At 74.7% G+C, this 108,905-nt stretch carries 120 protein-coding genes, 1 pseudogene and 1 riboswitch (2 of these 122 cut by a window edge); of the genes and pseudogenes, 60 read left to right on the plus strand and 61 right to left on the minus strand.

Annotated elements, in window-relative coordinates; genetic code table 11:
- The 5 genes from KKR89_RS01015 to KKR89_RS01035 form a co-directional block, all read right to left on the minus strand.
- Positions 1–732 carry the 5' portion of an alpha/beta hydrolase gene (locus KKR89_RS01015; RefSeq protein ID WP_251140957.1) on the minus strand. It extends 126 nt beyond the left edge of the window, so 732 of the gene's 858 nt are visible here — the first part of the coding sequence; its start codon is at positions 730–732; its stop codon lies beyond the left edge, outside the window.
- Positions 733–843: 111 nt separating this feature from the next.
- Positions 844–1,113: a hypothetical protein gene (locus tag KKR89_RS01020; RefSeq protein WP_208196857.1), complete on the minus strand. Its 270-nt coding sequence runs from the start codon at positions 1,111–1,113 to the stop codon at positions 844–846.
- A gap of 5 nt (positions 1,114–1,118) precedes the next feature.
- Entirely contained in the window at positions 1,119–1,349 is a 231-nt protein-coding gene (locus KKR89_RS01025; protein ID WP_208196858.1) for a hypothetical protein, read from the minus strand.
- A gap of 273 nt (positions 1,350–1,622) precedes the next feature.
- Positions 1,623–1,997, minus strand: coding sequence for a type II toxin-antitoxin system death-on-curing family toxin (locus KKR89_RS01030; RefSeq protein WP_208196859.1), 375 nt, complete (start codon positions 1,995–1,997; stop codon positions 1,623–1,625).
- Complete coding sequence (locus KKR89_RS01035; RefSeq protein WP_208196860.1) at positions 1,994–2,197, minus strand: ribbon-helix-helix protein, CopG family; 204 nt, start codon at positions 2,195–2,197, stop codon at positions 1,994–1,996. The genes KKR89_RS01030 and KKR89_RS01035 overlap by 4 nt, the downstream gene beginning before the upstream one ends.
- 175 nt (positions 2,198–2,372) lie before the next feature.
- Between KKR89_RS01035 and KKR89_RS01040 the strand changes: the two genes are divergently transcribed.
- Positions 2,373–2,981, plus strand: coding sequence for a hypothetical protein (locus KKR89_RS01040; protein ID WP_208196861.1), 609 nt, complete (start codon positions 2,373–2,375; stop codon positions 2,979–2,981).
- On the opposite strand, the gene KKR89_RS01045 is transcribed toward KKR89_RS01040, so the two are convergent.
- Positions 2,962–3,948: a squalene cyclase gene (locus KKR89_RS01045; protein ID WP_208196862.1), complete on the minus strand. Its 987-nt coding sequence runs from the start codon at positions 3,946–3,948 to the stop codon at positions 2,962–2,964. The genes KKR89_RS01040 and KKR89_RS01045 overlap by 20 nt on opposite strands.
- A 101-nt stretch (positions 3,949–4,049) precedes the next feature.
- Positions 4,050–6,389, minus strand: coding sequence for a (Fe-S)-binding protein (locus KKR89_RS01050; RefSeq protein WP_208196863.1), 2,340 nt, complete (start codon positions 6,387–6,389; stop codon positions 4,050–4,052).
- A 323-nt stretch (positions 6,390–6,712) separates the two neighbouring features.
- Here KKR89_RS01050 and KKR89_RS01055 point away from each other — a divergent pair, with 323 nt between their 5' ends.
- From KKR89_RS01055 to mnhG, 6 genes are read left to right on the plus strand one after another with little or no spacing between them, the layout of a single operon-like run.
- Entirely contained in the window at positions 6,713–9,850 is a 3,138-nt protein-coding gene (locus KKR89_RS01055) for a Na+/H+ antiporter subunit A (protein ID WP_251140958.1), read from the plus strand.
- 11 nt (positions 9,851–9,861) lie between these two features.
- Positions 9,862–10,389 (plus strand): Na(+)/H(+) antiporter subunit C, encoded by a 528-nt coding sequence (locus KKR89_RS01060; RefSeq protein WP_208197278.1) that lies wholly within the window; start codon positions 9,862–9,864, stop codon positions 10,387–10,389.
- Positions 10,386–11,939 carry a Na+/H+ antiporter subunit D gene (locus KKR89_RS01065; RefSeq protein ID WP_208196864.1) on the plus strand — a complete coding sequence of 518 codons (1,554 nt, stop codon included), beginning with the start codon at positions 10,386–10,388 and terminating at the stop codon, positions 11,937–11,939. Before KKR89_RS01060 ends, KKR89_RS01065 begins: the two co-directional genes overlap by 4 nt.
- Positions 11,936–12,511 (plus strand): Na+/H+ antiporter subunit E, encoded by a 576-nt coding sequence (locus KKR89_RS01070; protein WP_208196865.1) that lies wholly within the window; start codon positions 11,936–11,938, stop codon positions 12,509–12,511. Before KKR89_RS01065 ends, KKR89_RS01070 begins: the two co-directional genes overlap by 4 nt.
- Positions 12,508–13,005: a monovalent cation/H+ antiporter complex subunit F gene (locus tag KKR89_RS01075; protein WP_208196866.1), complete on the plus strand. Its 498-nt coding sequence runs from the start codon at positions 12,508–12,510 to the stop codon at positions 13,003–13,005. The genes KKR89_RS01070 and KKR89_RS01075 overlap by 4 nt, the downstream gene beginning before the upstream one ends.
- Positions 13,002–13,385, plus strand: coding sequence for a monovalent cation/H(+) antiporter subunit G (gene mnhG / locus KKR89_RS01080; protein WP_208196867.1), 384 nt, complete (start codon positions 13,002–13,004; stop codon positions 13,383–13,385). Before KKR89_RS01075 ends, mnhG begins: the two co-directional genes overlap by 4 nt.
- Before the next feature lie 15 nt (positions 13,386–13,400).
- Here the strand turns inward: mnhG and KKR89_RS01085 are convergent, their stop codons facing one another.
- Entirely contained in the window at positions 13,401–14,861 is a 1,461-nt protein-coding gene (locus tag KKR89_RS01085) for a phytoene desaturase family protein (RefSeq protein WP_208196868.1), read from the minus strand.
- 115 nt (positions 14,862–14,976) lie between these two features.
- Here KKR89_RS01085 and KKR89_RS01090 point away from each other — a divergent pair, with 115 nt between their 5' ends.
- Together KKR89_RS01090 and KKR89_RS01095 are read left to right on the plus strand one after the other, a co-directional pair.
- Complete coding sequence (locus KKR89_RS01090) at positions 14,977–15,453, plus strand: hypothetical protein (protein ID WP_208196869.1); 477 nt, start codon at positions 14,977–14,979, stop codon at positions 15,451–15,453.
- Positions 15,450–16,376 (plus strand): hypothetical protein, encoded by a 927-nt coding sequence (locus KKR89_RS01095; protein WP_251140959.1) that lies wholly within the window; start codon positions 15,450–15,452, stop codon positions 16,374–16,376. The genes KKR89_RS01090 and KKR89_RS01095 overlap by 4 nt, the downstream gene beginning before the upstream one ends.
- A gap of 15 nt (positions 16,377–16,391) precedes the next feature.
- Here the strand turns inward: KKR89_RS01095 and KKR89_RS01100 are convergent, their stop codons facing one another.
- Positions 16,392–16,661, minus strand: a complete 270-nt coding sequence (locus KKR89_RS01100; protein WP_208196870.1) for a DUF4235 domain-containing protein — start codon at positions 16,659–16,661, stop codon at positions 16,392–16,394.
- A 78-nt stretch (positions 16,662–16,739) separates the two neighbouring features.
- Positions 16,740–16,871, plus strand: a riboswitch (TPP riboswitch).
- An 86-nt stretch (positions 16,872–16,957) separates the two neighbouring features.
- Here KKR89_RS01100 and KKR89_RS01105 point away from each other — a divergent pair.
- The 4 genes from KKR89_RS01105 to KKR89_RS01120 all read left to right on the plus strand — a co-directional run bounded on the left by KKR89_RS01105 (position 16,958) and on the right by KKR89_RS01120 (position 21,723).
- Positions 16,958–18,064, plus strand: coding sequence for a thiamine ABC transporter substrate-binding protein (locus tag KKR89_RS01105; RefSeq protein ID WP_208196871.1), 1,107 nt, complete (start codon positions 16,958–16,960; stop codon positions 18,062–18,064).
- 129 nt (positions 18,065–18,193) lie between these two features.
- A complete protein-coding gene (locus KKR89_RS01110; protein ID WP_208196872.1) occupies positions 18,194–19,867 on the plus strand; it encodes an ABC transporter permease in 1,674 nt (557 codons plus the stop codon).
- Positions 19,864–20,913 (plus strand): ABC transporter ATP-binding protein, encoded by a 1,050-nt coding sequence (locus tag KKR89_RS01115; protein WP_208196873.1) that lies wholly within the window; start codon positions 19,864–19,866, stop codon positions 20,911–20,913. The genes KKR89_RS01110 and KKR89_RS01115 overlap by 4 nt, the downstream gene beginning before the upstream one ends.
- 60 nt (positions 20,914–20,973) lie before the next feature.
- On the plus strand, positions 20,974–21,723 hold the full coding sequence (locus KKR89_RS01120; RefSeq protein WP_208196874.1) for an SRPBCC family protein: 750 nt from the start codon (positions 20,974–20,976) through the stop codon (positions 21,721–21,723).
- Positions 21,724–21,739: 16 nt separating this feature from the next.
- Here KKR89_RS01120 and KKR89_RS01125 read toward each other — a convergent pair whose 3' ends face one another.
- A complete protein-coding gene (locus tag KKR89_RS01125; RefSeq protein ID WP_208196875.1) occupies positions 21,740–22,843 on the minus strand; it encodes a GNAT family N-acetyltransferase in 1,104 nt (367 codons plus the stop codon).
- Positions 22,844–22,924: 81 nt separating this feature from the next.
- On the opposite strand from KKR89_RS01125, the gene KKR89_RS01130 reads away from it, so the two are divergent.
- Entirely contained in the window at positions 22,925–23,584 is a 660-nt protein-coding gene (locus KKR89_RS01130; RefSeq protein ID WP_208196876.1) for a hypothetical protein, read from the plus strand.
- Positions 23,585–23,627: 43 nt separating this feature from the next.
- Positions 23,628–24,857: an Nramp family divalent metal transporter gene (locus KKR89_RS01135; RefSeq protein ID WP_208196877.1), complete on the plus strand. Its 1,230-nt coding sequence runs from the start codon at positions 23,628–23,630 to the stop codon at positions 24,855–24,857.
- A 3-nt stretch (positions 24,858–24,860) separates the two neighbouring features.
- On the opposite strand, the gene KKR89_RS01140 is transcribed toward KKR89_RS01135, so the two are convergent.
- Positions 24,861–25,325, minus strand: a complete 465-nt coding sequence (locus tag KKR89_RS01140) for a hypothetical protein (protein WP_208287569.1) — start codon at positions 25,323–25,325, stop codon at positions 24,861–24,863.
- Positions 25,316–25,966 (minus strand): RNA polymerase sigma factor, encoded by a 651-nt coding sequence (locus tag KKR89_RS01145; RefSeq protein ID WP_208196879.1) that lies wholly within the window; start codon positions 25,964–25,966, stop codon positions 25,316–25,318. Before KKR89_RS01145 ends, KKR89_RS01140 begins: the two co-directional genes overlap by 10 nt.
- Before the next feature lie 142 nt (positions 25,967–26,108).
- Here KKR89_RS01145 and KKR89_RS01150 point away from each other — a divergent pair, with 142 nt between their 5' ends.
- From KKR89_RS01150 to amaP, 6 genes are all read left to right on the plus strand, one after another.
- A complete protein-coding gene (locus KKR89_RS01150; protein ID WP_208196880.1) occupies positions 26,109–26,615 on the plus strand; it encodes an Asp23/Gls24 family envelope stress response protein in 507 nt (168 codons plus the stop codon).
- Complete coding sequence (locus KKR89_RS01155; protein ID WP_208196881.1) at positions 26,612–27,058, plus strand: Asp23/Gls24 family envelope stress response protein; 447 nt, start codon at positions 26,612–26,614, stop codon at positions 27,056–27,058. The genes KKR89_RS01150 and KKR89_RS01155 overlap by 4 nt, the downstream gene beginning before the upstream one ends.
- Before the next feature lie 83 nt (positions 27,059–27,141).
- The gene (locus tag KKR89_RS01160) at positions 27,142–27,321 is read left to right on the plus strand and encodes a DUF2273 domain-containing protein (protein ID WP_191784463.1); all 180 of its coding nucleotides are present in this window, start codon (positions 27,142–27,144) and stop codon (positions 27,319–27,321) included.
- A complete protein-coding gene (locus KKR89_RS01165; RefSeq protein ID WP_208196882.1) occupies positions 27,314–27,676 on the plus strand; it encodes an Asp23/Gls24 family envelope stress response protein in 363 nt (120 codons plus the stop codon). Before KKR89_RS01160 ends, KKR89_RS01165 begins: the two co-directional genes overlap by 8 nt.
- Positions 27,673–28,329 carry an Asp23/Gls24 family envelope stress response protein gene (locus KKR89_RS01170; protein ID WP_208196883.1) on the plus strand — a complete coding sequence of 219 codons (657 nt, stop codon included), beginning with the start codon at positions 27,673–27,675 and terminating at the stop codon, positions 28,327–28,329. The genes KKR89_RS01165 and KKR89_RS01170 overlap by 4 nt, the downstream gene beginning before the upstream one ends.
- A complete protein-coding gene (gene amaP / locus KKR89_RS01175) occupies positions 28,326–28,907 on the plus strand; it encodes an alkaline shock response membrane anchor protein AmaP (RefSeq protein ID WP_208196884.1) in 582 nt (193 codons plus the stop codon). The genes KKR89_RS01170 and amaP overlap by 4 nt, the downstream gene beginning before the upstream one ends.
- A 44-nt stretch (positions 28,908–28,951) precedes the next feature.
- Here the strand turns inward: amaP and KKR89_RS01180 are convergent, their stop codons facing one another.
- From KKR89_RS01180 to KKR89_RS01195, 4 genes are all read right to left on the minus strand, one after another.
- A complete protein-coding gene (locus KKR89_RS01180; RefSeq protein WP_208196885.1) occupies positions 28,952–30,238 on the minus strand; it encodes an RNA polymerase sigma factor in 1,287 nt (428 codons plus the stop codon).
- Positions 30,235–30,579 (minus strand): YciI family protein, encoded by a 345-nt coding sequence (locus tag KKR89_RS01185; RefSeq protein ID WP_208196886.1) that lies wholly within the window; start codon positions 30,577–30,579, stop codon positions 30,235–30,237. The genes KKR89_RS01180 and KKR89_RS01185 overlap by 4 nt, the downstream gene beginning before the upstream one ends.
- Positions 30,576–30,986, minus strand: coding sequence for a YciI family protein (locus tag KKR89_RS01190; RefSeq protein ID WP_208196887.1), 411 nt, complete (start codon positions 30,984–30,986; stop codon positions 30,576–30,578). The genes KKR89_RS01185 and KKR89_RS01190 overlap by 4 nt, the downstream gene beginning before the upstream one ends.
- Positions 30,987–31,067: 81 nt before the next feature.
- Entirely contained in the window at positions 31,068–32,651 is a 1,584-nt protein-coding gene (locus KKR89_RS01195) for an MDR family MFS transporter (protein ID WP_208196888.1), read from the minus strand.
- Between the two features lie 262 nt (positions 32,652–32,913).
- Between KKR89_RS01195 and KKR89_RS01200 the strand changes: the two genes are divergently transcribed.
- From KKR89_RS01200 to KKR89_RS01220, 5 genes are all read left to right on the plus strand, one after another.
- A complete protein-coding gene (locus KKR89_RS01200) occupies positions 32,914–33,474 on the plus strand; it encodes a DJ-1/PfpI/YhbO family deglycase/protease (protein ID WP_208196889.1) in 561 nt (186 codons plus the stop codon).
- Positions 33,475–33,476: 2 nt separating this feature from the next.
- On the plus strand, positions 33,477–33,977 hold the full coding sequence (locus tag KKR89_RS01205) for an NUDIX hydrolase (RefSeq protein WP_208196890.1): 501 nt from the start codon (positions 33,477–33,479) through the stop codon (positions 33,975–33,977).
- A 116-nt stretch (positions 33,978–34,093) separates the two neighbouring features.
- Complete coding sequence (locus KKR89_RS01210) at positions 34,094–34,300, plus strand: hypothetical protein (protein ID WP_208196891.1); 207 nt, start codon at positions 34,094–34,096, stop codon at positions 34,298–34,300.
- Positions 34,301–34,418: 118 nt separating this feature from the next.
- The gene (locus KKR89_RS01215; RefSeq protein ID WP_208196892.1) at positions 34,419–36,314 is read left to right on the plus strand and encodes a DUF6895 family protein; all 1,896 of its coding nucleotides are present in this window, start codon (positions 34,419–34,421) and stop codon (positions 36,312–36,314) included.
- Between the two features lie 133 nt (positions 36,315–36,447).
- Positions 36,448–37,176 (plus strand): DUF3800 domain-containing protein, encoded by a 729-nt coding sequence (locus KKR89_RS01220; RefSeq protein WP_208196893.1) that lies wholly within the window; start codon positions 36,448–36,450, stop codon positions 37,174–37,176.
- Between the two features lie 156 nt (positions 37,177–37,332).
- On the opposite strand, the gene KKR89_RS01225 is transcribed toward KKR89_RS01220, so the two are convergent.
- From KKR89_RS01225 to KKR89_RS01235, 3 genes are read right to left on the minus strand one after another with little or no spacing between them, the layout of a single operon-like run.
- Complete coding sequence (locus KKR89_RS01225; protein WP_208196894.1) at positions 37,333–37,932, minus strand: YdeI/OmpD-associated family protein; 600 nt, start codon at positions 37,930–37,932, stop codon at positions 37,333–37,335.
- A gap of 37 nt (positions 37,933–37,969) precedes the next feature.
- Positions 37,970–38,515: a DinB family protein gene (locus KKR89_RS01230; RefSeq protein ID WP_208196895.1), complete on the minus strand. Its 546-nt coding sequence runs from the start codon at positions 38,513–38,515 to the stop codon at positions 37,970–37,972.
- Positions 38,512–39,765: an MFS transporter gene (locus KKR89_RS01235; RefSeq protein WP_251140960.1), complete on the minus strand. Its 1,254-nt coding sequence runs from the start codon at positions 39,763–39,765 to the stop codon at positions 38,512–38,514. Before KKR89_RS01235 ends, KKR89_RS01230 begins: the two co-directional genes overlap by 4 nt.
- 77 nt (positions 39,766–39,842) lie before the next feature.
- Between KKR89_RS01235 and KKR89_RS01240 the strand changes: the two genes are divergently transcribed.
- Positions 39,843–40,472 (plus strand): maleylpyruvate isomerase N-terminal domain-containing protein, encoded by a 630-nt coding sequence (locus tag KKR89_RS01240; protein ID WP_208196896.1) that lies wholly within the window; start codon positions 39,843–39,845, stop codon positions 40,470–40,472.
- 58 nt (positions 40,473–40,530) lie between these two features.
- On the opposite strand, the gene KKR89_RS01245 is transcribed toward KKR89_RS01240, so the two are convergent.
- The 4 genes from KKR89_RS01245 to KKR89_RS01260 form a co-directional block, all read right to left on the minus strand.
- A complete protein-coding gene (locus KKR89_RS01245) occupies positions 40,531–40,992 on the minus strand; it encodes a GNAT family N-acetyltransferase (protein WP_208196897.1) in 462 nt (153 codons plus the stop codon).
- Positions 40,993–41,055: 63 nt separating this feature from the next.
- On the minus strand, positions 41,056–41,241 hold the full coding sequence (locus KKR89_RS01250; protein WP_208196898.1) for a type II toxin-antitoxin system VapC family toxin: 186 nt from the start codon (positions 41,239–41,241) through the stop codon (positions 41,056–41,058).
- Positions 41,238–42,995 (minus strand): putative bifunctional diguanylate cyclase/phosphodiesterase, encoded by a 1,758-nt coding sequence (locus tag KKR89_RS01255; protein ID WP_208196899.1) that lies wholly within the window; start codon positions 42,993–42,995, stop codon positions 41,238–41,240. The genes KKR89_RS01250 and KKR89_RS01255 overlap by 4 nt, the downstream gene beginning before the upstream one ends.
- A 110-nt stretch (positions 42,996–43,105) precedes the next feature.
- Positions 43,106–43,909, minus strand: coding sequence for an SDR family oxidoreductase (locus KKR89_RS01260; RefSeq protein ID WP_208196900.1), 804 nt, complete (start codon positions 43,907–43,909; stop codon positions 43,106–43,108).
- A 199-nt stretch (positions 43,910–44,108) separates the two neighbouring features.
- Here KKR89_RS01260 and KKR89_RS01265 point away from each other — a divergent pair, with 199 nt between their 5' ends.
- The 3 genes from KKR89_RS01265 to KKR89_RS01275 are packed head-to-tail and all read left to right on the plus strand — an operon-like array spanning position 44,109 to position 45,519.
- Positions 44,109–44,648 (plus strand): universal stress protein, encoded by a 540-nt coding sequence (locus KKR89_RS01265; protein WP_208196901.1) that lies wholly within the window; start codon positions 44,109–44,111, stop codon positions 44,646–44,648.
- Positions 44,636–45,121, plus strand: coding sequence for a fluoride efflux transporter FluC (locus KKR89_RS01270; RefSeq protein ID WP_307802225.1), 486 nt, complete (start codon positions 44,636–44,638; stop codon positions 45,119–45,121). Before KKR89_RS01265 ends, KKR89_RS01270 begins: the two co-directional genes overlap by 13 nt.
- Positions 45,118–45,519 (plus strand): fluoride efflux transporter FluC, encoded by a 402-nt coding sequence (locus KKR89_RS01275; RefSeq protein ID WP_208196902.1) that lies wholly within the window; start codon positions 45,118–45,120, stop codon positions 45,517–45,519. The genes KKR89_RS01270 and KKR89_RS01275 overlap by 4 nt, the downstream gene beginning before the upstream one ends.
- Before the next feature lie 235 nt (positions 45,520–45,754).
- Here KKR89_RS01275 and KKR89_RS01280 read toward each other — a convergent pair whose 3' ends face one another.
- The 5 genes from KKR89_RS01280 to KKR89_RS18530 all read right to left on the minus strand — a co-directional run bounded on the left by KKR89_RS01280 (position 45,755) and on the right by KKR89_RS18530 (position 51,622).
- The gene (locus KKR89_RS01280; protein ID WP_208196903.1) at positions 45,755–47,077 is read right to left on the minus strand and encodes a cellulose binding domain-containing protein; all 1,323 of its coding nucleotides are present in this window, start codon (positions 47,075–47,077) and stop codon (positions 45,755–45,757) included.
- A gap of 189 nt (positions 47,078–47,266) precedes the next feature.
- On the minus strand, positions 47,267–47,440 hold the full coding sequence (locus KKR89_RS01285) for a hypothetical protein (protein ID WP_208196904.1): 174 nt from the start codon (positions 47,438–47,440) through the stop codon (positions 47,267–47,269).
- Complete coding sequence (locus tag KKR89_RS01290) at positions 47,437–48,084, minus strand: FMN-binding negative transcriptional regulator (RefSeq protein WP_208196905.1); 648 nt, start codon at positions 48,082–48,084, stop codon at positions 47,437–47,439. Before KKR89_RS01290 ends, KKR89_RS01285 begins: the two co-directional genes overlap by 4 nt.
- Before the next feature lie 120 nt (positions 48,085–48,204).
- Positions 48,205–50,232 (minus strand): glycoside hydrolase family 11 protein, encoded by a 2,028-nt coding sequence (locus KKR89_RS18525; RefSeq protein WP_208196906.1) that lies wholly within the window; start codon positions 50,230–50,232, stop codon positions 48,205–48,207.
- A gap of 340 nt (positions 50,233–50,572) precedes the next feature.
- Complete coding sequence (locus KKR89_RS18530) at positions 50,573–51,622, minus strand: glycoside hydrolase family 11 protein (protein ID WP_208196907.1); 1,050 nt, start codon at positions 51,620–51,622, stop codon at positions 50,573–50,575.
- Between the two features lie 349 nt (positions 51,623–51,971).
- On the opposite strand from KKR89_RS18530, the gene KKR89_RS01305 reads away from it, so the two are divergent.
- Positions 51,972–52,265, plus strand: a complete 294-nt coding sequence (locus KKR89_RS01305; protein ID WP_251140961.1) for a sulfurtransferase TusA family protein — start codon at positions 51,972–51,974, stop codon at positions 52,263–52,265.
- Positions 52,266–52,491: 226 nt separating this feature from the next.
- Entirely contained in the window at positions 52,492–53,010 is a 519-nt protein-coding gene (locus KKR89_RS01310) for a CarD family transcriptional regulator (protein ID WP_208196908.1), read from the plus strand.
- 60 nt (positions 53,011–53,070) lie between these two features.
- Here the strand turns inward: KKR89_RS01310 and arsM are convergent, their stop codons facing one another.
- Positions 53,071–53,829: an arsenite methyltransferase gene (gene arsM, locus KKR89_RS01315; protein ID WP_208196909.1), complete on the minus strand. Its 759-nt coding sequence runs from the start codon at positions 53,827–53,829 to the stop codon at positions 53,071–53,073.
- Positions 53,830–53,930: 101 nt separating this feature from the next.
- On the opposite strand from arsM, the gene KKR89_RS01320 reads away from it, so the two are divergent.
- Positions 53,931–54,302 carry an ArsR/SmtB family transcription factor gene (locus tag KKR89_RS01320; RefSeq protein WP_208196910.1) on the plus strand — a complete coding sequence of 124 codons (372 nt, stop codon included), beginning with the start codon at positions 53,931–53,933 and terminating at the stop codon, positions 54,300–54,302.
- A 34-nt stretch (positions 54,303–54,336) separates the two neighbouring features.
- On the opposite strand, the gene KKR89_RS01325 is transcribed toward KKR89_RS01320, so the two are convergent.
- A complete protein-coding gene (locus KKR89_RS01325) occupies positions 54,337–54,714 on the minus strand; it encodes a DUF2255 family protein (protein ID WP_208196911.1) in 378 nt (125 codons plus the stop codon).
- A 71-nt stretch (positions 54,715–54,785) separates the two neighbouring features.
- Positions 54,786–55,802 (minus strand): helix-turn-helix transcriptional regulator, encoded by a 1,017-nt coding sequence (locus KKR89_RS01330; RefSeq protein ID WP_208196912.1) that lies wholly within the window; start codon positions 55,800–55,802, stop codon positions 54,786–54,788.
- A 99-nt stretch (positions 55,803–55,901) separates the two neighbouring features.
- Between KKR89_RS01330 and KKR89_RS01335 the strand changes: the two genes are divergently transcribed.
- From KKR89_RS01335 to KKR89_RS01345, 3 genes are all read left to right on the plus strand, one after another.
- Positions 55,902–56,324, plus strand: coding sequence for a VOC family protein (locus tag KKR89_RS01335; protein WP_208196913.1), 423 nt, complete (start codon positions 55,902–55,904; stop codon positions 56,322–56,324).
- A 144-nt stretch (positions 56,325–56,468) separates the two neighbouring features.
- The gene (locus KKR89_RS01340; protein ID WP_208196914.1) at positions 56,469–57,314 is read left to right on the plus strand and encodes a hypothetical protein; all 846 of its coding nucleotides are present in this window, start codon (positions 56,469–56,471) and stop codon (positions 57,312–57,314) included.
- A gap of 888 nt (positions 57,315–58,202) precedes the next feature.
- Entirely contained in the window at positions 58,203–59,639 is a 1,437-nt protein-coding gene (locus KKR89_RS01345; RefSeq protein WP_208196915.1) for a PepSY-associated TM helix domain-containing protein, read from the plus strand.
- Between the two features lie 84 nt (positions 59,640–59,723).
- Here KKR89_RS01345 and KKR89_RS01350 read toward each other — a convergent pair whose 3' ends face one another.
- The 6 genes and pseudogenes from KKR89_RS01350 to KKR89_RS18600 form a co-directional block, all read right to left on the minus strand.
- Positions 59,724–61,325 carry an ABC transporter permease gene (locus KKR89_RS01350; protein ID WP_208196916.1) on the minus strand — a complete coding sequence of 534 codons (1,602 nt, stop codon included), beginning with the start codon at positions 61,323–61,325 and terminating at the stop codon, positions 59,724–59,726.
- Positions 61,322–62,218 carry an ABC transporter ATP-binding protein gene (locus KKR89_RS01355; RefSeq protein WP_208196917.1) on the minus strand — a complete coding sequence of 299 codons (897 nt, stop codon included), beginning with the start codon at positions 62,216–62,218 and terminating at the stop codon, positions 61,322–61,324. Before KKR89_RS01355 ends, KKR89_RS01350 begins: the two co-directional genes overlap by 4 nt.
- Before the next feature lie 80 nt (positions 62,219–62,298).
- Positions 62,299–62,790, minus strand: a complete 492-nt coding sequence (locus KKR89_RS01360; protein ID WP_208196918.1) for a type II toxin-antitoxin system RatA family toxin — start codon at positions 62,788–62,790, stop codon at positions 62,299–62,301.
- A 184-nt stretch (positions 62,791–62,974) separates the two neighbouring features.
- Positions 62,975–63,109 carry a hypothetical protein gene (locus KKR89_RS18460; RefSeq protein ID WP_256443232.1) on the minus strand — a complete coding sequence of 45 codons (135 nt, stop codon included), beginning with the start codon at positions 63,107–63,109 and terminating at the stop codon, positions 62,975–62,977.
- 5 nt (positions 63,110–63,114) lie between these two features.
- Positions 63,115–63,612, minus strand: coding sequence for a DUF4274 domain-containing protein (locus KKR89_RS01370; protein WP_208196919.1), 498 nt, complete (start codon positions 63,610–63,612; stop codon positions 63,115–63,117).
- 35 nt (positions 63,613–63,647) lie between these two features.
- Positions 63,648–64,891, minus strand: a pseudogene (locus tag KKR89_RS18600) (DUF2332 domain-containing protein).
- Here KKR89_RS18600 and yidD point away from each other — a divergent pair.
- Positions 64,793–65,083, plus strand: coding sequence for a membrane protein insertion efficiency factor YidD (yidD, locus tag KKR89_RS01380; RefSeq protein WP_208196920.1), 291 nt, complete (start codon positions 64,793–64,795; stop codon positions 65,081–65,083). The pseudogene KKR89_RS18600 and the gene yidD overlap by 99 nt on opposite strands.
- 49 nt (positions 65,084–65,132) lie before the next feature.
- Here the strand turns inward: yidD and KKR89_RS01385 are convergent, their stop codons facing one another.
- The 4 genes from KKR89_RS01385 to KKR89_RS01400 all read right to left on the minus strand — a co-directional run bounded on the left by KKR89_RS01385 (position 65,133) and on the right by KKR89_RS01400 (position 69,931).
- Positions 65,133–66,605, minus strand: coding sequence for a calcium-binding protein (locus KKR89_RS01385; RefSeq protein ID WP_208196921.1), 1,473 nt, complete (start codon positions 66,603–66,605; stop codon positions 65,133–65,135).
- Positions 66,606–66,724: 119 nt separating this feature from the next.
- Complete coding sequence (locus KKR89_RS01390) at positions 66,725–67,552, minus strand: tryptophan-rich sensory protein (RefSeq protein ID WP_208196922.1); 828 nt, start codon at positions 67,550–67,552, stop codon at positions 66,725–66,727.
- A gap of 48 nt (positions 67,553–67,600) precedes the next feature.
- Complete coding sequence (locus tag KKR89_RS01395; protein WP_208196923.1) at positions 67,601–68,872, minus strand: MFS transporter; 1,272 nt, start codon at positions 68,870–68,872, stop codon at positions 67,601–67,603.
- Between the two features lie 135 nt (positions 68,873–69,007).
- Positions 69,008–69,931 carry a fructosamine kinase family protein gene (locus KKR89_RS01400; protein ID WP_251140963.1) on the minus strand — a complete coding sequence of 308 codons (924 nt, stop codon included), beginning with the start codon at positions 69,929–69,931 and terminating at the stop codon, positions 69,008–69,010.
- A gap of 154 nt (positions 69,932–70,085) precedes the next feature.
- On the opposite strand from KKR89_RS01400, the gene KKR89_RS01405 reads away from it, so the two are divergent.
- From KKR89_RS01405 to KKR89_RS01420, 4 genes are all read left to right on the plus strand, one after another.
- Positions 70,086–70,478 carry a cupin domain-containing protein gene (locus KKR89_RS01405; RefSeq protein WP_251140964.1) on the plus strand — a complete coding sequence of 131 codons (393 nt, stop codon included), beginning with the start codon at positions 70,086–70,088 and terminating at the stop codon, positions 70,476–70,478.
- A 177-nt stretch (positions 70,479–70,655) separates the two neighbouring features.
- Entirely contained in the window at positions 70,656–71,153 is a 498-nt protein-coding gene (locus KKR89_RS01410) for a hypothetical protein (RefSeq protein ID WP_208196925.1), read from the plus strand.
- A gap of 153 nt (positions 71,154–71,306) precedes the next feature.
- Positions 71,307–71,981: a GOLPH3/VPS74 family protein gene (locus tag KKR89_RS01415; RefSeq protein ID WP_208196926.1), complete on the plus strand. Its 675-nt coding sequence runs from the start codon at positions 71,307–71,309 to the stop codon at positions 71,979–71,981.
- A 73-nt stretch (positions 71,982–72,054) separates the two neighbouring features.
- Complete coding sequence (locus KKR89_RS01420) at positions 72,055–72,759, plus strand: hypothetical protein (RefSeq protein ID WP_208196927.1); 705 nt, start codon at positions 72,055–72,057, stop codon at positions 72,757–72,759.
- Between the two features lie 31 nt (positions 72,760–72,790).
- Here KKR89_RS01420 and KKR89_RS01425 read toward each other — a convergent pair whose 3' ends face one another.
- Positions 72,791–74,311, minus strand: a complete 1,521-nt coding sequence (locus KKR89_RS01425; RefSeq protein ID WP_208196928.1) for an SDR family NAD(P)-dependent oxidoreductase — start codon at positions 74,309–74,311, stop codon at positions 72,791–72,793.
- A gap of 194 nt (positions 74,312–74,505) precedes the next feature.
- Between KKR89_RS01425 and KKR89_RS01430 the strand changes: the two genes are divergently transcribed.
- Positions 74,506–75,378 carry an aminoglycoside phosphotransferase family protein gene (locus tag KKR89_RS01430; RefSeq protein WP_208196929.1) on the plus strand — a complete coding sequence of 291 codons (873 nt, stop codon included), beginning with the start codon at positions 74,506–74,508 and terminating at the stop codon, positions 75,376–75,378.
- Here KKR89_RS01430 and KKR89_RS01435 read toward each other — a convergent pair.
- On the minus strand, positions 75,368–76,018 hold the full coding sequence (locus KKR89_RS01435; protein ID WP_208196930.1) for a hypothetical protein: 651 nt from the start codon (positions 76,016–76,018) through the stop codon (positions 75,368–75,370). The two genes, KKR89_RS01430 and KKR89_RS01435, sit on opposite strands and share 11 nt — an antisense overlap.
- 156 nt (positions 76,019–76,174) lie before the next feature.
- On the opposite strand from KKR89_RS01435, the gene KKR89_RS01440 reads away from it, so the two are divergent.
- From KKR89_RS01440 to KKR89_RS01450, 3 genes are all read left to right on the plus strand, one after another.
- A complete protein-coding gene (locus KKR89_RS01440; RefSeq protein WP_208196931.1) occupies positions 76,175–77,050 on the plus strand; it encodes an alpha/beta fold hydrolase in 876 nt (291 codons plus the stop codon).
- Between the two features lie 150 nt (positions 77,051–77,200).
- Positions 77,201–78,607: a glutamate decarboxylase gene (locus KKR89_RS01445; protein WP_208196932.1), complete on the plus strand. Its 1,407-nt coding sequence runs from the start codon at positions 77,201–77,203 to the stop codon at positions 78,605–78,607.
- A gap of 26 nt (positions 78,608–78,633) precedes the next feature.
- Positions 78,634–80,310 (plus strand): APC family permease, encoded by a 1,677-nt coding sequence (locus KKR89_RS01450; RefSeq protein WP_208196933.1) that lies wholly within the window; start codon positions 78,634–78,636, stop codon positions 80,308–80,310.
- A 19-nt stretch (positions 80,311–80,329) separates the two neighbouring features.
- Here KKR89_RS01450 and KKR89_RS01455 read toward each other — a convergent pair whose 3' ends face one another.
- On the minus strand, positions 80,330–82,723 hold the full coding sequence (locus tag KKR89_RS01455; protein ID WP_208196934.1) for a hypothetical protein: 2,394 nt from the start codon (positions 82,721–82,723) through the stop codon (positions 80,330–80,332).
- Position 82,724: 1 nt separating this feature from the next.
- On the minus strand, positions 82,725–83,309 hold the full coding sequence (locus KKR89_RS01460; protein ID WP_243882981.1) for a hypothetical protein: 585 nt from the start codon (positions 83,307–83,309) through the stop codon (positions 82,725–82,727).
- A 322-nt stretch (positions 83,310–83,631) separates the two neighbouring features.
- On the opposite strand from KKR89_RS01460, the gene KKR89_RS01465 reads away from it, so the two are divergent.
- Together KKR89_RS01465 and KKR89_RS01470 are read left to right on the plus strand one after the other, a co-directional pair.
- A complete protein-coding gene (locus KKR89_RS01465) occupies positions 83,632–84,129 on the plus strand; it encodes a GNAT family N-acetyltransferase (RefSeq protein ID WP_208196935.1) in 498 nt (165 codons plus the stop codon).
- Between the two features lie 76 nt (positions 84,130–84,205).
- Positions 84,206–85,048 carry an alpha/beta hydrolase gene (locus KKR89_RS01470; protein ID WP_251140965.1) on the plus strand — a complete coding sequence of 281 codons (843 nt, stop codon included), beginning with the start codon at positions 84,206–84,208 and terminating at the stop codon, positions 85,046–85,048.
- Between the two features lie 68 nt (positions 85,049–85,116).
- Here the strand turns inward: KKR89_RS01470 and KKR89_RS01475 are convergent, their stop codons facing one another.
- Together KKR89_RS01475 and KKR89_RS01480 are read right to left on the minus strand one after the other, a co-directional pair.
- Entirely contained in the window at positions 85,117–85,758 is a 642-nt protein-coding gene (locus tag KKR89_RS01475; protein ID WP_208196936.1) for a winged helix-turn-helix transcriptional regulator, read from the minus strand.
- A gap of 5 nt (positions 85,759–85,763) precedes the next feature.
- Entirely contained in the window at positions 85,764–86,198 is a 435-nt protein-coding gene (locus KKR89_RS01480) for a VOC family protein (protein ID WP_208196937.1), read from the minus strand.
- 108 nt (positions 86,199–86,306) lie between these two features.
- On the opposite strand from KKR89_RS01480, the gene KKR89_RS01485 reads away from it, so the two are divergent.
- Entirely contained in the window at positions 86,307–87,350 is a 1,044-nt protein-coding gene (locus tag KKR89_RS01485) for a S66 family peptidase (RefSeq protein WP_208196938.1), read from the plus strand.
- A gap of 12 nt (positions 87,351–87,362) precedes the next feature.
- Here the strand turns inward: KKR89_RS01485 and KKR89_RS01490 are convergent, their stop codons facing one another.
- From KKR89_RS01490 to KKR89_RS01505, 4 genes are read right to left on the minus strand one after another with little or no spacing between them, the layout of a single operon-like run.
- Positions 87,363–88,130, minus strand: coding sequence for an ABC transporter permease (locus KKR89_RS01490; RefSeq protein ID WP_208196939.1), 768 nt, complete (start codon positions 88,128–88,130; stop codon positions 87,363–87,365).
- Entirely contained in the window at positions 88,127–88,942 is an 816-nt protein-coding gene (locus tag KKR89_RS01495; protein WP_208196940.1) for an ABC transporter ATP-binding protein, read from the minus strand. The genes KKR89_RS01490 and KKR89_RS01495 overlap by 4 nt, the downstream gene beginning before the upstream one ends.
- Positions 88,939–89,307, minus strand: coding sequence for a DUF1048 domain-containing protein (locus KKR89_RS01500; protein ID WP_208196941.1), 369 nt, complete (start codon positions 89,305–89,307; stop codon positions 88,939–88,941). The genes KKR89_RS01495 and KKR89_RS01500 overlap by 4 nt, the downstream gene beginning before the upstream one ends.
- A 1-nt stretch (position 89,308) precedes the next feature.
- Positions 89,309–89,668 (minus strand): PadR family transcriptional regulator, encoded by a 360-nt coding sequence (locus tag KKR89_RS01505; RefSeq protein ID WP_251140966.1) that lies wholly within the window; start codon positions 89,666–89,668, stop codon positions 89,309–89,311.
- 150 nt (positions 89,669–89,818) lie between these two features.
- On the opposite strand from KKR89_RS01505, the gene KKR89_RS01510 reads away from it, so the two are divergent.
- Complete coding sequence (locus tag KKR89_RS01510; protein WP_208196942.1) at positions 89,819–90,424, plus strand: GNAT family N-acetyltransferase; 606 nt, start codon at positions 89,819–89,821, stop codon at positions 90,422–90,424.
- Positions 90,425–90,467: 43 nt separating this feature from the next.
- Here KKR89_RS01510 and KKR89_RS01515 read toward each other — a convergent pair whose 3' ends face one another.
- A complete protein-coding gene (locus tag KKR89_RS01515; RefSeq protein WP_208196943.1) occupies positions 90,468–91,049 on the minus strand; it encodes a dihydrofolate reductase family protein in 582 nt (193 codons plus the stop codon).
- Between the two features lie 210 nt (positions 91,050–91,259).
- On the opposite strand from KKR89_RS01515, the gene phoA reads away from it, so the two are divergent.
- Positions 91,260–92,690, plus strand: a complete 1,431-nt coding sequence (gene phoA, locus KKR89_RS01520) for an alkaline phosphatase (protein WP_208196944.1) — start codon at positions 91,260–91,262, stop codon at positions 92,688–92,690.
- Between the two features lie 66 nt (positions 92,691–92,756).
- On the opposite strand, the gene KKR89_RS01525 is transcribed toward phoA, so the two are convergent.
- The 4 genes from KKR89_RS01525 to KKR89_RS01540 form a co-directional block, all read right to left on the minus strand.
- Entirely contained in the window at positions 92,757–93,461 is a 705-nt protein-coding gene (locus tag KKR89_RS01525) for a nucleotidyltransferase domain-containing protein (RefSeq protein WP_208196945.1), read from the minus strand.
- Positions 93,462–93,529: 68 nt separating this feature from the next.
- Positions 93,530–93,826 carry an antibiotic biosynthesis monooxygenase family protein gene (locus KKR89_RS01530; RefSeq protein ID WP_208196946.1) on the minus strand — a complete coding sequence of 99 codons (297 nt, stop codon included), beginning with the start codon at positions 93,824–93,826 and terminating at the stop codon, positions 93,530–93,532.
- Between the two features lie 64 nt (positions 93,827–93,890).
- A complete protein-coding gene (locus KKR89_RS01535; RefSeq protein ID WP_208196947.1) occupies positions 93,891–94,577 on the minus strand; it encodes a histidine phosphatase family protein in 687 nt (228 codons plus the stop codon).
- 42 nt (positions 94,578–94,619) lie between these two features.
- Positions 94,620–95,045: a DUF1905 domain-containing protein gene (locus KKR89_RS01540; protein WP_208196948.1), complete on the minus strand. Its 426-nt coding sequence runs from the start codon at positions 95,043–95,045 to the stop codon at positions 94,620–94,622.
- A 201-nt stretch (positions 95,046–95,246) separates the two neighbouring features.
- On the opposite strand from KKR89_RS01540, the gene KKR89_RS01545 reads away from it, so the two are divergent.
- The 4 genes from KKR89_RS01545 (at position 95,247) to KKR89_RS01560 (ending at position 98,651) form a co-directional block, all read left to right on the plus strand.
- A complete protein-coding gene (locus KKR89_RS01545; RefSeq protein ID WP_251140967.1) occupies positions 95,247–96,158 on the plus strand; it encodes a CPBP family intramembrane glutamic endopeptidase in 912 nt (303 codons plus the stop codon).
- A gap of 5 nt (positions 96,159–96,163) precedes the next feature.
- Entirely contained in the window at positions 96,164–97,474 is a 1,311-nt protein-coding gene (locus KKR89_RS01550; protein ID WP_208196950.1) for a sensor histidine kinase, read from the plus strand.
- A complete protein-coding gene (locus tag KKR89_RS01555; RefSeq protein ID WP_208196951.1) occupies positions 97,471–98,151 on the plus strand; it encodes a response regulator in 681 nt (226 codons plus the stop codon). The genes KKR89_RS01550 and KKR89_RS01555 overlap by 4 nt, the downstream gene beginning before the upstream one ends.
- 74 nt (positions 98,152–98,225) lie before the next feature.
- The gene (locus KKR89_RS01560; RefSeq protein WP_208196952.1) at positions 98,226–98,651 is read left to right on the plus strand and encodes a pyridoxamine 5'-phosphate oxidase family protein; all 426 of its coding nucleotides are present in this window, start codon (positions 98,226–98,228) and stop codon (positions 98,649–98,651) included.
- An 80-nt stretch (positions 98,652–98,731) separates the two neighbouring features.
- On the opposite strand, the gene KKR89_RS01565 is transcribed toward KKR89_RS01560, so the two are convergent.
- Both KKR89_RS01565 and KKR89_RS01570 read right to left on the minus strand, forming a co-directional pair.
- The gene (locus KKR89_RS01565) at positions 98,732–99,523 is read right to left on the minus strand and encodes an SRPBCC family protein (RefSeq protein ID WP_208196953.1); all 792 of its coding nucleotides are present in this window, start codon (positions 99,521–99,523) and stop codon (positions 98,732–98,734) included.
- Positions 99,520–100,098 carry a winged helix-turn-helix domain-containing protein gene (locus KKR89_RS01570; protein WP_208196954.1) on the minus strand — a complete coding sequence of 193 codons (579 nt, stop codon included), beginning with the start codon at positions 100,096–100,098 and terminating at the stop codon, positions 99,520–99,522. The genes KKR89_RS01565 and KKR89_RS01570 overlap by 4 nt, the downstream gene beginning before the upstream one ends.
- Positions 100,099–100,226: 128 nt before the next feature.
- On the opposite strand from KKR89_RS01570, the gene KKR89_RS01575 reads away from it, so the two are divergent.
- Both KKR89_RS01575 and KKR89_RS01580 read left to right on the plus strand, forming a co-directional pair.
- Positions 100,227–101,792 (plus strand): CYTH and CHAD domain-containing protein, encoded by a 1,566-nt coding sequence (locus KKR89_RS01575; protein ID WP_208196955.1) that lies wholly within the window; start codon positions 100,227–100,229, stop codon positions 101,790–101,792.
- Between the two features lie 96 nt (positions 101,793–101,888).
- Positions 101,889–102,332 carry a hypothetical protein gene (locus KKR89_RS01580; RefSeq protein WP_208196956.1) on the plus strand — a complete coding sequence of 148 codons (444 nt, stop codon included), beginning with the start codon at positions 101,889–101,891 and terminating at the stop codon, positions 102,330–102,332.
- 105 nt (positions 102,333–102,437) lie between these two features.
- Here KKR89_RS01580 and KKR89_RS01585 read toward each other — a convergent pair whose 3' ends face one another.
- The gene (locus tag KKR89_RS01585) at positions 102,438–103,430 is read right to left on the minus strand and encodes an SMP-30/gluconolactonase/LRE family protein (protein WP_214765653.1); all 993 of its coding nucleotides are present in this window, start codon (positions 103,428–103,430) and stop codon (positions 102,438–102,440) included.
- 231 nt (positions 103,431–103,661) lie between these two features.
- Between KKR89_RS01585 and KKR89_RS01590 the strand changes: the two genes are divergently transcribed.
- Complete coding sequence (locus KKR89_RS01590) at positions 103,662–104,375, plus strand: hypothetical protein (protein ID WP_208196958.1); 714 nt, start codon at positions 103,662–103,664, stop codon at positions 104,373–104,375.
- A gap of 33 nt (positions 104,376–104,408) precedes the next feature.
- Here the strand turns inward: KKR89_RS01590 and KKR89_RS01595 are convergent, their stop codons facing one another.
- Positions 104,409–105,272, minus strand: a complete 864-nt coding sequence (locus KKR89_RS01595) for an aldo/keto reductase (protein WP_208196959.1) — start codon at positions 105,270–105,272, stop codon at positions 104,409–104,411.
- 137 nt (positions 105,273–105,409) lie between these two features.
- Here KKR89_RS01595 and KKR89_RS01600 point away from each other — a divergent pair, with 137 nt between their 5' ends.
- The 3 genes from KKR89_RS01600 to KKR89_RS01610 all read left to right on the plus strand — a co-directional run bounded on the left by KKR89_RS01600 (position 105,410) and on the right by KKR89_RS01610 (position 107,614).
- The gene (locus KKR89_RS01600) at positions 105,410–106,042 is read left to right on the plus strand and encodes a type IV toxin-antitoxin system AbiEi family antitoxin (protein ID WP_208196960.1); all 633 of its coding nucleotides are present in this window, start codon (positions 105,410–105,412) and stop codon (positions 106,040–106,042) included.
- A 46-nt stretch (positions 106,043–106,088) separates the two neighbouring features.
- A complete protein-coding gene (locus KKR89_RS01605; RefSeq protein ID WP_208196961.1) occupies positions 106,089–106,661 on the plus strand; it encodes a nucleotidyl transferase AbiEii/AbiGii toxin family protein in 573 nt (190 codons plus the stop codon).
- 83 nt (positions 106,662–106,744) lie between these two features.
- Complete coding sequence (locus KKR89_RS01610; protein WP_208196962.1) at positions 106,745–107,614, plus strand: AraC family transcriptional regulator; 870 nt, start codon at positions 106,745–106,747, stop codon at positions 107,612–107,614.
- Between the two features lie 22 nt (positions 107,615–107,636).
- Here KKR89_RS01610 and pabB read toward each other — a convergent pair whose 3' ends face one another.
- Positions 107,637–108,905, minus strand: the 3' portion of a protein-coding gene (gene pabB / locus KKR89_RS01615) for an aminodeoxychorismate synthase component I (RefSeq protein WP_208196963.1). It continues 975 nt past the right edge of the window; 1,269 of the gene's 2,244 nt are visible here — the last part of the coding sequence; its start codon lies off the right edge, out of view; its stop codon occupies positions 107,637–107,639.

Consider the following 108,905-nt stretch of genomic DNA (forward strand, 5'->3'; position numbering starts at 1 on the left):
CAGCTCCGCCGAGAGCCGCGACGGCACGACGTCGTCGTCGGAGCCGTGCAGCACGCGCACCGGGACCTCGCTGCCGCCCAGGTGCTCGGCGCTCGGGAAGCGGTCGCGCAGGATCAGCCCCACGGGCAGGAGCGGGTAGTGCGCACGCCCGACGTCCACGAGCGACGTGAACGGGGAGCGCAGGAGGAGACCGGCGGGTGGGTCCGTCGTGGCCAGCCGCGACGCCACGCCGGTGCCGATGGACTCGCCGACGTACAGCGTCCTCGCCGGGTCGAACCCCTCGTCGCGCAGCGCCGCGGCCGCCGCCCGCGCGTCACGGGCCAGGCCCTGCTCGCTGGGCCGGCCGGGGTTCCCGCCGTACCCGCGGTACTCCAGCAGCAGCACCGTGAAGCCCCGCGCGGCGATCTCCCGCGCGACGTCGAGCCTGCCCAGCCGGTTGCCTCCGTTGCCCGGCAGGTAGAGGACCGCGACCTCCCGGTCCTCGCCCGCGGGCGGCACGAGCCACGCCGCCAGGTCGAGACCGTCGTCGGTCCGCAGCACGAGGTCACGTGCGCCGGGCACACGGCCCGCGACCGTGCCGACGTCGGTCCGGTCCGGGAAGTACACGAGCGTGCGCTGGAGCACGGTGACCAGTGTGACGACGAGGGCCACGACGGCGAGCACCGCGAGGAGCGCGCAGCCCGGACGCCGGCCCGCCTCGGCCGACCTCCGGCGTCGACCCACGCTGCTCACGACGGCCTCCCTCGATCGGTGGCGACGGGTTCGACGCTAGCGCGCGGGAGGCGGGGTTCCCCGGAGGAGGTAAGGCACCACCGGCTCGGCCTTGGCCGGTTCGGCTGTCAGTCAGGATGCGCGCTTGCCGTACCGCTGACGCGCCGCTTCGCCGCTTGTCCCGACCGCAGCGCCGATGACCTTCCACGACGTGTCCGAACGTCGGGCGTTCGCGACGGCCTCGGCGATCTCACGTTCAGCCTCGGCGCGCTTGAGGGCGGCGAGCCGCAGCTGCGTGAGAGGCGAGACGGTGTCACGGTCGCCGGGCTCGGGCTCGTACGACTCGAAGCGGTCGGCCAGGTCGTCGGCCTGAGCCATCATCTCGTCCAGTGAGCGGGGCATGGGCATCACCTCAGGAACTTCGGTCGTGCTGGCATGGCGTGTGCGACGTACAGGTCGTCATAGCGCTCGACGACACCGACTTCGATGAGACCGCCGCTGCGGTCCGGACCGATGACCATCGTCATACCGTCTCCCACGTCGAACAGGTCGATGTGGTTGCGTAGCGCATGCCGGATCGAGTCCTCTGACACGCCGTGCCTGTAGGCGCTGTGAAGAACGAACGGCTCGCTGTCCACGGTGACAAGTTATCTTGCTGCCCAGCGCTGGGCAAGCAGTCGACCGGACGAGCGCCAGTACCGCGCGCTGGTCGATCTGTGCGCGAGATACGGGTTCGCCAGGCGCCTGAGCTGCTGTTCGTCGTCGAGATGATCGACGCTCCTGCACGGATCACTGCGCTCACATCGGGCCTCGCCGCCGTCGAGCGGGTCGCTGGTCGGCTGGTACCGACGTTCTGCTGACCGCGGCACACGCCGTCATCCCGCATCTGCCCGAGTCAGGTCGGCTGCTGCTCACCAGGCTTCGGTCAGGCGTGCGAGGCGTTCGCGGATGCTCCCGACGTCGTCCACCCGGCCGGCAGCGACGTCCATGATGAGGTCGTAGGCGTCGTCGTTCGTCGCGACCAGTCGCGTGCCGTTGACGCCCAGGAACACGATGGTGCCCGCGAGTGCGAGTCGCTCGTCCCCGTCCAGCAGGGCGTGGTTGCGAGTCAGCGAGTGGAGCAGTGCGGCCGCCTTGGTGAGGAGGTCGGGGTACGCGTCGGTCCCGCCAACCTGAGTCCGTGGTCGTGCGGCGGCCGACTCCACGAGGCCGATGTCACGCACGACCAGATCGCCGACGACGCGCCGCGCGACGACGAGCAGCTCCTCGGCGGTGAGGTAGATCATCGGCCGAGGCGCTCGAGCGCCTCGGCGTACCGGGGGAGCTCACTGTCCATCACCGCGTTGATGAGGTCCTCTCGCGAGGTGCGCTCGATGTAGTCGCGAACGGCTTGGCGGGCCACGTCCTGCATCGAACGGTGCTCGACCTCCGCGCGGCGTCTCAGAGCCTCGGTCTCGGCCGCGTCGAGTCGAAGTGTCATCGCCATGGCGTGATGGTATCAGCAGCGGTATCAGCGCGCCTGGCCGCTGTTCTCGAAGTGGCCCACGCGGCCGCGCGACGATCTCCGACGTGCCGACGGCGCGCTCGTGCGGGAGCCTGGGGCGCTGCCGGGCGCTCCGGCGCCGCGCCCCGCTCGAGCCGGAGAGAGTTCAGGGAGCCCCATGGAGACGTCGCGTTCACCCAGGACGGCCGCGTGGGTCGTGGGGGCCGCCTGCGTCGGCGCGCTCCTGGCGTACGGGGTGATGCGCGCCTTCCCCGACCTCTCCCTGTTCGACGTCGGCTCGCAGGACCGCGACGCCGAGATCGTCAGCTCGATCACGCGGGAGGAGCAGGTCGTGCTCCTGAGCCTGGGGATCCAGGGCATCGCCGAGCAGTCCGAGACGGGCTCGTTCCTGGGGATGGACGTTCCCGGCACCGGGAGGTCGTCGTTCGTGCAGTACGGCTTCAACGCCAAGCTGGGGATCGAGGGCAGCGACGTGAGGATCGACCGGGCCGGCGAGGACGAGCTGGTCATCTCCGTCCCCGAGTTCATCTTCATCGGGCACGACGACGAGAGCTTCAGGACGGTCGTCGAGGACAACGGCGTCCTGAGCTGGGTGACTCCCCAGATCGACACCGTGGAGATGATCAACAACGTCCTCGACGAGGGTGGCCAGGACCAGTACATCGACGAGAACCGGGAGATCCTCGAGGACCAGGCCAGGGCCTTCTACACCGCCATCGTCACGAGCATCGACCCGACGGTCGCTCTCAGGTTCGAGTTCCGCTGACCTCGCCGTCCCACCACGCCAGGACGCGCGCGGCGTGGAAGGTCAGCCACCGGGAGGGCTCGCCCGGCGGCACGTCGACCTCGAACCACGCGCGCCCCGGCAGCCGGTGCTCCTGCAGCCACGTGCCGTCGGGCTGCCGGGCGGCGCGCACGGTCTCGACCGCGTCGGCCAGGCGTGCGTCGGGCGCGGTGCCGTCGTGCAGTGCCGCCGCGCGGAAGTGGTCGAGCGCGTTCAGCGTGCTGAACCGCCAGCGGAACGGGTAGCAGAACACCGTCACCCAGGGCCCGAGCGGCTCGCCGTCGGTCACGCGCCGCAGCAGCCGGCGCTCGAGCAGGTACTCCTCACCGGCGTGCCGGGCGGCGCGCACCGCGTCCGAGCCGGTCGCGGCCTCGTACGACAGCAGGCCCTTCACGGTGTTGAGCGTCGAGTGCACCGACGAGCGCGTCGAGCCCTCGACCCACTCGCAGTTCCAGCCGCCGTCGGGCAGCCGGTGCTCGGGGAACCACGCCGCGAGCCCGGTGACGTCCGCGCCGAGCCACGCGCCGTTCGCGAGCGTGAAGGCGTTGATGCAGCAGTCGACCTCGCCGGCCCAGTACGGCTCGTCGTTGTACTCCCAGCGGCTGTTGGCCTGGAGCTTGTCGGCCGTGCCCGCGAGCACGGCTGCGTCGAGCCCCCAGTCGCGCAGCGCGTTGAGGGTCCACGTCGTCGCCGTCCACGGTTGACCCGCGCCGGGCTGCGCCTCGGGCCCTTCGAAGTCGAAGCCGCGCGGGAAGTACGCGCCGCCCGCCCACTGGCCGTCGTCGTCCTGCAGCGCGAGCAGCCGCGCACCGAACCCCTCGGTCGTCACACGCGCCCGGGTCGCCCGCCACACCTCCTCGGGCGCACCGACGAGGTCACGCTCGACCTGCCACCGCAGCGCAGGATCGGAGTCGAGCAGCCAGTCGAGCAGGGCGCGATCAAGGGCCATGCTCCACGGTAACGAGGGCGTTCTCCTGACGGGAAGTGGTCACATCTGCCCGGCGATGGGCCGGAAGTGGTCGCAGGTGCGACCACTTCCGGGGGCGGGGGTCAGCCCTGGTGGGCCAGGCGGTCGCGGAGGAGGACGGCGATGTCGGCGACCTCCGGGACGCCCACCTGCGGGCGGGGGCCCGCAGCGGTGGGCTCGTGGGGGGCGGCGGGTTCGTGCGTGCCGGTCGCGGCGGCACCGGGTGTCGGGTGGGTGCCGACGTCGTCCGGCGTCGTGCCGTCCGGCGTGCCGCTCCCGCCCGGCGTCGTCGGGCCCGCCGCCGCGCCGCCGTCCGCCGACGCCCGTGCGTGCGCCGCGACGCCGTCGCTGAGCATCACCGTGCAGAAGGGGCACGCGGTGGCGATCGCGGACGCCCCGGTGGCCGCGGCCTCGGCCGCGCGGACCGTGCCGATGCGCTCGCCGATCGTCTCCTCCATCCACACCCGCGCGCCGCCGGCGCCGCAGCAGAACGACGTCTCGCGGTTGCGCGGCATCTCGGCGAGCGTGACGCCGGCCGCGGCCAGCAGCTCGCGCGGGGGCTCGTACACCTCGTTGTGGCGGCCCAGGTAGCAGGGGTCGTGGTAGGTCACGGTGGCCCCGTCGGCGTCCTCGCCCACCCCCGGAGCGAACCGCAGGCGCCCCTCGCCCACCAGCGTGTCGAGCAGCTGCGTGTGGTGCACGACCTCGTAGCGCCCGCCCATCGCCGGGTACTCGCGCGACAGCGTGTTGAAGCAGTGCGCGCACGTCACGACGATGCGCTGCGCGCCGACCTCGTTGAGCGTCTCGACGTTCTGAGCCGCGAGCATCTGGTAGAGCGCCTCGTTGCCGGCGCGCCGGGCGGGGTCGCCCGTGCAGGTCTCGCCGTCGCCGAGGACGGCGAACGTGACGCCGGCGGCGTGCAGCAGCTCGGCCACCGCGCGCGTCGTCTTCTTGGCACGGTCCTCGAACGCGCCCGCGCAGCCGACCCAGAACAGCCAGTCGACGTCGGCCGCGGATTCCAGGTCGACGCCCATGACCGGCACGTCGAACTCCAGACCCTTGGCCCAGTCGAGGCGCTGGCGCGCGGGCAGGCCCCACGGGTTGCCGCGCCGCTCCATCTTGGTGAACGTGCCGCCGAGCTCGGCGGGGAACGCCGACTCCATGAGGGTCTGGTAGCGGCGGATGTCGACGATCGTGTCGACGTGCTCGATGTCGACGGGGCACTGCTGCACGCACGCACCGCACATGGTGCACGCCCACAGGACGTCGGGGTCGATGACGCCGGACGCGACCAGGTCGACACCCAGGTGCGGGTCAGCGAGCGCGTCGGGCGACGCCCCCGCGGCGCGCGCCGCCTGCACGTACGGCGCGGTCGCGGCCGCGTGGTCGCGCAGCGCGAGCGTCAGCAGCTTGGGGCTCAGCGGCTTGCCGGTCGCCCACGCGGGGCACTGGTCCTGGCAGCGGCCGCACTCGGTGCACGTCGCGACGTCGAGCAGCCCCTTCCAGCGCAGGTCCTCGATGGCGCCGACGCCCAGGCGCAGGTCGTCGGGCAGGTCGTCGACGGCCGTGAGGTCGAGCGACTCGCCCGCGGCGTCCCGCAGCGGCACGAGCGGGCCCAGCGCGGGCGTGCCGTCCGGCTCCCGCCGCGCGTACACGTTGACGACCGCGAGGAACCGGTGCCACGCGACGCCCATCGTCGGCAGCAGCCCGACGACCACGAACCACGCCATCGACACCAGGATCTTGACCAGCGCGACGACGACCACGGCCGTCGCGAGCGTCCCGGGGGCCACGGCCGTCCACGCCGCCCCGAACCACGCGGTGAGCGGGAAGTGCAGCGCGGTGGCCCACGCCTCGCCGTCCTGCACCCCCAGCGCGTACTCGAGCCCGCGCAGCGCCAGCACCGCGACGACGACGAGCAGGACCGTCGCCTCGACGACGTACGCCCACACCTGGTTCGACCCGAAGAACCGCGACCGCCGCTGCGCGACCTCCGGCTCGTCCGCGCGTGGCCGCACGCGCTGCCGCAGCGCGATCAGGTAGGCGATGCCCAGCAGGCCCAGCCACGCGAAGGCCTCGACAGCCCACTCCAGCGGCACCCAGTGCGCGAGGAACGGCAGCCCGTAGCGCGGGTCGACGAGCTGCCCGTAGCCCGTCAGCAGCGTGACGACGAGCACGGGGAACGACACCATGACCACCCAGTGGGCCGCCCGCACGGCCGGGCGCTGCTGGAAGCGGCCGTGGCCGAGCACCTCGCGCACGAGCGTCGCGAGCCGCGGGCCGACAGGCGTCCAGCGTCCCGGCAGGGGCCGTCCGGTGCGCACCGTCCGCACGATGACGACGACGCCGCGCACGAACACGGCCACGCCGACCACCGTCGCCACTGCCGCCAGCACGACCGCGCCCACCTGGAGTCCGCTCACGGCGCCAACCTAGCCGCCGCGTCGTGGTGTCGCGCACGTCGCGTCGTGCCAGGGCGGCGCGGGGGGAGCACGGTCAACCGTTGGTAATATCGACGTGTTCCCCGCACCCACCACGACGTTCCCGACCAGCACGGAACCGCCGTCCACCGGCCAGGGTCCGTCTGCTGGGTCGACGGGCGCCGCGCGTGGTCGCACCTTCCCATCATCGGGCTGCGGCCCCCGGCCTCGCGTGAGCGGACCGGGTCCGTGCCCCCGGACCGTCCCCGACGGCCCGGACACACCGACCGACCGACCACCCGCCCCCGACACGGACGGAGCCGGACGTGCTGCTGCTGCTGACGATCCACCTCGCAGCAGCCCTGGTCGCGCCCTTCCTCTTCCGCTGGTGGGGCCGCCGCGCGTTCTGGGCGCTCGCGGCGGCGCCCGCGTCGGCGGCCGTGTGGGCGCTGACCTGGACGGGCGAGGTGCAGGCCGGGCGCGGCCCGACCGAGGTGCTCGAGTGGGTGCCCGCGCTCGGGCTCGAGCTGAGCTTCCGGCTCGACACCCTGTCGTGGCTGATGACGGTCGTGGTCGGCGGTGTCGGCGCGCTCGTGCTCGTCTACTGCGCCGCGTACTTCTCGCCCACGGCGTCCGGGCTGAGCCGGTTCGGCGGCGTGTTCACGGCGTTCGCGGGGTCCATGCTCGGCCTCGTCACGGCCGACGACATGCTGCTGATGTTCGTGTTCTGGGAGCTCACGACGGTCACGTCGTACCTGCTCATCGGGCACTACGCCGACCGCAAGGCGAGCCGTCGCGCCGCCATGCAGGCGATCATCGTGACGACCGCGGGCGGGTTGGCGATGCTCGTCGGCGTCGTCATCCTGGGCCACGCCGCGGGGACGTACTCGATGTCCGCGCTCATGGCGGACCCGCCGGCCGCGTCGGCCGCGGTCGTCGCCGCCGTCGTGTGCCTGCTCGCGGGCGCCGCGACGAAGTCGGCACTGATCCCCTTCCACTTCTGGCTGCCCGCGGCCATGGCGGCCCCGACGCCCGTCAGCGCGTACCTGCACGCCGCGGCGATGGTGAAGGCCGGCGTCTACCTGGTCGCGCGCTTCGCGCCCGCCTACTCCGAGCTGCCGGTGTGGCGCTGGACGATCGTGGTCCTCGGGTGCGGGACGCTGCTGCTCGGCGGCTACCGGGCCCTGCGCCAGCACGACCTCAAGCTCGTCCTCGCGTTCGGCACCGTCAGCCAGCTCGGCCTCATCATCCTGCTCGTGGGCCTCGGCACGAAGGCCACGGCGCTGGCGGGGCTCGCGATGCTCGGCGCGCACGCGATGTTCAAGGCGGCGCTGTTCCTCGTCGTCGGCACGGTCGACGTCGCGTGCGGCACACGCGACCTGCGGCGCCTGTCCGGCGTGGGCAGGGCGCTGCCGTGGACCGCGCTCGCGGGCGGGCTCGCGACCGCGTCGATGATCGGGCTGCCGCCCTTCGCGGGGTACGTCGCCAAGGAGGCGGGGCTCGAGGGCGTCGCCCACCTCGAGGACGGCACGATCGGCTGGATCGTCCTCGCAGCCGTCGTCGTCGGGTCGGCGCTCACCGTCGCGTACGGGCTGCGGTTCTGGTGGGGCGCGTTCGCGACCAAGGACGCGCTCGTGCCGCAGTCCAAGACGCAGGACTCCGACGGCGTCGCGACGACCACGTCGCTGGCCGTGGGCGGCGACGAGTCGGTCGAGCCGGCGCCCGTCATGCGCCCCTCGTTCCTGCTGACCGCGCCCGCGCTCATCCTGTCGTTCCTCGGCCTGGCGGTCGCGCTGCTGCCGCACCTCGGCGAGCACCTGCTCGCGCCGTACGCCGGGACGTACCCGGTGGGGGAGCCCGGCCACCTGCTGCTGTGGGGCGGGTTCGGCCTCGTCCTGTGGCTGACGGTCGGCATCCTGAGCGTCGGCGGCCTGCTGTTCCTCGTGCGCGACAAGGTCGAGCGGTGGCAGGCGCGCGTGCCGCACCTCATCGAGGCCGACCACACCTACCGCCGCTCGATGCGCAAGCTCGACGACCTCGCGGCCGACGTCACGGCCGTCACGCAGCGTGGTTCGCTGCCGCTGTACCTCGGCGTCATCCTCCTCACCTGGGTCGTGGCGGTCGGGACGGCGCTGCTCACCGGCACGTCGCTGCCCACCGAGACCCGGCCGTGGGACTACGCGGCCCAGACCGTCTTCGCGGGCGCGGCGATCGTCGCCGCGATCCTCGTGGCGCGGGCCCGCCGGCGTCTCAAGGCCGTCATCCTCTCCGGCATCTGCGGGTACTCGATCGCCGGCATGTTCCTGCTCTACGGCGCGCCGGACCTCGCGGTCACCCAGGTGCTCGTCGAGACCATCACGCTCGTCGTGTTCGTGCTCGTGCTGCGCCGCCTCCCCCCGTACTTCTCCGACCGGCCGCTCGCCGGGTCGCGCTGGGTGCGGCTCGGCCTGGGTCTCGCCGTCGGGCTCGTGGTGGCCGGTGTGGCGCTGGTGGCACCGTCGGCGCGCGTGCACCCGCCGGTGTCGGCGGACTTCGCGACCGAGGCCTACGAGTTCGGGGGCGGCAAGAACATCGTCAACGTGACCCTCGTCGACATCCGCGCCTGGGACACGATGGGCGAGATCTCGGTGCTGCTCGTGGCCGCCACGGGCGTCGCGTCGCTCGTGTTCCTGTCGGCGCGCGGCGGCCGGATCTTCCGCGAGCGCGAGGCGCCCGCCGACCGCGCGGTGTGGGGCGGCACGCCGGACCCCATGGCGACGCTGCGGCGCCCGAGCACGGCACCCGACATGGGCGAGGCGGACGTCGAGGCACCCCCGACGCCGTCGGCGGGCACGCCGCGCGCCGTCGGGTCGCGTGCGCGCGAGTGGCTGCGCGCCGGGCGCACCGTCGCGCCGCAGCGCCGGTCCGTGGTGTTCGAGGTCGTCGTGCGCCTGCTGTTCCACACGATGATCGTGTACTCCGCGTTCCTGCTGTTCAGCGGTCACAACCAGCCCGGCGGCGGGTTCGCCGCGGGCCTCGTGACGGGCATCGCGCTCGCGGTGCGGTACCTCGCCGGCGGCCGCTACGAGCTGGGCGAGGCCGCGCCCGTGCAGCCGGGCGTGCTCCTGGGCACCGGGCTGTTCCTGTCGGCCGGTGTCGGGCTCGTGGCGCTGTTCGTCGGCGGCAACGTGCTGGAGTCCTGGATCTTCGAGTTCCACCTCCCGCTCTGGGGGGAGGTCAAGCTCGTGACCAGCCTGTTCTTCGACGTCGGGGTGTACCTCGTCGTCGTGGGGCTCGTCCTGGACATCCTGCGCAGCGTGGGGGCCGAGATCGACCGTCGCGCCGAGACCGGTGAGGACGACGTCGCCGAGCACGCCGTCAGCGGGTACGACCACGTCGTGGTCGCGCGCACCCGGTCGGGCGCCGTGGACGCGGGAGCAGTGCCGCCGGACCTGGGCGGCTCCGGTCGGGGGGTGACCCCGTGACGGACGTCGTGATGAGCCCCAACCTCGTGTTCGTCGTGACGATCGGGGTGCTGTTCACCGTCGGGGTCTACCTCGTCCTCGAGCGCAGCCTGACGCGCATCCTGCTGGGCATCGTGCTGCTCAGCAACGGCACCAACCTGCTGATCCTCGTCGCCGGCGGCGCGGCCGGCGCGCCGCCCCTCATCGGCGTCGCGTCCGACCGGCCGATGAGCGACCCGCTGCCGCAGGCGCTCATCCTCACGGCCATCGTCATCACGCTCGGGCTGACGGCGTTCCTGCTGGCCATGGCCTACCGCTCGTGGCAGCTGCACCGCCACGACGAGGTGCAGGACGACGTCGAGGACCGCCGCATCGTGCGCCTCGCCGCCCGCGACGAGCGCGCGTTCGAGGACGACGACACCGAGTCCGACGGCGAGACGCTCGACGAGGAGGCCGCCAGCGCCCGCGACGAGACCGACGAGGGCGAGGCGTTCGACGAGGCCCCGTGGGAACGCCCGCCGCCGCGCACCGACCACACCCACCGGGAGGAGGGACGATGACCGACTGGGGCTGGCTCGTCCCCCTGCCCGTGGTGCTGCCGCTGTCGGCTGCCGGCCTGGCGCTCGCGCTGTACCGCCGCCCGCGGCTGCAGCGCATCGTCTCGCTCGCGACCCTGACGATCGTGGCCGTGGTGTCGGCCGCGCTGCTCGTCATCGCGGACTCCGGACCCGTGGTCGTCGAGGTCGGCGACTGGGCGGCGCCCGTCGGCATCAGCCTCGTGGCGGACCGCCTGTCGGCCCTCATGCTCACGGTGTCGTCCGTCGTGATCCTGTGCGTCCTGATCTACTCCCTGGCGCAGGGCCGCGAGGACGGTGAGCGGTTCGCGCCCATCTCGATCTTCCACCCCACGTACCTCGTGCTGTCGGCGGGCGTCGCCAACGCGTTCCTCTCCGGCGACCTGTTCAACATCTACGTGGGCTTCGAGATCCTGCTCGCGGCGTCGTACGTGCTCATCACGCTGTCGGGGACGCGCGAGCGGATCCGTGCCGGGACGATCTACGTCGTCGTCGCGATCCTGTCCTCGGTGCTGTTCCTCGTCGCGATCGCCGCGATCTACGCGGCCGTGGGCACCGTCAACCTCGCGCAGCTCGCGATCCGGCTGCCGGAGGTGGACCCCGGGGTCCGGCTGGTGCTGCAGTGCATGCTGCTGCTGGCGTTCGGCATCAAGGCGGCCGTGTTCCCGCTGTCGTCGTGGCTGCCGGACTCCTACCCGACGGCGCCGGCGCCCGTCACGGCGGTGTTCGCGGGCCTGCTCACCAAGGTCGGCGTCTACGCGATCATCCGGACGCAGTCGCTGCTGTTCCCGGGCGGGCGGCTCGACGACATCCTCATGTGGGTCGCGCTGGCGACCATGGTCGTGGGCATCCTCGGCGCGGTCGCGCAGGACGACGTCAAGCGTCTGCTGTCCTTCACGCTCGTCAGCCACATCGGCTACATGATGTTCGGCATCGCGCTGGGCAGCGTGCACGGCTGGAGCGCCGCGATCTACTACGTCGCGCACCACATCACCGTGCAGACCGCGCTGTTCCTCGTCGTCGGGCTCATCGAACGCTTCGGGGGCACGACGTCCCTGGACCGCCTCGGCGGGCTGGCGAAGATGACGCCCGTGCTGGCGGTGCTGTTCTTCGTGCCCGCGATGAACCTCGGCGGCATCCCGCCGTTCTCCGGGTTCCTCGGCAAGGTGGGGCTGCTGGAGGCGGGCGTCGAGCTGGGCACGCCGACCGGGTACGCGCTGGTCGTGGGGTCCGTCGTGACGTCGCTGCTGACGCTGTACGCGCTGATCAAGGCGTGGAACAAGGCGTTCTGGCAGAGCCCGCCGGAGGAGCTGCCCGCCAACCGGGTGCCGATGATGATGGTCGCGCCCACGGCCGCGCTCGTCGTCGTGAGCCTCGCGCTCACCGTCTTCGCCGGCCCGCTGTACGGCTACACGGGACGCGCCGCGCAGACGCTGCAGGAGCGCTGGCCGTACATCGAGGCCGTGCTGCCCGACGGTCAGCGCGGCGAGGGCGAGTCGCAGCGTGCGGCCGACGACGCGGAGGTGGGGGGATGAGCCTGCACCCGCGCCGCACCGGCTGGCGCTTCCAGTGGGCGACGATCGCCTGGCTCACCGTCGTGTGGGTGCTGCTGTGGGGCGACGTCACGTGGGGCAACATCGTCAACGGCGCCCTGCTGGGCATCCTCGTCACGGTCGGCCTGCGCATGACGCCCGTCGACTTCCACGGCCGCGTGCACCCGGTGGGGCTGCTGGTCCTGCTGGGGCGGTTCGCGGTCGACCTCGTGCGGGCGTCGTTCGAGGTCAGCGTCGTGGCGCTGCGCCCCCGGTACACGCCGCGGGGCGCGGTGATCTGCGTGCAGCTGCGCAGCCACTCCGACCTGTACCTGACGATGACGGCCGAGCTCGTGTCCCTCGTGCCCGGGTCGATCATCGTCGAGGCGCACCGGCTCACCGGACGCCTGTACGTGCACGTCCTGGACGTCGAGACCAGCGGCGGCGTCGAGAAGGCGCGCCAGAGCGTGCTCGACCAGGAGGCGCGGGTGCTGCGGGCGCTCGCGTCCGACCAGGAGCTGGCGGACGCGGGCCTGCCGCGCGGACGTCGTGACCGGGAGGTGGCGTCGCGATGAGCCCGTTCGACGTCGTCGTCGTGATCGGCGGGGTGCTGCTGACCCTCGGTGCGGCCCTCGCGATCGTGCGGGCCGAGAAGGGGCCGTCGATCCTCGACCGGACCGTCGCGCTCGACATCGTCGTCACGACGATGATCGCCGCCGTCGCCCTGTACGCGGCGTACTTCCGGCGTGCCGACGTCGTGCCCCTGCTCGTCGTGCTGTCGCTCGTCGGGTTCGTGGGCTCGGTGACGGTCGCGCGGTTCGCGTCCGTCGAGCCCGAGGGCGAGGGCCGGGTGCGCACGCGTGAGGAGGTCGCCGCCGAGGAGGCGGAGAAGCGCCGCCTCGAGCAGGAGGAGGAGGAGACGCGCCGCCGTCGCCGCCGCGTGGTCGAGGCCGAGGAGCAGGCCGTCGCCGACGCGGAGCGCGACGTCCCGTCGAGCTCGCGCGACACCGTCGAGCCCGAGCCGGACGACGAGCACCACGGCGGCCCCGCCGACGAGGAGGCACGATGAGCGCCACGATGTGGGAGGCGGCCGCGGACGCCGTGTCGATCATCTGCCTGCTGGGCGGCGCGTTCTTCGCGTTCGCCGCGGGCGTCGGCGCCCTGCGCTTCCCCGACCTGCTGGCCCGCATGCACGCCGGCACCAAGCCGCAGGTGCTGGGCCTGATCCTCGTGCTCGTCGGCCTCGCGCTGCGCCTGCGCGAGGGTGGCGCGGTGTGGGCGCTCGTGCTCGTGGCGATCTTCCAGATGCTCACGGCACCGGTGGCCGCGCACATGGTCGGGCGCGCGGGCTTCCGGACCGGCAAGGTCCGCAACGACCTGCTGGTGGTCGACGAGCTGACGCGCGACCTCGACGACACCCAGACCGACGGGACCGGCGACGACGTCTGAGGCGTCGCCCGTCCGTCAGGCGGCGAACACCGACCGGACGCGGATGCCGAACTCGCGGCGCAGCGCGCGGCTCGCGGCGAACCACCCGCCGAGCCCGTGCACGCCGGGGCCCGGCGGGGTCGCCGCGGAGCACAGGTACACGCCGTCGGCACCGGCGGCGTACGGGTCGAGCGTCGGCGTGGGCCGCGCGAACATCTGCGGCAGGTCCACGGCGCCCGCGGAGATGTCGCCACCGACGTAGTTGGCGTTGTGGTGCGACATCTGCGACGCGGGCACGCACCGGGACGCCACGACGACGTCCCGGAACCCCGGGGCGTACCGCTCGATGTGCCGCGTGACGGCCTCGGTCGTGTCGACGTCCGACCCCGCCGGGACGTGCGCGTAGGACCACAGGGGACGCAGGTCGCCGCTGCGGCGGCCGTCGTCGACGACCGACGGGTCGCTGACCAGGCACATCGGCAGCTCGGCGTGGCGCCCCGCGTGGACGTCCGCCTCGGCGCGCGCCATCTCGGCGCGCGTCCCGCCCACGTGCACGGTGCCGGCGCGCGCGACGTCGGGGTGCTCCCACGGCACGGGCGCCGACAGGACGAAGTCGACCTTCGACGCGGCGTCGCCGTGCCGGTAACGCTCGAGCGCCGCGCGCCGGCGGGCGGGCAGCTCGTCGCCCAGCACGTCCACGAGCCCGCGGGGCGTGGTGTCGAACAGGTAGCACCGGGCGGCCGGGAGGTCGGCGCGCGAGCGTACGGGGTGGTCGGTGACGACCGTCCCGCCGTGCGCGCGCAGGTCTTCGACCAGTGCGGCGACGATCGCGCCCGAGCCGCCGCGCGGGATCGGCCAGCCCTGGCCCGCGTGCGCCAGGGACGCCAGGAGCAGGGCCGTGCCCGCGCCGGCGAGGCTGGGCAGGCGCGAGATGGCGTGCGCGGCGACCCCGGTGAGCAGCGCGGGGGCCACGTCGCCGCGGAACCGCGCGCCCCACGCGGGCGTGCCCTGCTCGGCGACGCCCAGGCCGAACCGGGCCGCCCCGACGAGGCCGCCGGGTACCAGGCCGGCGGGGATGCTGCGCTTGTCGCCGAGGGCGACGCGCACGACGTCGTCGGTGTGCCGCGACAGGGCACCGACGAGCGAGCGCCACGCGGGCCCGTCCTCGTCGAGCCCCGCGACCGTCCGGTCCAGGTCGTGCCACGCGATCCCGGCGCGGCCGTCGGGCAGCGGCTGGGCGAACGAGACCTCGGGGACCAGCAGCTCGACGCGGCGCTCGAGCCCGAACGCCTGGAAGAACGGGGACGCCCACGCCATCGGGTGGACCGCCGAGCAGACGTCGTGCACCACGCCGTCGGCCAGGCCGAGGTCCAGCGTGCGTGCGCCGCCGCCGACGGTGGGCTGTGCCTCCAGCACGGTGACGGACAGCCCGGCGCGCGCCATCGTGACCGCAGCAGCGAGACCGTTGGGTCCGGAACCGACGACGACGACGTCCATGGGCGCCATTCTCGCGTCGTCCACGTCCAGGACGCGAACTCGCCCCCGGGTGCCGTGCCCGCCCGTAACCTGACGACCTGGACATCCGGGGCGCCGCGAGAAGGTCGAGGGACGTGTGGGCGACGGTCGTGAGGCAGGCCTGCTGTCGACGGGCGCACCCGCGGACGACGAGACGCGCGAGCGCCGCCGGGCGCGGGGCGTGACCTGGTCCGCCGTCGGCCTCCTGCTCCTCGTCGCGGCGTTCCAGCACGAGCTGTGGCCGCTGACCGCCTACCGGCTGTTCAGCGACGTGCGCACGGGCACCGCGGCGTCGGTCGAGCTGGTCGCGGTCGCACCCGACGGCACACGCACGCCCGTGCGCCTGGACCCGCGCAACCCGGTGGTCGCCACGACGGGCCGGCAGTACCCACGCGTCCGCGACGCCGCCCCGGGCGAGCAGCGGGCGATGGTGCGGGCGTGGCTGCGGGCCGCGGGCATCGACCCCGGAGGCGTCGCGGACGCGCGGTTGGAGCGGGTCGTGCTCGAGCTGGACCCCGACACCGGTGAACGGCGCGAGACGTCCCGCACGCTGCTCGTCGAGGTCGCCCCGTGATCACCGCGGCGCCCGTGGTCATGCGCCGCCGGGAGCTGCTCGCGCGCGTCGACGACCGGCTGGTCGCCCCGGGCCCGGCGTTCCGCCTCCTCGAGGTGCACACGCTCGTCGCGCTCGTCATCGGGCTGCGGCTCGCGACCCGCGACTGGACGCTCGTGGCCGAGCGGCCCGAGGTCCTGACGTTCCGCGCCACCCTGGTCGGCTGGTTCCCCGCGCCGGTGCCGCCGTGGCTGCTCGTGGCCCTGCAGGTCGCGGGCCTGGTCGGCGTGACGCTCGTCGTCGCCCGTCGCAGCCCGCGCGCCGGCTTCGCGCTCGCGTGGGTCGCCTACACGGTCCTGGCGGGGCTGTGGGGCAGCTCGGGCAAGGTCATGCACAACGACGTCCTGACGGTCACGGTGGGTGCCGTCCTGCTGCTCGCCCGGGTGCCCGGCAGGGACGTGGGCGCGCGCGACGAGCGGGTCGCGTGGGGCTGGCCGCCGCGCGCCGCCCTGGCTGTCGTCGCCACGGTGTACTTCCTCACGGGCGCGCAGAAGCTGCGGCACAGCGGCATCGACTGGGTCGTCGGCGACAACATGGCGTGGGTGCTGCGCTGGGGCAGATCCCCGTTCGGTGACGGGTTCACCCACCTGGTCGCCGACCAGCCGTGGCTGCCGCAGCTGCTCGCCGGCGGCGCGATCTGCCTCGAGCTCGGTGCGCCCGTGCTGCTCGCGCTGCGCGCCACCCGGATCCCGTTCGCGCTGGCCGTGCTCGTGATGCACGGGAGCATCTGGGCGTTCCTCGGCCTGGACTACTGGGCGTGGGTGCTCACCGTGGTGGCCGTGGCCGTGCCGCTGGGGCTGCCGCGCGACGTGCCGCTGCGCGAGGCCCCCGCTGCGCTCGTGCGTGCGGTCGCCGCGCGGCGGGGTGCCGCGCGGCGACCGTAGGTCAGCCGACGACGGTCAGCCGACGATGCGCGCGGCGATCTTCGCGGCGCCGCGGGTCGCGAGCACGCGCGAGAGCCCGATGGCCGCGCCGGTGACGGCGGCCGCCGCGGCGACCTCGCCGAAGTTGATGTCGTCTTCGCTGGAGTCCGCCGCGGGCGGCTTGTGGCCCCTGGTCTTCTCCCACACCGAGTCGATCACGCGGTGCACCACCCAGGTCGCCGCCAGCGCGACCACCGCGCCCACGATCTTGGCGCTCATGGACTGCTTCTTCTCGTCGCTCGTCATCCGGGCCTCCTCGTCGTCCTCGCCTGCACGGACGCTACCCGTCATCGGGCGATCCCACAGGTCGGGGTTAGGATCGCCCCTGAACGACAGGGGAGCGTCAGCTGCCGGGCCCGACCGGGTGCGGCACGAGGACGCTGAGAGTGCGGACCACCGCAGACCCTCGAACCTGATCCGGTTGGTACCGGCGTAGGGAGTCGGGCTTCTCTCCTCCCGTGGTCGTCGTGCGCGGCCCGGTCCCCGGTGCCGTGCGCGGCGGGCGCGGGACCTCTCCGACCACGACGGAGGACGACCGCGACATGACCACCCCCCGGCCCCGCACCGCCGCACGCACCCGAGCCCGGCACGCCGCCGTCCCCGCGGTCGCCGCCGCAGCGCTGCTCGCGCTGACCGCGTGCTCGGCGACCGGCGGCCCGACGGCGGACGGGGCGACCGCCGGGGCCGGCACGGTCACGCTGGTGACGCACGAGTCGTTCGCGCTGTCCGACGGCCTGCTGGAGCGCTTCGAGGACGAGTCGGGGCTGAGCGTGCAGGTCGTGCAGCAGGCGGACGCGGGCGCGCTGGTCAACCAGCTGGTCCTGACGAAGGACGCGCCCCTGGGCGACCTCGTGTTCGGCATCGACAACGCGTTCGCGTCGCGCGCGCTCGACGAGGGCGTCGTCGTGCCGGTCGAGATCGACGCCCCGGCGGTGCAGGACGCCGCGGAGCACGCCGTGCCGGGCGACGAGGACGGCGCCCTGACCGCCGTCGACCTCGGCGACGTGTGCCTCAACGTCGACACCGCGTGGTTCGCGTCCCGCGGCGTGCCCGAGCCGACGACGCTGGAGTCGCTGCTCGACCCGGCGTACCGCGACCTCGTCGTCGTGCCCGACCCCGTGACGTCGTCCCCGGGCCTGGCGTTCCTGCTGGCCACGGTCGGGGCGTTCGGCGAGGACGGCTGGGTCGACTACTGGGCGGGCCTGCGGGACAACGGGCTGCAGGTCGCCGACGGCTGGTCCGAGGCCTACTACACCGACTTCACCGCGGGCGGCGGCGACGGCCCGCGCCCCGTCGTGCTGTCGTACGCGTCGTCGCCGCCGTACACCGTCCCCGAGGGCGGTGACGCCCCGACGACGCGCGCGCTGCTCGACACGTGCTTCCGCCAGGTCGAGTACGCGGGCGTGCTGGCGGGGGCGGCCAACCCCGAGGGCGCCGCGCAGCTCCTGGAGTTCCTGCTGTCCGACGACGTGCAGGCCGACATCCCGGTGTCGATGTACATGTACCCGGTGAGCTCGAGCGTCGACCTGCCGCCGGAGTGGGTGTCGTGGGCGCCGCTCGCGGAGAAGCCGTTCACGGTCGCGCCCGCCGACGTCGCGGAGCACCGCGAGCAGTGGCTCACCACCTGGTCCGACACGGTCATCGGCTGACCCGTGCCCGCCGCCCCCGCGTCCGGCCCGGCCACCGCGCCCCCGCCGCCGGCCCCGCACCGGGACCCCGCGCCCCGTCCGCGGGGTCCGCGGGGTGCCGGTGCGCCGCCCGGTGGCGGACGCGCGCGGGTGCCCGGCCGCGGGTGGCGTGCCGGGCTCGGGTGGGGTCTGGCCGTCGTCGTGCCGCTGGCCTTCCTCACCGCGTTCTTCGTGTGGCCCGTCGCCGAGATCGTCGGGCGCGGGTTCGTGGCCGACGGGCGGCTCGACCTGGGCGGGTTCGGCGACGTGTTCTCCCGGCCGCGCACGTGGCGGGTCGTCGGGCAGACGCTCGCGCAGGCCGCGCTCGGCACGGCCGGCGCCGTGCTGCTCGGCGTGCCCGGCGCGTACCTGCTGTACCGCTGCCGGTTCCCCGGGCGCGGGGCGCTGCGCGCGTTCGTCACCGTCCCGTTCGTGCTGCCGACGGTCGTCGTCGGCGTCGCGTTCCGTTCCCTGCTCGTCGACGGGGGGCTGCTGGGCGGCCTGGGTCTGGACGGCACGTTCACCGCGATCGTCCTCGCGCTCGTGTTCTTCAACTACGCCGTCGTGGTCCGGACCGTCGGGGGCATGTGGGAGCGCCTCGACCCGCGCGCCGAGCAGGCCGCCCGCGCGCTGGGCGCCTCGCCGTGGCGCGTGCTGCGCACCGTCACGCTGCCCGCGCTCGGCCCGGCGATCGCATCGGCCGCGTCGCTCGTGTTCCTGTTCTGCGCGACGGCGTTCGGGACCGTCCTGGTGCTGGGCGGGCGCCGGTACGGGACCGTCGAGACGGAGATCTGGATCCAGACCACGCAGTTCCTCGACCTGCGGGCCGCCGCGGTGCTGTCGGTCGTGCAGCTCGTCGTGGTGGTCGCCGCGCTGTCCGTCGCGGGGCGTGCCCGGGCCCGCACCGAGCGCGCGCTCGCCCTCGGTGCGCCCGCCGCGACCGCCCACCCGGTGCGGCTGCGCGACCCGCTCGACGCCGTCGCGGTCGCCGTCACGGCCGTCACCGTCGCCGGGCTGCTCGCGCTGCCGCTGCTCAACCTCGTCGTCCGCTCGCTGCGCACGCCGCGCGGGTGGGGGCTGGACAACTACGCCGCGCTCGCGGTGCCGCAGGACACGCTGGCGGTCTCCGCGTGGCAGGCCGCCGGGACGTCGGTGCGCACGGCCGTGGACGCCACCCTGATCGCTCTGGTCGTCGGGGGTCTCGTGGCGCTCGTCGTGTCGCGCCGGCCGCGCCGCGCTGCCGCACGGCGCGCGGTCGCCGGGCTCGACGCGCTGTTCATGCTGCCGCTGGGGGTGTCCGCCGTGACCGTCGGCTTCGGGTTCCTCGTGTCGATGGACGCGCCCCTCGGCCTGCCCGTGGACCTGCGGGCGTCGCCCGTGCTGGTCGCGGTCGCGCAGGCGGTCGTCGCGGTGCCGCTCGTCGTGCGCACGGTGCTGCCCGTGCTGCGGGCGGTCGACCCGCGCCAGCGCGAGGTGGCCGCGACGCTGGGCGCGTCGCCCGGGCGCGTCCTGCGGACCGTCGACCTGGCCGTGGCGCTGCGGGCCGTCGGGCTCGCGCTGGGGTTCGCGTTCGCGGCGTCGCTGGGTGAGTTCGGTGCGACGTCGTTCCTGGCCCGGCCGCAGGAGCCGACCCTGCCGGTCGTGATCTTCCGGCTGCTGGGACGTCCCGGCGCCGAGAACTACGGGGCCGCGCTCGCGGCGTCCGTGCTGCTCGCCGCGCTGACGGCGGGCGTCGTGGCCGTGTGCGAGCGGCTGCGCCGCCCGGGGACCGGGGGTGCGTGGTGAGCGACGGTCTGCAGGTCGCCGACGTGGTCGTGCGCTACCCGGGGGCGGCGTCGGCGGCCGTCGACGGGGTCGACCTGACCGTGCCGACCGGCGAGGTCGTCGCGCTGCTCGGCCCGTCCGGATGCGGCAAGTCCTCGCTGCTGCGGGCCGTCGCCGGCCTCGAGCCGCTCGCCGCGGGCGACGTCGCGTGGGACGGCGTGTCCGTCGCCGACGTGCCCGTGCACCGCCGCGGGTTCGGCCTGCTCTTCCAGGACGGCCAGCTCTTCGCCCACCGGGACGTCGCGGGCAACGTCGCCTACGGGCTGCCCGAGCGGCGCGCCCGCACGGCGCGCGAGGCCCGGGTCGCCGAGCTGCTCGACCTCGTCGGCCTGCCCGGCACGCAGCGCCGCGACGTCGCGACGCTGTCGGGCGGCGAGCGCCAGCGCGTCGCGCTCGCCCGCGCGCTGGCCCCGCGCCCGCGCCTGCTGCTCCTCGACGAGCCGCTGTCCGCGCTCGACCGCGCTCTGCGCGAGCGTCTTGCGCTCGACCTGCGCGACGTCCTGACCGCGACGGGGACCACGGCGCTGTTCGTCACGCACGACCAGGACGAGGCGTTCGCCGTGGCCGACCGCGTCGCCGTCATGGACGCCGGGCGCCTGCTGCAGGTCGCGGCCCCCGGCGCGCTGTGGGCCCGGCCCGCCTCGCGGCGCGTCGCCGAGTTCCTCGGGTACGAGGCGTTCGTCGACGTGCCGGCGCCCGGCGTACCGGCCGTGCCGGCCGTACGCGCCCTCGTCGACGCGACCCGCGCCGCGGGCGTCGCGCTGCTGCCGCCCGGCGGGGTCCTGGCGCTCGCGGCCGGCGCGTTCGTGGTCGCGCCCGACGGTGCGCCGCCCGTGACCGGCACGGTGCAGGTCCTGCGCTCGCGCCGGGGTCGCACGGAGGTCGTCGTGGACGTCGACGGTGTCGGGCGCGTCAGCGCGTTCGCGCCCGCGGGCTGGACCTGCGCCCCGGGCACGGACGTGCGCCTGCGCGTCGATGCCGCTGCGGTCGCGGGGCTGCCGGACTAACGTCGGGGCACCAGGCGAGGGTGCCGGCCCCCGCCCCCCAGGAGCAGTGAGGTGAAGGGCATGAGCCTCGAGCGTCGTGAGGTCGTCTCCGTGGAGGTCCGCACCCCGATCGACGTCGTGTGGGAGCACCTGCGCGACCCGCACCTGGTGCGCAGGTGGTTCGGCTGGGACTACGACGGCCTCGACGCCGAGATCCGCGAGATCTTCGTCGACGACGTGCGCCACGAGCACGACCACTCGGACGGCCGCGCCACCCGCTCCCTCGCGTGGCGCAACCACGACCGGCTCACCGTCACGGCACGCGACGACGAGCCCACGACCACGCGCATCGTCCTCACGCGGCCCAGCCACGAGGGGCTCTCGCGGTTCGACGGCATCTTCGACGAGATGGACGAGGGCTGGATCCAGTTCGTCCACCAGCTGGCGTTCGCGCTCGACGTCCACCCCGGCGAGGACCGCGTGACGCTCACGTCGCACGGCATGGACGCGGGCGAGCGGCGCGACCCGCTGCTGTTCCGTGCCGGTCTGCACGGCGTGCGGGGCCTGCCCGTGCACGGCCACGTCGAGGCGACCCGGCCCGACGGCTCCCGCGTCGGCGGCACGGTCGTCTACAAGACCGAGCACCAGGTGGGCATCCACCTGCACGGCATCGCGCAGTCGCTGCTCGTGCTGGTCATGCGGCCCGCGGCCGAGCGGCCGCCGCACGGCACGGTCGACGCGACCCTGTCGACCTACGGACTGGACGCGGGCGTGCTCGACGAGGCGCGGCGGCGCTGGGCCGGCTGGTGGGGCCGCACCGTGCGGGTCTGACGACAGGCTGGCCGGACTACAGGCTGCGCTGCCACACCCCGCTGCCGCCCGCGGCCCGGAAGCCCAGGGCGACGTTGATCGCGAGCATCCATCGGTTCTCCTCGGCGTTGCCGGTGCTGATGCGCCGGACCGTCGGGTAGGCCGCGGCGAGGTGCTGCAGCTGGACGGCCTTGACGAGCATGCCGAGCCGGTGCCCGCGGTGCTCACGCTGCACGATCGTGTCCTCCTGCCAGGCGAACTCGTCGGTGTGCGGCGGGACCATGAGCTGGGAGTACGCGACGAGCCGGCCCGACGGCACGTGCTCGGCCGCCGTCGTCAGCAGGTGCTCGCCGCGGCCGAGCGTCTCGGCGTCCGCCGCGAGCACGCGGGCCGCGTCCCACGCCTCCTCGCCCACGTCGAGGCCCGCGGTCGGCTCGTCAGTGCTCATGCTGGTCCGCAGCGCGGCGAGCTGCCCGGCCAGGGCGTCGGGGGTGGCGCCGGCCCATGTCACGGTCCGGTAGTCGGGGCCCGCGACCGCGGCCGCGCCGGCCCGGTGCGCCTCCACGGCGTCGGCGTCGAGCGGCAGGGTCAGCCGCGAGTGCCGCGCCACCTGCTCGAGCGTCCAGCCGTGCGCGAGCGCGAACCGGACGTCGGCGTCGTCGGCGGACACCAGGCCGGCGCCCGTCGGCGCGCCGAGCGTCCCCGGTCCCGGGGCGGGCTCGACGGCCTGGCTGGTCTCCGCGAGCAGGTGCGTGCGCTGCGCCTCCCGTGCCGCGTCGAGCGCCGCGGCGTGCAGCACGTCACCGATGCCCCGGCGCCGGTGGGCCGGACGGACGCCGATGTCGCACCAGCCGGTGTGCGTGTTGTCGTGCCGCGGCAGGTCGAGGCGCGCGTACCCGAGCACGCGGGCCGGGTCGGGCTGCCGCGCGTCCTCGTCGAGCGCCACGAGCCGCACGCGCTGGTCGTACTCCTGGTGCACGAGCTGCGAGAGCGCGCGGCGCGGGGTCGTCGCGAAGTCGTCGGTCCCCCACCGGTCGCGGGTCGTCTCGTTCTGCGCCTGCACCATGCCGTGCAGCAGCCACGCGTCGGGGGCCTCGAGGGAGGCCGGCACGGGCAGCTCGCGGATCGACCACGTCGTCATGCGTCCCACGATCCGCGCCGTGCCGCCCCACGTCGACCTCTTTTGCCGCTCCCGGGGCGACCCGGGGCCTAGCCTGCGGGCATGCCGTGGTGGGAGGTCGTGGGCTGGGCCGGGTCCGTGCTCGTCGTCGTGTCGCTCATGCAGGCGCGCGTGTGGCGGTTCCGCGTGATGAACCTCGCCGGGGCGGTCCTGGCGACCGCGTACAACGCGGTGTTCGGCATCTGGGCGTTCGCGGCGATGAACGGGGCGATCGCGGTCATCGACGCCTACTGGCTGTGGCGGATGCGCCGCGAGCGGTCGGACGCGGCCGTGTACGCGGTGGTCGAGGTGGCGCCCGACGACGCCTACCTGCGGCACGTGCTGGCGGTGCACGCCGACGACGTCGCGCGGCACCGGACCGTCCCGCGGGACGACGTGGTCGAGGACGACGCGGTCGAGGGCGACACCCGCGGCGAGAGGCTCGCGTTCCTCGTCGTGCGCGGCGACGAGACGGTCGGCGTGGTGCTGGTGCGTGACGTCGGGGACGGCACGGGTGTGGTCGCCCTGGACTGGGTGACACCCCGGTTCCGTGACTTCACGCCCGGCGAGTTCGTGTACCGGGACTCCGACGTGTTCGTGCGCCACGGGCTGCGTCGGCTCGTCGTGCCGAGCGCGCCGCCGGGTGCGGCCGACTACCTCGAGCGGGTCGGGTTCCGGCAGGTCGAGGACCGCGCCTGGGAGCGGTCGGTCGTCGCCGCCTGACCGTTCGCAGCGCGCCACGGCGGGCGATGGGTAAAGTTCGGGCATGCGAACTCCTGCGCCGGGGGTGACCGCGGCCGCCCGCGTCCCCGTGCTGCTCGGCCCGGCCTTCGTCGCCGCCATCGCCTACGTCGACCCCGGCAACGTCGCCGCCAACCTCACCGCGGGCGCGCGCTACGGGTACCTGCTGCTGTGGGTCCTGGTCGCGGCCAACGTCATGGCCGTGCTCGTGCAGTACCAGTCGGCGAAGCTCGGTCTGGTCACCGGGGAGTCCCTGCCCGGCGTCCTCGGGCGCCGCCTGCGCCGCGGCCCGCGCCTGGCCTTCTGGGCGCAGGCCGAGGTGGTCGCGGCCGCCACCGACGTCGCCGAGGTCGTCGGCGGCGCGATCGCGCTGCACCTGCTGTTCGGGGTGCCGCTGCCGCTCGGGGGGCTGATCGTCGGCGTCGCCTCGATGGTCCTGCTCGCCACGCAGGACCGGTACGGGCAGCGCCGCTTCGAGGGCGTCGTCGTCGCGCTGCTCGCCGTCATCACCGTGGGCTTCCTCGTCGGCCTGCTCGTCTCCCCGCCGGACCCGGGCGGCGTGCTCGGCGGCCTGGTCCCCCGGTTCGCCGGGTCCGACTCCGTCCTGCTCGCCGCGAGCATGCTCGGCGCGACCGTCATGCCGCACGCCATCTACGTGCACTCCGCCCTCGTGCGCGACCGCCACGGACGGTCCCCGGAGGGCTCCGGGCGGCGCCTGCTGCTGCGCGCGACGCGCTGGGACGTCGGGGTCGCGCTGGTCGTCGCCGGCGCCGTCAACATCGGCCTGCTGCTGCTCGCCGCGGCGGGCCTGCAGGGCACCGCGGGAACGGACACCATCGAGGGCGCGCACGGCGCGATCGTCGCGGCGCTCGGCCCGGCCGTCGGGCTCGCGTTCGCGATCGGCCTGCTCGCGTCCGGGCTCGCGTCGACGTCCGTCGGCGCCTACGCGGGCGCGACGATCATGGAGGGCCTGCTGCACCGGCGCTTCCCGCTGCTGCTGCGCCGCGTCGTCACGCTCGTCCCCGCGATCGTGCTGCTCGCGCTCGGCGCGGACCCCACGTGGACGCTCGTGCTCTCGCAGGTGGTGCTCAGCTTCGGCATCCCGTTCGCGCTCGTCCCCCTCGTGCGGTTCGGCCGCGACCCCGAGCTCATGGGTGCCGACCGCAACGGCCCGTGGCTGCACGCCGTGCTGTGCGTCGTCGTCGGGCTCGTGGTCGTCCTCAACGTCGCGCTGCTGGTGCTGCTGGTCGCGTGAGGCTCACGGCCGGTGCACGTCGGTGACCACCAGGTCCACGCTCACCACCGCGTCGGGCAGGTCGGGGTCGCCGAGGACGTCGCGCAGGTGCCGCGCCACGGTGCGGCGCACGTCGTCGGCCAGCGGCGCGATGGGCTGCAGGTAGGCCGCCGAGAGCTCCACCACCGCCTGCTCGAGCGTGCCGTCGGCGTCGGTGCGGAACGCGATGCGGCTGACCCGCAGGCGGGGATCACCGTCCAGCAGGGTCCGCACCGACGCGCGCAGCACCCCGTCCGCGACGGAGAAGTCGCCCTCGGAGTGCCGGCCCCGCACGGGGTGCGACGTCCGCAGCGCCGCGAGGGCCGAGGCGAGCACGCGGGGTGCGACGGCCACCCAGCCGTCGTCGGTGTGCCGGCGCAGGCGTGCCGTCGCCAGGTGCAGGAGGGTGAGCGCGTCGTCCTCGGCCTGCCCCCGCTCGTTCACCGCCATGACGCGAACCGCCCTGTCAGCGTGTGGCGCGCGCGCTCGAGGGAACCGCGTACCGCGGCGTGGGTCGTGCCCAGCACGCGCGCGGCCTCCGCGTAGGTCATGCCCTCGACCTCGACGAGCAGCCACACCGCGCGCTGCGGCCCGGGCAGGCCCGCGAGCGCGCGGTCCAGGGCGGCGCGCAGGTCGGTGGCCAGGAGGTGCTCGGCGGGCTCGTCGCTCGTGAGGTCACGCGCCTCGTCGCGGGCGTCGTCCGGCACGGGGACGGCCGCGTGGCTGCGCCGGCGTGCCGAGCGGCGCACGCAGTTGGTCTGGATGCCGAACAGCCACGTGCGCACGCTCGCGTCACCGCGGTACCCGTCGGCGCCGAGCCAGGCGGCGGTGAGAGCGTCCTGCACGGCGTCCTCCGCGTCCTGCGCGGACGGCAGGAGGCGGCGGGCGTACCGGTAGAGGGCTGCGCCGTGACGCGTGGCGAGCGTGGTGAAGGCGGCGTGGTCCCCGAGCGCGGCGCGTCCGACGAGGGTGTGGTCCGGGCGGTCGTCGTGGACCTCGACCGCGGGTGCCTCCCGGCGCGGCGCCGACACGGGTGGCCGGGTCGGGGCGGGCGGGGTCGTGACGGGCTCCACGGGGTCGCGGTGCAGCACAGTGTGACCTAGATCACACTCGGTCTGCCGTGACGACACCGCTCGGGAGGGCACTCCATCAGTGTCCGCGTCCCCCTGCTGATCGGCACCCGGGGCGTCGGGCACGACCGCGCGACCCGGAACCACAGCACCTGGAGCACCGATGAGCGAGCAGAGCACCACACCGGCCCCCGTCACCGAGAACCGTCCGTCCCGGGTCGGCAACGCCGGCACCAGTGGCAGCGCCGGCGGCACCTCCACCGCGCACCCGCTGCAGACGAAGTACGGGACGACGACGATCGCCGACGGTGTCGTCGCGAAGATCGCCGGCATCGCGGCCGCCGACGTCGCCGGCGTCTACGCCCTCGGTGGCGGCGCGGCACGCGCCTTCAGCGCCATCCGGGAGCGGATCCCGGGCGGCACCACCAACCACTCGCAGGGCATCAGCGTCGAGGTCGGGGAGCAGGAGGCCGCCGTCGACGTCGACCTCGTCGCCGAGTACGGCGTCTCCGTGGTCGACCTGGCCGAGGGCGTGCGCCGCAACATCATCACGTCCGTCGAGCGCATGACCGGGCTGCGCGTCATCGAGGTGAACATCTCCGTCAACGACGTGCACCTGCCCCAGGACGAGCCGGCACCCGAGCCGGCACCGCAGCCGCGCGTCGCATGAGCGGGGACCGTCCGGCGGACGACGAGCCCCTCGTCGTCCTCCACCAGGAGACGGTCGTCGTGACGACCGCCGCGCCGGACGCGCGACCCGTGCTGCCCGACGTGCCCGTCGCACCCGACCCGACCGTGCCCGCACCCCGGCCGCCGGACCCCGCCGAGCTCGCCGCCGCGGCGGCACTCGCGGTCCCCGGCGTCGCGGGCCTCTACCCGGGAACGTTCGGGGAGATCGCCACGCACCTGCCCGGGCGGCGCGTCGCTGGGGTGCGCACCCGCAGCACGGACGACGGCACGTCGACCGACGTGCACGTCGTGGCCCTGCTCGGCGGCGACCTCCGGGAGGTCGCGGCAGCCGTGCACCGCGCCGTGCGCGACGCCGTGGGCGGCGACGTCCACGTCACCGTCGACGACGTCGTCCCCGTCACCGTCGACGACGTCGTCCCCTAGCCGCCGCGCCGATCGCCCTGCGGGCGACCGGCACCGCCCGCACCGCGCCCGCCCCACGCACGCCCCGAACCGAGGAGCACCTCATGTCCCTGTCCCTGGCCGGTCTGCTGACCGGGTTGCTGCTCGCCATCGCGGCGATCGTCGGCGGCTTCAACGGCTTCCTGCTCGCCCTCGTGCTCGGCGCGGTCGGGTGGGTCGTCGGCGCCGCGGTCGAGGGCCGGCTCGACCTGTCCGCCCTGACGGGCGGTGGCCGCCGTGGCTGAGGCCCCGGCCGACGCCACGTCGGAGAGCCGAGGCACGCTGACGGTGAGCGACCGGGTCGTGCAGAAGGTGGCGCGGGCCGCCGCCTCGCACGTCCCCGGCGTCGCCGTCGCGACCTCGGGCCTGCTGGGGCGCGACCTGCCCCACGCGTCGGCACGGACGCACGGCACGCGCGCCCAGGTCGAGGTCGACGTCGCGCTCGCCTGGCCGGCGCCCGCCGCGGCCACCGCGCGACGCGTGCGGGACGCGGTCGAGGACGCGGTGGCGCGGTACGCCGGGGTCCGGACCGACCGGGTCGACGTGCGCGTCGTCGCCGTCACCGACCCCGCACCGGCGGCAGGGGAGCGTGTGCGATGAGCGCCGCGACCGAGTCGCGCCGTGCCCGCGCCCGGCACGCCGACGAGCCGACGTCCGGGGTCGACCCCGCCGTGAGCGGGCCGGCCGCCGGGGGAGAGCCCGTGCCCTTCGCGCAGCCCCGCCCCGTCGGGCCCGTGGGGTGGATCGGGGTCGTGCTCGCCCTGATCGTGCTGGGCGTCGCCGTCGTGCTGCTGCACGACGGCCTGGTCGCCCTGGGCGTGCTCGGCGGGACGTCGTGGATCCTGGCCGCCGCCGACGCGATCGGGCCGATCACGCCCACGTGGCAGGTGGCCCTCGTCGGGGCCGTCCTCGCCCTCGCAGGTCTGCGGCTCCTGGTCATCGCCCTGGCGCGTCGGCGGCGCCCCGGGATCCGGCTGGCCGCGGGCGGCGGCCAGTACCTGCTGGGGGTCGACGTCGCCCGGCTCGCCTCCGGTGCCGCCGCGCGGGTCGACGGCGTGCTCGACGTGCGCAGCAGGTGGGGCCGGCGCACCGTCCGGGTCGACGCGACCACCGACGGCGGCCCGGGCATCGACGAGCGCATCCGCGCGGTCGTCGCCGAGCGGCTCGCAGCGCTCGCGGACGCACCGCGCGTCGTCGTGCGCACGCGGCGCAGCCGCAGCGAGGACGACACGGCACCCGGGGGTGCGCGATGACCCGCGGGCTGCGGGGGCTGAACCGCGTCGTCGCGTTCGTCGTCGGGCTCGCGCTGCTCGTGGTCGGCGTGGCGGCCGTGCTGTGGTGGACGGGGACGCTGGGCGACCTGTGGGACGCGACGCCCGAGGCGCTCGACCCGAGCCGCGCCGAGGAGGTGACGGGCACCGGCTGGTTCGGTGCCGTCGCCACCGCGTGCGGCGCCGTGCTCGCGCTCCTCGCGCTGTGGTGGCTCGCGGCTCACCTCACCTCACCGCGGGCCGGCACGGTCACGCTCCGCGGGTCCGACCCGGCCGGACGCCTCACGCTCGACCCCGGGGCGCTCGCCGGGCACGTCGCGGAGCAGGCGCGCCGGCTGCCGGGCGTCGTGGGGGCGCGCACCGTCGTCGACCGGGAACGGGGCAGGCACGTGCTCGTCTCGACGCTGCAGGTCGACCCCGAGACGGACCTGCCGACGCTCGCCGACCAGGTCGCCGAGCTGGTGGCCGACGCGCGCGACGTGGCCGGGATCCAGGGGCTGGCGGCGCGCACCCGCCTGGCCGTGCGGCGCCGCGCGCGGGGCGGGCCGCGCGTGCGCTGACGGGCGCCGGTCCGGACCCACGGCGCCGGCCGCCGACGCCGCGGTCAGTGCGGCAGCACCCGCGCCTGCGCCAGGCGGGTCTCGAGGTGGTGGCGCTCGGCGGTGTCCGGGACCAGGGCCAGCGCGCGCTCCAGCTCCGCGACGGCCTCGGGCCCGCGGCCCGCGCGCAGCAGCAGCTCGCCGCGCACCGCCGGGAGCCGGTGGTGGCGGGCCAGCGCGTCGTCGAGGCCGTCGAGCACCGCGAGCCCGGCGTCCGGGCCGTGGGCCTCCGCGACCGCGACCGCCCGCGCGAGCCGCACGACCGGTGAGCCCGTGCGGGCCTCCAGCAGCGCGTAGACGCGCGCGATCACGTCCCAGCGGGTGCTCGCGGCGGTCGGCGCGCTCGCGTGCTCGGCCGCCGCGAGCGCCTGCAGCCGGTGGTCCTCGGCGAGGCCGTCCAGCGGCGGCAGCGCGCCGAGCAGCGCGAGTCCCTCGGCGACGTCCTCGGAGTGCCAGCGCGAGCGGTCCTGGTCGGGCAGCAGCACGAGCCGGCCGTCGGCGTCGAGACGCGCGTCGCGCCGCGAGTGCTGCAGCAGCATGAGCGCCAGCAGCGCGCGCACGCGCGGCGACCCGCCCAGGAGGACGTCGAGCTCACGCGTCAGGCGCACGGCCTCGTCGGCGAGGTCGACGCGCAGCCCGCCGGGCACGTCGGCGGGCTGGTACCCGGCGGTGAACAGCAGGTACAGCACCGTCGTGACCGCGTCGAGCCGCTCGTCGACCTGCCCGGGCGGCGGCACGACGAACGGCACGCCCGTGGCCGCGAGCCGCTTCTTCGCGCGCGTCAGGCGCGCCGACATCGCGGTGTGCTGCACCAGCTGCAGCCGCGCGATGTCCGCCGTCTGGAGCCCGACGACGAACCGCAGCGTCATCGCCACGCGGTCCGCCGGCGCGAGGGCCGGGTGGCAGCACGTCAGGACCAGCCGCAGCTGCTCGTCGGCGACGTGCGCGCCCGGGTCCTGCGTCGCGGCGGCCAGCGCGCGCATCTCGTCGTCGACGACCATCAGGGGCTCCTTGCGGCGGTGCACCGACTGCGCCCGCAGCCGGTCCAGGACCCGTCGGCGCGCGGCGGTCAGCAGCCACGCGCCCGGCCGCTCGGGGACGCCGTCGCGCGGCCACGTGCGCGCGGCCGCCTCGAACGCGTCGCCCGCGGCGTCCTCCGCGAGGTCCGGGCTGGCGAACTGCGCGACCAGGAGCGCGACGACGTGCGACCAGTGGGCACGCCACGCGGCCCCCAGCGCGGTCGCGACGTCGTCCTGCCCGGGAAGGTGCCCGGCCGGCGGGGTGGGGGTCACGGCTCGACGCACTCACGGATCTCGAGGGTGGCCTCGGGCAGCAGGTGCAGCAGGCCGAGCAGCGTCCGCTCGTCCGGCGTGTCGACCAGGTAGAACCCGCCGAGCTGCTCGGTGGTCTCCGCGAACGGTCCGTCGGTCACCGCCACGTCGCCGTCGCCGTCGCGCCGTGCCGTGCGCGCCGACGCGACGCCCGCCAGCGCCTCGCCCACCTCGATCCGCACGCCGGCGGCCTGCGCGGCGTCCGAGAACGCCTGGTGCGCCACGTCGTAGCGCCGCCGGCCCGCCTCGTCCAGGCCGTTCCAGACCTGCTCGTCGTCGTAGATCAGGACGACGTACCTCATGCGACGCTCGCGGCGACGCGCTCGGGGTCACCGGCGGGCGCGTCCGCGTGGACCGCGACCGGCCGCAGCTCGAGGGTCCCGCCGTCGTCCATGACGAGCGGCGCGGCCAGCCGCAGCAGTCCGTCGGGGTCCGACGTGCGGACCAGGTAGAACCCGCCGAGCTGCTCGGTGGTCTCCGCGTACGGCCCGTCCGTGACCTCGGGGCTGTCCGCACGGACGTGGAGCAGGCGCGCCTGCGACGGGCTCGCGAGCTCCTCGCCGCCGACGATCTCGTGCCCCTGCGCGGCGCACGCGGCGGCGAACGCCCCGTGCGCGTCGTACGCCGCCTCGAGGTCGACGCACGCGTCCGGGTCGCCCCAGAGCAGCAGCATCCAGGTCGCCGGCGGGGTCGTGGTCGGCGTGGTCATGGCGTCCTCCTTCGTCGAGGCACCCACTGTGCCCGTGCACCCTGACGACGCGCGAGACCCCGCGATTTCGACAGCCGCGGCTCACCGCGTGACAGCGGCCCCCCGCGCGACCAGCCCGGCCTTGTCGGACAGCGCGACCTCCTTCATGAGGAAGGCGATCGCGAAGCCGATGATGCCCAGCGGCACGAGGTACCAGAACGCGGGTGCCAGCGCGTCGGTGTAGGCGTCGACGACGATCTCGCGCAGCGACTCCGGCAGCTGCTGGACCAGCTCGGGCGTCAGGGAGTCGGCGCCGAACCCCTGCGGGACGTCACCCGCGGGCACGTCCTTCACGGCGTCGGCCAGCCGGGTCGTGAGGTTCGTGGTGAAGACGGTGGAGAACACGCTCGTCCCCACGGCGGCGCCGATCTCCCGCAGGAAGTTGTTGGTGGACGTCGCGACGCCGACCATCTCCGGTGCCACGGAGTTCTGCACCGCGATGACGATGGTCTGCATCACCAGGCCCAGGCCCAGGCCGAGGACGAAGATCATGGCGCCGAAGGTCACCATCGAGATGTCGGGTGTCAGCCGCGTGAGCAGCGCCAGCCCGACGGTCGCGATGCCCATGCCGAGGATCGGGAAGACCTTGTAGTGCCCGCGGGCGGAGATGAGCAGGCCGGACCCGATCGCGGTGATCATCAGGCCGACCGTCATGGGCAGCATCAGCAGCCCCGCGTCCGTGGCGTCGTACCCGCGCGCCATCTGCAGGAACGTCGGCAGGAACGACAGTGCCGCGAACATCGTCATGCCGAGCAGCAGGGCGATGGTGACGGACACGGAGAACGTCCGGCTGCGGAACAGCCGCAGCGGGATCAGCGGGTCGGCCACCTTCGTCTCGACGAGCAGGAACGCGGCCAGGGCCACGACCGTCGTCGCCGCCAGGCCCCGCAGCAGCGGGTCGCCCCAGTCGTACCGGCCCGCCGGCGCGATGGAGCTCCAGCTGGTGAGCAGGACGATGCCGGCGGTCGTGGTGGCCATGAGGGCGGCCCCGCCCAGGTCGAAGCGCGTGCTCGGCGTGCGCGACGGCAGCCGCAGCCGGAACCACGCGACCGCGAGCGCCACCAGCCCGATGGGCACGTTCAGCCAGAAGCACCACCGCCACCCGGGCCCGTCGGTGAACCAGCCGCCGAGCAGCGGCCCGGCGACCGTCGCGATGCCGAAGACCGCGCCCATCGGCCCCATGTACTTGCCGCGGTCCCGGGCCGAGACGATGTCCGCGATGATCGCCTGGCTGAGGATGACCAGCCCGCCGGCGCCCAGGCCCTGCACGGACCGCCACACGACGAGGTCGGTGAAGCTCTGCGAGAGCGCCGACCCGGTCGAGCCGACGACGAAGACCGCCACCGCGAGGAGGAACGGCCGCCGGCGTCCGCGGAGGTCGCCGATCTTGCCGTAGATCGGCATGACGATCGCGATCGCCAGCAGGTAGGCGGTGATGATCCAGCCCTCGTGCTGCGCCGCCCGCAGGTCCCCGACGATCGTCGGCAGCGCGGTGCTCACCACCGACTGGTCGAGGGCCGACAGGAACATCGCCGCCAGCAGCGCGCTGAAGATCACGTAGACCGTGCCGGGGGAGAGCACGAGCTCCGGCTCGTCCGCCGCGGTGGGTCGCGTGGTGCTGCTCATCGACGGGTCCTGTCCCGCGAGCCGGGTACGCGAGGCGCAGGGGTCGAGCAGGCGACCGCCCCGGCCGAGCACGTTCCCCCCGCGGCTCACCTCTGTCGAGTGTCCGCCCGGCCCTGCGGCCCCGCAACACACCGTGGCGCGCTCGGACCGCGGCGCTGCACGGGACCGGGGCGCAGCCTCCGGGTGCGGGTCGGGGGGACCCGTGCCTACGGTGGCGGTCGCCCGGCGACCCGGGCGTACCCCCTGTGAACGAGGAGGCACCATGTCCGGTACGGACCTCAGCGGCCGACGCGTGCTGGCCGTCGTCACCAACTACGGCGTCGAGCAGGACGAGCTCGTCGTCCCCGTGGACCACCTGCGCGCCGCGGGCGCGACCGTGGACGTCGCCGCGGTCGACGACGCCCCGGTCGAGACGCTCGTCGGCGACAAGGACCCCGGGAGCACGGTCCAGCCGACGACGACGCTCGCCGCGGCTGACGCCGACGCGTACGACCTGCTCCTGGTCCCCGGCGGGACCCTCAACGCGGACACGCTGCGCCTGCAGGACGACGCGCTGCGCCTGGTGAAGGCGTTCGCGTCGTCGGGCCGGCCCGTCGCGGCGATCTGCCACGGCCCGTGGCTCCTGGTCGAGGCCGGCCTGGTCACCGGCAAGCGCCTCACGTCCTACCCGTCCCTGACGACCGACGTGCGCAACGCCGGCGGGACGTGGGTCGACGAGGAGGTCGTCGCGGACGACGCCCAGGGGTTCCGCCTGGTCACGTCGCGCACCCCCGACGACCTCAAGGCGTTCCTGCAGGAGATCGACGCCGCGCTGACGGCCTGACCGTGCCGCCGACCAGCGCCGCGCTCCTGCTGCACCACGGGCGCGGCGCTGCCGCGCACGTCCTGATCGCGCACATGGGCGGCCCGTTCTGGGCGCGCAAGGACGAGCGTGCGTGGTCGATCCCCAAGGGGCTCGTCGAGCCGGGCGAGGACGTCGGGACGGCCGCGCGCCGCGAGTTCGCCGAGGAGCTGGGCGTGCCGGCACCCGACCTGCCCGCCGTGGACCTCGGGACCTTCCGGTACGGGTCCGGCAAGGTCGTCCACGTGCTGGCCGTCGAGGTGCCGGCCGCCCTCGTCGGCTCGCCGGAGGACCCCGCGAGCCCGGACCTCACGACGCGCGCGGGCATCAGCACCGCCCAGGTCGAGTGGCCGCCGCGCTCGGGGCGCCGCATCGACGTCCCCGAGGTGGACCGCGCCGCGTGGTTCGGCGTCGAGCAGGCCCGGCCGCTGCTCGTCGCGGGTCAGCAGCCCGCGCTCGACGCGCTCGTCGCCGCGACGGCCTGACGGCCCGGATCACCCGCGCGGTCGCCCGGGGCCGGGTATCACCGCCCGCCCGCGTCCGCCCCTTCTGTCGATGTCGCGGCGACGACGCCGCGCACGTACAGGGGGAGGTGATGGCAGTGGCCAACGCAGACCAGGCACGCAGGGCGCTCGAGCTCCTGCGCAGCAGCGAGATCGTGAACCTGGAGATCCCGGTCTCCCGGCTGACGGACTCGGTCAGCAAGCTCGAGGAGGTCGCCGGCTACGTGCTGGTGTGGGAGAAGTACGTCCTGGTGGTCGCGGACAGCGCGCAGGACATCGTGACGAACCCCGTCGCGCGGGGCTGACGCCCGACCGGTCGGGCCTGTCACCAGGGTCCGTCCACCCACGCTGCCCCGGGCCGACGACCACCCCGGGGCAGCACCGCGCCGCCGACGGCCCGTCGGCCCCCACCCGGAGGACCCCATGACGCAGGTGCAGGACGTCCCACGCACGACCGCCGGCACCGGGGCGCGCGCCGTCGCCTGGCTGGCCCGGCATACCGACCACCTCGACCCGGCCCTCGCGGACCCGTCGACCGAGCTGTTCGCGCGCAAGGCGCTCGTCGAGGTCGCGCTGCTCGTGGGCCTGCGCGCGCGCCTCGACCCGACGCCGCTCGACGCGGACCACGCGCGGCTGCTGGACGTCGTCGCCGAGGTCGCCGCGCGCCCGTCGTACCGCGAGCTCGCGGCACGCGACCGTCGCGCGCTGCTGCTGTACGCCGGCACGTACGCCGCGCTGCGGCTGTGCGGGCGCGAGGACCTGGCGTTCCGGCACGTGCTCGAACGCGCGGTGCGCGGCCGGTACGCGACCGTCTTCGAGCGCGTGCCCTACCGGCACCTCGACCTGCTGCACACGCTCGAGCTCGCCGATCTGCCGTCCGACGTCGCGGGCCTCGGCACCGCGCTGCCGCTGACCGTGCTCACCGGCGACCCCAACGTGCTCGAGCTGAGCACGGCCGACACGTACGCGATCACGCACGCCGTGTTCTACGCGAGCGACTTCGGCTGCCGCGACGTCCCGTGGCCCGCCGGCAGCGACGCCGCGCGCGCCGCCGAGCTGCTGCGCGCCTGCCTCGCGCTGGCCCGGGCGCGGCAGGACGCGGACCTGGTCGGCGAGCTGCTCATGTGCCTGACCTGCCTCGGTGCGGGCCCCTCGCCGGCCGACGACGACGCCCGCGCGTGGCTGCGCGCGTGGCAGGAGCCCGACGGCCGCGTCGAGGGCCCGCGGGGCGTCGTGCCGGACCGTCTGACGCAGGCCGACCCGGCGTGGTCGCGGTGGGCCACGGCGTACCACACGACGATCGTCGCGGCCCTGGAGGACCTGCTGCACCGCCACGCACCGGTGGCGCACCGCGGACGCGCGAGGGGCGTGCTGGACGGTGCGCGCCCGGTCTGGGTCCGGCACGCGCACGACGGTGCGCCCGGCGCGCCTGCGGCGGTCGACGTGCGGGCGGTCGCCGTGCGGCCGGTCGACGTGCCGGCCGTCGACGTGCACGGTGCCGTGCGCGACGCCGCCGGCTGGCTCGACGCGCACGTCCCCGCGACCGACCTGCGGGCCGCGGCGTGGACGGTCGAGGCGCGCGCGGCCCTCGGCGACGCCGTGGCGGCCCGGAGCCGCCTCGCGACGGCGCTCGCGGGCGACGTGGCGGCTCGCCTCGCAGCCGTCCCTGGCGACGTCGGGCTGCACGTCGCCGAGCTGGCCGCACGCCTGGGCGACGGTGCGGCGCGGTCCGCCACCTGCGTCGTCGCGCCCCTGCCCGCACCGCTGCGGGCGCTGCTCACGACCGTCGAGGACGTGCTCGCCGACGTGCCCGTCACCGACACCACCGTCGACGGCGCGCGTGAACGCGTCGCGGCCGCGCGCGGGGGACGGTGGTGGACGGGTTACGTCGAGTCGCTCGCCGGGGTCGACGGCGACGCCCCCGACGCACCGGCCGCCGAGCCGGCGAGCGACGACCTCGCCGTCCGCCGCGAGCAGGCGCTGACGCTCGCCGCGGACCTCGTGCGCCGCGGCCGGTCCCCGCACGTGGCACCCGGCACCGCCGCCCGGGCGGCGGCCGTGCTGGTCCGCGCGGCGGCGGACGCCGTGGCGGCCTACGACGTGGGCGCACTCGCGGTGGTCGTGCGGGGTCTGGTGCGGCTGCCCGCGGTCCCGCGCCGCGTCGTGCGCGACGCGGTCGAGTGGCTGGTCGGGCAGCAGCAGCTCACGGGCGGCGTCGGCGCACCGCTGGGCGACGACCCGGCGGAGCGCGACGCGCTCGTCGCGCAGTGGACGCTGCTCGCGCTGCCGGCGCTGCTGGAGGGCGCGGCGCTGGCGTGAGGACGCGGCGGATACGTCACTGGCTGCAGGTCCGCGCTTGCGCTCCGAGAGTCGCGTACCAGTAGCGTCGATCCGGCGTTGCGGCGTAGATCGACACGGCGCTGCCGGATCGACCGGACGAGGGGGAGACTTGTTGGCGGAGTCGGACAGCCACCACCCCTCGCCGCTCCTTCTGGCGTACGTCGACGAGTCCTACACCGCTGATCGGTTCTACCTGGGCGCCGTGGTGGTCGACGGCGCCGCGGCCGAGCGCATCGAGATCGGCTTCGATGCGATCGTGCGTGACTACTGTGGGAGGTTCGGCCTCGCGGCGTCGACGGAGATGCACGGCAATCCGCTCTTCCAGGGCAAGGAGGCGTGGCGGGAGGTCCCGACACGTGTCCGCATCAACGTGTACGAGAGGGCGATGGAGGTCATCGGTGACTCCGGCGCCGAGGTGGTGCTGCGGGGGATGAACGTCCGCAGGCAGCGCGAGCGGTACGTCGACCCCCACGCTCCCCATGAGGTCGTCCTCGGGCACCTGCTGGAGCGCGTCAACGACTACGCCCGGTCTGTCGGGGCGCACGCCCTCGTCCTCGCTGACGAGGTGCACACGCACGAGCGTCATCGCACGAACTTCCGGACCTTCCGCGTCGGCGGGACCCCCGGGTACCGCAGCACGCGGCTACGGCAGTTGATCGACACGATCCACTTCGCCCCGTCACACCACTCCCGGCTACTCCAGGCGGCCGACCTTGTGACGTTCATGCACCGGCGTCGATGCACTCACACCGAGCCAGATGCTCGCGCGCAGGCTGCCAACGACATGATCTGGTCGCACATCGCGCCGGTGGTCGTCCACGAGCTCTGCTGGGAGCCGTAGAAGCACGAGAGCCCCGCACCGGTGAAGGTACGGGGCCCAAGGCGATGCGGGAGGCCCGAAGGCGTCCTGCATCACCAATGCTACACATGTCGGGACCTCTGGTGGGGAGCCGCTGACGAGGAGGCGTACCCGTGGTCTGTGTCGTCCGGACGCCCGTCACCCGCCGTCCGGCCGCCGCTTCTGCGGGTACGGCGTGCGGCCCTCGGCGAGGTCCGCGACGAACCCGGCGATACGACGCTCGCGGGTCTCGGGACGCTTGGCCTGATCGATGCGGACCAGCACGGCGAACCGGTTGGCGGACGTCAGCGCGTCGAACCACGCGCGCGCCGCGGGCACGGCGTCGAGCGCGGCCGTCAGGTCGTCGGGCACCTCGATGGTCGCGGGGCCGCGGTACGCGGCCTCCCACCGGCCGTCGGCCTGGGCCGCCGCGACCTGCGCGCGGCCCGCGTCGTGCATGCGGCCCTCCCGCTCCAGGCGCTCGGCACGCTCCACGTTGACGGCGGACCACGCGCTGCGCGGCCGTCGCGGCGTCATGCGCTGGAAGCTGCTGTGCTCGTCGCGCCGACGCCCCTGACCGTCGATCCAGCCGAAGCACAGCGCCTCCTCGACCGCCTGCACGTACGTCAGCGTCGTGACGTCCCCGCCCTTCTTGTGCAGGACGAGCCACACGCCCGTCGGCCGGGCGTGGTGCTCGGTCAGCCAGGCGCGCCACGCGGACGCGTCGGGGAGCAGCAGCTCCGGCAGGTCGTCGGCCACGTCGCCATCCTGCCGTGCACCACCGACAGCCGGGCGCTCACTCCCCGGTGGCGCCGTCGACCGCCTCGCGCAGCAGGTCGGCGTGGCCGTTGTGGCGCGCGTACTCCTCGATCATGTGGACGAGGACCCACCGCAGCGACACGGGCTCGCCGGTCCCGCGGTGCCGGCGGCGCGACTCCTGGTCCAGACCGCCCGCGGCGAGCGCGGCCGTCAGCGCCCGCTGCGAGCGCGCGACCGAGGCGTCCCACTGCGCGCGCAGCTCCTCGGGGGTGTCGTCGGCGGCGCTCGTCCACTCCCAGTCGCGGTCCGCGTCCCAGTCGGCCGACGCCCAGGGCTCGACGTGCTCGTCGAGCCACACCTGGGAGAACCAGTTGTCCTCCACCATCGCCAGGTGCTTGATCAGCCCGCCGAGCGTCATCGTCGACGGCGGCAGGCGGCGGCGCAGGGCCTCGCCGTCGAGCCCGTCGGTCTTGAGGAGCAGCGTGCGGCGGTGGAAGTCGAGGAAGCCGAGCAGCGTGCCCACCTCGTCGGCGTGGTGCTGCGGGTCGACGCGCTCGGGCGTGAGGGGTTCCATGGCCGTCATGCTGCCCGGTCCGCGGTCGGTTGCGCATCCGTGTGCGCTACGTGCCGCAGCTGCCGCCAGATCAGCACGACGAACACCGCCGACCCGACGAAGCCGAACCAGAACGGCGCCGTCACGCCCCAGTGCTGTGCGAGCCACCCGCCGATCGCGGCGCCGACCACCAGCCCGCCGAACGTGCCGATGAGGTTCACGCTGTTGACGCGCCCCTGCAGCGCGCTCGGCACGGCGCGCTGCCGGATGGTGATGGACGTCGTCCCCCAGACGAACGCGTGGGCGCCGAAGACGAAGAACACGGGCATGGCGACCCAGGGGCTCGTCGTCAGCGCGAGCGCGAGGTGCATGAGCGTCTCGACGACCAGCCCGACGCGCATGATCGCGGTGAGCGTGACCCGTGCCGTCAACCAGCCGAAGGCCGCGACGCCGACGATCCCGCCGACCGCCTGCATCGTCGTCACCAGGCCGAAGCCGACGTCACCCAGGCCCAGGCGCTGCTGCGCGTAGAGCACGAGCACGGACCACGCGGCGCCGAACGTCACGTTGAAGATGAGGATCGTCAGGACGAGCGTGCGCACGGCCGGGTGGCGCCAGGTCCAGCGCACGCCCTCGACGATGTCGCCGCGGACGGTCCGCTGCTCGTGCGCCTCGCGACCGTGCGGCGGCAGCACGACGCGCGAGACGAGCACGACGCCCGCCGCCATGAGCACGGCGGCGCCCGCGAACGGCGACCACTGCCCGGCGGCGAACAGCGCCGCACCCAGCGGCGGGCCCGCGAGCTGGTTGAGCCCGATGACCCCCGCCATGGTCCGCTGGTTGGCCACGGCCAGGTCGTCGCGCTGCACGATCATCGGCGTCAGGGTGCTGCCCACGTTGTCCGCGAACGTCTCGGCCGTGCCCAGCAGGAACAGCGAGGCCAGGACGAGCCAGATCGGTGCGGCCTCGACGGCGACGCACGTCGCGAGGACGGCCAGCAGCACGACCCGCGCACCGTCCATCGCCATGACGAGCCGGCGCCGGTCCACACGGTCGGTGACGGCACCCGCGAACAGCCCGAACAGCAGCGGCGGCAGCCACCCCAGCAGCGCCGCCAGGGCGACGAGGAACGCCTGGTCGGTGCGCGACGCGACGAGCAGCGGGCCGGCCGCGAGCACGAGCCCGTCGCCGAGGTTCGACGACCACGACGCCGCGAGCAGCCACCGGAACGGACGACCGAGGCGCTCGGGCAGGGCGGTCTCGACCACGCGCGTCAGCACCCGGTCAGGGTAGCCAGCACACCACGGACCCCGGCGAACCCTTTCGGCCCGTCGGTGCCCGCTGCCAGACTTCCGGCATGACCCGGGACGACGCGTTCCTGCAGGCCGCCGACGCGGTCCTCGCCCTCGTCGCCCGGCCGGAGGTCGCCGCGCGCTGGTCGGAGCCGAGCGCGCTGCCGCAGCTGAGCGTCGGGGCGCTGGCCGTCCACCTGGGCAACCAGGTCGTGCGCGCGGCGCAGGTCGTCGCCCTCGACCCCGCGGACCTGCCCGTCCTGGCCGACGCCGACGAGCACTACGCGCGGTCGGCCTGGCCGACGGCGGCCCCCGAGGACGCGATCAACGACCACAGCCGCGACGAGACGGCCGCGCTGGACGGGCCCGACGCGCTGCACGACCGCGTCGTCGAGCACCGCGAGACGTTCCGGGACGCCCTGACCAGCGGCGCCGCACGCGACGTCGTGCCGGTGCCGTGGGCCGGGTGGGCGATGCGGCGCGAGGACTTCCTCCTGACGCGCCTCCTGGAGGTCGTCGTGCACACCGACGACCTGGCCGTCAGCGTCGGCATCGACACCCCCACGCTCCCCACCGAGGTCTTCGACCCCGTGCGCGACCTGCTCGCGCGCCTCGCGGTCGCGCGGCACGGGCAGGCGCGGGTCGTCGCGGCCCTCACGCGCCGTGAGCGCGCGCAGCCGATCCACGCGTTCTGACGCGACGCCGCTCGTCCGGTGCGCGTTGTCCTTCGGGGCGCCCGCCGGTCCTCGACCGCTACCGGTCCCGCAACCGCGCCATGTACCTGCCGGGCTCGGTGGCGGTGAACCCGAACCGCTCGTAGAGCCCGTGCGCGTCGGCGGTGGCCAGCACGACGCGCGGCAGCCCCGCGGCGTCGAGGTGCGCGACGACGCCCCCGACGAGCGCCGTCCCGACGCCGTGCCCGCGCTCGGCGTCGTCGACGAACACGTCGCACAGCCACGCGAAGGTCGCACCGTCGGTGACCACGCGGGCGAAGGCCACCTGGCGGCCGGACGCGCGTTCGAGCACGCCGAAGCAGAGCGACGCGTCGATCGCGGCGTCCTGGACGTCCGCGGCGCGCCCGCGCGCCCAGTAGGAGCGCTCGGACAGCCAGCGGTGCACGGTCGCGCGGTCGACGTCGGCACGGTCGGCCGTGAACCGGTAGCGGGCGGCGTCGAGGCCGTGCGCGCCCTGGCGGGTCGTGTCGTCCGTCGTCACCGGCGCGACACTACCGAGCGGCGGGTCCGCGGGGGAGGGTGAGCGTTCCACCGGCCGGGGGCGTCACGGCGTCGCGGTGAGCACGCCCGGCAGCTCGTCGAAGCGCGCCCGCGCGTCCAGCGACACGACGGCGCGCCCGTGCTCGACGGCGTGCGCCGCGATGATCACGTCGTGCGAACCGCGGGCGGCACCCGCCCGGCGCACGTGCGCGAGAAGCCGGGCGTGCTCCGCGAGCTCTCCCGCAGTCATCCCCCCGACGCGACCGGCGGCACCACGTCGTCCAGCCGCCACGACGTCGCCGCGAGCGCCGCGACCGGCATCGGACGGCCGTAGTGGTACCCCTGCGCGGCGGGGCAGCCGAGCTCCTCGAGGAGCCGCGCCTGCTCGGGCGTCTCGACGCCCTCGGCGACGACGAGCATGTCGAGCTCGGCGCACAGGCCGAGGAGCGCGCGGACCATGCCCGTGCGCCGCGTGGACGTCGTCAGCGACGTGAGGAACTGCCGGTCGAGCTTGAGGAAGTCCGCGGGCAGCTCGTCGAGCCGGCTCAGCGAGGAGTAGCCGGTGCCGAAGTCGTCGATCGCGATGCGCACGCCCCCGGCCCGCAGCGCCGTCAGCGCCCGCAGCGCGGCGGGCCCGGACGCCTCGACGACGCTCTCGGTCACCTCGAGGACGAACTGCGACGCCGGCCAGCGCGCGGCCTCCAGCGCCTGGAGCACGCGGTCGGCGTAGCCCAGCCCGACCAGCTCACGCCCCGAGACGTTGACGCCCATGTGCACGGGGCGCCCCCACGCGCGCTGCAGCACGTGGGCGTCGGCGCACGCGAGCCGCAGCACCTCGGCACCGAGCTGGTCGATGACGCCGCCGTCCTCCGCGGCGGGCACGAACTCCATCGGCGGCACGGGGCCGAGCCGGGGGTGGTCCCAGCGCGCGAGCGCCTCGACCGCGACGACCTCTCGTGAGGGGAGGCCGATGATCGGCTGGAGCTCCACGTGCAGCTCACCGGCCGCGAGGCTGCGCGCGAGGTCGTCGACGAGCCGGCTGCGTCGCCGCTCCGAGAGCACGGTGCGCCCGCGCCCGGCGGCCTTGGCGGCGTACAGCGCGGAGTCGGTGCGTCGCAGCACCTCGGCCACCGTCTCGCCCTCGACGTGCTCGGCCACGCCGCACGAGACCGCGGCGGGCGCCGCCGCGCACAGCATGTCGGCGACGGTGTGCGCCTGGAGGCCCGTGGTGCCGGGCAGCAGGACCGCGAACTCGTCCCCGCCGCGGCGGCCCAGCACCATGCCCGGCACGTCGAGCTCACGCCACGCGTCGGCCGTGGCCCGCAGCAGGTCGTCGCCCGCGGCGTGCCCGCGCTCGTCGTTGACGAGCTTGAAGTGGTCGATGTCGACGAGCGCGAGCGACAGCGGCAGGCCGCGCCGTTCGCGTCGTTCGATGGCGTGCTCCAGGGCGCTGTCCCACGCGCGCCGGTCCGCCAGCCCTGTGAGCGCGTCGACGCCGGCCGTCGACGCGTGCCGGGCCAGCACGCCGACCGCCCACGCGACGCCCGCCCACAGCACCACGTACGCGGCGCACACCAGCAGGGGCACGTGGTGCACGACCAGCAGCGGACCCACCTGGCACGCACCGGCCACCGCGACCAGCACCCACGCGTCGCGCCGCCGCAGGAAGAGCATCGACTCGATCGCGACGAGCATGGCCATCGCCGCGGACGCCATCGCGAGCGTGAGCGTGGGGGACATCGTCGTCCCGACGCCGAGCGCGGCCGCGCCGGCGAGCACCGTGAACGCGATCCCGCGCGTCGGGATCCGCGGCCCGACCACGAGGAGCACCGGGCCGGTGGCGACCGCGGCCAGCGCGAGCACCAGCAGCGGCACGCCCCGCGGGCCCTCGACCCGCAGCACGTCGAGCGAGAGCAGGGCCGCGGTGACCCCGCCGACGGTGAAGAGGAAGGCAGTGGTGCGCACCAGGACGTCGGACGTACCGGTGCGCGTCGACGTAACCACCTGCCCACACTCGGCCCCGGCGGCCTGTTCGTCCAGGTCTGCGACGCTCGGCGTGCCCGGCACGCCGGAGGATCACCCGCTCGCCACACCCGGCGCGGTGGTCGGGGGCGTCAGCGGCGGAAGCCGCCCTCGGTCGACAGGACCTGCCCGACGACCCAGCGGCCGGCGTCGGAGACGAGCCACTCGATGAGCCGCGCGGGGTCGTCCGGCTCCCCGAACCGGCCGCCGGGGAAGTGCGCGACGATCGCGGCGAGGTCCTCGGGGGAGCGGGCCTCGGCGTCGACGTCGAGGTACCCGGTGTTGACGGGGCCGGGGTTCACGGTGTTGAGCAGGATGCCGCGCTCGGCGAGGTCGTGCGCGACCGAGGCGGTGACTCCCGCGAGCGCCGCCTTCGACGCGGCGTACGCGATCTCGTGCGGCATCGCGCCGTGACCCTGCCCCGACGTCATCCACACGACGCGCCCGCCGGGACGCCCGTCGTGCTGCGCGGCGAACGCCTTGGTCGCCAGGATCGTCGAGCGCGTGTTGACGGCCCAGTGCGCGTCGAGGGTCTGCACGGTCTGCTCGGCGAGGGGTCCGTCACCACCGCTGCGCGCGTGGTTCGCGACGAGCACGTCGAGGTGGCCGAGCGCGTCGACGGCACGTGCCACGAGCTCCTCGCCGCCCGTGGGCGCCGCGAGGTCGAGGCTCGTCGCCGCGAGACGGGCCCCCGGGACGAGCTCGGCCTGCAGCGCCGCGAGCACCGCCGGCACGTCGTCGGCGCCCCACGGCTGCTCGGCGTCGTGCGGGGCCCAGTGCTGGACGAACACGCTCGCCCCCGCACGGGCCAGCCGGGACGCGACCGCGAAGCCGATGCCGCGCCGTCGGCTGACGCCGGTCACGACAGCGGTACGTCCGCGCAGGTCCTCGCTCATGAGGGGCGACGCTAGACGGGCGGGCCGCCCCGGCGCATCCCGAATCGCTGCCGCTGCCCGCCGCCGGCGCAAGGGCGGCGAAACGGGCACCGGGCCCCTCAGCCGGCCCGTAGGGTGTGGTCCGGCGCGGACGTCGGGGGGCGAGCCGTGCCGGCCGTGACCTGCGACGGTTCCTCCTGCTCCCCGCGGAAGGATGGTCATGGACGCGCGCCCGGTCCCCCAGCCCGCTCTCGACCGCATGGTCGACCCCGCCGGGCACCCCCTGGTCGTGGGCGTCGTCCCGGGGCAGGACCCGCTCGTGGTGCGCACCGCCGCGGCGTGGGGGCGGGCCGTCGGCGCCCCGTACCTGCACCTCGCGTACGTCGACCCCGCCCGGTACGTGGTGCAGGAGCGGGCCGACGGGTCCGTCGCGCACATGTCGATGGACCCCGACACCGCCGACGACGCGTGGCAGCGCACGCGGGACGAGCTGCGCGCGCAGGCCGCCGAGCACCTCGCCGGGCAGCAGGTCGTGTGGCGCGTGCACTACCTGGCGGGGCGTCCCGACCGTGCGCTGACGCACCTCGCGCGCGCCGTCGACGCCTCCGCGATCGTCGTCGGCAGCCGGTCGGGGCGGCTGCGCGAGCTGCTCGAGGGGTCGATCGCGCTGCACGTCGCGTACCACCAGCACCGTCCCGTGCTCACCGTGCCGCTCAGCGTCGTCGACTGGCAGGACCCGCGGGCGCCGTGGCAGCGCTGACGCCGCCGCACGGCACCGACGCACCGCCCGCACCACCGGCCGACGCGCTGCCGCTGCCCGCCGCGGCGCTGCTCGTGGCCGCGGGGGGCACCCTCGGCGTGCTCGTCCGCGCGCTGCTGACGCAGCCCGTCGCCCCGGGCGGGTGGCCGTGGCGCACCTTCGCGATCAACGTCCTGGGCTCGTTCGTGCTCGGTGCGCTGCTGGCGCTCCTGCAGCGGGGTCCCGACGTCGGCCGGCGCCGGGCGGTGCGCCTGGGCGTCGGCACGGGCGTCCTCGGGGGCTTCACGACCTACAGCACGTTCGCGCTCGAGGTCGAGCAGCTGCTCGAGGCCGGGCACGTCGTGACCGGCGTCGCCTACGCGCTGGGCAGCGTCGTCCTCGGCGTGGCGGCGGCGGGGGTGGGGATCGTGGCAGCGGGCCGCGTCCGGTCGGGACGTCGCGGGCTGGGCGGCGACGCGGGTGAGGAGCCGTGATCGTCGCGGTCGCGCTCGCGGGCGGCCTCGGCGCGGCCTCGCGCCTCGTCGTCGACACCTGGGTGTCGGGCCGCACGCGCGCGGCCCGGCGCGAGCGGCCGGGGGCGGTCCGCGCCCGCCCGCAGGTCCCGTTGGGCACGCTGGTCGTCAACGTCACCGCGTGCCTGCTGCTGGGTGCCCTCACCGGCTGGTTGCTGGCCCACCCGGGCCACGACGACGTGCGCGGGGTGCTCGGCGTGGGCTTCCTCGGCGGCTACTCGACGTTCAGCACCGCGAGCATCGAGGCCGTCCGGCTGCTGCTCGCGGGCCGCGGCGCGGCCGGGGTGCTGCACGCGCTCGGCATGCTCGCGGCCTGCGTGACGGCCACGACGGTCGGTCTCGCGCTCACGTCACCCTGACCCGCCCGCGTGCGGGGCCCTGGTCGGGCGCGGGGGACACGAGCCCCGTCGCCGGACCGGGCACCGCGCACGCGGGCGGGTGCAGAGCCCGAAGGCGGGCCGCGCCGTGTCACCAGGACGGCGCGACCCGCCGACCCCCTGACACCGGGGGAACCCGTCCCGGCAGGCGCGGACCTGGCCGGGTCGGGAGGCGGTGGGTGCGGTCCGACGCGGGTGCGTCGGACCGCACCGGCGATCAGCTCGCGGTGCAGGTGAGCACGGGCGTCGACGGCGAGCCGCCGCCGAGGAACCCGAACGTCGCCGACCCGTTGGCGGGCAGCGAGCCGTTCCACGAGACGTTGCGGACGGTGACCTGGTCGCCCTGCACGGTCAGCGAGCCGTTCCAGAGCTGGTCGATCCGCTCGCCGGACGTGCGCCACGTGACGGTCCACCCGGAGACCGCCGCACCGGCGCGCACGGTGACCTCACCCTGGAACCCGCCGGGCCAGGAGTTGCCGGTGGTGTACGTCGCGGTGCAGCCGCCCGTCGGGGGCGGGGTGGTCGTGGTCGGCGTCGGCGTCGGCGTCCGGGTGGGCGTGACGGTCGGCGTCGGCGTCGGCGTGACGGTGGGCGTCGGCGTGACCGTCGGCGTCGGGGTGGGCGTCGGCGTGGTCGTCGTCGACGTCAGCGACGTGAAGAACTGCCAGATCTCGCCGGGCACGTGCGACTGCTGCTTGCCGCGGTCGACGGCGGCCCACTGGTGGTCGCTGTCGTTGGCGATCCACACGACGGGGAACCCGTCACGGCACTGGTAGGTCGTCTTGGTGTGCGGCTGGCCGCTGTTGCCGGCCGGCTCGGGCGCGTTCTGCGCCTGGCAGCCGTTGTTGCGCAGCGCGCGGTCCCGCAGGGCGCGACCCTGGGAGATGTTCAGGACGCTGTCGACGACGCCGTGCGAGCCGAGGTACGCGATGGGCTGGGTGCCGCCCTCGCAGCCGGACAGCTGCGCGCCGTTGAGCACGGCGACGGCGCGGAAGACGTTCGCACGGGCGCAGGCCAGCGCGTTGCTCATGCCGCCGCCGTAGCTGAACCCGGTGGAGAACCGCTGCGTCGTGTCGACGCACAGGGCGGCCTCGACGGTCCGCAGGATGTCGTCGATGAAGGTGACGTCGCGGCCGTTGTTGTTGGGCCACGCGTTGTCGATGCCCTGGGGCGCGATGAAGATCGTGCTGTTGTTCGACAGCGGCTTGAGGCCGTAGAAGTTCTCGTTCACGACGTCCTGGGCCGTGCCGTGCCACCAGTGGATGCCGAGCACGAGGCGGTAGGCCCGGTTGGGGTCGTAGTTGGCGGGCACGTCGAGCCGGAACTGACGCTGCTGGCCGCTGCTGGTGATCGTGTGGTTGCCGGTGGCCAGGCGCGGCGCGCTGCCGCAGCCGGCGGTGACGGCGGTGGGCGCGACACCACCGGCCAGCGCCGCGACAGGCGATGCCGAGGCGGGTGGCACGAGGGCGCCGACGACGAGCGCTGCGGCGGATGCCGCGAGAACCGCTCGCAGGCGGGTGGGGGCGTTTCTGGGTCGCACGGTGGGTTCCTCCCTGGCGGTGCGCCGGCCGCGATGCCGGACGCAGGTCGACCGTGGGGTGGCGAACGTTCACGGTCCGGCGAATGTAGCGATACACCACCTGCCGGGCGTAGGCGCCGAAACGGTTCGTAGGCCAACGGATCCGACGGGTGGGTCCCGGCCCGACGGCGGCGCGCCGCGCCGCGGTGCTCAGGGGTGCTGCCACACCAGCGCGTACCGCCACAGGGGAAGCCGCCGCCAGCGCGCGCCCGGCAGCACCCCGTGCATGATCTCCCGCACCTCCGCGTACGTGTGCGGGCACGGTCGCACCGTCGGCGGGGTCGGGACGGCGACCGCGACCGCCAGAGCGAGCGGGATGGTCACGAGGGACAGGCGCGTGGGGCGCGGGTGCCGTGGGTGCGCATCGCGTGCGCGACCGCGGACGCCTGGGCGTCGTCCTGCGCGTCCAGCCCCGTGACGACTCCCGCGTGGTCCGCCGCCGAGCGGTTCTGGCTGAGCTTCGCCTTCGCCTCGACGCGCTCGACCAGGACCTCGATGCCGACGACGGCCCGCAGCTGCTTCTCGACGAAGGCCGCCGGGGCGTCGGTGACCTGCCAGCGGTCGGCGCGGCCGGACTCGTGGTGGTCGGTGAGCAGCGTGACCGCCTCGTGCAGCCACGACGCGTCGGTGCGCACGCGGGCCCGGCCCGTCAGGTGCACGGCCGAGTAGTTCCAGGTCGGGACCGTGCGCCCGTGCTCGGCCTTGCTGGGGTACCAGGTGGGGGAGACGTACGCCTGCGGGCCGGTGACGACGGCCAGGGCCGGTGCGTCGTCGCCGATGGTCCGCCACTGCGGGTTGGCGCGCGCCATGTGCAGGACGAGCCGGTCCCCGTCCCACACGACGGGCAGCAGCGTCGACGTCGGGTAGCCGTCGGTGCCGACGGTCACGAGCTCGGCCGTGCCGACCGACGCGACGAGCGCGCGGATCTCGTCGGCGTCGGCGAGGGCGTTGAACACCGGGATGTACACCCGTCGGAGCGTAGCGATGCACGCGGTCCGCGTCGCGTGCACGGTGAACGGCTCGGGGCCGCCCGCCGGAGGAGTGCTCCGGCGGACGGCCCCGAGGGTCGTGCTGGGGTGGTGCGTGCGTCAGCGTGCGGCGCAGGTGGCGGACGGTGTGGCGCTGTTGCCGCCGGAGTAGTACGTCACGCCGAAGCTCTGGTTGCCGGCCGACGTGAAGGTGTTGCCCGAACGGGTGGCGTTCCAGGAGTTCTGGATCGACTGGCCCGAGCCGGGGCTGACCGTCACGGTCCAGCTGGTGGCGCCGGAGACGGTGTAGGTGACGTTGAACCGGTCGCTCCACGACTCGGCCTTGGTGGCGGTGACGGTGCACGAGCCGGTGCTGCCGCCCGTGTTCCCGCCGGTGTTGCCGCCCGTGTTGCCGCCCGTGTTCCCGCCGGTGCTGCCACCGGCCGGCGCGACCGCGCGGCCGGTCGACGCGGAGATGTGACCGGTGCACAGGTTGCGCGACTGCAGGTCCTGCAGGATGCCGGGCAGCGCCTGCACGGTGGCCGCGGGCCAGTCGTGCATGAGGATGATCTGGCCGTTGGTCAGACGCGAGGCCGCCGAGCGGATCGACTGCGACGACGCGTTGTTCCAGTCGTTGGAGTCGACGTCCCACGTGACGACCCGCAGGCCGAGGCCGGAGGCGACCGAGTTGACGGTGCCGTTGACCTCACCGTACGGCGGACGGAAGATCTGCGCCGTCACGCCGGCGGTGCTCTGGATGACCTGCTGCGTCCGCGAGAGCTGCGACTGGACGTCGCTCTGGCTCATGTTCACCAGGTGCGGGTGGTCCCAGCTGTGGTTGCCGATCTGCAGGCCGGCGTTCTTGTAGGCCTGCATGAGCGACGCGTTGTTCTGCGCGTTCTGGCCGGTGGGGAAGACCGTGGCGGTGGCGTTCGCGGCCCGCAGGGCGCTGATGATCTGGTTCGTCGTCCCCGAGTTCGGGCCGTCGTCGAACGTCAGGGAGACGTACCCGGCCGAGCAGTTCTGCGTGCTGCCGCCGGTGTTCCCACCGGTGTTGCCGCCCGTGTTGCCGCCCGTGTTCCCACCGGTGTTGCCACCGGTGTTCCCCCCGGTGCTGCCGCCGGCCGCGGCGCAGGTGGCGGACGGCGTGGCGCTGTTGCCGCCGGAGTAGTACGTCACGCCGAAGCTCTGGTTGCCGGCCGACGTGAAGGTGTTGCCCGAGCGCGTCGCGTTCCAGGAGCTCTGGATCGACTGGCCCGAGCCGGGGCTGACCGTCACGGTCCAGCTGGTGGCGCCGGAGACCGTGTAGGTGACGTTGAACCGGTCGCTCCACGACTCGGCCTTCGTCGCGGTGACGGTGCAGCCGCTGGACGTGCCGCCGCCGGTGTTCCCGCCCGTGTTACCGCCGGTGTTGCCGCCGGTGTTCCCGCCGGTGTTCCCGCCGGAGGAGCCCTCGGAGACCGTGATGTCCGAGGAGCCGGAGGACTGGTAGCCCTCGGTCGCCATGATCTGGTAGTTCTGCCGGCCGAGCTGCATGCCCTTGGACGCCCACGCGTCGAAGTGCGTCTGAGCGGTGATGGTGCCGCCCACGCGCTTCTGCTGGCGGACCGACCAGAACTGCTTGAACGTCGAGCTGTCACCCTCGATCGACGGCGCGTTGACGCGCGTCGTCTCGTAGATGTCGTACGTGCCGCCGTCGGCGTTGACGGTGCCCTTGAACGTGCCGGTCGGGCGGTAGGTGCCCCACGAGTCGACGATGTAGTACTCGATGAGCGGGCCGTTGGTCCACCCGTACAGCGTCAGGTAGGCGTTGCCCGAGGGGTTGAACGAGCCGGAGTAGGAAACGGCGCGGCCGGTGCCGGTCTGCCAGCCCTTGCCGATGACGAAGTTGCCGGTGTTCTGCCACCGCGTCGTGTACCTGCCGCCGCCGTTCATCTCGGACGAGACCGTGCCGGGGCTGTCGGTCCAGAACGAGTACCACAGGCCGTCCGTGCCGGTCCCGTTGGTGGTGATCGTGGCCGCGGTCGCGGGCGCGGCCACGGCGACGCCGCCGAGGGCCAGCGTCGCGGCCGCAACCGTGCCCAGGAGGGCGCGCACGGTGCGCTGCCCTCTCCGGGCAGGTCGGGCCGTGTCGAAAGTATCGAGCATCAAAGGGCTCCTTTGTGCGGGCACATCTGTGGGGCTGGGGTGGGGGCCGGCGGGTCAGGTGGCGCTCACCGGCTCGTGAGCAGGTGCGTCGGGCGCGGGTGGCGCCTCGAATCACCGGGCTCGGCCAGTGTGGCCGAGGTGAATGCGCAGGTGACCACGCTGCAGGGAGTGCAAACCGTTTAAGGACCGACGATGCACCCCGGAGTGGCACCGAGCCCGTGCGCGAGCTCGTGCGGCGGGGACGTTCCGAAAGCGATCGGGGCCGTCAGCGTCCGAAGGTGGGGTGACGCACCGAGGTGCCGCGGTCAGACCTCGACCGCGGCACCTCGGCCTCGCGCTGTCAGGAGCAGATGCCCCAGGGGATGTAGCTGATGTTCTGCGAGCCCTTGTAGTACGTCACGCCGAAGCTGTTGGAACCGTTCGAACGGAACGTGTTCCCGCTGCGGGTGGCACCCCACGAGTTCTGGATCGACTGGCCCGTGTTGGGGTAGACCGTCACGGACCAGCTCGAGCGGCCGGACACGGTGTAGTTGACGTTGAAGCGGTCGCCGAAGTCCTGGCTGCGGGTCCAGCTCACGGTGCAGCCGTTGTTCGTGTTGCTGCCGCTGTCGTTGCCGCCGGTGCTGCCGCCGCCGGTGTTACCGCCGCCGGTGTTACCGCCGCCGGTGTTGCCACCGCCGGTGGACGGGGAGCCCGTACCGACCGTGATGTTGGAGTTGCCGGAGGACTGGTAGCCCTCGGTCGCCATGATCTGGTAGTTCTGCGCACCGAGCTGCATGCCCTTCGACGCCCAGGCGTTGAAGTGGTTCTGGGCGGTGATGGTGCCGCCGACGCGCTTGGACTGCCGCACCGACCAGTACTGGTTGAACGTCGTGTTGCCCTGGATCGACGGCGCGTTGTAGCGGGTCGTCTGGTAGATGTCGTAGGTGCCGCCGTCGGTGGTGACGGTGCCCTTGTGGGTGCCGGTCGGGCGGTAGGTGCCCCACGAGTCGACGATGTAGTACTCGACCAGCGGACCCGTGGTCCACCCGTACAGGGTCAGGTAGGCGTTGCCCGAGGGGTTGAACGAGCCGGAGTAGGAAACGGCGCGGCCGGTGCCGGTCTGCCAGCCCTTGCCGATGACGAAGTTGCCGGTGTTGGACCACTGCGTCGTGTAGTTGCCGCCGTCGTTCATGCCGGCCGAGACGGTGCCGGGGCTGTCGGTCCAGAACGAGAACCAGTAGCCGCCGCTGGTGCCGGTCTGGTTGGAGGTGATCGTGGCGGCCATCGCGGGCGCCGCCAGGGCGACTCCGCCCGTGATGAGCGCGCCGGCCGCGACCGCGCCGATGGCGGCACGGAGCGGGCTGCGACGACGAGCGGGCCGTCGTGTGATCTCGAAAGTGTCGGTCATTCGGGGGCACTCCCTTGTGCGTGCGTGCAGGGTGTGTGACGGAGTGGCCGTCCCGCGCTCCCACCTGCGGGTCGGCGGATGGTGCTGCCGGTGTCGCCGCGGTCGTCGGTGAGCGCTTGCGACATCGATATCGACGAGTCTGCAGCGTGGGAGCGTGGCCGCTGCCACTTCGATCGAGCGATTAATCGATTAAGTGCCCCATGGAGGGCAGAACGGGGGACACCGGACCACTCGCCCGGGTGTCCACGGGCCCGGCGCGCGGGGATCTCGCAACTATCGGATCCGATGCTCCGCCGTCCGTGGCTCCCGCGGACTGTCCGTGTCGCCCACGCGGACTACCCTCCCGATCGTGACGGACGCGCGGGAGGTCGTGACCATCGACGGGGGTGACCTCGGCTGCGCCCGTCTGCTGCTGCTGCTGCGGGACCGTGTGGCCACCCTGCCGGCCGGCACCGTCGTGCACCTCGTCACGGCGGACCCGGTCGCCCCGATCGACCTGCCCGTCTGGTGCCACATGACCGGGCACACGTACCTCGGGGTCGTCGGCGGGGTCGACCGGCCGACGTACGCCGTCGCGGTCGCGGCTCGCCCGGCGGCCACCGACGCGCGCAACCCCTGGCGCCGTGGGCCCGGGGCGAGCTGACACCGGCGACCGGTGCCGCGGACCGGCAGGACGAGCCGGTCACGCCCCCCCTCGTGAGGGCTAGGTGCCGCGTGGGAGAATGGGAACCGGCTCGCGCGGCTCGCTGTCCCCATCCCGGGTGGTGGACCTGTCCGCGCGTCGCCCCGCAGCGGCTCCGTCGCCGCGGGGAGACGGCCCGCGTCCCCCGCGCAGGCCGAGCGCCCCGCGTCAAGCAGAGGTGTGACCCATGCAGCCCGCCATCGGCGAGATCGTCGTCCACCCCCACCACGGCCCCACCCGCGTCGTCGGCATGCTCGAGCGGGCGTTCCGCGGTGAGAAGCACCAGTACCTGCAGCTCGAGGTCGTCGGGAGCGGGATGGTCGTCTCCGTGCCGCTCGACAAGGCAGAGGAGATCGGCCTGCGGCCCCTCTACGACGCCGACGGCATCGCGGCGCTCTTCGCGGTCCTCGCCGCGCCCAGCGCCCAGATCCAGGAGGCGTGGACGCGCCGGTACAAGGAGAACCAGGAGCGGATGCGCAGCCAGGACCACCTGGTCCAGGCCGAGGTCGTGCGCGACCTCACGCGCCGCAGCATCGAGCGCGGCCTGTCGACGGGTGAGAAGGAGCAGCTGTGGCTCGCGACGCAGCCGCTGCTGACCGAGCTCGCGCTCGCGCTGGACGTCGAGCGCGAGCGCGCGCAGGAGATGATCGACGCCGCGATCCTCGACGACAAGGGCTCCACGCAGGAGCTGCACGCCCTGTCCTGACCGGTCGCCCCACCCCGACCTCCGCCCTGCCCGGGCGGCCCGGGCAGGGCGGTGGTGGTCTCAGGCGGGTCGGCGCGCCTGGACGACGGCGCCGTGCATGCCGTCGGCCACGTCGTGCGTGAACGTCACGGTCGCGTCGACGAACCCGGCCGCGGCCAGCCCGTCGAGGTACTCGCGGCGCGACAGCGCGCCGGCGATGCACCCGACGTACGACCCGCGCTCGGCCCGCTGCTCGGGGGTGAGCCGGTCCTCCGCGACGACGTCGGAGATGCCGAGCCGCCCGCCGGGGACGAGCACGCGGAACGCCTCGGCGAGGACGGCCGGCTTGTCGGGGGACAAGTTCACCACGCAGTTGGAGATGACGACGTCGACGCTGCCGTCGGGCAGCGGCAGGTCCTCGATCGTGCCCCGGTGGAACGCGACGTTGGTGGCGCCGGCCTTCGCGGCGTTGGCGCGCGCGAGCTCGAGCATCTCGTCCGTCATGTCGACGCCGTGCGCGAAGCCCGTCGGCCCGACGCGGCGCGCGGACAGCAGCACGTCGATGCCGCCGCCCGAGCCGAGGTCGAGCACGCGCTCGCCCTCGCGCAGCTCGGCCACCAGCACGGGGTTGCCGCACCCGAGCGACGCGGCCACCGCCTCGACGGGCAGGGCGTCGGTGTCCGTGGCCGCGTAGAGGCCGGCGCCGAAGCGCTCGTCGATCTCGGGCGCGTTCGGCCCGCCACAGCTCGCGGTGCTCTCGCCGCCGCAGCAGCCGGCCGTGCTCGCCTGTGTCGCGGCGAGCGCGTAGCGCTCCCGCACCTGGTCCCGGACGTCCGTCATGTCGCCTCCACGTATCGAAGTCTGTCGATGTGAACGATGGACCCACCCATCGATCATTGTCAATATCGACAACTGACGATGTCCGCGTCAGACTGACCGGCATGACGATCGCCTCCGGGCTCGCCCCGGCCACCGGCGGCACCTGCTGCACCCCGGTCACCGGCGACCCGCTCGGCGCGCAGGCCGCCGAGGACCTGGCCCGCCCGCTCAAGGCGCTCGCCGACCCGACCCGGCTGCGGCTGCTGTCGATCATCGCGTCGCACGCGGGCGCCGAGGCCTGCGTGTGCGACCTGACCGAGCCGGTCGGCCTGTCGCAGCCGACCGTGTCCCACCACCTCAAGGTGCTCGCCGAGGCCGGCCTCGTCACACGGGAGAAGCGCGGCGTGTGGGCGTACTACGCGCTGGTCCCCGGAGCCGTCGCCCGGCTCGCGGAGCACCTGGGCTCCCACCTCGGCCCGGTCCCGCGGCCCTGATCCCGCGTCCCGACCCGGCCGCCCGGGTGGGGCGTCAGTCCCGCGGCACGAGCCGCAGGGTCACGTCGACGACCTCCGGCCCGACCACCGCGCCGACGTACGCCGGCCCGAAGCGGTCGTACTTGGCGTGGTACGCGGCGTCGACGTCGGCGTGCACGTCCGGCGACGGCGCCTCGAGGACGACGTCCTGCTCGACGCCACCCGCGCGCACCCGAGCGGTGCCCGCGGCCCGCGCGCGGCGGAACCAGCCGTTCTGCGGCCCGTGCGCCGAGCGGACGTAGAGGTCGTCTCCGACCCGCACGCCCCAGATCGTCACGTACGGCCGCAGCGTGCCGTCCGGCCGGTACGACGCGAGCTCCAGCTCCTCCGCGCCGCCGATGCGGTCCAGCGCCTCAGGTGCCCAGCTGCCCATGCGTCCTCCCCGTGTGACGGCGACGGTCCGATCGTGGCCGCGCGTCCGGGCGCGCGCCAGCGGAGCGGGGGTCAGGCGGTGCCCGGCCGGGCGCCCGGGTCCCGGGGGCCACGCCGGCCCGCGTCCTCGTAGCGGCCCGCCAGCCGGGCGCACGCCTCGCGCAGCTCGTCCGGGTCCTCGACGCGCACGTCCGCGTCGAAGCGCCCCAGCGACGCGGCCAGCGCGACCCACGACCACGACCCGGCGGTGAGCCGGCAGCGCCCGTCGCCGAGGTCCTCGACGACGCCGTCCCCGGCGAACGGCAGGACGTCGCGGGCCGGCAGGTCCAGGACGACGGTGCCGCGGCACGGCCACCCGTCGGCGGTGGTCGCCCCCCGGAAGCGCGCCGACAGGAGCTGCCGCACGTCTCCGCCCGGCAGGTCGCGGGGGGTGAAGCGCGGGCCGTTCGGCGTGCGGGGTGCCATCCGGTCGACGCGGAATACGCGCCAGTCCGCACGGTCGAGGTCCCACGCGACGACGTACCAGCGTCCGAGCGCCGCGACGAGGTGGTGGGGCTCCGCGCGCCGCGGCGGGCCCCCGTCGGACGCCGCCAGGCCCGTCCCGCCCGCGTAGTCGAAGCGCAGCACCTCGCGCGCGCGGACGGCGGCCGACACCGCCACGAGCACGTCGGTCGCCGCGACGGGGGCGGACGACGCCACTGCGGCGGTCTCGAACTGCAGCGCCTGCGCCCGGCGTCGCAGCCGGGGCGGCATGACGCGCCGGATCGTGCCGAGCGCACGCTGGGCGGCCTCGTCGACGTCGGTGCCCAGCAGGGGCACGGCCTGCAGCGCGACCGCGATCGCCGTGACCTGGTCGTCGTCGAGCAGCAGCGGCGGCAGCTCGGCCCCTGCCTCGAGCCGGTACCCGCCGGCCGACCCGCGGTCGGCGTGGACCCGGTACCCCATCGTGCGCAGCCGGTCGACGTCGCGGCGCACGGTGCGCTCGCTGACGCCCAGCCGGTCGGCGAGCGCCGGGCCGGGCCAGTCGCGCGGCGTCTGCAGGAGCGACAGCAGCCGCAGCAGGCGGGTGGTCGTGGTGCCGGACGTCATGCCTCGAACCTAGGGGATCATCAGGACCAGAACTGACCTGATGATCCGCCAGAGTGCTCCGTGTCGCCGACCCGCGGCGACGCTCACGAGGAGGCCACCATGACCATCAGCACCACGACCCACCTCAACTTCCGCGGCCAGGCCCGCGATGCGCTCGAGCTCTACCGGTCGGTGTTCGGGGGCGATCTCACCGCCGTCACGTACGCCCAGGCCGGCGCCGTGACCGACCCCCTCGAGGCCGACCAGGTCATGTGGGGCCAGGTCGCGTCGGCGGCCGGGTTCCGCGTCATGGCGTACGACGTCCCGTCGCACACCGCGTACGAGCCGGGGGTGAACCCGGTCTTCGTCTCCGTGCGCGGGACGGACGCCGACGAGCTGCGCGGCCACTGGGAGAACCTCGCGGTCGGCGCGTCCGTCCGTGTCCCCCTGGCCCCGGCGGCCTGGTCGCCGCTGTACGGGATGCTCACCGACCGGTTCGGTGTCACGTGGGTCCTCGACCTCGAGGTCCCCTGGTCGGCGTGACGCCTGCACGCCGGGGCCGTGCGCCGTCCTTGTCGGCGGTGCGTGCGCGATCGCGCAGACCAATCGTTTCGGGCCGGGACTCCTCCGACGGCGGTGCCTAGCATCCGAGGGGTTCCGTCACCCGAACGAATGGCTGGTGCGCGCATGAGGACGATCCCCACCCTGGTCACGGCGGCGGCACTCGCCGCGGCCACGCTCGCCGTCGCGCCGGTCGCGGCCGCCGGCGGCCCCGGGCACGGCCCCGGCCCGGGTCACGGCGGCGGCCCGGGCCACGGCCCGCGCGGCACCTGCGCCGGCGTCGAGGCCCTGTTCTGCGAGGACTTCGAGTCCGAGCCGACGGGCGGCGCGTCGAGCCTCGACTGGGGCGTCGACACCCGGCACGGGACGCTGCGGGTCGAGCGCGCGGGGCGCGCCGGCAAGGTCCTGCGCGTGCACACCGAGGACAACGGGTACGCGTTCCTCGAGGTCGACGACTTCGCCGCCCCCGGCAACACGTTCTACGGGCGCCTGCGCCTCAAGGTCGACGACTTCCCGACCGCTCCGGACTGGGCGCACTTCACGCTCGTGGAGGTCACCGGCTCGGGCAGCGACGAGGTCGTGCGGCCGCTCGGCGGGCAGTTCGCGCCCACGGTCGGCCCCGACGCGACCTTCTGGGGCATCGGGGCCGACGGCGGGCCGACGGGTGACTGGACGAGCTGGCGCGAGTCCGCCCCGACCGTCGAGGACCAGTGGCAGTGCGTCGAGTTCGAGTGGTCCGCCCCGGAGAACCGCGTCGCGCTGTGGTTCGACGGCGTGCCGCAGCCGGACCTCACGGTGACGGGGGACGAGCACGGCGGCGCCGACGTGCCGTTCGTCCTGCCGACGGCGGACACGGTCCGGATCGGCTGGCAGCTGTACCAGGGCGGCGCGACGCCCGACCACTTCGACGTCTGGGTCGACGACATCACGCTCGCCTCCGAGCGCGTGGGCTGCGGGGGCGGGGCGAGCTAGGGGAGGATGAGCACGGACGCGGGCCCCTGCCTCGACCATCGCTGAGAGGTGGCAGGGGCCCGCGTTCGTCGTGACGGTCCGCCTAATCCTTACGGTGCTGGACCGCGGTCACCGCGTGCGTGAAGGTGACCGCCGTCATGGTCGACGCGTCGCGGTTCCCCTCCCGCGTGCCGGCCCGCCTCGCGGCGGTGGCCGGGACGGTCCTCGCGCTGGGCGCGGGCGGCCACGTCGCGGGTACCGGGACGCTCCCGGACGGGCGCGCGCTCGCGGTGCTGGCGGCGCTGACCGCGGCCGGCGCCGCGCCCCTCGCGCGACGACCCCTGCGGGTGAGCACGCTGCTGCCGGCCGTGGCCGTGTGGCAGTGGCTCCTGCACCGGGCGTTCGCGGCGGTCGACGCGGTGGCCGGTGGCGAGCGGCACGTCCACGGCGCTACCGCCTCGATGCCCGTCTCCGGGACGGGGGTCGGCGCCCACGCCACCTCGGTCGCCATGGCGGGGGCGCACGTCGTCGCGACCGCGCTGACCGTGACGCTGCTCGTCGCGAGCGAGCGAGCGCGCCGCGCAGCGGGCGCTGGACCGGCTCGCATGGGCCCTGCCCGTGCTGGCGGGCGCCGCCGTGCTGCCGGTCGTCGGCACGGCGCGACGTCGGCCCGTCCGCCGGCGCCGGCACCGCGCGACGCCCCGGACGCGGACCCTCGGCGCGCACGGCAGCCGCGCCCCACCCGCGGCGGCCCGCGTCTGACCGCACCCTCACCGCGCCGCCCGCGGCCCGTCGTCCGCGTGCGGCGTCCTCGCGCACGCCCGCACGGGCGTGCCGCGGCCCTGCCTCCGCGCGCCCACGGCGCGCCCGGACGCGACCCCGCGTCCGCCACGTCCGAGAGGGACGACCATGACCTCCACCCCCACGTCCACCGAGGCCCCGCAGCCGGACGCCCCACCCGACCCGCCCGCACGCGGCTCGCTCTGGTCCGCGCTCCAGCCGGTCCTGCTGCGGCTGCACTTCTACGCCGGCATCCTCGTGGGCCCGTTCCTGCTGGTCGCCGCGGTGACGGGGCTGCTCTACTCGGTGTCGCCGCAGCTCGAGGCGGTCGTCCACCGCCACGAGCTGACGGTCGACGACGTCGGTGCGACGCGACTCGACCTCGCCGACCAGGTCGCCGCCGCGCGTGCCGCGCACCCCGAGGGCCAGGTCGTGCAGGTGCAGCCCGCGGCCACGCCCGACGGGACGACGCGCGTCGTCCTCGCCGCCGCCGACGTCCCCGAGGGCAAGGACCGCACCGTCTTCGTCGACCCGTACACCGCCGAGGTGCGCGGGTCGCTCGCGACGTACACGGGGTTCCTGCCGGTGCGCTGGACGCTCGACGACCTGCACCGCAACCTGCTGCTCGGCGAGCCCGGCCGCGTCTACTCCGAGCTCGCGGCGTCGTGGCTGTGGGTCGTCGTGCTGGGGGGAGTGGCGATGTGGGTCGCGCGCTCGGCTCGACGCGGACGGTGGCGCCGGCTCGTCGTGCCCGAGCGCACGGGGCCCGCGCGGCGGCGCACGCTGTCGTGGCACGGGGTCGTCGGGCTCGTCGTCGCGCTGGGGCTGCTGGTGCTCTCGGCGACGGGCATGACGTGGTCGGTGCGCGCCGGTGCGAACGTCGGCGAGCTGCGGACCGCGTGGGGGTGGACCACGACGTACCTCGACACGACGCTGCCCGGTGCGGCGACCGGCGAGGAGGACCCGCACGCCGAGCACCGCCTCGGCGACGGGACGCCCGACGCCGTGCTCACCGCCGGGATCGGTGTCGACGGCGTCCTCGCGGTCGCGCGCGAGCAGGGGCTGCGCGACCCGCTGCGCCTGACGCCGCCGGCCGACGCGACGCACGCGTGGGGCGTCGCCGAGCACGGCGGCGGTCTGCCGTCCCACGCGGACTCGATCGCGGTCGACCCGATGGACGGCGCCGTGGTCTCGCGCGTCGACTTCGCGGACCAGCACCTCGTCGCCAAGCTCGCGCACTGGGGCATCTACGCGCACATGGGCGAGCTGTTCGGCGTCGCGAACCAGGTCGTCCTCGCCGGGCTGGCGACCGGGCTCATCACGCTGGTCGTCCTGGGGTACCGAATGTGGTGGCAGCGGCGACCCACGCGCGAGCCCGGCTTCGGCCCGGGGCCGCTGCTGCCGCCCGGTGCGCTGCGCGCCGCGCCGCGAGCGCTCACCGTCGTGGTGCTGGGCCTGGCGGCGCTGGTCGGCTGGTTCATCCCGCTCTTCGGCGTCCCGCTGCTGGTGTTCCTGCTGGTCGACACGGCCCTCGCCGCCCGTCACCGCCGCACCACCCCGGCCTGACGCGGTTGCCGAACGCGGACTTCTGCCGCTCTCCAGCACCCGGAGGCGGCAGAGGTCCGCGTTCGACGGGGGGTGGGGATGGGGTCAGGAGGTGAGGTCGCGGTGGCGGAAGCCGCGGAGGCCGATCGTGACCAGGAGGGCCGTCACGAGGGTGAGCCAGCCGAGGCCGGACCAGTCGGGTGCGGCCGCTGTCGTGTCGGGGACGTGCCAGAACGGGCTGATGCCCAGCACCCAGTCGTCCAGGCCGAACGTCGGGCCGAGCAGGGTCAGCATGAACGACATGACGACCCCCGCCCAGGAGGCGAGGCTCGCGACCGGCCGGGCGCCGACCAGCGCGACGGACAGGGCCACGACCGTCCACACCGCCGGGACGGTCGCCGTGGCCTGCAGCAGGACCTCCCCGACGCCCAGGCCGACGTCCGCCCGTGACGCGAGGAGTGCGACCAGCGTGCCGGCCAGCAGCACGCACCCCGTGACGACGGTCAGGGCGAGGGCCGTGTGGCTCGCGTAGTACCGCGTGCGCGTGATCGCACCGGCGAGCAGCGGCTCGACGCGCTCGGCGAGCTCCTCGGCGCGGACCTTGAGCATCACCTGCACGCCCGCGACCGACGCCACGATGCCGACGAGGCTCAGCACCGTGCGGACGAAGGCACCCGTCAGGGCGCCGGGTGTGGACGCCCCGGACGCCAGGACCTGCTGGACGCCGGCGTTGCCGGACAGGACGTCCGTGATCGACGTCGTGAAGTAGCCGAAGACGACGCCCAGGACCACGAAGGTGAGGGCCCACGTGATGATCGGTGCTCGGTTGACCCGCACCGCCAGCCGCCACGGGCTGCGCGTCGTGCCCCGGGCCGGGCCCGGGCGCTGCGCGACCGACCCCTGGCCGAAGTCCCGGCGCCCCTGCAGCACGAACGCGACCGCGACGAGCACCAGCGTCAGGGCGACCGTCAGCAGGAGCGGCGCCCACCGGTCACCGCTCGCGGGCCGCGTCTCCAGGGTCCAGCCGAGCGGGTTCACCCAGATCGTCCACGACGGTGCGTCGAGCGACGTGCAGAACCCGCGCAGCGCGTAGAGCGCGCCGAGCGTCGCCACGGCGAGCGAGCTCGCTGTCCGCGCGTCGGAGCCGAGCTGCGCGGTCACGGCCGCGACGCCGGCCAGCATCCAGCCCGTCGCGGTGAACGTCGCGCCCAGCAGCAACGACGACTCCCACGCCCCGCCGCACAGCGCCGTGACGACGCCCGACACCACACCGGCGGCGACCGAGCCGCCGAGCGCGAGCGCGACCCCCGCGAGCAGCCGCGCGGAGCGGCCCATGACGCCGGACGCGAGCAGCTCGGCCTGCCCCGAGTCCTCCTGCGCGCGCGTCGCCCGGGTGACCGCGAAGATCGCGCCCAGCGCCACGAGGAACCCGCCGAGGGCGAGGCTGCGCCAGGCGTTGAACCCGTCCACCGTCGTCAGGTCGAACGCGGGCCCGAAGACGAGGCCGAGAGCGGGGTTGCCCTCGATGGTCACCGCCAGCAGGCGGCGGTCCGCCAGGTCCGGGAAGACCCACGGGTAGACGATCACCGACGACGCCGACAGCAGCGTGACGACGCCGACCCAGGGCGCGAACAGGCGACCGTCGTGGCGGACGGTCGCGCGCAGCAGGGGCCGCACACCGGTCAGCGACGCGGTCGCGGTGCTCACCGCGTCGCCTCGTCGTCGCCGTACAGACGCAGGAACAGGCTCTCGAGCGAGGGCGGGGCGACCGTGAGCGTCGTGATGCCGTACGGGGTGAGCGCGGCCATCGCGTCGCCGACGGCGGCGGAGTCCACGATCGCGGTGAGCCGGTCCCCGTCGAGGCGGGCACCGCCGAGGGCCGCGAGCGCCGCGTCGTCCGGCGTGCGGGCCAACGTCGCGTGGATCGTCGTGCGGGTGCGGCCGCGCAGGTCGGCCAGGGTGCCGGACTGCACGGTCCGGCCGGCGCGGATGATGCTGATGCGGTCGGCCAGGCTCTCGACCTCCGCGAGGACGTGGCTGGACAGCAGCACGGTGGTGCCGCGGGCCTTCGCCTCGCCGATCGCCTCCTGGAAGACGTTCTCCATGAGCGGGTCCAGGCCGCTGGTCGGCTCGTCGAGCACCAGCAGCTCGACGTCGGAGGCGAGGGCCGCGACGATCGCGACCTTCTGCCGGTTGCCCTTGGAGTACTGCCGGCCGCGCTTGGTCGGGTCCAGCTCGAACCGCTCGACCAGCTCGGCCCGGCGGCGCTCGTCGAGCCCGCCGCGCAGCGCCCCCAGCAGGTCGATCGCCTCACCGCCCGTCATGCCGGGCCACAGGGACACGTCCCCGGGCACGTACGCGAGGCGCCGGTGCAGCGCGACGACGTCGGCCCACGGGTCCCCGCCGAGCAGCCGGACCGTGCCGGCGTCGGCCCGCAGCAGGCCGAGGAGGACACGGATGGTCGTGGACTTGCCGGCGCCGTTGGGGCCGAGGAACCCGTGCACCTGCCCCTGCTCGACGCGCAGGTCGAGCTCATCGAGCGCGCGGAAGCGGCCGAACGACTTGCTCAGGCCTCGGACGTCGACGACTGCGTCGGTCATGGGCGTTCTCTCTCGCGCGCGTCCCCGGCGGGGGTGTGGGGCCAGTCAACTCCACCTGCGAGGAGCCCGCTGCGCCCGCGCTACGCGACGGTCGGTTGCGGGTCCGGGTCGACCGCCGCCAGCACCTGCGGGTCGGCGCACCCGCGCGCGAACCCGGCGATCCGCCGGTCGACGTCCCGCTGCAGCACGACCCGCCCGATGCGCTCCGCCACCGGCGCCAGCCACGCCGGCCGGCACGTGAAGCTGTACCGCCAGGCCGCACGCGTCCCGCCGTCCGGCAGCGGCGAGAAGCGCCACCCGCCGGCCATGACGGCGAAGAACCACGGCCCCTCGACCATCTTCATCCCGACGTTGGACGGCGGCTTGTACGAGACGTACTCGCTGACCATCCGCAGGCCCGAGCGGTGGTGCGTCAGCGTGCGCACGCCCTTGGCCGGGACCGTCGCGCCGTCGAGGAACGACTGCCGGCGGATGAACGGGTCCCAGCGCAGGCGGGCGGCGCCCGTCGTCTGCGACACCGCGAACGCGACGTCGGGCGGCACCGGCAGGTCGACGCTGGACTCCACGATCATCGGGCGACCCTACGGCGGGCCGGGCCCGTCGGCCCGGCGCACGGGGCGTGTCAGCCGGATGCCACGAGCTCGACCTCGAACTCGTCGCCGTCCTCGAGGTAGGCCGCGTAGTGGTCGGGCCCGCCCGTGTGCGGGTGGAGGTCGGGGAACAGCAGCGTCCACCCGCGCTCCCGCGCGGCAGCGGTCAGCGCGTCGACGTCCTGCGGGTCCCGGCGTGGAACGCGACGTGGTTGAGCCCGGGCCGGCGGCGCTCGTGCGGTGCGGCGACGACGTCCGGCACCCACAGCTCGAGGTGGTGCAGGTGTCCGCGCGTGGGCACGTGCGTCAGCCCGCCAGCGCCGTCCACCGCAGGTGCACGTCCAGTGGGAGACCGTCCTCCGTGCCCGCGTCGTCGACCGGCTCACCGGGCACGGCGCGGCGCATCACCTCGGGCACCGGGCGGTTCACGGGTGCGCCGTAGTCGTCGGTCCAGTCGATCTCGTCGTCGTCCGTCGGGTCGAACGCGATGCCGTGGTCGGCCCAGAAGCCGGCGGCGTACCGCTCCTCGATGCTGCGCAGCAGCTCCCACGTGGGCCGCTCGTAGTCGGCGGTCTCCTCGGCCGTCGCGTAGCGCGAGTAGTAGCAGGCGCCGAGGATCCAGTACGCGGCCAGCGCGGTGGCGCGGTCGGTCGTCGGGTCGTCGAGGACGAACCGGATCGTCGCGTCGCCGCTGTCGTAGCTGGTGCGCCGGACGAACGTGTGCCGCTGCTGGGGCGTCGCCGCGCGCAGGAAGTCCCGCAGGAACTGCTCGGCCTCGTCGGGTTCCGGGGTCTCGGTGCTCACGTCGCGAGCGTAACCCGCAGGGTGCGCGCCCTCCCTCAGGGCAACGGCGACAGGCTCCGGCCGTGCGGGTCGGCGTACGCGCGTGGCGTGCCGTCGAGGCTGACGACGAACCCGCGGTCGACCCGGTCGGAGACGAGCTCGGCCGTCGTCGGCAGGACCCGGGCGCCCTCGTTGCTCAGCCAGTGCCCCGGCAGCGTCCCGACCAGGTCCACGAAGGACCCCCGGGCCTGCGGGGTCAGGTACGCGAGGACCGCGCTGTGCAGCACGACGAGCGTGGCGTCGCGGGGCGCCTGCGACGCGAGCGCCGGCAGCACGTCGAGCAGGTCGCCGGCGACGACGCGCGGGGGGTCGGTGCGGGCGACCGCCAGGGCGGCGCGCAGCCGGGCGCGACGCTCGTCGTGCTCGGGCCAGACCAGGGTCTCGAGCCACGCGCACGCGTCGTCGTCGGTGACGTCGACGGGGGCCAGGTCGACGCCCGCGCGCCACACGACCTCCGGCCGCCGCTCCGGTGCCGCGATCCCCGGACCGAGGGTGCAGGGCAGCACGACGGGCGACGGTCCGGCCGCCGGGTCGAGCGTCCGCGAGCCGCCGTCGGCGTCGTCGTAGCGGTAGGAGTACCGTCCGGCAGCAGGCAGAGTCCCGCGGACGCACCGACCTCCAGCAGCGCCAGCGGCTGCGGCAGCCGCGCGAGGAACGGCAGGAGCGTCGCGCAGCGGCCCGCCTCGTTGGTCTGCGTCGCGCGGGCGCGGACCGTCGCCGCCACGTCGTCCCACCGCGTGAGCAGCGTGCGGCGCAGGTCGTCGTAGCCGCCCGACGCCCCGTGCCGCCGGGCGGCCGCGAACACGAGGTTCGGCTGCCGCTTGCCGGGCGGCAGCGCGTCCAGCAGGGCCATGACCTGCGGGTCCGTGCTGACGCCGGTGGCCCACTCCTCGTAGGTGGGCGACGTCCCGCGCGCCTCCCGCTCGGCGAAGGCGCCGTAGCCGTGAGCCACGGGAGACGTGCCGAGGTGCGTCGCAGGATCCACGGGCCTCAGCGTGCCAGATCCGGCACGGTCGCCCGTCGAGACCGGTCTGGGTCGTCGTCCGGAGCCCTGACCACGACCCAGCCCGGTCTCGAGGCGACGTCGTCCCGGCTCGCTGTTCGCCGCGCGCCCGGATCGCCCCGCCCCTACCGTGAGCCGATGACCTACGCCGCCCGCGCTGTCGACCGCCTGATCGCCGCCTACCAGACGCGCCTCTCGCCGCGGAAGGGCTGGGGCTGCGCCCACCGGGTCGCCCACGGCGACGCGTCGTGCTCCGCCGCCGTGCGCCAGCTCGTCCGCCAGCGCGGCGTCGCGCGGTCCGTCGTCCCGACGGCCCTGCGGTTCGTCGCCTGCTACCAGGCTGCGCTGCTGCTCGCGCAGACGGACGTCAGCGGCGTCTGCTGCTGCGGCGGCATCCCCATCCCGTTCCGCTTCCCCGGGCGTTCCTGACCGCAGGGGGTGACCGGGCCGCTGCGGTCGGAGCGACCGCCGCGCGCGCCTACGGCGTGGTGACCGGCGTCGGCCACGGCGTGCCCACGGCGGTGGGTGACGGCCTACCGACGGAGGTGGGCGACGGCGTGCCGGCGGGCGGCCCGCTCGGCGACGGTGACACCGCCGGGGTGGTGGGCGGCGGTGGCGGCATCGTGTACCGCGGCGTCGGCGACGGGCCCGGGTCGTTGCAGGCGACGACCTCGTCGCCGGCGTCGGCCGTGCACGTGTCCGGCCCGTAGCCGCCGTCGAGGACGTCGTTGCCCTCGACGCCGTCGACGCCGTCGAGCACGTCCCCCGCGTCCCTGCCGCGCAGGCGGTCGGCACCCGGGCCGCCGACGAGCGTGGACGACCAGGGGGAGCCGGTGAGCACGTCGTCGCCGCTGCCCCCGCGGACCTCCTCGACGTCCGTCTGACCCCAGCCGTTGCCGCCGCCGCCGACCGAGTCCCCCTCGCCCGGGGCGCCGTCGCCGCCCGTGCCGTCGAGCGCGATCGTCACACCGCCGGTACGCGCGCTGTAGTCCGCCACGTCGTGCCCGGGCCCGCCGACGAGCTGCTGCGCGCCGTCGGGCGTCGCCCCGGTGACGAACCGGTCGTCACCGAACCCGCCCTCGGCGCGCCCGTCCCCGCTGCCGTTGTCGAGCACGTCGTCGCCGACGCCGCCCTGGAGCAGGTCGCTCCCGTCGCCGCCGAGCAGCGTGTCGTCGCCGCCCCCGCCGATGAGGACGTCGTCGCCGCCGAGGCCGAGGACCCGGTCGTCGCCGTCACCGGCGCAGACGACGTCCGCGCCGCGCGTGCCTCGCAGGGTGTCGGGGCCGGCCGTGCCACGGATCGTGCACCGGTGCCCCGGTGCGGTGTCGTACCGGAACCAGTCCCACGTCGAGGTGCCCTGGTGCGTCTCGAAGCCGAGGCCCACGGTGCCCTGCGCGGTGCCCGTGAGCTCGCGGTCCACGACGGTGCGGCCGTCGACCAGGATCCGCACGTGCTTGCCGCGGGCCTCCACCTGGTACCGGTGCCAGCGCTGGGTGTCCAGGGCGATCGACTGCCGGTCCTCCCACGGGTGGGTGAGGCACAGCTCGCCCGGGCCGAACCCGAGCTTCATGAGCTCGGTGTTGTCACCCAGCCACACCAGCGTCGCGGGGGTGCCACCGTTCTCGGCGGAGCACGAGACCGTGGCGTCCCGCCCCAGCCGCATGCGGAAGTCCACGTCCCAGCCGGTCAGCCGGTTCGCCGAGCCCGCCCAGTCGGACGGCGACCGGTCCTCCAGCAGCATGACGAGCGTGTCCTGCCCGATCGTCAGCGTGCCGCCGCGGGCGCTCACGTCGGGCTCGAGGGTGGGGCCGAACCCGATCACCTGCCACGGGTCGGACGGGACGCGCCAGAACTCCTCACGCTGCAGGTCACCCGCCCACGCCGGTGCGGGCACGAGCAGTGTCGCGGCCAGGACGGTGGCAAGGGTCAGGCCGAACCGGGTACGCCTCATCGTCGAGCTCCCCCTGTGGCAGTTGCTTCGCACGATAGGGGGAGGGGACCGGCCGTGGAGCGGCCGGGCGGGGTCTGAAGTGATTCGCACCGGCAGCCGGGGTGCCGCCGAGGTCGAGGTCAGCGGCGGCGGGCCGCCAGGGTGGCCACGACCGGCGCGAGCAGCGCGACGCCGGCGGCGACGAACGCGGCGGTCGCCACCGTGTCGTCGAACAACGGGCCGTTGGTGCGGCCGAGTCCGATCCACGTCAGGCCCCACGCCATCGCCAGGCCGATGGGGAGCACGAGGGTCGGGCGGCGGCGGCCGTACGCGCCGTAGGTGACGGCCAGCAGCGCGGCGGCGGAGACCAGGACGACGGACCAGCCCGTCGCGCCGAGCCCCAGCTCACTGACCTCGGCGTCGGCGAGGAACGCCGCGGTGTTCGCGAGCGTGGCGACGCTGACCCACCCGGTGTACAGGCCCACGGTGAGATCGGTGACGACCGACGGCAGGGTGCGGGTGTGCGGCAGGCGCACGAGCCTGACGTACATCGTCGCCAGGACGCCCAGCAGGACGACGATGACGACGACGCTGCCCGCGACCGATCCGACCTGCACGGCCGCGATCCACAGCGCGTTGAGCAGCATCGACGCGAGCACCCACCACGAGATCGCGCGCAGGCGCGGGTCGGCGCCGTTGCGGGGCAGGGCCTGGACGATCGCGAAGACCGCGAGGCCCGTGTAGATGACGGACCAGATCGAGAACGCAGGGCTGTCGGGCGCGACGGGGGTGGCCGTGGCCGACAGGGCACCGCCCGCGGCCTCGGCGATGGGCTGCCCGCCGAAGGCCCCGGACCCGACGGTCGCGCCGACGACGGCGACGACGGCGCCGACGAGGACGGTGACCTGGCGGACCCGGTCCTGGGAGGTCACGCGCTCCGTGACCGCTGTGCTGGTGATCGTCTCCATGAGGACAGAGTGGCAACACTCAGCACGCTGAGCATCTTGAACGGTGCATCAGAACGGTGCCGTGGCAGGCCCGGCGGTCGTGGGTGGTGGCTCCGGGGCGGGCTGCGCGTCGTGGTCCCCACCGGGCGCGTCGACGAGGAACCGGCCCAGCGCGAGCACGGTGAGCCCGGCCAGGACCACACCCAGGAGCCCGACCCGCAGGCTCGTGGCGTCCGAGACGAGCCCGACGACCGTAGGGGAGACGAGGAAGCCGACGCGCAGCAGCCAGCTGACGACCGTCAGCCCCACGCCGTGCGGCAGGCCGGGCAGCTCGTCGGCCGCGTGCATCACGGCCGGCACGAGGGTCGCGACACCGAGTCCCGCCGCCGCGAAGCCGATGAGCGTCGTCGCCACGGCCGGCACGGCCAGCGCGAGCCCCATGCCCGCGGCGATCCCGGCACCCCCGACCAGTGCGACGCGGCGCCGGCCGAACCGGTCGACCGCGCGGTCGCCCGTCAGGCGGCCGACCGTCATCGCCACCGACAGCGCGACGAAGGCCAGACCCGCCGTCGCGGCGTCGGTGCCGACCTCGCCCCGCAGGAACAGGGCGCCCCACGACGAGCCGGCGTCCTCGACGAACGCCCCGCACGCGGCCAGGCCGCCGAGCACCGCGAGCGGCAGCAGGGCGCGACCGGACGGCCGGCGGCGCGGTGCGCCTGCGCGCGGTGCGGGCTCGACGGGGGCGGTCCGCTCGGCGTCCTCCGGGCCCGGCAGCATGAACCGGTAGGTGGCGACCGCCACGACCGCGAACACGCCGCCCGTGACCGCCAGGTGCACCGGCAGCGGCACCCCGAGGCCCGCGGCCGCGGTCCCGAGCAGGCCGCCGACGACCGCTCCGACGCTCCACAGCCCGTGGAACGCGTTGACGATCGAGCGCCCGTACGCGCGCTGCACGCGGAAGCCGTGGGCGTTCTGCGCGACGTCGATGACCGAGTCGAGCGCCCCGGCGACGAGCATCAGCCCCGCGAGGGCGACCCATGCCGGTGCCAAGGGCAGGCACGCCACCGTCGCGGCCAGCAGCACGAGGCCGAACGACGCGACCTTGGCCGACCCCAGGCGCTGGATCAGCGCCGGCGCGAGCAGCCCCGCGGCGAGCGCGCCCAGCGGCATCGCGGCGATCGCGGTCCCGAGCTCGGCGTTGCTCAGCCCCAGGCGGTCCTTGATCTCCGGCAGGCGCGGGACGAGGTTCGCGTAGAGCACCGCGTTGACGAAGAACACCGTCGACACGGCGACGCGGGCGCGGCGGGCGGCGGGCGGGGCAGCGGGGGAGGGCGTGGGCATGGGGCTCCTGGACGGCGGCGCGGCGCACGGACCGAGCCATCGTCACCCGCGGGCGTCCGATGTGCGGGACGCGGACCTGCAGGTCGCACGCCGCCGGTGTCCTGGCGCCGGGGGTCGGGAGGGTCGCGGCCCGCGTCAGGACCCGGGGCGGAACGGTGCGAGCGTCGCGCGCAGCTCCTCGACGGCCCCCCGGACGTGCTCGAACTGCGCGATGACCGCCAGGTGCTGGCGCAGCTGCACGATCGGCATGCGCTCGCGCCACGCGTCGTCCAGGCCGGTCAGGTCGGCGTAGAGGTCGAAGAAGCGGGCGGCCTCGGGTGGCGCAGCCGTGCTCCAGACGTGCGCGAGGTCGATGTCCGCCCACGTGTAGGACACGGCCGGGTCGATGAGCGCCGGGGTCCCGTCGGCGCCGGCCAGCACGTTGCCCGCCCACAGGTCGCCGTGCACGAGGCACGCGGGCCGCACCGGCAGCAGCTCCGGCAGGCGCACGCAGAGGCGTTCCAGCGCCGCGCGGTCGGCGGCGTCGAGCAGGGCCCGGACGCGGGGCTCGTCCAGCCACCGCAGCAGGCGGTGCTGCGCGAAGAACTCGAAGCCGTCGTCGTGCCACGTGTTGACCTGCCGGCGACGGCCGAGCCAGTTGTCCTCGTGCCACCCGAACCGGGGGTGCGTCGTCGTGGCGTGCAGCCGGGCCAGCACGTGCGCGAGCCGCTCCCAGAACGCCGCGTCGGTCGGCCGGGGGTGCAGCACCTCGAGGACGAGGAGGTCCGGGCCGACGAGCACGACGTCCGGCGTCGTCGCGCCGCCGAGCGTCCGCAGCGCGTCCAGCCCCGCGGCCTCGGCGGCGAACGCGTCGTCGGACGGCGCCTCGACGAACCCCTTCACGAAGACCGACGTCCCGTCCGCGCGACGCGCCAGGCCCGCGACCGCGGCCTGCCCGCCGGACGCGTGCTCGACGGCGACGACGTCGGTCATGCCCGCCGCGTGCAGGCGGTCGAGCAGCAGCGTCGTCGGGTCGGCCGCCGTCCCGCTCATGGGCGGCTCACAGAACCCGCTGGTCACAGGCCGATCGTCGCACGGTCCGCGCGGCGGAGGGATGTCTGCTGCGGTCCCGCGACGGTGCGCAGGCGGCGACCGCGTCGCCCTCCGCAGGCGCGATCCGACGAGCCGCTGCAGGATCTACCACGACACCGTCCCCGATCGAGGTGAGGTACCCGTGGAGCACTGGACGATCGCGACCGCCGCAGAGCAGAGCCCGGACTTCCGGCGTGTGCTGTGGACCGGCGAGCACACGCAGCTCGTCATCATGACGATCCCGCCCGGTGGTGAGATCGGCGAGGAGGTCCACGAGGACACCGACCAGATCCTCACCTTCGTGTCCGGCACCGGCAAGGCCATCGTCTCCGGCCAGCAGCGCAACGTCGCGCAGGGCGACCTCGTCGTCGTCCCGGCGGGCCGCAAGCACAACTTCATCAACACCGGCGAGAACCCGCTGATCCTCTACACGGTCTACGGCCCGCCGGACCACGCCGAGGGTGCCGTCCACGCCACCAAGGAGGAGGCCGACGCCCTGGAGGAGTCGGGGCAGGACGAGCCGCCGACCGAGTGACGTCACGGGCGGCGCCGGGCCCGGAGCCTCGGCGCCGCCCGCCGTGTCCCACGAGAACGACAATTGCGGACCACAGGATCGAATCTCGCCGCGCGAAATGTCCTGGATGGTGCGATGCTTCAGGAGTTCCGATTGATCTCGGGAACTTCTTGACCACTGATCTGATGGGACATTTTTATGACCGCCTCTGACGCACGCACCAGCAGCGCCGACCGCCACGACACCAGGCGGGCAGCGACCACTGGGCTCGCGGTCGCCGCCGTCGGCATCGTGGTCTTCAACATCTCGCCTTTCCTGAACTGGGTGAACCCCGGGGGTGACGCCGACCCCCGCACCGGCTACGAGACGGATTCCCTCGTGCCGTTCATCGCCTATCTGGGCCTCGGTCTTCTCATCGCGCTGGTCTATGCCAGGAAGCTCGCGCGGCGCGCCCAGCACCGCGGGCTGACGCTCGTCTCGATGGCGGTCGGCATCGCCGCCACGATCCAGTGCCTGGCCTTCGCGCTGAACCCCATGGGTGGGCTCGAGCGTGGCGACGGCCTGAGCGCGGACATGGGCGTGTGGGTCGGCGTCATCGGCGCCGCACTCTGGGCGATCGGCTCCGCGCTGCTCGCCAAGGAGGTCGAGGGCGACGACCACGACGGGCGCGACCACGGCCACACCAACGGTCGCTGAGCACGACGTCACCGAGCTGCGGGGGTCCCCTGGCGGGGGCCCCCGCAGCTGTGTGCGCGCACGTCCTGCGTGTGGTGCAGCGGTGCGCGGGCGCCGACGACATCCGCCCCGCGACCGATCCCCCGGGCCGCGTCGCGCTCCTACGGTGGACGCATGATCGTGGCCGAGGACGTTCTGCTGCTGCTCACCGACGACGCCAGCGGCAGGTCGCTGGTGGACGGGACGCGCCGTGACATCGCCGTGGCGGGCGCCGTGATCGCCGAGCTGGCGGCCGCGGGTCGGCTGGAGGCGGTCACCTCCGACGGCCTGTTCTCCCGCACGACGCTGCGCGTCGTGGACGTGGCACCGCTCGGTGACGAGGTCCTCGACGAGGCGCTGGCTCGCGCCGCCGGACCGGGCAGCGCCTCGCCCACGGCCGTCCTGGACCGCATCCGCAAGGGGCTGCGCGAGCGGCTCTACGCGCGGCTCGTGGAGCGCGGCGTCCTGCGCCTCGCCGAGGGCCGGGTCCTGGGGATCTTCCCGACGACGACCTGGCCCGCCGCCGACTCCCTGCACGAGGCGGAGGTCCGGCGCGGGCTGCACGAGGTGCTCGTGGTCGGTCGCGCGCCGACGCCGCACGAGGCCTCGCTCGTCGCGCTGCTCTCGGCGGTGGACGCGGTCCCGAAGGTCCTGCCGGGCACCGGTCTGCCGAACCGTGAGCTCAAGGCCCGGGCCAAGCAGGTCGCGGCCGGTGACGTCGGCGGCGAGGCCGCACGCAAGGCCGTCGAGGCCGTGCAGGCGGCCGTGATGGCGGGCCTCACCGCCGCCACCGTCGCGTCGAGCTCCTAGGGCCGCACCGCCCCGCACGTCGGCGGGGCCGGTGTCCGCGCCGCCCGTGCGGGGCGTGCGTACGGTGACGGCCATGATCACCGTGCCTGCGGGCGACGACACCTCGGGCGGCGTCGTCGTCGCCACGACCGACCCGCTGGCAACCGTGCGGGACACCGACCGCCGGGCGACCCGCATCGCCGCGGTCACCGTCGGCGGCGCTCTCGCGGGGACGGCCGCGGCCGCGACGGTCCCCCTGTGGTCCGCGCAGGAGCGGCTGCGTCCGATCCTGTCCGCCGCCGACGTCCGGCGGGCGGTGCACTGGGAGTGGGACCTCGCCCGGCACGACGCGTGGTGGGCGTTCGCGGTCGTCCTCCTCGTGCCGTGCGTGATGGCCGTGACGGGTGCCCTCGTCGCGCGGCGCCGGCTGCACCGCGCGTCCGCCGCAGCGGCCTTTCGGCCCGATCGGACGACGCCCGCCCCCCGGCCCGCGGCGGATCCGCTCACCACGGCGCAGCGTGCGGCGCGCGAGCGTGGGCGCCACCACGACGTGCGCACGCAGCAGGGCCACGTCGTCGCGCGCGAGCGTCGCCACCTGAGCGTCTGGACGCACCTCGGTGCCGCGTTCGCCCTGGTCCTCGGGACGTGGTTCGGCACCGCGCTCGCCGTGTCGGCCCTCGGCCTGCGGGACACCACCGTGGGCATCTGGCTCACGGTGGCGTCGTGGTGGGTCGTGCTCGTCCCGCTGGCACTGTGGGGCGTCGTCGTCGGCCTGCGCCGCGTGGTCCGCGGACGCTAGACGGCGCGGACTCCTCGGGGCGCCCGGCGGCTCACCACTGCGAGCGGTCGTAGTCCTTCAGGAAGCACCCGTACAGGTCCTCGCCGGCCTCGCCGCGCACGATCGGGTCGTAGACGCGCGCCGCGCCGTCGACGAGGTCGAGGGGGGCGTGGAAGCCCTCCTCGGCGAGCCGCACCTTGGTGTGGTGGGGGCGCTCGTCGGTGATCCAGCCGGTGTCGACGGCGGTCATGAGGATGCCGTCGGTGAGCATCTCGGCCGCGCTGGTGCGCGTGAGCATGTTGAGCGCGGCCTTGCTCATGTTGGTGTGGGGGTGCCCGGGGCCCTTGTAGCCGCGGGCGAAGACGCCCTCCATCGCGGAGACGTTGACGATGTAGGTGCGTCGCGCGGGCGAGGCGGCCAGGGCCGGGCGCAGGCGGCTGATGAGGATGAACGGCGCCGTCTGGTTGCAGAGCTGGACCTCGAGCAGCTCCATGGGGTCGACCTGCTCGACGGTCGCCACCCAGCTGTTGGACTCGGCCACGTCGGGGATCAGGCCGCCCGCGTCGATCGACGTGCCGGCGACGAGCCGCTCGAGGCTCGCGGCCTGCGCGGTCAGGGACTGCGCGACGAGCTCGTCCGCGTCCCGCGCCGCGCGCTCGATCGCCAGCGCGGGGCTCGTCAGGTCGCTGACCGACCCGGCCAGGGCCCGCGGGTGCGCGTCGCTCGTGTGCCCGAACGTCGTGATCATCCGCGCGGCCTGCGCCGGCAGCGGTGCCGACTCGGCGTCGGCGATGCGCGCGTACGCCCCGGGCAGCCGGCGCACGGTCTGGGCGGCGTTGTTGATGAGGACGTCGAGCGGACCCTGCGCGGCGACGTGGTCCGCGAGGGACACCACCTGCGCGGGGTCGCGCAGGTCGATCCCGACGACGTGCAGCCGGTCGAGCCAGTCGGCGGAGTCCTCCATCGCGCTGAAGCGCCGGACCGCGTCCCGCGGGAAGCGGGTGGTGATCGTCAGGTCGGCGCCGTCGCGCAGCAGCCGCAACGCGATGTACATGCCGATCTTGGCGCGGCCGCCCGTGAGCAGCGCGCGGCGGCCGGTGAGGTCGGTGCGCGCGTCGCGCTTGGCGTGGTGCAGCGCCGCGCACGGCGGGCAGAGCTGGTGGTAGAACGCGTCGACGACCGTGTACGACTCCTTGCACACGTAGCACGGGCGCGCGCGCAGCAGCGTCCCGGCGGTCGCACCGGTCGACGCCGACGTCAGCGGCACGCCGTTGGTCTCGTCGTCGATCCGGCCCGGGCTTCCCGTCGCGGTCGCGGCGACGACGGCCGCGTCGGCCTCGGCGATGAGCCGGCGCTTCTCGCCGCGGCGGTGCTTCTTCGCGGCCTTGAACAGCGCGGAGGACGCCCGGCGCGCGGCCGAGTGCTGCGGGTGCTCCTGCGGCAGGACGGCGACCTGGTCCATGACGCGCAGGAAGGTCGCGAAGTCGGCGGGCGTGACGCCGGACTGCTCGGCCGACGTCGCGTCGGCGGTGTGGTCGGTGGGGGGCACCGGGGTGGTCGTGTGCGCGCTCATGCGCCGTCCGTCCTGCATGGGGGAGAAGGGCGGCACGGTGTCGCCGCCCGGGACGAGGGTACGCGGGACGCCCGCGCGACCGGCCGGGGTGCGACCACCGTCACGTCAGGCGCAGGGGATCGGCCTCACCCGCGGGCGGCCCACGTGCGGGAAACCGGGTGCTCAGGGCGACCCGTCCGCCTACCGTCGGGACGGTGCACGACGACGAGGTGGCCATCACCACCGAGCAGGTGCGCGCCCTCGTCGCGGACCAGCACCCGCGCTGGCGCGACCTGCCGGTCCAGGCGCTGCCGCACCGCGGCACCGATCACGCGCTGTTCCGCCTCGGCGAGGACCTGGCCGTGCGGATGCCGCGGATCTCCGGCGCGCGTGGCGCCGTCGACCGGGAGCGTGCCGTGACGGAGCGGCTGGCCGCGCTGGTCGGCGTCGAGGCGCCGGTGCCGGTGGCGTCCGGGGAGCCGGGACACGGGTTCCCGTGGCGGTGGTCGGTCGTCCGGTGGGTCGCCGGCACCACGGCGACGCAGCCGACGCCTGCGCTCGCCGGCGACCTCGCCCGTGTCGTGCGGCGTCTGCGGGCCGTGGACCTGCAGGGCCCGGTCAACGAGCGACGCGCCCACCCGCTGGCCGACCTGACCCGCCTCGTCGCCGCCGACGCGGACGCCGTCCGCGACGAGGTGCCCGTCGGCCTCGTCATGCGCGCCTGGGAGGAGTCGTGCGCCGCCGACCCGTGGGACGGGGTCGGGGTGTGGCTGCACGGGGACCTCGCACCCGGCAACGTCGTGGTGCGCGACGGCCGGCTCGTCGGCCTGATCGACTGGGGTGGGACCGGCCTCGGCGACCCGGCGGGGGACCTGGGCCCGGCGTGGAACTTCCTTGACGCGCCGTCGCGGGAGGTGTTCCGTCGAGCGCTCGGTGAGGACGACGCGACGTGGCTGCGCGGACGGGGCTGGGCCCTGCGCCAGGCGCTCCTGCAGCTGCCCTACTACCGGACCCGGTACGTGCCGCTGGCCGAGCACGCGCGGGGGACGATCCGCGCGGTGCTGCAGGACGCCGGGCTCACGGCCTGAGGTGCGCGCGGTGGTCGGCTTCGGAAGGGGACGGCGCGAGCACCGCCAGGGCGGACGCCGCCGCCAGGTGCCACACGGCGTGCCCCTGCAGGACCGACGACGGGTCGCACAGGGGCCCGCCCGTGCGGGACATCGAACCCACCAGCGCGCCGGCGCCCAGCAGCCCCAGCACGACGGCGACCCGCCCTCGCACGGCGGGTTCGCGGCGCGCCCGCAGCACCAGCAGGAGGCCGGCGACCACCGCGACACCGACCTGCGCCAGGTCACCGGCCCGTGGCCACACGAGCACGGCGACCATGAGGGCGGTCGTCGGCAGGGCCCACCACCACCAGCGGCGCCGTGTGCGCCGGCGCGCCGCCACGGCGTCCGCCGCCAGGAAGCACAGCACCCCGACGAGCGGCAGGTCATGGGCCGGGTCGGACCACGCCGGGTCGGGCCCGTGCTGCACGACCGAGCCGACGCCGACGCCCGCCACCAGCACCACGTAGGCCGCCGGCACGGGCAGCCCGGCACGTCGCCGGAGCACCACGACGACCGCGGCGGCCACCACGAACGCCAGCGACGTGACGGCGGACACCGGCTCGACGAGCGGACCCGCGGCGGACCACTCGCAGCCCGGTCCTGCCCCGACGTCGTCCACCACACCATCCCAGCTCTGGTCGCCTGCGTTGTAACCCGGACCGTCCGGCGACGCACGGTGACGGGGGGACAGCCGTCGGCCCCGATGAGTTCCGGCGACGCGGCCGGTCGGACCGGGTGATCGCACACGACGCGTCCGGACGACCGGGAGGACCAGATGACCGACACCACGACCTACCGCACCCTCGAGGTACCCGGCGCGACCATCGCGTACGACGTGCGCGGTCCGCTGCCCGCCGTCGACGGTCGACCGCCCCTCGTCCTCATCGGCCAGCCGATGGACGCGACCGGCTTCGGCACGCTGGCGTCCCACTTCACCGACCGCACGGTCGTCACCTACGACCCGCGCGGCATCGGGCGCAGCACACGGGACGACGGCCGCACGGACCACGACCCGGCCGTGCAGGCGCAGGACCTGCACGCGCTGGTCACCGGCCTCGACGCCGGGCCGGTCGACCTGTTCGGCAGCAGCGGCGGCGCGGTCACGGCCCTCGCGTGGGTCACCGCGTACCCGCAGGACGTCCGCACGCTCGTCGCGCACGAGCCGCCGCTGATCAACGTGCTGCCCGACGCGGACGAGGCGCGCGCTGCCTCCGCGCGCGTCGACGCCGCGTACCAGGCGCACGGCTGGGGGACCGGGATGGCCGCCTTCATCGCGCTGACGTCGTGGCAGGGGCCCTTCCCCGCGGACTTCCTCACCGAGCTGCCCGACCCGGCCCGGTTCGGCCTGCCCCCGCAGGACGACGGCACGCGCAACGACCCGCTGCTGTCGGGCGCGTCCGCCCCCGTGACGGCGTACGTCCCGGACGTCGAGGCGCTGCGCGCGGTGCCCACCAGCGTCGTCCTGGCGGCCGGGATCGAGAGCGAGGGCGTCATCACCTGGCGTACGACGCACGCGCTGGCCGACCTGCTCGGCACGCAGGTGGCCGTCTTCCCGAGCAACCACGGCGGGTTCCTCGGTGACGAGTACGGCATGCCGGGGCAGCCGGAGGCGTTCGCGGCACGCCTGCGCGAGGTGCTCGCGGAGGGCTGACGACCGACGGGCGTGCGCGACGACGCGCCCGGGGCGCCGACGCCCGGCACCTGCGCCCCGCCCACGCACTGCACGAAAGCCGGGACGGGCTTAGCGTCGGAAGTGCAGGCCTCGCGCCATGCGGGGCCGTACTCAGCAGGGGGGCTGAACATGGTGACGAACACGCGTCGTGTCGAGCGGCACGATGGAGAACCTGAGGCCGTCGAGCTCAACCCGATCTTCGCCAGGCCGGGGGAGGCCACCGCCATCCCCAAGTTCGACTTCCCGGCCGACGAGGCGCTGCCTGAGACGGCCTACCAGATCGTCCACGACGAGGCGATGCTCGACGGGAACGCGCGGCTGAACCTCGCGACGTTCGTCGGCACGTGGATGGACGAGCACGCGTCGCGGCTGTACATCGAGGCCGCCGACAAGAACATGATCGACAAGGACGAGTACCCCCAGACGGCCGCCGTCGAGACGCGGTGCTGGACGATGCTCGCCGACCTGTGGCACGCCCCGGACCCGCGGAACACGATCGGGACGTCCACCATCGGCTCCTCCGAGGCGGCGATGCTCGGAGGGCTGGCCCTCAAGCGTCGCTGGCAGCAGGCGCGCCGTGAGGCCGGCAAGCCGACGGACAGGCCCAACCTCGTGCTGTCCAGCGCGGTGCAGGTCTGCTGGGAGAAGTTCTGCAACTACTTCGAGGTCGAGGCGCGGTACGTGCCGATCTCGCTGGAGCACAAGGTCCTCGACGGCCACGACCTCGACAAGTACGTCGACGAGAACACGATCGGCGTCGTCGCGATCATGGGCGTGACCTACACCGGCATGTACGAGCCGGTCGCGCAGATCGCCGCGGCACTCGACCGCATCCAGGAGTCGACCGGCCTCGACGTGCGCATCCACGTCGACGGCGCGTCCGGCGCCATGATCGCGCCGTTCATCCAGCCCGACCTGGAGTGGGACTTCCGCGTGGCGCGTGTCGCGTCGATCAACACCTCGGGCCACAAGTACGGCCTGGTGTACCCCGGTCTGGGCTGGGTGGTGTGGCGTGACGTGGCGTCGCTGCCCGAGGACCTGGTCTTCCGGGTGTCGTACCTCGGTGGCGACATGCCGACGTTCGCGTTGAACTTCTCGCGGCCCGGCGCCCAGGTGCTCCTGCAGTACTACCTGTTCATCCGGCTGGGCCGGAAGGGGTACGAGGCGGTGCAGCGGACGTCACGGGACGTCGCGCTCTACCTCTCGGGCGAGATCGCGAAGATGCCCGCGTTCGACCTGTGGAACGACGGCTCGGACATCCCGGTGTTCGCCTGGCGGCTGCGCGAGGGTCACACGACCAACTGGAACCTCTACCACCTGTCCGAGCGGCTGCGGATGAAGGGCTGGCTGGTGCCCGCGTACCCGATGCCCGACGACCTCACGGACCTCACCGTCCAGCGCATCGTGGTCCGCAACGGCTTCAGCCACGACCTCGCTTCGGCGTTCCTCGCCGACCTGGGCGACGAGGTCGCCTATCTCGACGCCCTCACCGGCCCCATGCCGGCCGAGGGTCAGCGCTCCGGCTTCCACCACTGAGCCGCGGACAAGGCAGGGGGACACCTATGTCAGCGCAGAGCAGCACGCCCGCACCCGGTGGCACGGGGCCGCACGTCCGGGCCGACGGCACGCACGCGCCGTCCGCCGACCACGTCAAGCCGCACCCGTTCGGCAAGCCGGGCGCGCGCACGCCGCCCGATCACACCGGCCCCGCGATCGGCTCGCCGGCCGTCGGCCCGGCGACCTACATGTCCGTCCTGCAGCTCGCGATGCTCACCGTGGTGGTGGTCGCGTCGCTGCGCTCCCTCCCGGCGATCGCGACCTACGGGCTCGGGTCCGTGACGCTGTTCATCATCCCCGCGATCGTGTTCCTCGTGCCCACGGCCCTCGTCGCCGCCGAGCTCGCCACGGGCTGGAAGGGTGGCATCTTCACGTGGGCGCGCGAGGCGTTCGGCGAACGCCTCGGCTTCCTCGCGATCTGGTTGCAGTGGGTCCAGAACGTCGTCTGGTACCCGACGCAGATCGCGTTCATCGCGGCGAGCCTGTCGTTCGTCATCAACGACCAGGGCCTGGCGAACAACGGCCTGTACACCGCCGTGGTCATCCTCGTCCTGTACTGGGGGTCGACCCTGATCACGCTGGCGGGCGGCAACCTGTTCGCCAAGGTCGGGTCGTGGAGCGGGATCTTCGGCACGCTCCTGCCCGCGGTCCTGCTCATCCTGTTCGGCGCGATCTGGCTGGGCACCGGCGAACGGTCGGAGACGCCCCTGGAGGCGTCCGCCGTCATCCCGCCGTGGACGGGCATCGCGTCGATCGTGCTCATCGTGTCCAACGTCCTCGCGTACGCGGGGATGGAGGTCAACGCCGTGCACGCCAACGACATGAAGAACCCCGGTCGCGGGTTCCCCCGGTCGATCGCGATCGCGACCCTGCTCATCCTGCTCGTCTTCATCCTGCCGACCATCGCGATCTCGGTCGCGGTCCCCAAGGGCGAGCTGGGGGTGACCAACGGCATCAACCTCGCGTTCCAGCAGTTCTTCGACCACTGGGGCCTTCCGTGGGGGACACCGGTGATCTCCCTGCTCATCGCGCTGGGCGCGTTCGCGTCTGTGGTGACCTGGATCGCGGGACCGTCGCGCGGCCTGCTCGCCGCCGCTCGGACCGGGCTCCTGCCGCCGGCCCTGCAGCGTCGCAACAAGGCCGGGGTCCAGAGCGGGATCCTCGCCGTGCAGGGCGCGGTCGTGACGCTGCTCGCGCTGCTGTTCGTCATCGTGCCGAACGGCAACACGGCGTTCATCGCGCTCGTCGACATGGCCGCGGCGCTGTACCTGATCATGTACATGCTGATGTTCGCCGCAGCGATCCGGCTGCGTCGCACCCACCCGCAGGTCGTGCGCACGTACCGGACACCGGCCCTGAAGCTCGTCGCCGGCGTCGGCCTCGTCTTCAGCGCCGTCGCGTTCGTGCTGGCGTTCATCCGGCCGTCGGGCTTCACCGGCCTCTCCGAGACGGGGTACCCGCTCGTCGTGGGACTGGTCGTCATCGTCCTGGGCGGCCCACCGCTGCTCTTCTACGCGCTGCGCCGACCGTCGTGGGACCAGCGCACCGCGGAGGAGCGCTCGTCCACCGACAGCGTGCTCGTCAACCCCCCGCCTGCGGCGTCGGCACCGCCACCCTCGGCGTCGACACCGCCGGGGTCGGGACCGGGGCAGCCGGCCCCCGCCCGGCCCACGGCGAGCTAGCCCGTCGTGGAGTGCCGTGTCAGACGAGGCGGCGCCGCGCGAACCCGGCGAGGACGCCACCCAGGCCGAACAGGGCGGCCGCCGCGATCCCGCGTCCGACCGAGCTCGCAGCGGCGCCCTCGGCCGCCGCGATGTCGATCGAGTACGCCGTGACGGACGCCGCGCCCTCCGGGCCGCCGTACGCCATCGACTCGTTCGCGGCACGGTCGGCCCCGGCCTTGATGACGGCGTACTTCACGCCGTAGTCGGCGGCCGTGGCGGCCCCCGTCTCGACGAGCACCGAGGTGCCCTCCTCGGAGAGGCGGCTCGCGCCGTCGACCAGCGCGGGTGCGCCGTCCGCGGCCGTGCCCAGGCCGTCCGCCAGGGTCAGCGACCCGTCGGCGGCCGTCCGCAGACCGTCGGACAGCTGGTCCGCGCCCGCCGTGAGCCGGCTCGTCCCGGCCGTGAGGCGCGAGGAGCCGTCGACGAGCTGACCGGCGCCGCCGGCCAGCTGCGCGGAGCCGTCCCGCAGCGACGACGCACCGGCGGCCAGCTGCCCCAGGCCGCCGACGAGCGTCTGCCCGCCCGCGGACAGCTGCCCCACGCCCGCCGTCAGCGACGCGACACCGCCGCGCAGCGTCCCGTCCTCCTTCGTCTGGCCCGCGACGCCGACGCCGGTCCGGACCTTGTCCACGACACCCGCCGTGAGCTGGTCGATGCCGCCCGAGGCCTGCGCGAGGCCCTCCCGCAGCCCGGGTGCCTTCGCCTCCCCCGACGCGTCCAGCGGGCACGCGTCGGACACCGAGCTGGACAGCCCGCAGCGGGCGGCCTCCAGCCGGGTGACGACCGAGCCGGTCACGCCCGCCAGGCCGGCGAACGCGGGCGCCAGGGGCACCGGCGTCGTGGGGGCCGGGGTGTACGAGACGGGGTTGTAGAGGCTGGCCAGGGCCTGGAACTGCCCCTGCTGCGCGGGCTCGGTGGTCTGCTGCGCGAGCCCCGTGAAGAGCTGGTGCAGCGCGCCCATCTGCTGCGCGTCGGTCGCCGCGGTGACGACCGCGGTGGTCGAGCCGAGCACGCCGTAGACCGTCGCGAGCTGCGACTGCAGCCCCTGCAGGGTCGTCAGGCCGTCGAGGAGCGCGGTCACGCCGCCCTGCAGGCGCGTGATGCCGTCCTTGATCGGCTGGGCCTGCGCCGGCACCCCGCCGATCTCGGAGTACATCTTCTCGAGCCCGCGGTCCATGGTGGCCAGGCCCTCGTCGACCGTCCGCAGCCCGCCCAGGAGCTCGGGGACCTTGGAGCCCGCGCTGGTCAGCCCCTCGTCCAGGGCGGCGGCGCCGGTGGCGAGCCTGCCGGCACCGTCGCCCAGCGAGCGGGCACCCGTCGCGAGCGCGGCGGCCCCGTCGTCCACCGTCGCGGCACCGGCGGCGAGGGAGGCGGCGCCGGGGGCGGCCGTGTCGTTGAGGCCGGCCGCGAGCTGGTCGGCGCCGGCCTGCAGCTGCAGGAGCCCGTCGAGCAGCGTCGCGGCGCCGTCGCGGAGCTTGAGCAGTTTGCCGTCGATCTCGGTGGCGCCCTGCGTGAGGGCGATGCCGCTCTCGGCGCCGCCCTTGTAGCTGGCCGAGCCGCCCTTGAACGACGGGCTCGTCAGCGGTGAGACGGGGAGCACGGAGACGTTGGCGGGCGGGATGCGGCCACCGGTGATCTGCGCGGTGTACCCGAACTCGGCCGTCGGGGACCCGATCGGCGGGAACAGCGTCATCGTGTAGCTCATCTTGGTGCCGCCGCGCCCGTCGCCGGCCATGTTGGCCTCCTGCGACGTGACCGCCGTGAACGACGGGGGCAGCGTGGTGGTGAGCTGCCCGACGAACGGGATGACGGTCTCCGCGGTGGCCGTGGCCTGCTTGCCCGTGCCGTCGTCGTACGTCACCTGGTCCTGCCGGGTGGTCAGGTTGGTCACGGTGTAGCGGACCTCGAGCGTGCCGGACCTGCCGACCACGCCACCGGCCGAGACCTTCTTGCCGTCGAGGAGGTAGTCGACGGCGATGCTCACGGGCAGCTCGCCCGTGAAGTCGCTGACGGTGCGCAGGCGCTTCTTGCCGTCGACCTCGACGGTGGCCTCCATCGCGCCGTCACGCAGGGTGGAGCCGCCGAACCCGTCGAGGTTGCGCAGCCCCTGCGTGGAGACGGGGTTGGAGAAGGTGCTGCTGCCCTGCCCGCTGAACGCGAGCTGGTCGTAGACGCGTGCGACCTGGAGGCGGCCGTCGGCGTCGAGCCGCGCCTGCACGGTCTCGGTGTTGGTCACCACGACGTCGCCCGCGGCGGCCGTGAGCGCGCCGGCGGTGGCGGGCGGCGCGGCCACGAGCAGGGCGAGCGGCAGGCCGAGGCCGGCGCCGGCGACGCGGCGCAGGACGGGGCGGTGCGGGGTGGGTGCGCTCACGTCAGGCCTCCGGGGTGGCAGTCGCGGGACGGGCGTGCCGGGGGTCCCGCGCGGGGTCGTCGTGACCCTGGGTGTCCTGGCGCTCGGCCTCGCGGTCGAGCTGTACGGCGGGTCCGAGCAGCGCGGTCGCGAGGAAGCCGGCGCCCGCGGTGAGCAGGACGGCCGTCGCGAAGACCGGGGAGGTCGTCGCGAAGCCGGACGGGTCGGCCGCGTACGGGGCCTCGTACGAGCCGGCCATCGCGGCCGCGCCGAGCAGCGTGGCCCACAGCGGCAGCCGCCCGCGCGTGCCCGCACCGACGGCGAGGCACACGAGCAGGACGACGAGCACGGCGACGGCCCGGCCGCTGGGGGCGTCGGGCAGCGCGAGCGCGCGCAGCAGGTAGCCGATCCACGCGGCGACGAAGCCGACGACGAAGGCCCCGGCGCGCTGGCCGGGGGACCGGTCGGGCACGAGCCCGAGCGCACCGCCGAGGGCGGCGCCCAGCAGGGCGACCCCCTGGACCTCGGCGCCGAGCACTCCGGAGAGCAGGACGGTGAGGGTCGCGAGTACGGCGAGGAACGCCCCCGCGAGCACGTGTCTGATCATGACCACCTCGTTGTGGTGCGAGCTGTGACGCCGGGCCGGGGGCGGGGGCGCACGGCACCCGAGGCGGGACCTTGGTCCCACGCCGGACCGAGCAGCGAAGTTGTAGCAGCCGCCCGAGTGGGTGGAACAGTGAGTACTAGGTACTTGTCACCGTTCGGCTGCACATCGTTATCGCGGCGTTACTCGTCGGTAGGTCCCGGACCGGTCGGACGGCGGGTGCCGGCCGTCGACGTGCTCGCACCGGCCGTCGCGCTCCCGGGCGACCAGGTGGAACCGGAGGTCGACGCCGCGCCAGACGAACGCGCTGCCCTAGGGTGCGCCCATGCCGCCCACCGCCGTGTCCGTGCGCGTCGCCACCGTCGACGACGCCGAGCGCGCCGGGGCCGTCCACTTCGCCTGCTGGGTCGAGACGTACTCCGGGCTCGCGAGCCGGGAGTTCTGGGACCGCGTGTCGGTCGAGCGCAGCGTCGCCACGTGGCGGCGGCTGTTGACCGACGGGCTCGACGCGACGGTGGCCGAGGTCGACGGCGAGGTCGTCGGCGTCGCCGTCGCGGGTGACAGCGGCGAGCGCGGCGGGCACCTGCCGGTCCGCGACCGCGAGCTCAGCAACCTCTACGTGCTGCAGGCGCACCACGGGACCGGCGTCGGGCAGGCGCTGCTCGACGCGGTGCTGCCGTCGGGCACGTCGGCCCAGCTGTGGGCGGCGCGCGACAACCCCCGCGCCCTGCGGTTCTACGAGCGCAACGGGTTCGCGCCCGACGGTGCCGCCGACGACGGGGCGGCGTTCGGCGGGATCGCGTCGGTGCGTCTGGTGCGCTGAGTCACCGGGCCCGCGCGAGGTGGAGCGCCACCCGCACCCTCGCCCCGCAGGGCGGCGGAGGCCTAGTGTCCGGGGGGTGTCCGCACCGGTGCCGTACCGCCCCCTGCCCGTCGACCTGACCGACGTGCGCTACGCCCACGGCCCCGATTCCGACCCGCACCCGGACGTGCCGGTCGGTACGACGGTCGAGCTGTCGTGGACGACGAGCACCGTCTACCCGGGCACGTCGCGCCGGGTCTGGATCCACGTCCCCGCCGGCTACGACGCGGCCCGCCCCGCCGCGCTCATGGTGTTCAACGACGGCTGGTGGTACCTCGACCCGGCCGGTGAGGTGCGCGGCGGGGTCGTGCTCGACAACCTCGTCCACCGCGGGGACATCCCGTGCACGATCGGGGTCTTCGTCGACCCGGGCGTCGTGGTCGGTGCCGAGCAGCCGAAGAACCGCAACGTCGAGTACGACGCGTTCGACGAGCGGTACGCCACGTTCCTGCTCGACGAGATCGTCCCCCTGGTCACGGCGCGGTACGCGGTGACGGACGACCCCGAGCAGTGGGGGATCTGCGGCGGCTCCAGCGGCGGCGACGCCGCGTTCACGGCGGCGTGGCTACGTCCCGACCGGTTCCGCCGTGTCGTGGGCTTCCTGTCGAGCTTCGCGCAGATGCCCGGCGGCAACCCGTACCCCGACCTGATCCCGCGCACGCCCCGCAAGCCGCTGCGGGTCTTCCTGCAGGCGGCCCACCGCGACCTCAACTGGGACGCGCCCGCGCGCAACTGGTTCGCCGAGAACCTGCGGACCACCGCCGCGTTGGCCGAGGCCGGGTACGACGTCCGTCTGGTCGTCGGCGACGGTGGCCACAGCGTCAACCACGGCGGCGTCCTGCTGCCCGACGCGCTGCGCTGGTCGTTGCGCCCGGTGTGAGCGACGGCCGGCCCGCGCGAGGCGGTGAGGTCACGTGGCGCAGGGGGACCGTCGGCAGCGCGAGCTGTTCACGCCGCCAGGTGGAAGGTCGCCGCGAAGCGGCCGAGGAGGTCGCCGCGGCCGTGCAGCACCTCCACCACGCCGGTGGCGATCGCGCGGTCGGGGGTCAGCTCGCCGGAGATGACGCGGTGCAGGCCGGGGCCGGCCGTGAACGCGAGGTCGACCGCGCCGCCACCGCGCGTCACGTCCAGGGCCGTGCCGTCGACGTGGACGAGGAGGTCGTCGGTGCCGAGCCGCGCCGCGTAGGTGGTCGCGGGCAGCGTGGCGGCCACCGTCTCCCGGAACGCGGTCCGCAGCGTCATGGTGAGCGCGTCGGCGGTGACGACCTGCTCGTCGCGCGGGTCGCCCAGGGCCTTGAAGCCCCAGGCACCGAGCGCGAGCACCACCGGCTCGAGCTCGCGTCCGAACGGTGTGAGCTCGTACACGACGACGCGCGAGCGCGGCGCCCGCTGCAGGACGCCCGCCTCCTGCAGCTCCTTGAGGCGCGTCGCCAGGATGTTGGTGGGGATGCGCGGCAGCCCGGCGGCGAGCTCGCCGTAGCGGCGGGGGCCGACGAGCAGGTCGCGCACGATGAGCAGCGCCCACCGCTCGCCCACGAGCTCCAGGGCGCGTGTGATCCCGCAGTACTGCCCGTAGTCGCGTGCCGCCACAGGGCTCAGGCCTGCTGGCTCATGAAGGCCTCGGGTCCCTGCTCGGCCGCGGTCGGGTCCATCCAGCCGAACTCGAGGACGTTGCCGTCGGGGTCGGCGAGCTGGCGCTGGTACATGAAGCCGTAGTCGGCGGCCGGGCGCTCCTCCCGCCCGCCGGCGGCGGTCCCCCGGGCGATCGTCGCGTCGACGTCCTCGCGGCTGTCGAGGAAGATCGCGGTGGACACCGACACGGACTCGGCGGGGTTGCCGACCGGCCGGTCGGAGAACGTCTGGAAGAACTCACGCGTGAGGATCATGAACGCGCTGTGGTCCTGCTCGACGACGACGCACGCGGCGTTGTGGTCGGTGAACATCGGGTTGATGGTGAACCCGAGGGCCGTGTAGAAGGCCTTGGCGCGGTCCAGGTCGGTCACCGGCAGGTTGACGAACATCGCGGTCATGGCGGGTCTCCCTCATGGGTGGTTCGTCCGGTACGTCCCACTACGCTTGCAAAAGACAAGTAGGAAATCAAGGGGGTCGGGCGGGTCGGTCTCTGGTTGGGTGGCGCGATGCCGTCCCTCGTCGCGCCGCCCAAGCTCGTCCCCGGTGACCGCGTGGCCGTGGTCTCGCCCTCGTTCGCCGCGCCCGGGTACGCGCCGGCCGTGCACGAGCAGGCCATGCGCCGGCTGGTCGACGCGACCGGTCTGGTGCCCGTCGAGTACCCGACGACCCGGCAGCTCGGGGCGTCCCCGCAGGACCGGGCGCGGGACCTGAACGCCGCCTTCGCCGACCCGACGATCCGGGCGGTCCTGGCGACGATCGGGGGCGACGACCAGATCCTCGTCGTGCCCCATCTCGACGTCGACGCCGTGCGGGCGGACCCCAAGCCCTTCGTCGGCTACAGCGACAACACCAACCTGCTGAGCTGGCTGTGGCAGCAGGGCGTCGCCGGCTTCTACGGGGGGTCCACGCAGGTGCACCTGGGCCCCGGCCCGGCCGTCGACGACGTGCACCTGGCCTCGCTGCGCGCGGCGTTGCTGACGGGGGAGACGCTCACGCTCACCGAGCCGGGTGAGTCCGAGGACGTCGGCCACGACTGGCTCGACCCGCGCGCGCTGACCGAGCACGGCGAGCGCGAGCCCACCGAGCCGTGGACGTGGGCGGGGCCGGCACGCTCGGTGACGGGGCGCACGTGGGGCGGCTGCCTCGAGGTGCTGGACTGGCTCGCGCTGGCGAACCGGTTCCCGTCGACGGCCGCGCTCGAGGGCGCGATCCTGCTGCTCGAGACGAGCGAGGAGCTGCCGTCGGCGCAGACGGTCGGGCGGTGGGTGCGCTCGCTGGGCGAGCGGGGGCTGCTCGCGGCGGTCGCGGGGGTGTGCGTCGCGCGCCCGCCCGTGACGGGGTTCGACGTGCGGCTCGACGCCGGCGAGCGGGCGCGCCGTCGCGGCGAGCAGCGTGAGGCCGTCGTCGAGCAGGTCGAGCGTTACAACCCCGACGCCGTCGTGTGCGTCGGCGTGCCCTTCGGTCACACGCGGCCGCAGTGGATCGTCCCGTACGGCGGCCACCTGGCGCTCGACGGCGCGACGCGGACCGTGTCGGCGTCGTACGCCTGAGCGCGCGGGGCGTCAGCCGATCCGGCGCCGGTAGGCGGCGAGCGCGGCCACGTACGCGACGACGAGGACCCCGACGAGCCAGGCCAGCGCCACCCAGATGTCGTCACCCACGGGCTGCTGGGCGAACAGCGCGCGGATCGTCTCGATCACCGCGGTCACGGGCTGGTGCTCGGCGAACCACGCGACCGGGCCCGGCATGGTGCCGGTGGGGACGAAGGCCGAGCTGAGGAACGGCAGGAAGATCAGGACGTAGCCGATCGCGCCGGCGCCGTCGACGGACGTGGCCGACACCCCGGCGATCACCGCGATCCAGGTGAGCGCGAGCGTGAACAGCACGACCATGCCGAGCACCGCGAGCCACGCGGCCGCGGACGCACCCGTGCGGAAGCCGAGCAGCAGGGCCACCGCCACGACGATCGCGACCCCGGCGACGTTGGCCACGACCGACGTCAGCACGTGCGCCCACAGCACGCTGGGCCGGGCGATCGGCATCGAGCGGAACCGCTCGACGATGCCGCTGCTGATGTCGAGGAACAGCCGGTAGGAGGTGTAGGCCACGCCCGACGCCACGGTGATGAGCAGGATGCCCGGCAGCACGTACTCGAGGTACGGCCCCTGCGTCCCGGTGTCGATGGCTCCGCCGAAGACGTAGGTGAACATCAGCATGAGGGCGATCGGGGTGACCGCGCTGGTGATGATCGTGTCGGGACTGCGCAGGACGTGCCGCAGCGAGCGGCCGGTGAGGGCTGCGGTGTCCGCGACGAGGTGGGTCGCGCTCATGACGGGTCCTCCGGAGCCGGGGTGGTGGGGGTCGGGTCGCCCGTCGCTGCGGTGGCGACGGGCCGCGCGCCGACGAGCGCGAGGAACACGTCCTCCAGGGACGGCTGCTTCTCGACGTACTCGACGGTGGCGGGCGGCAGGAGCCGGCGCAGCTCGGCGAGGGTGCCGTCCTGGACGACGACGCCCTCGTGCAGGATCGCGACGCGGTCGGCGAGGTGCTCGGCCTCGTCCAGGTGCTGGGTCGTCAGCAGGACGGCCGTGCCGCCGGCGGCGAGCTCCGCGATCGTGGCCCACACCTCGAGGCGCGCCTGGGGGTCGAGGCCCGTGGTGGGCTCGTCGAGGAGGATCACCGGCGGGTCGCCGATGAGGCTCATGGCGATGTCGAGGCGCCGGCGCATGCCGCCGGAGTACGTCCCGGCCCGTCGGCCGCCCGCGTCGGTGAGGCCGAACCGCGCGAGGAGCGCTTCGGCGACTGCACCGGGCGCGTCCAGGTGGCGCAGCCGCGCGACGAGCGTGAGGTTCTCGCGGCCCGTGAGGACGTCGTCGACGGCCGCGGACTGGCCGGTCAGGCTGATCGCGGCGCGCACCTGCGCGGCGTCCGCGACGACGTCGAACCCGGCGACGGTCGCCGTGCCGGCGTCGGGCCGCAGCAGCGTCGACAGGATGCGCACGAGCGTCGTCTTGCCCGCGCCGTTGGACCCGAGCAGCGCGACGACGCTGCCGGGTGCGACCTCCAGGTCGACGCCACGCAGCACGTGGACGTCGCCGAAGGACTTCTCGACGCCGCGCACGCGGACGCCCGCGGTGCTCACGGCAGCTCCCGACGCTCGGCCTCGTCCATGCTCCGGACGAGGCGGGCCCGGGCCTTGTCGATCCAGCGCTCGCCGGAGTAGGCCTCCGCGAAGCTCTCGGCGAACTCCACGGGGTCGTCGCCGACGATCGCCCGCACGGGCCGCTCGTCCGCCGCGGCGCCGTCCCACAGGTCCACGAGGTCGCCGACCATCTTCACCAGGGCGTCGCCGTCGGTGAGTCCCGACGTGGCCATGAGGTAGCGGTGCATGCCCGTCGCGGCCGTGCGGTACGGCTCGGGCAGGCCGTGCAGGCGGGCGACGTCCCGCCGGTACTGCTTCTTCTGCTCCCACGGCCCGGTGAGGGCCTCGATCCACCTGGCGACCATGTCAGCCCTCCGTGTCGGCGTGCTCGTCATGTGCGGTGCGCTCGGTGCGGAGCCGGTCGATCCGTCCGGCGAGGAAGGCCCACGTCCGCCAGAACTCGGCGAGCTGCGCGCGTCCCGCGGCGTTGAGCGAGTAGACCTTGCGCGGCGGCCCCTTCTCGGAAGGGACCTTCTCGACGTCCACGAACCCGCGCTGCTCGATGCGGACGAGCAGCGCGTAGACGGTGCCCTCGGCGATGTCGGTGAAGCCCTGCTCCCGCAGGTGCGTGGTGATCTCGTACCCGTACGCGGGCCGCGCCTCGAGGATCGTCAGGACGATCCCCTCGAGCGTGCCCTTGAGCATCTCCGTCATCTGGCTGGCCACGCGGCGTCCCTGCTACTCGGTGTCACTTGGTACCGGAACAAAGTAACGCTAGGTACCGGTGCCTGGCAACGCTAGGTACCGCATCGTTCGATGCCGATCCGTCACGCGGCGGGGGAGAATGGAGTCGAAGGGTTCACCGGGGGAGGTGCCGTGGACGTCCACGTGGCGGGTGCGCGCCCGCAGGACGTGCCGACGGCCGGTCGTGTCCTCGCGGCCGCGCTGCGCGACGACGCCGTGATGCGCGCGATGCTGCCGGGGGACACCGACCGTCCCGCGCGTCTGACCCGCATCTACGCCGCCGTCGCCCGCATGACGCTGGCGAGCGGTGGCGTCGTCGACCTCGCGCGGGACGGCACCGCCGGCCCGGTCGTCGGGGTCGCCGTCTGGGAGCCGCCGGACCTCGCGCTCGGCAGGTGGGCGCAGCTCCGTGAGGTGCCGACGCTCGTCGCCGCCGTCGGCGTACGGCACCTCCCGGCCGCCCTGCGCGGCCTGCGCGCCTTCGCCGCCCAGCGTCCGCGGTACCCGCACTGGTTCCTCGCGTACGTCGGTGCCGCACCCGCCGCGCGCGGGCAGGGGGTCGGTTCGGCGCTGCTCGCGCACCGACTCGCGGTGGTCGACGGCACCGGGATGCCCGTGTACCTCGAGGCCACCACCGACGCCAGCCGCCGGCTGTACGAGCGGTTCGGGTTCCGCGCGACCGGCACGATCGAGCTCGGCGGCGCCACCGCGACGACGATGGTGCGAGCCGCCGGCTGACGCACGCCGTCGCCCGCCGGCACGTCGTCGCGGCGCCGGGCGGTCAGTGGGCGGTCGGCCGGTACGTCAGCTCCTGCGTGCGACCGTCGAGGACGCGGCTGTCCAGCAGCTCCAGGTCGAAGTCACCCACACCGCCGAACACCGGCGCCGTGCCGCTGCGCCCGGTGAGCACCGGGAAGATCGTCACCTGCACCTGGTCGACCAGGCCCGCGGCCAGCAGCGCCCAGTTCAGCGACAGGCTGCCGTTCGAGCGCAGCGGCAGGTCGGACTCCTCCTTGAGCCGCGCGACGATCTCGACCGCGTCGCCGCGCGCGATCGTCACGTCGGGCCAGTCGACGGGCTCGATGAGGGTCGACGAGACCACGGTCGCCGGCAGGCGACGCATCACCTCGACCCACGTGTCCCGCACCTCGGAGTCCTCGCCGCCGGCCGCCCGCATCGCGACGAACTCGCGCAGCGTCGTGGCCCCGAACACCATGCGCTGGTCACCGCCGTACAGCTCGTGCCGCCGCTGCAGCAGCTCGGGACCCTGCTTGCCCCAGTACCCGCCCCAGTCGCCGGGCGGCCCGTAGGAGCCGTAGCCGTCGAGGCTGGTGAAGACGTCGAAGGTGTAGGTCGCGGTCATGTCGTCCCTCTCGTCGGTGGTCGTGGGTGCGGACCTGCCGTGACGCCCGGATTCATCGGGTGACGTCCGCCCGGCGCGCACCGGCGACGCGCAGCCGCCCCGCGCCCGACTCGTCCCGTTCGAGCCGTGCTCACCGGGCGGCCACCCGCCGGGCGTGCACTGCTCCCGGGGCGACGCGCGTCGCCCGGGGAGCGACGAGGGAGCGCGACGATGAGACGAGCACTGCAACCGCTGGGGGTCACCGTGATGGCCGCCGCCCTGGTGCTGGGCGCCGGCGCCGGGTGGGCCGTGTCGAGCGACCTGGCGACGCACGGCGCCGCGCAGCGCCTGGGCGGCGACCAGACCCGTGCCGTGCGCGACGCGCTGCGCGGGGGCCACGCGAGGAACGTCATCCTGCTGATCGGCGACGGCATGGGCGACTCCGAGATCACCATCGCCCGCAGCTACCAGCACGGCGCGGCCGGGCGGCTGCCCGGGATCGACGCGCTGCCGCTGACGGGGCAGCTCACGACGTACGCGCTGGACCGCGAGGACGGCCGCCCCGACTACGTGACGGACTCCGCCGCCTCAGGCTCGGCGTGGGCGACCGGCACCAAGACGTACAACGGCGCGGTCTCGGTCGCGCTCGACGGCTCCTCGCAGCGCACCCTCGTCGAGATCGCGCGTGCCAACGGCCTGCGGACGGGCGTCGTCACGACGTCGGAGCTGCAGGACGCGACGCCGGCCGTGCAGCTCGCGCACGTCACCGACCGCGGCTGCTACGCGCCGTCCTCGACGTCGGCCAGGTGCCCGGGGGACGCCCTGGAGAACGGCGGTCGCGGCTCGATCACCGAGCAGATCATCGGCACGCGCGCCGACGTGACCCTCGGCGGTGGGGCGACGTCGTTCGACGAGCAGGCCACGGCCGGCCCGTGGGCGGGCCGCACGCTGCTGCAGCAGGCGAAGGACCGCGGGTACCAAGTCGTCACCGACGCGGCCGGGCTCGCCGGCGTCCGCTCGGCGTCGCAGAAGGCGCCCGTGCTGGGCCTGTTCGCGCCGGGCAACCTGCCCACGCGCTGGGTCGGACCGCCCGCGAGCCCCACGGGCGGCGCCGAGGCCGCCGTCCGCTGCACCCCGAACCCGGCCGCCTCACCCACCCGGCCGACCCTCGCCGCGATGACGACCTCGGCGCTGTCGCTGCTGCAGCAGCGCGGCGGGCGTGCGGGCTTCTTCCTGCAGGTCGAGGGCGCGAGCATCGACAAGCAGGACCACGCGGCCGACCCGTGCGGGCAGATCGGCGAGACCGTCGACCTCGACGAGGCCGTGCAGGCCGCGCTCGACTTCGCCCGCAAGGACGGCAACACCCTGGTCGTCGTGACGGCCGACCACGCGCACTCGAGCCAGATCGTGGCCGCCGGCGCCACGACCCCCGGCCTGACGCGCACCCTGCTCACGGCCGACGAGAAGCCGATGACGATCGCGTACGGCACCGCACCGGCGGGTCGCTCGCAGGGTCACACCGGGTCGCAGGTCCGGGTCGCGGCCTTCGGCCCGCGCGCGGCGAACGTCGTGGGGCTGACCGACCAGACGGACCTGTTCTTCACGATCCGCGACGCGCTGCGCCTCGACCCGGACGCCCCCGCGCCGACGCCCGGGCGATGAGCACGCCGGTCTGACCGGTCCACGCGACGGCCCCGTGCCCGTGGGTGCGGGGCCGTCGCGTCCACGTCAGCGGACCATGCCCGCCTGCAGCCGTCCGCCCAGCGGCGCGAGCCGGTCGTCGGCGACGCGGACGAACGCCGCGACGTCGGCGGCGACGAAGGCGTCGGTCAGGGCGTCGGCGGCACGGACGTCCCACGCCCGCAGGCGGCGCAGCAGCCACCTGCCGTGCCCGAGCCACTGGCCGTGCGCGAGCAGCAGCAGCTCGGCCAGCGCGGTGTAGGCGCCGGCGAGCAGCACCGCGCGCTCACCCGGGTCGGCGGCGTCCGTCAGGTCGTCCAGCAGGCCGCTGACCCGGTACCGGCGCAGGTCGAGCGCGGCGGCCTCGACCACAGGTCCGGTGGCGAGCACGTCCCGGGCCCACGCCCGCAGCCCCGCCAGGGGTGGCCCGTCGCGCAGCACGACGCCCTCGGCGAGCATCGCCAGGACGACGGGCCGGTGCGCGGCGGCCTCCTGCTCGGCCCGCGCCCGGTAGGCCTGCGGCGTGTAGGCGAACACCTCCACGAGTCGCCCGCCGTGCGCGTACGTCGCCGCCAGGCTCGTCGTCCCGTCGACGAACGCCGCGGCCGGGCGCAGCAGCACGAGGTCGAGGTCGCTCGTCGGGGTGTCCGTCCCCGTGGCGCTGCTCCCGGCGAGCACCACCCCGACGGCGTCGGGGAAGTGTTCGGCCACGAAACCCTCGGCGAGGGTGCGCGCGTCGCCGGTCGGTGCCACGCACGCGACCCTAGGGCCGCGCCGACCGCCCGACCAGCCGGTCGACCGGCTCCCGCCGTGGCCGACGCTCACGCGGTGAGCACCTGCTCGTAGTGCTCGACCACCGGGAACGGCTCGTAGAAGTGGTGCAGCAGCCGCCGCCACTCCTGGTAGCCGTCCGAGCCCCGGAACCCGACGGTGTGGTCCTCCAGCGACCGCCACGTCACGAGCAGCAGGTACGTGCCGGGGCGCTCGAGGCACCGCGAGAGCGTCAGCCCCTCGAAGCCGGGCATGCTCGCGATGACGGCCCGCGCACGCGCGAAGGCGTCCTCGAACTCCGCCTCACGGCCGGGGACGACGGACAGCAGCGCGTGCTCGAGGACCATGCGGTGATGGTGGCAGAGCGTAGGTCGTCCCGGCTGCGCCGCCCGCCCGACGATCGCGGAGGTGTCAGCCGCCCAGGTGTGCGACGTCCCCGACGGTGACGACGCCCCGGTTGTGGAACCGGCCGTCCTCGCGCAGCGTCGTGATGCTCCCGGACGGCACCGGGAAGGCGATGTGGCCGGCCGCTTCGACCGGCATCCCGATCCACGCGGCCACGACGAGCCCCGCCGTGAAGCCGTGCGTCACGACGACCAGCTCGTCGACGTCCAGCGCGAGCATCTCCGTCATGGCCGGGTAGACGCGCAGCGCCACGTCGAGCCGGGTCTCCGCGCCCGGCACGCCGGGATGGTGGCGGAGCCGGTCACCGACGGCCGGCGGCGGCACGTACCGCGCGTCGAGCCAAACCTGCGGGCGTCCGCCCGCCTCGCCGTAGGAGATCTCCCGCAGGCGGGGGTCGAGCGTCGGGCCGACGCCGAGAGCGGCGCCGACGATCTCCGCGGTGCGGCGCGTGCGGCGCAGGTCGGACGCCACGACGGCGACTCCCGCCGACGGGACGATCCGCTCACGCAGGGCTGCCGCGATCGCCACCGCCTGCCGTTCCCCTCGTGCCGTGAGCTCCGAGTCGAACTGCCCGCCGACCAGGCCCTCGACGTGGTGCGTGGCCTCGGGGTGCGTCACGACGCTGACCCGGCGCTCGCGGGCGGGCACGACGCCGGGCAGGGGCGGCGGGGTGTGCTCGGGCGGGGCGTCCACGAGCCCAACCTGCCACGACGCACGGCGTTTCGGCGCAGCTCGTCAGCGGACGTGACTCCCGCCGTCGTCCGTCCCGGCCGTCGCCGGGTCGTAGTAGTCGTCGTCGTCCGCCGGGTCGTGGCCGCGGACGCGCCGCGGTGGCGTGACCTCCTCGGCCGGTGCGGCGACGTCGGGGGAGTCCGGGTCCTCGACGAGGACGACGAGCGTGACGTCGTCGCCCAGCTCGACCCCCTCGGCGCGGCGTGCGGCGACCTTGACGGGGACCATGAAGCCGCCGTCCTTGGGGAAGATCGACGTCCGGAACGTCGTCGCCCCCAGCGTCACGGTCGCCGGGATGCAGCCCCAGCCGTAGGTGACCCGCGACGCGACGACGCGCAGCCGTGCGGTCTCCGGGTCCGGCAGCGCGACGAAGTGGTACGGCGACGGCCCGCGCCACCACACCACCTCGCCACCGAACCGCAGCTCCACGCGTGCAGCATGGCAGCGCCCACCGACACCCGGCCGGCGGCCTGCATCCTTCGATGCAACCACCGGTGTTCCACCCTCCGCCCGGCGCGGCCGGGAGCGTCCGATTCCTAACGTCGTGTCACGTCACCAACGACTTCGACGAGAGGCACTCCGATGAGCACCGTCACGGAACAGGTACCCGTATCACCCCGGCGCGGAGGGGTGCTGGACGTCGTCCGGCGCTACCCGCTCTGGTCGTTCGTCGTGCTGGCCGTCGGCGCCAGCTGGCTCGTGTGGCTCCCGATGGTCCTCGGGCCCTACGGGCTCGGCATCTGGGACATCCAGGTACCCGGCGGTGACGACGGGTGGGTCCTCTTCGGGATGCTGCCGGGCGCGTTCGTCGGACCCATCGGTGCCGCGTTCTTCGTGACCGCCGTCACCGAGGGCCGTGCCGGGGTGCGCGCCTGGCTGAAGCGGCTGACCAAGTGGAAGGTCAACTGGCGCTGGTACGTCGGCATCCTCCTCGGCACCCCTGCCGCCCTGCTGCTGGCGTCGTTCGTCGCCGGGGGCGGTCAGGTCCAGGCGCTGCCGGTGCAGACCCTTCTCCAGTACCTGCCGTTCCTCGTGTTCCAGATCTTCACGACCGGTCTCGCCGAGGAGCCGGGCTGGCGCGACTTCGCCCTCCCCCGTGCGCAGCGTCGCTTCGGAGCACTCGCCGCGTCCCTCGGCATCGGCGTCCTGTGGGGCGTCTGGCACCTCCCGCTGTTCCTGACCGAGTGGGGCCAGGTCGAGAGCCTCCACGTGCTCCGGCCCCTGACGTTCATCGCCTTCTGCATCCTGTTCAACGTCATCATGACCTGGGTGTTCAACCGGACGGGTCAGAGCCTGCCGATGGCGATGCTGCTGCACGTGAGCATCAACACCTACGCGAGCCTCGTCATCTCGGACATGTTCCCGCTCATCGGGGACGGCTACGACAACGTCCAGCGGGCGCTGCTGCTGGCGGCGGCCGTCGGTGCGGTCGTCACCCTCGTGGCCACCCGGGGCAAGCTGGGCTACGACCCGCAGGCCGACGAGCAGATCGCCCACCCCGTGGAGAGCGCCCGTCCGCTCGCGGCGGCACCTCTATCGTGACGACGATGACCGAGCCCTCCGCTCAGCAGCACCGCCGGCCGACGGACGTCGTGCCGGCGGTGTGCTGGGTGGTGTCGGTCGCGCTGCTCGCGGGGTCCGTCGTCGTGAGCAGCGCCGACCCCGCAGCGGCGGCCGGTGTGCCGGGGTTCGACGATCCGGCGTGGGGGTGGTCGGCCGGGGTGCTGGGGCTGCAGGCCCTCGCCCTGGCGCGGTGGGGCGGGCACCCGCGGGCCGCGCTGCTGGCCGTCGCCGCGGCCGTGCCGGCGCTCGTCACGCTCGGTGACGCGCTCGGCGTCGCGCTGGTCGCCGTGATGGTCGCGGCCTACCGGGCGGTGCTGGCGCGGCCGCCGCGGCCGCTCGGGCCGACGTTGCTGGGTGCCGGAGCGCTGGTCGTCATCGGTTTCGCCGGGGCGGGGCTGGTCAACGGCGGCAGCGGCTTGCGCGTCGTCGTCGGCGGCCTCATGCAGGGCGCCGCGGCCGTGGGTCTGCCGTTCGTCGCGGCCAGCGTCGTCGGGTCCCGGCGCGACGCGCTCGACGCGCTCGCCCGCACCGCCGCGGCCCAGGGCCGCGAGCGCGACGCCCTGGTGCAGGTCGCGGTCGAGCGCGAGCGCACCGCGATGGCCCGCGAGCTGCACGACATCGCGGCGCACCACCTGTCGGGGATCGCCGTGATGACCGGTGCCATCGGCCGGCAGATCGACGTCGACCCCGAGGGTGCCAAGGTCGCCGTCGCGCAGGTGCGGGAGCAGAGCACGGCGATGCTGCGGGACCTGCGCCACCTCGTCGTGCTGCTGCGCGACGTGGACGCTCCCGTGGAGCCCGGCGGTCCCGTGCGGATGGAGACCCTGGCGGGCATCGGCGACCTCGTCGCGGGGGCGCAGGGGGCCGGGCTGCCGGTCACGCTCACGACGACCGGCCCCGTGCGCGAGCTCGCGGCGTCCGGTGCGGTCGGCCCGCTGGCCCAGCTCGCGGCGTACCGCGTCGTGCAGGAGGCGCTCGCGAACGCCGCGCGCCACGCGCCCGGTGCCCCGTGCGAGGTCCGGCTCGACGCGAGCGACGAGGGGCGCGTCGAGGTGGTCGTCCGCAACGGTCCGCGCAGCGAGGGGGCGGCGCCCGCGCGCCACGACCCCGGCTACGGTCTGGTCGGGATGCAGGAACGTGCCGAGCTGACCGGTGCCACCCTGCGGTTCGGGCCGACGCTCGAGGGCGGGTGGCAGGTGCGACTGACGGTGCCGGCGGCGGTCCACCCGCGACCGGGCGACGCGACGGGCGATCCGACGGGCGACGCGACGACGAGCGAGGGGCAGGACCGATGAGCCAGACCGCCACCGTCCGCGTGATCGTCGCGGACGACCAGCCGCTCGTCCGCATGGGCCTGGCCACGATGCTCGCGACCGAGCCGGGGATCGAGGTCGTGGGCCAGGCGGCGGACGGCGGCAGAGCCGTGGAGCTGGCGCGCGAGCTGCGGCCGGACGTCGTGTGCATGGACATCCGCATGCCCGGCACCGACGGCATCACCGCGACGCGTCTGCTGTGCGGCCCGGACGTCGAGGACCCGATCCCCGTCCTGGTGCTGACGACGTTCGACGTCGACGAGTACCTGTTCGGCGCGCTCGAGGCGGGTGCGTCGGGGTTCCTGCTCAAGGACGCCGAGCCGGAGACCCTCGTCGAGGCGGTCCGCTCGGTGGCCGCGGGGCACGGCATGCTGGCCAACGCGCTGACCCGCCGCGTCCTGCGCGAGGTCGTGACGCGCCGCCGGACGCAGCCCGTGACGGCCGCGCGAGCGAGCGAGCTGCTGACGCCGCGCGAGCTCGACATCCTGCTGCTGCTGGCCCAGGGCATGTCGAACGAGGACATCGCGCGCGAGCTGTTCCTCGAGGTCTCGACGGTCAAGTCGCACCTGGCGCGCGTGATGCCGAAGCTGGGCGTCAAGTCGCGCCTGCAGGCGGTGGTGTGGGCGTACCAGAACGGGATCGTCGACACGGTCCGCTGACGGGGGCGACCGGGATGACCCGGGACGCGCCTGCGGTTGAGCCGGGAACGACCCGCACCGCCTGAGGAGCCGTGATGAGCACCGACCCGACCCTGACCCCCGAGGACGTCGAGCTCCTGCGGCGACCGCTGCACGGCTTCCTCAGCGTCGCCGCCGGCCCCGTCCCCGCCCAGCCTCGCCCCGTGTGGTTCGAGCTCACGGACGACGGCACCGTCCAGCTCTTCACAGGCCCCGACACCCTCAAGGTGCGCCGCCTGCGGCGTGACCCGCGGGCGTCGCTCGTCGTCGCGGCGCCCGTGGGCGAGCGCGAGCACTGGGTGTCGGTGGCCGGGCACGTGACGGTCGAGACCGACGGTGCGCACGACCTGGCGTCGCGCCTCGCGGCGCGCTACTGGGACCTCGCCGACGCGACCCGCGCGCGGGACCTCGAGGAGATCCTCGCCGAGGACCAGGTGCGCCTGGTGCTCCACCCGGACGCGGTCAGCCGGTACGCGTACTGACGCGTCCGGGCGTCACATCCCGGCGTTCATGCGCTGATCGCATCTCCCGGATTCCGGGACCTACGAGCCCCCGCGTCCCCTCAGGACCGGACGGTCAGCCCCTGCAGCCGGTCCCGCCACGCGGGCTCCTGCTGCTGCACGTACGCCGCCGCGTCGGGGGAGAACAGGTGCCCGTGGACGCTCGCGCTGGCCGTTCCCTCGCCGTCGCCGTACGTGGAGACCGTGACTAGTCCCGGCACCGGCGCCGTGACCCGGACGACCGCGCGGCGCTCGCCCACGCGCTCCACCGTGCCGGTCGCGCCGAGCAGGTCGACCGACGCGCCCTCGTCGCCGAGCCGCAGCGCGTCGCGCAGCGCCACCCAGAGGGCCGCGGCGTCACCCGGGTGGGACGCGCTGACCTCGAGCTGCGTCGCCTCCTGCCCGGGGAAGTGCGCGAGGTACAGGCGCAGGACGTCGAACGACGGCTTCCAGGCGGTGCCCATGTCGTCCCACCACTCCTGCTCCCAGTCGGCGCCGGTGCCGAACCCGCTGGTGGTGACGTGGACGACGCACGTGCCGCCGGAGCGTGCCTCGACGATGAACTCCGAGGTCATCGGGCTCAGCTCGTCGGGCTCCTTGCCCATGAGGGCGGCCCAGTCCTCCTCGTACACGACGCGGCGCGGCGGCTCCCAGTCGGTGACGTGGCCGTCGGAGCCCATGTCCTCGCCCATGGCGAAGTGCAGGCGGCCGCCCTCGCGCTCCTCGATCTCGGTGGGCAGGAACCACGCGCTCATGCCCTGCGCGGTGGCCACGGCGTGCCACACCTGCTCGGGGGTGCCGGGCACCTCGACGCTGAACTGCAGGCGGTAGGGGACGTGCGGTGCGGTGCTCATCGGCTCTCCTCGGGTACGGGGTGGGCGGCGACGACGAGCCGGTGCGGGCGCCCGTCGTCGTGGTGGTAGCGCGCGGCCAGGTCGAGCACCGCCGCGGTGAGGTCGTCGGCGAAGGCCGCGCGGTCCGCGGCCGACCGGAACCCGATCTGCGTGTCGATGGTCAGGGTCGACAGCCGCCGCCCCGACGTCCCGGCGCGCCGTGCCAGCGCCCCGACCTCACGGACCAGCCGTCCGGCCAGCGCGACGAGGTAGCGGGCGGACTCGCGGTCGGCCTCGGCGTCGGGCTCGGCGGCCGACGCGCTGACGGCTGCGGGCGACACGACGTAGGAGGCGGCGGACGCGCGAAGGACGCGCTCGGTGAGGCCGCCGTGCCGGCGCTCCTCGGCGAGTTCGACGAGGCCGTGCGACTCGAGGGCCCGCAGGTGGTAGTTGACCTTCTGGCGCGCGATGCCGACGCGGGCGGCGAGCCCCGCGGCGGACGCCGGGACCACGAGCTCGCCCAGCAGCCGCGACCGCACGGGGTCCAGCGCGGTGGCGGCCGTGTGCGGGTCCTCGATGACCTCGATATCCCTCATGGGTCCACGGTGCTCCTTGACAACAATATCTGTCAATGGTCGGAGGGGTCGGGCTCCTTCCGGTACGGCCGGGTCGTCGGGGCGGCCTTCCCCGAGCCGGAGCGGTGGTTCTCCGGTAGGACAGGGGCATGCCCGAGGTGAGCCGCGAGGTCGAGGTGACGTTCTCCGCAGACGACGGCGACGAGCTGCCGAGCCTGGCCGCGCTCGCAGGGTCGCCGGACGACCCCGTGCCGTTGCTCAGCGGCGAGCCGGAGCGGCAGGTGCTGCGCACCACCTACGTCGACACGGCGGACCTGGACCTCGCGCGGCACGGGATCACCCTGCGCCGGCGCGTCGGGGGCGAGGGCGGCGGCTGGTTCCTGACCGTCCCGGGCGGCGCGCCCGGAGGCTCGCAGGTCCGTCGGCCGCCGGGGCGTGCCGGCAGCGCGGTGCCCGACGAGCTGCAGCGGCTCGTGCGGGCACGTACCGGGGGCCGGCTGCTGGCCCCGGTCGCGAGGGTCACGACGGGGCGCACCGTCCACCGGGTGTTCGACGCGACGGACCGTGTGGTCCTCGAGCTGACGGACGACCGCGTGAGCGCACGCCGGATCCTGCCGGTCGAGGGGTCCGGCGAGGCGGCGGGCGCCCAGGTCACGTGGCGCGAGATCGCGGTCGTCACGCCGGACGCGGACGGCGAGCGCCTGGCGGCGGTCGCCGGTGCGCTGCGCGAGCGCGGCCTGACCGAGGGGCCGCGCACCTCCGAGCTCGCCCGCGTCCTGGACGTCGGGACGCCCGCGCCGCACGACGGGCGCCCGTCTCGCGGGCGTCCGACCGGGAGGAAGTCCTCGACGAGCAGCGTGGTCGTCGCGTACCTGACCGACCAGCTCGAGCAGATCCGGTCCCAGGACCTCCTGGTCCGGCTGGGTGCGCCCGGCAGCGTCCACAAGACGCGCGTGGCGACCCGGAGGTCGCGCAGCGCCCTGGCGACGTTCCGTGCCGCGTTCGACCCGGACGTCGTCACGCCGCTGCGGGCCGAGCTCAAGTGGCTCGCGGGGGTCCTGGGCGAGGTCCGCGACGCCGAGGTCATGCGCGCGCGGGTGCGCGACGTCCTCGAGGCGGGATCGGCGGACGCCACGGTCCCCCCCGCGCCGGCCGGGGTGGACGTGGGGTCCGCCCACGCCGTGGCCCGGACGGCGTTGCTGGCGGCACTCGACGGTGAACGGTACGACCGCCTGCTCGACGCCCTCGAGGAGCTCGTGGACGCTCCACCCACGACGGAGCGTGGTGACCGGCGCGCGGGCAAGCAGCTGCGGCGCGGGATCGCGCACGAGTACGACCACGTGCGGCGGCTCATGAAGCGCTCGCGGGCCGCGGGCGAGCCCGAGCGACGTGGCCGGCTGCTCCACGACGCACGCAAGGCAGCGAAGCGGACGCGGTACGCGGCCGAGCTCGCCGGTGACGTGCTCGGAGCCGACGCCCGCGCCTTCGCCGCGGCGATGGAGAGCCTGCAGGAGGCCCTCGGGGAGTACCAGGACACCGTCGTGCTGCGGGCGCACCTGCGCGAGCTCGCCGCGGGCACGACCGACCCGGCCGCCGCCTTCACCTACGGTCGCCTGCACGCCCTGGAGGAGGTCCGCGCCCGGGAGGCCGAGGGCCGGGTGCCGGCCGTCTGGGCCGAGGCCCGCAGGAAGCGCCTGCGCCGCCGGCTGCGCTGAGGAGCCGGTGGTCAGGCGGCTGCCACGCGGAACACCGGCCACCTGATCTCCGTGGCGCAGGGCCGGCCGCCCGGCCCGGGCGGCTACCGTGCGCCCATGAGCAACCTCGACGACGTCGGTGAACGGGACGGCTGGCGCTGCTGGCTGTGCGACGAGCCGGTCGACCCGGACGCGTCGGTGAACTCCGACCTCGGCCCCAGCGTCGACGCAGGTGTCGTCGCCAAGGGCAAGAAGGGCGGCGGCGGCACCGAGCGGCTCGCGCACCGGGCGTGCAACACCCGCAAGGGCGCCGTGAAGCCGGTCGTGGCGTGGTCGCCGGAGCTCTTCGTGGTCGACCCGGCACCCATCGCGGAGACGGTCGAGCGTCTGCGTCGCAAGGGCGGCCGCGAGGTCGTGGCGCGCTGCCCGAGCCGTGCGGACGCCGACCAGGCCGCCGACTGGCTGGTCGACCGGCTCTCGCGGTTCGCGCCCGACCTGCGCGTGACGACGCAGGTCGAGCCGGGCGGTGGGCAGTTCCTGCTGGCGCTGCGCACGGCCTGAGCGGTCGTCCTGCGCGCCCCACCGACGACCGCCCCACCCTGTCGCGAGAGAGCGATCCAGCTCTCGAGGTGACTGGATCGCTCTCTCACGACCGGGGGGTCGGCGTCAGGGGACGGGGATCCGGGAGACCGTGAAGGGCTCCGGCGTGCCGCCGGCCTCCCGTGTCGCGAACTGGCTGTTGACCACCAGCAGGTCGCGGCCCGCCCGGGCGATCGTCGTCGGGTCGTCGAACGACGGGTCGGTCGTGCGCGACACGACGGTCCCGGACCTCCAGTCGCGGTCGAGGTGCACGACCACGACGGACTGCGGGTCGGCCGTCCACTCGGCCGCGAGCAGGCGGTGGCCGTCGAGCAGCAGGCCGTCACCGGCGACGAGCCCACCACCGAGGTCGATCACCTCGACGCTGCCGTCGGTCAGCCCCACGCGGAACAGCTGCCCGGTCCGCGTCTTCGCGACGACCGCGGTCCGCCCGTCCCGCGAGATCACGAGCCCGTTGGCGTTGACGTCCTGGTCGTACGTGAACGCGGTGCCCTCGAACGACACGACCGGCTCCAGCAGCTCCGTGCCCGTCGTCCGGCGCTCGCGGCCGTCGATCCGGTAGAGCACCGGGCGCAGGGAGTCGGTCACGTACACGTCGCCCCGCGGGCCGACGGCGAGGTCGTTGACGAACGCCGGCGTGCCGTCCTGCACGACCTGCCACGACCCGGTCAGCTCACGGGTCCGCAGGTCGTAGGCCCACACGCGCCCGGTGGCGCCCCCGGCGACGAGCAGCGTCCGGCCGTCGACCTTGAGCCCCACCGCCATCGTGCGGCCGTCCTGCCCACCGGGCAGGAACGGGGTGGCCGTCGGCTCGTCGAGATCGCCGCGGTAGATCGTCCCGTCGGTCGTGCTGCTGACGTAGAAGTCGTCACCCCGCGCGGCGACGCCCTCGGGGTAGACGTCGTCCGCCGCCGGGCCGAGGGGGTCGAGCAGGTACGTCGTCGGCCGGTCGGGGCCGTGGCCCGGACCGTGCCCGGGTCCGTGCGCGGACGCCGGGACGGCGGCCACGAGCGTGAGGGCGACGGCGGTGGCGAGGGCGGTCGTGAGCTTGGAGCGCATCGGTGTACCCCTTCGGCGGGGGCGTCCGTCTCACCGGGCGCGGGCCCCCACCGACGCCGGGAGTGCACCGGGAGGAGCGGGACGAAACCGGCGCGGCCCCCACAGTAGGGACGGCCCCGAGCGCAGCGCCAGACGTGGCTGGGCCCACGGTCCCGTGCTGGCCCAGGCGTCGTCTGCTCCACCGGGGGACGATCGGCCGCGACGCGTACCGACCGCACCTACGCTCGGGGCATGGACCCTCAGGGCGCGCTCCGGTACCTGGCCGGGCGTGGCCTGCTGACCGGCCCGGCGGACCACCGGCGCGTCGAGCGCGTGCTCGTGGACGACGGGTGGACGCCGTGCGGCGCGGGCGACTGGGCGGTGGCGCTGCGGTCGCCCGACGGGACGCTGGCCGCGCGCATCAGCCCGTTCGACCCCACCGGCCCGTACTCGGCGGCGATCTACGCGCGGGCGGCGCACACGCGCCAGGTCCCCGCACTGGTGGTGCACCGACGGTTGACGGGAGGCGGCGACCTGCAGGTGCTCGAGTGGCTCGCGCCGGTCCCCGCCGACGAGGCGACGGTGTTCCAGGAGGCTCTCGCGGAGCCGCGCCCGGACCTGGCGGAGCTCGCCGCCGTCGTGGACGACGTCCACGCGCAGGCTCGCCGCGAGCTGCCGTGGTGCGGGCCGCTGGACCGCAACCCCGCCAACGTCATGCGCACCGTGGACGGGCGGCTCGTCGTCCTCGACCTCCTCTACGCGGACGGCCCGGACCTGTACTCGACGGCCGCCTCGGACCCTGACCGCCTCGTCGCGCTGATCCCGCAGGACGAGCGCCGGTTCATGACCGAGATCCCCCTGGCGACCTCGGGTCCGTGGGACCCGGCGGCCCGTGAGGCGCTGCGTGCGGCGGTCGCGGCGGCCGACGCGCGACGTGCCCCGGTGCCGGCGGCGGACGAGCCGTAGCCCGCGACGGGCCGGCACCGGGCCGCAGCGTCGTCAGGCGGTCGCGTCGAGACGCTCGAGCTCCTCGCCGCTCAGCTCGAGGTCGGCCGCCAGGACGGAGTCCTGGATCGACGCGGGGCGGGACGCACCGGGGATCGGGACGACGACGTCGGCCTGCGCGAGCTCCCACGCGAGGGCCACCTGCTGCGGGCTGACGCCGTGCGCGTCCGCGACCTGCGCGAACGGCGCGAACGCGTCGCCCAGCCCGCCCGCCTTGCCGATGCCGCCCAGCGGGCTCCACGGCAGGAACGCGATCCCGAGCTCGGCGCACAGGTCGAGCTCCGCCTGCGAGGACCGGAACGCGGGGGAGTACTGGTTCTGCACGGACGCGAGCCGCCCGCCCAGCACGTCCTGCGCGAGCCGGATCTGCTCCGGGTTCGCGTTGGAGACGCCCGCGAGGCGGATCGTGCCGGCGTCGAGCAGCTCGACGAGCGCCCCGACCGACTCCTCGTACGGCACCTCGGGGTCGGGGCGGTGGAACTGGTAGAGGCCGATCGCCTCGACCCCGAGCCGGCGCGCCGACTCCTGCGCCGCCTTCTTCAGGTACTCGGGCCGGCCGTTGAGCGTCCAGGACCCGTCGCCGGGGCGCAGGTGACCGCCCTTGGTGGCGACGAGGACGGACGAGGTGTCGCCGCCCCACGTGCGCAGCGCCTCGGCGATGAGCTCCTCGTTGTGGCCGACCTCGTCGGCGTGCAGGTGGTAGGCGTCCGCGGTGTCGATCAGCGTGACGCCCGCGTCGAGCGCGGCGTGGATGGTGGCGATCGAACGTGCCCGGTCCGGGCGGCCCTCGATGGACATGGGCATGCCGCCGAGGCCGATCGCGCTGACCGGGACGTCGGCGATGTGTCGTGTCTGCATGGGTCCATCCCACTGCGCCGCGGGCCCGAGCGCACGCGGGAGGAGGAGAAGCGCACCCGCCGAAGCTCGGACTCTGTCGAAAAAGTAGCCTGCCGGGCTACTATTCCGGTACAGCAGACGGCGAGGAGGTGCCCGACATGGCCAACGTCCAGATCGCGGCACGCCCGATGCGTGCCGTGCGCCCTGCCGACCTGGACGGGGTCTTCGTCAACCCTCGCGCGGTGCTGCGCCAGCGGGCCGCGGCGGGCAAGGTGCGCAAGATCGCCCATGGCGTGTACGTCGCCGTGCCGGACGACGCCTACGACCCCCAGCGGTGGCGCCCAGCGTTCGAGGCAGCTGCAGGCGCAGTCGGCACCGCCATGTTCGGCGACCGACGCGCTGTTCTCATGGGGCTGGCCGCCGCGCGGCTGCACCGGGTGGTCCCCCGTGCCCGTGCCCGGGCCGAGCTGGCGGTCGAGCGTCGCCACGCTCCGGTGAGGCTCGCCGACCGCGAGCACGGCGTCGTGGACTTCGTGCGCCGCGACCTGGACGACCTTGACGTCCAGCCGATGAGGACCGAGCTCGGCACCATGCTCGTCACGACCCCCGAGCAGACGCTCGTCGACCTCGCGCTGGAGCGCACCGCCGACCCCGCTGACGTCCGAGAGGCGATGCGCGGACTCGCGCGCAAGGCCGACTGGGGCAAGGTCGAGAAGATCGCCGGCACCCGGCACGGCGGCAAGAAGGCCATGGTCACGCTGCGTGCCCTCCGCGGTGAGGTCGAGCCTTGAGCCTGGCCGACGCCGAGCTGACCTGGGTGAGCAGTTCGGCCCGCTGGTGTGGGACGAGGACCCGCGCACCGCGGCGGACACCGAGTCGATCTACCTCAACGCCGGCGAGGACGTCACGATCAAGTTCCAGCTCGTCGACACCGCCAACCGGGCCTCCTGGCCCCACGAGGAACGCGCGATCCTGCAGCGCTACTCCGATGCCCCGGCGGCGGTCCTCAACGTCCCGACGTCCCCAGCGGCCGTGGCGATGAAGCTCAGCGCGTGGGTGGACCGACGTACCCCGCGAGACCTGTACGACCTGTGGGCGATGAGCCAGGCCGGGATGATCACCGCCGACGCCATCGACGTCTACCGCCGTTGGGGCCAGAGTGGTCGTCCGTTCGAGAGCTTCGTGTTCTCGCACCCCCCGACCGATTCCGTGTGGGAGGACGCGCTGGGCCACCAGTGCCGTCTGCGGGCCACGCCCGTCGAAGCCATCGAGTCGGTCGGCCGCGCGCTGGACGAGCTCCGTGCGATCCAAGGCGGGTACGCGCCTGACCACAGCCCGGAGACCGCTTGGCTGAGCCGGCCCCAGAGCCGGCGCAGCAGTGTCCCGGTCTCTGGCGCCGACCTGCGCTGAGCAGTCACCCGACCGGATCGGGCAGTGACGATCGGGCCGTCGGCCCGGTGACCCCGGCAGGCTCGAGCGCGGAAGGGAGCACCGTGATCGCCTGGCTCAACCGGCTCGTCGACCTCGTCGAGGACGACCTGACCGAGGACCTCGACGTCGTCGCGCTCGCGGCGACCCTGGGCACGACCGAGTACCACCTGCGTCGGATGTTCTCGTCGCTGGCCGGGATGCCGCTGTCGGAGTACGTGCGGCGGCGGCGCATGACGCTCGCCGCGGCCGACCTCGTCGGCGGCTCGGACGACCTGCTGGGCCTCGCGGTGCGGTACGGGTACGGCTCCACGGAGGCCCTCGGCCGGGCGTTCCGGTCCGTCCACGGCATCGCACCCGCGCAGGCCCGGCGCGACGGTGGCCCCTTCCGCACCCAGCCACGCCTCAGGTTCCGCCTGACCGTCGAAGGAGCACACCCCATGGACGTCCGCCTCACCTACCGCCCCGGCTTCCGGCTCGTCGGGCACGCCGCACGCGTGCCGCTGCAGCACCGCGGCGTCAACGCCGCCATCCAGCGGCACGTCGAGTCGCTCGACCCGGGCGAGCACGTGCGTCTCAAGGCGCTCGGCGACACCGAGCCGCGCGGTCTGCTTGCCGTGAGCGACGACGTCGACCCCGACGCGCGCGAGGGCACCGAGCTGACCTACCTGCACGGGGTCGCCGTCACGGACGCCGTCGAGGTCCCCGCCGACCTCGACCTGCTGCCCGTCGCCGCGGGCACGTGGGCCGTCTTCCGGGCCGCCGGTCCCTACCCGCAGACCCTGCAGGGCCTGTGGGCGTCGACCGCGACCGAGTGGTTCCCGTCGAACCCCTGGCGGCTGCGCCCCGGGCCGTCGGTCGTCGCGGTGCTCGAGCGCGCCGACGACCTCAGCACCGCGACCGTCGAGCTGTGGCTGCCGGTGGAGGCCGACTGAGGGACGGCAGGGTGCCGGCGCGTCAGCCGAGGACGGCCGCGTTCAGCGCGTCGCTCAGCGCGGGATCGCGGTCGAGCGGCGTGCCGTCCAGGCTGACCGCCGGCACCACGCCCATCAGCGCGTTCATGACCAGCACCTGGTCGGCCGCCTGGAGGTCCGCGACCGTGAGGCGTCGGTCCTCGACGACGAACCCGCGGGCCGGCAGGAGCCGGCGGACCTCGCCGGCCGTCGTGCCCGGCAGCGCGTGCTCGGACGCCGGGAACCGGACCGTCGTGCCGTAGACGCCGCACAGGCTCGCCGTGCTCGTCTCGGACACCGTGGCGTCGGCGTTGAGGATCACGGCCTCGTCGGCGTCGTGCTGCTGCGCCCAGGCGCCCGCGAGGCGGTAGTGCAGGTGGTTGAGCGTCTTGTGGTCGGCGAGGTGCGTGTGCCGCCGGTGCGGGTACGTCCGCAGGCGCAGGCCGCCGTGCAGACTCAGCGCCGGGCGCGGGGTGTACGGCCGGGCGGACGCGAACAGGGTCGGGGCCGGCGGCGCACCGGGCGCGTTGCCGGCGGCGGCGACCAGCTTGACGACGGCGGTGGTGCGCGCGAGCCCGTTGCGCTCGACCAGCCGTGCGACGACGTCGGCCCACGTGACGTCCGGCGGTGACCCGCCGAACAGCGCGCGCCACGTGCGCTCGAAGCGCTCGACGTGGGCTGCCAGGAGGACCGGCCGGCCGCCCTGGACGCGCAGCGTCTCGAAGAACCCGTGGCCGTACGCCAGACCCTCGCTGTCGAACGGCACCGACGCCGCGGCCGCGGGGACGAACCGGCCGTCGTGCCAGACCGTGCGTCGGTCCTCGACGGTGACGTCCGCCCGCAGCGCCGCCATGAGCGTGCGCCCCTTGTGCAGCGTCTCCTCGTACTCGCTCGCGGGCTCGGAGTCGATGACGATGCCGCCACCCACCGAGAACACGGCGCGGCCGCCGGTGAACGTCGCCGTGCGGATCGCGATCGACAGGTCCATCGTGCCGTCGAACCCGACGTACCCGATGCTGCCCGTGTACACGTGCCGGCGGACCGGCTCGAGCTCGTCGATGACCCCCATCGCGCGGATCTTCGGGCAGCCGGTGATCGAGCCGCCCGGGAACGTCGCACGCAGCAGGTCGACGGCGTCCGCCCCGGGCCGCAGCTCGCCCGTCACGGTCGAGACCAGGTGGTGCACGTTCTCGTACGTCTCGAGGCGCTTGTGCTCCGTCACGCGCACCGAGCCCGGCCGGCACACGCGGGCGACGTCGTTGCGCAGCAGGTC

It is taken from the genome of Cellulomonas dongxiuzhuiae (assembly GCF_018623035.1).
In the GTDB taxonomy this organism is placed as follows: domain Bacteria; phylum Actinomycetota; class Actinomycetes; order Actinomycetales; family Cellulomonadaceae; genus Cellulomonas; species Cellulomonas dongxiuzhuiae.

Coding starts and splice junctions, on each gene's coding strand:
- KKR89_RS01040 (WP_208196861.1), top strand. CDS start 2,373: ATGGAGACGTCGCGTTCACCCAGGACGGCCGCGTGGGTCGTGGGGGCC.
- KKR89_RS01585 (WP_214765653.1), bottom strand. CDS start 103,430: ATGCGCTCCAAGCTCACGACCGCCCTCGCCACCGCCGTCGCCCTCACG.
- KKR89_RS01580 (WP_208196956.1), top strand. CDS start 101,889: ATGAGCAACCTCGACGACGTCGGTGAACGGGACGGCTGGCGCTGCTGG.
- amaP (WP_208196884.1), top strand. CDS start 28,326: ATGACCCGCGGGCTGCGGGGGCTGAACCGCGTCGTCGCGTTCGTCGTC.
- KKR89_RS01345 (WP_208196915.1), top strand. CDS start 58,203: ATGACCTCCACCCCCACGTCCACCGAGGCCCCGCAGCCGGACGCCCCA.
- KKR89_RS01100 (WP_208196870.1), bottom strand. CDS start 16,661: ATGACGAGCGACGAGAAGAAGCAGTCCATGAGCGCCAAGATCGTGGGC.
- KKR89_RS01460 (WP_243882981.1), bottom strand. CDS start 83,309: ATGATCAGACACGTGCTCGCGGGGGCGTTCCTCGCCGTACTCGCGACC.
- KKR89_RS01575 (WP_208196955.1), top strand. CDS start 100,227: ATGCCCGAGGTGAGCCGCGAGGTCGAGGTGACGTTCTCCGCAGACGAC.
- KKR89_RS01390 (WP_208196922.1), bottom strand. CDS start 67,552: ATGGAGACGATCACCAGCACAGCGGTCACGGAGCGCGTGACCTCCCAG.
- KKR89_RS01600 (WP_208196960.1), top strand. CDS start 105,410: ATGGCCAACGTCCAGATCGCGGCACGCCCGATGCGTGCCGTGCGCCCT.
- KKR89_RS18530 (WP_208196907.1), bottom strand. CDS start 51,622: ATGACCGACACTTTCGAGATCACACGACGGCCCGCTCGTCGTCGCAGC.
- KKR89_RS01330 (WP_208196912.1), bottom strand. CDS start 55,802: ATGACGTCCGGCACCACGACCACCCGCCTGCTGCGGCTGCTGTCGCTC.
- KKR89_RS01340 (WP_208196914.1), top strand. CDS start 56,469: ATGAGGACGATCCCCACCCTGGTCACGGCGGCGGCACTCGCCGCGGCC.
- KKR89_RS01065 (WP_208196864.1), top strand. CDS start 10,386: ATGACCGACTGGGGCTGGCTCGTCCCCCTGCCCGTGGTGCTGCCGCTG.
- KKR89_RS01170 (WP_208196883.1), top strand. CDS start 27,673: ATGAGCGCCGCGACCGAGTCGCGCCGTGCCCGCGCCCGGCACGCCGAC.
- KKR89_RS01485 (WP_208196938.1), top strand. CDS start 86,307: ATGCCGTCCCTCGTCGCGCCGCCCAAGCTCGTCCCCGGTGACCGCGTG.
- KKR89_RS01045 (WP_208196862.1), bottom strand. CDS start 3,948: ATGGCCCTTGATCGCGCCCTGCTCGACTGGCTGCTCGACTCCGATCCT.
- KKR89_RS01425 (WP_208196928.1), bottom strand. CDS start 74,311: ATGAGCGCGCACACGACCACCCCGGTGCCCCCCACCGACCACACCGCC.
- KKR89_RS01555 (WP_208196951.1), top strand. CDS start 97,471: ATGAGCCAGACCGCCACCGTCCGCGTGATCGTCGCGGACGACCAGCCG.
- KKR89_RS01150 (WP_208196880.1), top strand. CDS start 26,109: ATGAGCGAGCAGAGCACCACACCGGCCCCCGTCACCGAGAACCGTCCG.
- KKR89_RS01500 (WP_208196941.1), bottom strand. CDS start 89,307: ATGGTCGCCAGGTGGATCGAGGCCCTCACCGGGCCGTGGGAGCAGAAG.
- KKR89_RS01200 (WP_208196889.1), top strand. CDS start 32,914: ATGTCCGGTACGGACCTCAGCGGCCGACGCGTGCTGGCCGTCGTCACC.
- KKR89_RS01155 (WP_208196881.1), top strand. CDS start 26,612: ATGAGCGGGGACCGTCCGGCGGACGACGAGCCCCTCGTCGTCCTCCAC.
- KKR89_RS01105 (WP_208196871.1), top strand. CDS start 16,958: ATGACCACCCCCCGGCCCCGCACCGCCGCACGCACCCGAGCCCGGCAC.
- KKR89_RS01070 (WP_208196865.1), top strand. CDS start 11,936: ATGAGCCTGCACCCGCGCCGCACCGGCTGGCGCTTCCAGTGGGCGACG.
- KKR89_RS01190 (WP_208196887.1), bottom strand. CDS start 30,986: ATGACCACGCCGACCACGACCCCGCCGGCGACCTGGATGCTGCTGCTC.
- KKR89_RS01465 (WP_208196935.1), top strand. CDS start 83,632: ATGCCGCCCACCGCCGTGTCCGTGCGCGTCGCCACCGTCGACGACGCC.
- KKR89_RS01590 (WP_208196958.1), top strand. CDS start 103,662: ATGGACCCTCAGGGCGCGCTCCGGTACCTGGCCGGGCGTGGCCTGCTG.
- KKR89_RS01410 (WP_208196925.1), top strand. CDS start 70,656: ATGACCGCCTCTGACGCACGCACCAGCAGCGCCGACCGCCACGACACC.
- KKR89_RS01060 (WP_208197278.1), top strand. CDS start 9,862: ATGAGCCCCAACCTCGTGTTCGTCGTGACGATCGGGGTGCTGTTCACC.
- KKR89_RS01385 (WP_208196921.1), bottom strand. CDS start 66,605: ATGAGGCGTACCCGGTTCGGCCTGACCCTTGCCACCGTCCTGGCCGCG.
- KKR89_RS01490 (WP_208196939.1), bottom strand. CDS start 88,130: ATGAGCGCGACCCACCTCGTCGCGGACACCGCAGCCCTCACCGGCCGC.
- KKR89_RS01265 (WP_208196901.1), top strand. CDS start 44,109: ATGGACGCGCGCCCGGTCCCCCAGCCCGCTCTCGACCGCATGGTCGAC.
- KKR89_RS01215 (WP_208196892.1), top strand. CDS start 34,419: ATGACGCAGGTGCAGGACGTCCCACGCACGACCGCCGGCACCGGGGCG.
- KKR89_RS01250 (WP_208196898.1), bottom strand. CDS start 41,241: ATGACTGCGGGAGAGCTCGCGGAGCACGCCCGGCTTCTCGCGCACGTG.
- KKR89_RS01230 (WP_208196895.1), bottom strand. CDS start 38,515: ATGACGGCCATGGAACCCCTCACGCCCGAGCGCGTCGACCCGCAGCAC.
- KKR89_RS01320 (WP_208196910.1), top strand. CDS start 53,931: ATGACGATCGCCTCCGGGCTCGCCCCGGCCACCGGCGGCACCTGCTGC.
- KKR89_RS18525 (WP_208196906.1), bottom strand. CDS start 50,232: ATGCTCGATACTTTCGACACGGCCCGACCTGCCCGGAGAGGGCAGCGC.
- KKR89_RS01440 (WP_208196931.1), top strand. CDS start 76,175: ATGACCGACACCACGACCTACCGCACCCTCGAGGTACCCGGCGCGACC.
- KKR89_RS01310 (WP_208196908.1), top strand. CDS start 52,492: ATGCAGCCCGCCATCGGCGAGATCGTCGTCCACCCCCACCACGGCCCC.
- KKR89_RS01480 (WP_208196937.1), bottom strand. CDS start 86,198: ATGACCGCGATGTTCGTCAACCTGCCGGTGACCGACCTGGACCGCGCC.
- KKR89_RS01075 (WP_208196866.1), top strand. CDS start 12,508: ATGAGCCCGTTCGACGTCGTCGTCGTGATCGGCGGGGTGCTGCTGACC.
- KKR89_RS01450 (WP_208196933.1), top strand. CDS start 78,634: ATGTCAGCGCAGAGCAGCACGCCCGCACCCGGTGGCACGGGGCCGCAC.
- phoA (WP_208196944.1), top strand. CDS start 91,260: ATGAGACGAGCACTGCAACCGCTGGGGGTCACCGTGATGGCCGCCGCC.
- KKR89_RS01530 (WP_208196946.1), bottom strand. CDS start 93,826: ATGGTCCTCGAGCACGCGCTGCTGTCCGTCGTCCCCGGCCGTGAGGCG.
- KKR89_RS01445 (WP_208196932.1), top strand. CDS start 77,201: ATGGTGACGAACACGCGTCGTGTCGAGCGGCACGATGGAGAACCTGAG.
- KKR89_RS01125 (WP_208196875.1), bottom strand. CDS start 22,843: ATGACGACGTGGTCGATCCGCGAGCTGCCCGTGCCGGCCTCCCTCGAG.
- KKR89_RS01355 (WP_208196917.1), bottom strand. CDS start 62,218: ATGACCGACGCAGTCGTCGACGTCCGAGGCCTGAGCAAGTCGTTCGGC.
- KKR89_RS01335 (WP_208196913.1), top strand. CDS start 55,902: ATGACCATCAGCACCACGACCCACCTCAACTTCCGCGGCCAGGCCCGC.
- KKR89_RS01195 (WP_208196888.1), bottom strand. CDS start 32,651: ATGAGCAGCACCACGCGACCCACCGCGGCGGACGAGCCGGAGCTCGTG.
- yidD (WP_208196920.1), top strand. CDS start 64,793: ATGACCTACGCCGCCCGCGCTGTCGACCGCCTGATCGCCGCCTACCAG.
- KKR89_RS01570 (WP_208196954.1), bottom strand. CDS start 100,098: ATGAGGGATATCGAGGTCATCGAGGACCCGCACACGGCCGCCACCGCG.
- KKR89_RS01565 (WP_208196953.1), bottom strand. CDS start 99,523: ATGAGCACCGCACCGCACGTCCCCTACCGCCTGCAGTTCAGCGTCGAG.
- KKR89_RS01030 (WP_208196859.1), bottom strand. CDS start 1,997: ATGATCTACCTCACCGCCGAGGAGCTGCTCGTCGTCGCGCGGCGCGTC.
- KKR89_RS01135 (WP_208196877.1), top strand. CDS start 23,628: ATGCGAACTCCTGCGCCGGGGGTGACCGCGGCCGCCCGCGTCCCCGTG.
- KKR89_RS01360 (WP_208196918.1), bottom strand. CDS start 62,790: ATGATCGTGGAGTCCAGCGTCGACCTGCCGGTGCCGCCCGACGTCGCG.
- KKR89_RS01515 (WP_208196943.1), bottom strand. CDS start 91,049: ATGACCGCGACCTACACCTTCGACGTCTTCACCAGCCTCGACGGCTAC.
- KKR89_RS01260 (WP_208196900.1), bottom strand. CDS start 43,909: ATGAGCGAGGACCTGCGCGGACGTACCGCTGTCGTGACCGGCGTCAGC.
- KKR89_RS01120 (WP_208196874.1), top strand. CDS start 20,974: ATGAGCCTCGAGCGTCGTGAGGTCGTCTCCGTGGAGGTCCGCACCCCG.
- KKR89_RS01035 (WP_208196860.1), bottom strand. CDS start 2,197: ATGGCGATGACACTTCGACTCGACGCGGCCGAGACCGAGGCTCTGAGA.
- KKR89_RS01160 (WP_191784463.1), top strand. CDS start 27,142: ATGTCCCTGTCCCTGGCCGGTCTGCTGACCGGGTTGCTGCTCGCCATC.
- arsM (WP_208196909.1), bottom strand. CDS start 53,829: ATGACGGACGTCCGGGACCAGGTGCGGGAGCGCTACGCGCTCGCCGCG.
- KKR89_RS01325 (WP_208196911.1), bottom strand. CDS start 54,714: ATGGGCAGCTGGGCACCTGAGGCGCTGGACCGCATCGGCGGCGCGGAG.
- KKR89_RS01560 (WP_208196952.1), top strand. CDS start 98,226: ATGAGCACCGACCCGACCCTGACCCCCGAGGACGTCGAGCTCCTGCGG.
- KKR89_RS01415 (WP_208196926.1), top strand. CDS start 71,307: ATGATCGTGGCCGAGGACGTTCTGCTGCTGCTCACCGACGACGCCAGC.
- KKR89_RS01395 (WP_208196923.1), bottom strand. CDS start 68,872: ATGCCCACGCCCTCCCCCGCTGCCCCGCCCGCCGCCCGCCGCGCCCGC.
- KKR89_RS01130 (WP_208196876.1), top strand. CDS start 22,925: ATGCCGTGGTGGGAGGTCGTGGGCTGGGCCGGGTCCGTGCTCGTCGTC.
- KKR89_RS01085 (WP_208196868.1), bottom strand. CDS start 14,861: ATGGACGTCGTCGTCGTCGGTTCCGGACCCAACGGTCTCGCTGCTGCG.
- KKR89_RS01185 (WP_208196886.1), bottom strand. CDS start 30,579: ATGAGGTACGTCGTCCTGATCTACGACGACGAGCAGGTCTGGAACGGC.
- mnhG (WP_208196867.1), top strand. CDS start 13,002: ATGAGCGCCACGATGTGGGAGGCGGCCGCGGACGCCGTGTCGATCATC.
- KKR89_RS01240 (WP_208196896.1), top strand. CDS start 39,843: ATGACCCGGGACGACGCGTTCCTGCAGGCCGCCGACGCGGTCCTCGCC.
- KKR89_RS01595 (WP_208196959.1), bottom strand. CDS start 105,272: ATGCAGACACGACACATCGCCGACGTCCCGGTCAGCGCGATCGGCCTC.
- KKR89_RS01020 (WP_208196857.1), bottom strand. CDS start 1,113: ATGCCCCGCTCACTGGACGAGATGATGGCTCAGGCCGACGACCTGGCC.
- KKR89_RS01550 (WP_208196950.1), top strand. CDS start 96,164: ATGACCGAGCCCTCCGCTCAGCAGCACCGCCGGCCGACGGACGTCGTG.
- KKR89_RS01420 (WP_208196927.1), top strand. CDS start 72,055: ATGATCACCGTGCCTGCGGGCGACGACACCTCGGGCGGCGTCGTCGTC.
- KKR89_RS01140 (WP_208287569.1), bottom strand. CDS start 25,325: ATGGCGGTGAACGAGCGGGGGCAGGCCGAGGACGACGCGCTCACCCTC.